This window comes from Shewanella sp. MF05956, from assembly GCF_059758055.1.
On the sequence record NZ_JCAYNV010000005.1, the window covers coordinates 1 to 115343 of the forward strand.

Consider the following 115343-nt stretch of genomic DNA (forward strand, 5'->3'; position numbering starts at 1 on the left):
AATTCTCTTTGAAGTGGTCAATATGCATGGTGTGCTCCCGAAAAAAGGGAGTATAAGATCATAGCGAGATGTTAACGTCAAATAGTGCGTCAAATTGTTCAAAAAACATTCACGATCTCGCCCTGGGTATAGATAGGCCTACGTTTTAATCAACATTGGTCGTAAATGACCTATCTATCCAACTATGTAAACTGTCTTATAATCAACCTTGAAGCTTATTCTTCTTGGCCAAAAGCTCTTTTCTGACAATCTCAGCACCGGCAGTTAAGGCTTTAAGTTTATCTTTGGCTACTTGATGAGATAACGGCGCCATGCCGCAGTTGGTGCAAGGGTAGAGCTTGTCGGCATCAACAAACTGCAGAGCTTTGCGTAAGGTGTCTGCCACTTCCTCTGGCGTTTCTATGGTATTGCTTGCCACATCAATCGCGCCAACCATGACTTTTTTGCCGCGAATGAGCTCAAGCAGTTCTATTGGCACATGAGAGTTGTGGCATTCGAGAGAGATGATATCGATATTCGATTGTTGCAGTTTAGGAAACGCTTGCTCATATTGACGCCACTCGGAACCTAAGGATTTTTTCCAGTCGGTATTGGCTTTTATGCCATAGCCATAACATATATGTACCGCTGTTTCGCATTTAAGGCCTTCTATGGCGCGTTCTAAACATGCGATGCCCCAATCATTGACCTCATCAAAAAACACGTTAAATGCAGGTTCATCAAATTGGATAATATCCACTCCCGCCGCCTCTAACTCTCTGGCTTCTTGATTGAGTATGATGGCAAATTCCCAGGCAAGTTTTTCGCGACTTTTATAATGATCATCAAAAAGTGTATCTATCATGGTCATGGGGCCAGGTAGCGCCCATTTAATCGGTTGCGTGGTTTGTTGGCGTAAAAACTTGGCGTCTTCAACAAAGACTGATTTTTGCCGACTCACAGGCCCTACAACGGTAGGGACGCTGGCATCATAGCGATCACGAATTTTAACGGTTTTACGTTTTTGAAAATCAACGCCGTTGAGGTGTTCAATAAAGGTAGTGACAAAGTGTTGCCGTGTCTGCTCGCCATCGCTAACAATATTGATACCTGCTTGCAGTTGGTCGTGTAATGACAAACGCAGCGCATCTTGTTTGCCAACAACTAACTCGTCACCTTGTAATTTCCAGGGGGACCACAGTGTTTCAGGTTCGGCCAGCCATAAAGGTTTAGGTAAACTGCCAGCAGTTGAAGTCGGTAACAGTGTATTTTTAAGCGATGTTTTCATAGTATTAATGCCATCAATTGGGGTTAACGGTTAACGCAGGTTATTAAGCCTAGCGATTACGCATAATGAGCAGACCATTGCTCAAGCACTGCTTGGTAGGGCTTAATAAAGTGCTCCGCTGCGAATTTGCCTTGCTCACTAGCCAGTTGGCTACGTTCGGCGCGATCGTAAACAATCTGAGTGAGTGAATGATCAAGGTTGTTTAAGTTCGGTTGATAGCATTTTCCTGCCACGGCATTAGCATTATAAATCTCAGGACGGTAGATTTTTTGAAAGGTGCCCATGGTGCTAATGGTGCTTATCAGTTCAAGGTGGCTGTAGTCATTGAGTAAATCACCCACAAAATAAAACGCGAGCGGCGCCACGGTATTGGGCGGCATAAAGTAACGTACCTGTAAGCCCATTTTTTGGAAGTATTGTTCAGTTAACGACGACTCATAGGGCTGGTATTCAACCCCTAATACCGGATGTTGATTCTCAGTGCGCTGATAGGTTTTGTTATCCGACACACTGAGGCAGATAACCGGTGGCTTAGTAAAGTGCTGTTTGTAAACATCTGAATTCACAAAAGACTTAAATAGCTTGCCATGCAGTTCGCCAAAGTCAGTTGGAATACTAAATTGCGCTTGGTCTTTGTTATGTTCTGGCAGTAAGACACTAAAGTCGTAATCGCGTAAATAAGATGAAAAATTATTGCCAACAATACCGTCAATGCGTTTGTTGGTTTTGCTATCCACAATGGTGGTTTTCAAGATTTCAATCGACGGGAAGGCTTGGCCACTGCCTGCTATATCGATATTAACCGAAATGATTTCAAGTTCGACAGTATAGCGATCGCCTCTAGGGTTATCCCAATGCGCTAAGGCATTAAAACTATTGTCTATCATTTTTAACGCGTTACGTAAGTTAGCCTGGCGATAACTTCCACGGGCTAAATTGGCAAAGTTGGTGGTGATCCGCGTTGTGTCTGAGGGATGATAGTTTTCATCAAGACAAATGCTATTAACGGTAAAGGTAAATTGTTTATTCATGATGTTTTGGTTCCCATTTGTCAAATTCCAACCCGAGCCGTTGTTTGACTCGTTAAGGCTCTACTCATCTAGCCTGTAGATTGCAGTGCTTTTTCCATATCAGATGGCTCAAGTACAGCTTAAAGCTTGCTTGCTAAGCGTTGAGTTATTTATACGTGGTTTGGCACATCAACAAAAACGGGTTTATTTCACCTGCAACATGAGCGCAATTCATCATCAGTAAACAGTGTGATTAGCATAGGCCGTCGCCTGAAGTTAACATTGGTTGTTAGCGACTTTTTCGTCGTCCCGGCAATGGTTTTGAGCCGGGATCCAGGTGTTTGTTCTTTATGGCCTGCGGCCACTAACGTCGTGGCGCTTCGCCCACACCAGAGCAAAAGGGTAAAGCGCATTCTTGTTCATAAATCAGCCTTTGCAAACCCTCAGCGTTCCGGCAACATTTTCTGATGAGCGAAAAAGTTGCGACGGAAATTTAATCCAGCTTTGGGCCGTGTTTGTAGTCTGCTTCGGCCACCTCTTTATGGTAAAGAATGAAAATGCTAACGCTTCAGATAGGAGTCTGATGTGAATGGATTCACGAATGTCGTGGTGGCATGGATGCCAAAGAACGACCCTTCCCCTCTAAAGCTAGCTGGCTCTGATAGGCAGGATGCCTGAATGCCTTGAAGCACATGGATGTGCGTGAAAGGCCATGGCCAGCTCACGTATTCTTTTGTAAAAAGTCTTCAACGGCCTCAAGTTCGGAGTTGAATTTAGGCATTTTTAAAGAAATAAAAATTCATTTTCAAAACAAAAAAACGCCATAAGTCATTGTTTATTAATTACTTCTCCCTTATTCAACTAAATTCTACTCGGGCCAAAAGGCCTGTTCCAACCCGCTCGTCGTCCCGGCAATGCTTTTTAGCCGGGATCCAGGTGTTTTGTTCTTTATGTCCTGCGGCCACTCACGTCGTAGCGCTTGTGATACTCCACGAAGTGTTTTGGGTATCACAAGTTAAGGCTCTGGCGTAGTTCGACTTTTGTTTTCAGTGATTATTAGGGACACAGAAATAATATTGAGTAATGCCAAGCTCGAATAAACAAGCTCGAATAAATAGTTAAGAAAATAGGGTTATATCCACTAAGAGATGGATGGGTCGCAGTTCATTATTGTAATAAATAGATAACCAGAAAGTGAGTTAGGTCATTTCTTTAAAGAGAGTAAATGAACCGCCCTCGACAACATGCTCCTGCGTTGATCTACCCGGAGGGAATGCCATGTTGATGCCTGGAACATCATTGGTCATTTAGTCGTGTGCGGAGCCGCATGCAGGGTGGTGTGGGGGCTGGAGGCTAGATACCTCCGGCTACCCTATTAGTCATTTACTTGAATTTTGACTGCTTTCTTAACAGCCTATACAGCAAACTACCATTTAAAATTACGAATGCAGCTAACGCATAAACGACCATAACATACAGAGTGTCATCAGCATCGAAGTTCCAGAGTGCTATTTCACTTGATGATATGATCTTCACCGCAGTCGGAAGATTGATATAAAACAGAACGAAAAATGCAACAAATAAAGGAAGCACTGTTCCAAGTATGGTTTTGTTGATTTTTTCCCTACACCTTTTTTTTGCATTGGCGCCTGGTGTGGCTTCATCCAGACTCAAAGCCTCATTGATTTTTGGCCAAGCGAGATTAAACAAAAACGTTACAAGCGTTAGCAGCAGGCCTGATATTGCAATAATGTCATTCAACTTAAACCAAGCTCCCTGCAAAGAAGAGCATGAGAATCTTCACTAATAACAAATTGGCCAGCACTACCTGCACGCTTTGTAATAGGTTTAAATGTTGGTTCATTTTGAGTTATGAGCATGTTTAGCTCATCTTTGATTACATCAGAGTTAATGACCACCAAATACACTTCATTGGAATACTCAGCGGTTTCAATAATTGACTTCATGGTATTGAGCAAGACATCATCTAGTTTGTGCCTAAATCGAGAGACAGTATTTTTTAGTAGGGTTTTGCTTTGGCTTTGTGTTAGCTGAAACACAGTTGAAATTTGGGATTCGTTTGGGAGGACACGACCAAAATAGCTTTGGATCAGATAGAGTAACCGGTCTTGTTTTGCCTCATCTGCTCTGTTTGGCATTCCTCCTTCCACTAACATCGTCAAATATTCTGTAAGAGCAGCCTTGGCTATCTTATTTATAGCTCCAGGAATCTCTGCATCTTCAATTTTTAATGTTTTCTTGATTAGTGCTTTTTGCTCTTGGTCGAATTCCAGATCATCTATTTGGAATGTGATTTCCATTTCTACTCCTTTGATGTGTAACGCCTTAAACACCGGCTTGGTGAAGTTGGCGACTTTTTGGAACAAAAAAAGTTACAGCTTTACCAGCTCCAAGTGCTTTGACTCGTTAAGTGTTGCCGACGTTGATTGATCGTTGTTGCTTTGCTTGTCGATATATATGTCATTGCCTAATGTAACAGCAAGAACCACTAGAGTTAGTAGAGCTAACCAGAACATTTGCCAGTGCCGCCTTCTGGTACGTTTTGCTTCGATGAGCCGGAAAACGTTCGAATACGCATTATTAAAGGTATTTATATAAGTCTGATTATCCATTGGCTTAAACAAACCGTCGCCATTATCGGTCTTAGGAAAATGTTTGCATAGAACCTGTAAAAACCGCATCAGTTCTTTTTCAGACGCATAAATTAGGTCAGGCGAGAATGCATAACACAAAACATCAGCTTGCTGCTTTACAGTATTTTCGTAGGTGTAGTGCTTCATATTTCTCCTGACACAAACGCCGCCATAAGCGGCTAAGTAATAGCTTGCTAAAATGTGAAGCGGAGCGGAACCGAGCAAGCTGTTACGTGTCCGTTCTTAATGGCCTTGTGTACGCCCAGCATGGGCATGAACTAATGAGGTGAAAGTCCTCTGTAGGAAGGTCACCGTTTAAATAACATACTGTTATTAAACGTTAACTACTAGCGAATGGCAAGGGCTTAATCGCGAGGTTTGGTCTGGAGGAAGCCGCTAGCAAATTTGCGAGCTGATGAACAAGAACATCATATGAGGCGTAGGCTAGAGATGAGTTGGCACAAGACGACGAAATCACGTGATCTAATGGCCACCGTAAATGATGCAGCAGTGCAAAGAAAGTTCATGTTCTTATCTGGGGAGATCTGCTTAACACGCGATTGGTCATTAACCAGTAAGGCTCTGGTTTATAAGTGCCTTGGCTTTTCAATTTCATCGACTGAAAAGAGCGAATCAGATGGAAACCGATAGCGCATGACGAGGTAACTTGGCATGTGATTAAGCAGAAGTCAGCAGACGGCATAGTAGCCCAACGCCCATCGTAATGGTTGGGACATGGTGAAGGCCTGAACATTTAGAAGAAGGAGGAGTCTTGTCAAACTTGTCGATACCCACTACGTCGCCAGACGATTACTATCGGCAGCGTATTGATATGCAACCGGCCTTCAACAGCGATCTATTTCAACAACTGCTCGAACCTGAAAATCTACACCGAGCTTGGCGTCAAGTGAAAGCCAATAAAGGCGCGGCTGGCATCGATGGCATGACCATCGAAGCCTTCCCACTTTGGATGCAACAAGGCGGCTGGCAACAATGTAAATCTCAATTAGAGCGAGGTGAATACCAACCTTCAGCGGTCAGGCGCGTAGAGATCGACAAACCCGATGGCGGTAAACGCAAATTGGGGATCCCTAACATCATTGACCGTGTGATTCAGCAAGCTATTGCTCAAATACTCACGCCACTGTTTGACCCATTCTTCTCGACTAACAGCTTTGGCTTTAGGCCGAACAGAAATGCCAAACAAGCGGTACTGCAAGTAAGGGATATCATCAAACAGAAACGCAAATTTGCCGTCGATGTTGATCTGTCTAAGTTCTTTGACCGAGTTAATCATGATCTCTTGATGACTCAACTAAGGAATAAAGTACAGGATAAGCGCCTATTAGCGCTTATCGGTAAGTACCTACGAGCAGGTGTGATGGTCAATGACCAATTTGAAGCAAGCTTTGAAGGTGTGCCTCAAGGCGGCCCACTCTCGCCATTACTTTCTAACATTATGTTGGATAGTCTGGATAAAGAGCTGGAAAGCCGAGAGCACAAATTCGCCCGCTACGCGGACGATTTTATCATATTGGTAAAGTCTCAACGCGCAGGCGAACGAGTACTCAAGAGCATTACTCAATACCTTGCAGCTAAGTTAAAACTGGTTGTAAATGAACAGAAAAGCCAAGTGGTTAAAGTTGCTCAAAGTAAGTTTCTTGGGTTTACATTTAACCGAGGCAAGATCCAGTGGCATGCTAAAACATTACACATTTTCAAACAAAAGATGAGACGGCTAACGAACCGAAATTGGGGCGTGAGTATGAGTTATCAGCTGTTTAAAGTGCGTCAATACATGCAAGGCTGGATCAATTACTTTGGCATCGCTAACGCCTATCAAGGGTGTGTCGACTTAGACCATTGGATCCGACGTCGTGTTCGTATGTGCTACTGGCGTCAGTGGCGAAAACCACGGACTAAGGTACAAAACTTACTTAAACGTGGCGTCAGGATCCAAGTGGCTGTTGGTTGTGGGATCACAAGCAAAGGCCTTTGGCGTAGCTCTAAAACACCAGGGATACAGCAAGCGCTGAGTAATGAGTATCTGAAGAAAGCAGGATTATATTCACTAAGAGATGGATGGATCGCAGTTCATTATCCTAACCAAAAAGTGAGTTAGGAGTTCTAAATGAACCGCCCTGTGCGGAGCCGCATGCAGGGTGGTGTGGGGGCTGGAGGCTAGATACCTCCGGCTACCCGATGTACGCCCAGCATGGGCATGAACTAATGAGGTTAAAGTCCTCTGTAGGAAGGTCACCGTTACTCTAATCAATTAGAGAATAACACACTGTTATTAAACGTTAACTACTAGCGAATGGCAAGGGCTTAATCGCGATGTTTGGTCTGGAGGAAGCCGCTAGCCTTTTGATGATAAAGAATGCGAGCCGATGAACAAGAACATCATATGAGGCAGACATTGGCCATTCAGTCGTACGTCAAATGAGCCTGAAACTAACTGTGCACAAAGCACCTCTGACTTGAATAGTGCCATCTTAGGGTTAACCGATAAATGTCTCGGCTTTGGCTTACTGCGTCTCTCTACCTCCTAAATCCATTTAGTCGTAGTGCCCCTGATATTTCAAAGGAATGGAAAGCGTCAGGCAGCATTCTTTATTTTTAAAGAAATCGCACTAAGAGAGCCTCTATATGTGTTTGCATGCTGTTGTTGCTAAAAGCACGATGATTTGACAGCTAAATGACAGACGAAGTAGATGAGTTTGTTGATTGACCATCATGGACACTAAAGGTATTTGACTGAAAAGTAGTCAAATACCTTCGTTTAACAATCAAGCTCGTCTATTATGTGTTTTTGGATGCGTTTAATGCATTTATCATGGTTTTAGCCATTTCCAATTTTGTTGGTTTGTCTTCAGTATCTTCAATAACCTTAAATGATAAAAGAACATTTTGTATGTTAACCAAGCTATCATGATACCCTTTCAACTGCTGTGTAGTTTTGCTGTATAACCAAAAGAAAACACCTGATATAAATTCAATTATTATTCCAGATCCCGAAGAAATGTACGCAATTACATTAGAGTTTTTTAAATCAGTAAATCCAATGAGTAGACCAGTAATTATTAGTAAAAAGCCAATACCACCGGCAAATATAGACGCAAAAAAGCTTTTGTTAGTGTGTTCCTTAACCATTGAATAGTAGTCGCTTAGGTTGTTGATATTGATATCAACTAAGCGGTCAAAGTGAGTAACACTTTGATTTTCTTGTAATGGCCTTATGGTATTTCTCTTTGCTTTTAAGCTTTCTAGCTCTATAGCTAGATCGCGTCTACGAACATTCCTCCTAGCGGACAGAAAAGCGAAGAAAAAACCGAAGTAAAAAGTACCTGCAATGCCAAATACTGGTGCATAAGTGAAATTATCATCTACAACTCCAATATTTTTCATGAAGTCATTACCTATAAAGGCGAATATAAGAGATAAGACTATAATTAGTCCTAAGAGAATATCAGCCCCTTTGCTTTCTTTGTGTTCTAATCTTATTTGTAAGCCGGTTATTTTTTCATCTATATTGGCGAGTAAACCATCCTTTTCTTGTCTATCACCAGTTGGTTCAGTGGATGATTTCTTAGTATCTTCGTCTGACATTTACTATATTTCCATATTTAAAGCATAACGTTTTAGTATTTATGCGTTGCGCAGTTTGCAAGGCATAAATCGTTTGTTGGACTTGGCCGATGCCACATCCAAATTAATCGGTATGTTTTATGCTATAGGAATTTGCTTTTTTGCGGTAGTGGTATTTTATACAACCTTTCGGCTAATTGTTTGTTCTGATTACACCTTTTAAGGTAGGTTTTGTCATTCTTCATCTTTTATCATTGCTCTTTCATCGTCCTATTTTCTGATTTGTCCACTTGAGGGTGTGTTTGGCTTCCTCACCCAACTGAATGTTAGCTAAGTTTACTTTTATAACTGACAGCCCGACTTTCTCTGATTAACCTGACAACTTGAGCTTCGCCTCTCGCGCTAACATGGTTAGTAGTGGTACCAGCCCCATAAACATTAATCGTCCATTAGCACATTGTGGACAACACCAGTACCCTAACGGCTCAGTGACCTTGATGCCTTTAAGGGCTTTGGTTGGCATTTGTTGTTGAATTAGGCTTAACTTTTTACGTCGACAACTGTTAGCCAAAAAACCAAAATGCCTTATCCGCATCACGCCTTTGGGCAGCACATGTAATAGGTAGCGCCGGATAAACTCATCGGGTGCCAGTTGCATGATTTTGCGTTGATTATCGCGATAATCAACGTAGCTTATATCGATGGCATTAGCGGTAACCTGCTTTAACCGTGATTCGTGCATCATGCCTTTGCGGGTGTAACGCCCGAGATATTCCACCACCGTTTCTGCTTTATACAAACACGCTTTGCTGTATACGCACCATGTTTTATTGATGAGGTTATTGGCATCGGTAATGATGAGTTCACGCTGGCGCAGAGCAGCCAACATCTTTGCTTTGAACACGGTTGAGACCGCCTTAACAGGAAATAAATAGTCTGATTTAACGCCGCGCCATTGACCTTGCTCAGTGACCACCCCGCCTGGGATTAAACAGTGTAAGTGGATATGCTGGGTTAACGTTTGCCCCCATGTATGCAGTACGGCGGTGCACCCTAACTGACCTTGTAAGTGTTTGCGGTTCATGCCAAATCGGCTTAACGTTTGCCACACAGCTTCAAATAACGCACTGTACACTTGCTTTGCCTGTTCATCGGTATGCGTGAGCCCATTGAGCTCATGGGGCAAGGTAAACACCAAATGAAAATAGCGACAACGCAGCACTTGCTGTTGCTGCTTCTCTATCCACGCTTGGGTTTGCTTACCTTGGCAGCGTGGACAATGTCTGTCTCGGCATGAGCAGAACACGCTTTGCTGATAGTGGCATTGATTACATTACCATTGCTGTTGACCGAGCGCCGCTGTACGACAAGCTAAAATATGCTGGCACACCAAGCGCTGTTGCTGACTCAATTTGTGATGTTGTTGGTAGTGACCGTAATGGGTTTGCAGTATGTCACTCAAGTGATAATGCGCCATATCATCACCCTAAATCTGCCAGTAAATCGCCCCCTTTATGTCCAAGCTCTGGCGACCAGTGCAGGGCGAAGCGCCACGACGTTAGTGGCCGCAGGTCATGAATTCTATTCCTATGACAAATTATCAATTTTACAGATGTCGCAAAGTCTGCTTTTCATTAGTACAAGCTGTCGTTACCATAGGTTTGGTTTCTCTCAGGCTCTTTCAAATATCACAGCGCAGGCCTTCGATATATATGCTGAAAAGTTCCATTGCAGAACGTGAACAAATCGACTCATCGTCGATACGATTAGCTATCAAGTTGTGAACAAACCTTCTACTCAATTAACCAGGTATCCCTATGACTAATCAACTGTCCCCGCAAAATAACGCCACTGTCGAGACAGTGAAAGACCTTGCTAAATGGGCCAATTACTCGTTGATGAACACACTTAAACGCGATCCTGATGCCACATCTCATGGTGCTGATCATTGGCCAAGGCAAGTATTTTCGGGCCACTATGTTCCCGTTAATCCCACACCGATTGAAAACCCTGAATATGTCGCCCACAGCAGTACTTTTTTTAAAGAATTAGGTTTTGCTGACAGCATGGCGCTGTCGGCTGATTTTATGCGTTTGTTCTCCGGTGACCTTTCAGATGTTCCAGAGCCAATGAGCAAGCTTGGTTGGGCATGTGGCTATGCGTTATCGATTTACGGCACCGAGTATATTCAGCAATGTCCATTTCAAACCGGTAATGGTTATGGTGACGGCCGGGCGGTGTCTGTGCTTGAAGCGGTTATCAATGGCAAGCGTTGGGAGATGCAACTTAAAGGGGGCGGACGTACGCCATATTGCCGCGGTGCAGACGGTCGTGCGGTATTGCGCTCAAGTGTACGTGAGTTTTTAGCCCAGGAGCACATGCATGCGCTTGGTGTGCCTACGTCTCGCTCGCTGAGTTTATATGTATCGAAAACCGAAACAGTGCAGCGCCCGTGGTACTCCGAAGGTTCGCGTGAGCAAGACCCCGATCGAATGATCACCGAAGCCGTGGCGATTTCCACTCGGGTTGCGCCGTCATTTATTCGGGTAGGGCAGCTTGAGCTTTTTGGCCGCCGCGCCCGCAAACATGAACACCCGCAAGCGATGGCAGAGCTTGAGCAGTTGGTGTTGCACTTAATTGATCGTGAATACGCCGATGTTATCGACCCGCAGCTATCCTTAAGCGATAAAGTGCTCAAACTCGCAAGTGAGTTCCGTAACCGTTTAACGTCATTGGTGGCTAACTGGGTGCGTGTGGGTTATTGCCAGGGTAACTTTAACAGCGATAATTGCGCAGCAGGTGGCTTTACCCTGGATTACGGCCCATTTGGTTTTTGCGATGTGTTTAACCCACAATATCAACCGTGGACCGGCGGCGGCCAGCACTTTGCCTTTTTAAATCAAGACGCAGCCGCTGGGCGTAACTACTTGATGTTTTGTACCGCATTAAGCCCATTACTGGCAAATGAAGCTGATGGTATAGATGGGCTTCAGCAATTGGTTAATGATTTTTCTACCGAGATGCAAACAAAAATGGAGCAGATGTGGGCGACTAAATTGGGGCTTAACCGCTTTAACGCGGCGTTATTTACTGAGCTTAACACCCTGATGCAGCAAACCTCTGTTGATTACACAATGTTTTTCCGTGAACTTTCATCGTTGCCTGATGATATTGGGCCACTGACAAAAAGCTTTTACCGAGAGTTATCGCAAGGGTCGCAAGAGTCTCAAGGGTTAGAGCAACGCTGGCTGGCCTGGTTAGCACAGTGGCATTCGCTGCTAAGCACTGATGCTAATAGCGATGACATTAGTGATGACATTAGCGTATTGACTCGCAGCCGTGACGATATCGCCAAGCAGATGAAACAAGTTAACCCAAAGTACAGCTTGCGTGAATGGTTACTGGTGCCAGCATACCAACAAGCGAGCGAGGGTGATTATACCTTGCTGCATGAACTGCAGACTGTGATGACCGATCCTTACGCTGAGCAATCTCAAGAGGTAGAGGACAGCTTTTATCGCCTTAAGGCATCTGAATATTTTGCTATCGGTGGTTTGTCGCACTTGAGCTGCTCGTCATAACGCAGAGCTAACTTGTCGGATTTAACAGCTGTGATACTCAATGCACTTTTGGGTTCTTCTCAAGCTAGTTGAGACTCGGTACTGTGATTGCCATTAGCTTAAAATGGCTAAATGTTAAGATTTAGCCATTAACGGCTAAATCCATCGGTAAGGCTTGTACACTTAATCGCTATTAGCCAAAAATGGCTAAATTTGCATTATTAGCTTAAAGTGGCTAAATTGGTATCAGTCTGCAAACAAAGGAGCCTTGTGTGGAGTTTACTTATAAACCGATAGCGGTGATTGTTGGCGATGTTGTTGACTCAACCAAGCTTACATCAGCCCAATTTGAGCAACTACTTGAACGGATTAAAATAATACAGACATGGATCAGCGAAGGGCATAGCGCCAATGCGCACAGTATTGAGCGCGGAGATGAGTTTCAGTCTGTGGTGCATGATATTGAAAATGCCTTGAGATACACCATTATCTACCGCATTGGCATTAAAGCGCTGGGTAAAGCCTTCGATAGTCGCATTAGTTTTGCCATTGCCGCGAATGCCGATTTACGTGAATCGGTGTCTGAGTCGATGGGGCCTGCATTTGTGCTTTCTGGCCGAGGGCTTAATGGCCTTAAAAATGAACGGTTATTGTTTAGCTCCGATAGGATCACGCTCACAGAGTACTTTGACTTGCTGTTTAAATACCTTGATAAACAACTGAGCGAGTTAACCTCGCGCCAATGCGAAGTCATGTTGCCCATGCTTCGCACCAATCAAGAATTGTCGATCAGTGAATTAGCAGAACAGCTTGATGTGGCGACAGCGACTGCGAGTAAGTCACTTAAAGCGTCAGGTTGGCCATTAATTAATGAGCTGAACAGTCGGTTTATCGACAAAGTCGCGGGGATCTAATATGACTGATTTTTTCGGCGTGCTGATTCCATTTCTGTTTATTCACATCATTTGTGATTTTTACCTTCAACCCGATAGCTGGGTTGAGGCTAAAAAAGCACACACTTATCGTTCACCTGAACTTTACTATCACTCACTGCTACATGGCATTGGCTTAATATTACCTGCAATGGTGCTAGGCATTGATTGGCGATCAACGGTTTGCTTAGTTGTGACTGTTGCCGTGACGCATTTTGTTATCGATTTATGGAAGGTGACCACACCCAAGGGCGGTAAGTTAGCCTACTTTGTGATTGATCAGGCTTTGCATATGTTGGTACTGGTTGCGATTGCGTTTCATGTGACAAATGGCGCATCGATTGAGGCCGTGTTAACGCATAAGCACTTTTCAGATGGCGTGTTAGTGGTGTTTGCTTACTTAATTATCCTTAAGCCAACCTCAATTGTGATAGGCGCTGTATTGAGCAAATACCCCATCGATAACTCAGCGATAGATACTGGCACAGCAGAAAAAGCTGAAAATGCCGACACTGTGACAGCTGTTGCTCCTGTTAAAGATGATGATGCTATTCAAGAGCGCGCGACCAGTATTAGCGGCCTGGTTGCTGGTGGTGAGTTAATAGGTTACCTGGAACGATTATTAATACTGACGTTTACGCTGGTGGGCAGTTATGCCGCGGTAGGCTTTGTATTAGCCGCTAAGTCAATATTCAGGTTTGGTGAATTAAATCAATCAGCTAACCGCAGCATGACAGAATATGTATTGATTGGCTCATTATTGTCGGTGGTGATCACCACCCTTATCGGGGCAGTAGTTTCATTAGGCTTAGGTGTAAAACTGAAATAAATCAGCTGATCTGGCGTGGCTTCTATGGCAGAAAACACATAAAAAAAGGCCTCTAAATCAATAGAGGCCTTATAATCTTATACAGATTAAAAGCGATACCTATAATCAGCGTTTATCCCCATTCCCATAGCAGATAGACGCTGAGTATAGTCACCAAGCATTGCGTAGACAGTTGGTCATATCCAATTAAGTTTACATGCCATTCTCAATCAAGCCATTCAAAATCTGACTTTATCAATCTCAATCAAGATGACATTCAATTCCACATCAAATATAACCAAACAATAACTGAGCGTGTACCAAACAAGATTAACATCAGCGTTAAATAATTTACTGAACACTATTTAAAAAGGGGGATATCACTGACGTTATCCTTAAGCTGATTTTGCATAACCTTTGCCAAAGTGGCAATCACAAAAGCGCTATCTGCGACAATGTGTCGCAGGCAGTATCACAATGGCAGTGATATTTTCATAGTACGGACTCTTTTATACACTTTGTCGACAATAACTCGGTAATTATGGTTGTTTTATGTTCTAAACTTGCTATATTGTCGACAACTTGTTTTTCGTTACTGTTTTTAATGCCCGTTTTTATTATCCAAGGTATGAATATGATCCAGCCGGTGACTTCTGCAGATAAGACCTTTGTAGCCCTGAGAGACGATATAGTCGAAGGTCGTATTCAGGCCGGGTCGAAATTGAGCGAAACTGAATTGTCGACAAAGTATGCGGTCAGTCGCGCGGTGATCCGTGAAGCCATTAATCGCTTAGAGGCGTGCCATATTGTTGAGCGTAAAGCCAACGTGGGCGCCCGTGTTGTGGCGTTATCTCCGCAAGGGTTGATTGAACTGTATCAAGTGCGTGAATCGCTTGAAGGTATGGCAGCGCGGTTAGCGGCAAAAAACATGACCGATGATGAAATCGCTGATTTAAGCCGATTATTACAATCTCATTTTGACGAGGTCAAAGGTGGCGAGTCTTATTATCAAGAGGCTGGTGATGTTGATTTTCATTATCGAATTATTTTAGGTAGCAAAAACAAACACCTAATTTCAATGCTGTTTGATGGCATTTATCATTTAGTGCGCATGTATCGCGTACAACTTGGCATGGCGGGGCCGCGTGTGACCACCGCTTATGATGAACACAAACACATTGTTCAGGCCATTTTAAATCGTGACGCGGAATTAGCCGAAATGCTGATGCGTCGCCACATTTTATATTCTAAAAACAGTATTGAACGTAAATTATCGTAATCGCAACACGTGGCGTTTAACGTCACTCACGACATTGTATAAAGGGGAATAGCATGAGCGCAGGTAAAAAATTTCGTCAAGCATTAGCCAATAACAAACCATTGCAAATTGTGGGCACCATTAATGCTTACTCAGCGATGATGGCGAAACAAATTGGTCATCAAGCGATTTACTTGTCGGGTGGCGGTGTCGCAAACGCATCATACGGCTTACCGGATTTAGGCATGACATCGCTTAATGATGTGCTGGTGGATGTGCAACGTATTACCTCAGCCTGTGATTTACCTTTATTGGTCGATATTGATACCGGTTGGGGCGGGGCGTTTAACATTGCTAAAACGGTTCGCGATATGGAAAAAGCCGGAGCAGCCGCAGTGCACATGGAAGATCAAGTGGCGCAAAAGCGTTGTGGTCACCGTCCTAATAAAGAAATAGTGCCAGTAGAAGAAATGGTTGACCGTATTAAAGCGGCGGTTGATGCGCGTACAGACCCAGACTTTTTCATTATGGCGCGTACCGACTCATTTGCTCAAGAAGGGTTAGCAGCGGCTATTGAACGTGCAAAAGCCTATGTAGCAGCAGGTGCAGACGGCATTTTTGCTGAAGCCATTAAAACAGAAGAGCACTATCGCGCCTTTGCTGAGGCATTAGATGTGCCTATTTTGGCTAACATTACTGAATTTGGCCAAACCGAATTATGGAATAAACAGCAGTTAGGCGAGTGGGGCGCGGCAATGGTGCTGTACCCATTAAGCGCATTTAGAGCCATGAACAAAGCGGCCGAAATGGTCTACAGCGCCATATTAACCGATGGTGACCAAAAAGCGGTGGTTGACAGCATGCAAACGCGCATGGAACTTTATGACTACCTGGGCTACCACGACTATGAACAAAAATTAGACAGTTTGTTTGCCGAAGGCAAAAACAAATAAGTACATAAAAAAATTAACAATAAGACTCAAAACCCTACATATGTGTGCTCTTGATGAGGGCACACAGCAAGCATAAGAAGGAAGATATATCATGGTAGACAAGAAATTATCAGGCGCAGGATTACGTGGTCAAAGTGCTGGCGAAACAAAGCTATGTACCGTAGGTAAATCAGGTTCTGGCCTGACGTACTGTGGTTATGATGTGTCAGATTTAGCCGATAACGCCACTTTTGAAGAAGTCGCCTACTTATTATTTAATGGCGAATTACCAACTCAAGCACAATTAAGTGCTTACAAAGCCGAGTTAACGGCGCAACGTGATTTACCCGATGCGCTAAAAGCGGTGCTAAAGCTTATTCCTGCTGACGCTCACCCAATGGATGTGATGCGTACAGGCTGCTCGTTTTTAGGTAACCTTGAACCAGAAGTTGATTTTACTCAGCAACACAAAGCTGCCAATCGTTTGCTTGCCGCATTCCCTGCCATTATGTGTTACTGGTATCGCTACAGCCATGACGGTGTAGAAATTGATTGCACCACAGATGAAGAATCTCTGGGTGGACATTTTCTCAAACTGCTGCGCGGTGAAACACCGTCAGCACAGCATCGTAAAGTGATGGATGTGTCGTTGATTTTGTATGCAGAGCATGAATTTAACGCCTCAACCTTTACCGCTCGTGTGTGTGCATCGACCTTGTCTGATATGTATTCATGTGTGACTGGCGCTATTGGTTCATTACGCGGCCCATTACATGGCGGCGCTAACGAAGCAGCTATGGACATGATCCAAAAATTTAGCTCACCTGCTGATGCAAAAGTACAGATGGCGTTAATGCTTGAACGCAAAGAAAAAATCATGGGCTTTGGTCATGCTATTTACAGTGTGTCTGATCCGCGTAATGTGATTATTAAAAAATGGTCTGAAAAGCTAGCTCACGAAAACGGCGACACCTCGTTATACGACATCTCTGTCGCGTGTGAAGAGTTTATGTGGGACACCAAAAAGCTGTTCTGTAACGCTGACTTTTTCCATGCATCGGCTTATCACTTTATGGGCATTCCAACAAAATTGTTTACCCCAATCTTTGTGTGTTCACGCTTAACCGGTTGGGCGGCACATGTGATGGAACAGCGCTCAAATAACCGCATTATCCGCCCAAGTGCTGATTATGTCGGTAGCGAACCCCGTAAAGTTGTGCCAATTAGTCAACGTTAATCCACTGGCCGAGCCTCAAGGCTCGGCTTTTTCGATTTTGATAGTCGATCATCCAATTTGTATTAACTGTGGATATAGTTATGAATACTCAATACCGTAAATCTTTACCTGGCACCAAGCTCGATTATTTTGATACTCAAGAAGCGGTTAACGCCATTGAGCCTGGCGCTTATGCCAAACTGCCATATTGTTCACGTGTATTTGCCGAGAACTTAGTGCGTCGTTGTTCACCTGATATGTTGGTGGACTCGTTAAAGCAGTTAATTGAACGTAAACGCGATTTAGATTTTCCGTGGTTTCCTGCGCGAGTGGTGTGTCACGATATTTTAGGTCAAACCGCGTTAGTTGACTTAGCTGGCCTTCGTGACGCCATTGCTGAAAAAGGCGGTGACCCGTCAAAAGTTAATCCAGTAGTGCCAACGCAATTAATTGTCGATCACTCACTGGCTGTTGAGCATGCCGGTTTTGAAAAAGACGCGTTTGAGAAAAACCGCGCCATTGAAGATCGCCGCAATGAAGACCGTTTCCATTTTATTAACTGGACTAAAACCGCGTTTAAAAATGTTGATGTTATCCAACCGGGTAACGGCATTATGCATCAAATCAACCTAGAGAAAATGTCACCAGTGGTCCATGCCCTTGATGGCGTGGCATTTCCTGACACCTTAGTCGGCACCGACAGCCACACACCGCATGTCGATGCGTTAGGCGTAATCGCCATCGGTGTTGGTGGATTAGAGGCCGAAAGCGTGATGCTGGGCCGCGCATCGTATATGCGTTTGCCTGACATTATTGGGGTTGAAGTTACCGGTAAACCGCAACCTGGCATTACCGCGACTGACATCGTATTAGCGTTGACAGAATACTTACGTGCCCAAAAAGTCGTGTCGTCATATTTAGAGTTTTATGGCGAAGGCACCACCCATTTAACCCTGGGTGATCGTGCAACCATTACCAACATGACGCCTGAATACGGCGCCACAGCTGCGATGTTTTATATCGATAGGCAAACTATCGATTACTTAACGTTAACCGGTCGTGACGACGAGCAAGTAAAACTGGTTGAGACTTATGCCAAGCAAGCCGGCTTATGGGCCGACACCTTAACCGAAGTTGACTATGAGCGTGTGTTACATTTCGATTTATCAACCGTTGGACGTAACATTGCTGGCCCGTCAAATCCGCATAATCGCGTGCCAACGTCTGAGCTTGCTGCTCGTGGTATCAGTGGCGTGGTTGAAAACGAGCCAGGTAAAATGCCAGACGGTGCGGTGATTATTGCTGCTATCACCAGTTGTACCAATACCAGTAACCCGCGCAATATGATTGCCGCTGGTTTGTTAGCCCGTAATGCCAATGCCCGTGGTTTATTGCGTAAGCCTTGGGTGAAATCATCACTGGCTCCTGGTTCAAAAGCGGTGCAATTGTATTTAGAAGAAGCAGGCTTATTACCCGAACTTGAAAACTTAGGTTTTGGCATCGTTGGTTTTGCCTGTACCACGTGTAATGGCATGAGCGGCGCATTGGATCCTGTGATTCAACAAGAAGTGATTGACCGTGATTTATACGCCACAGCAGTATTGTCGGGTAATCGTAACTTTGATGGTCGTATTCATCCTTACGCAAAACAAGCATTCTTGGCTTCACCACCATTGGTCATAGCGTATGCCATTGCCGGTACCATTCGTTTTGATATCGAAAAAGATGTGCTTGGTATTGATAAAGAGGGCAATGCGGTCACGTTAAAAGACATTTGGCCAACCGATGAAGAAATCGATGCAGTGGTTAAAGCCAGTGTTAAGCCAGAGCAGTTCCGCAAAGTCTATGAGCCTATGTTCGACATAAAAGTTGAATATGGCAGCCATGTTAATCCGCAATACGACTGGCGCCCACAGAGCACTTATATTCGTCGTCCACCTTATTGGGAAGGCGCATTAGCAGGTGAGCGCACCATGAAAGGCATGCGTCCGTTAGCGGTATTAGGCGACAACATTACCACTGACCATTTATCACCATCGAACGCGATTATGCTCGACAGCGCCGCAGGTGCTTATTTGGATAAAATGGGTTTACCAGAAGCAGACTTTAACTCTTATGCGACTCACCGTGGTGATCACTTAACGGCGCAACGTGCCACATTCGCGAACCCGAAACTGTATAACGAAATGGTGCAGGAAGACGGCAATGTGCGCCAGGGCTCGTTAGCTCGTATAGAGCCCGAAGGCCAGGTAACCCGTATGTGGGAAGCCATTGAAACCTATATGGAGCGTAAACAGCCACTGATTATTATTGCCGGTGCTGATTACGGCCAGGGTTCATCTCGTGACTGGGCGGCAAAAGGCGTACGTCTTGCCGGTGTTGAAGTGATTGTTGCCGAAGGCTTTGAGCGTATTCACCGCACCAACTTAGTAGGCATGGGCGTGTTACCGCTTGAATTTATAAAAGGTGAAAACCGTCATACCTATGAGATTAACGGCACTGAAACTTATGATGTTGTCGGTAACCGTCAACCGGGAGCCATGATGTCTGTTGTGATGACGCGTCTTGATGGCGAGCAAGTCACCATTCCAGTTAAATGCCGTTTAGATACCGCTGAAGAGTGCTCAATTTATGAGGCGGGCGGCGTACTACAACGCTTTGCTCAAGACTTTTTAGCCAACGAAGTCGCTAGCTAATTAACGTCGCTTTTTGGTGTATCGGCAGTTTGTTATCAAGCTGCCGTTTTCTTATTTGATTTTAGGATGTTGTCATGGCTCATTTACCACAAATTAAAATCCCTGCCACCTACATGCGTGGTGGCACCAGCAAAGGGGTGTTTTTCAGCTTAACGGATTTACCCGAAGCCGCCCAGGTTGCTGGCCCTGAGCGCGATGCCTTGTTGTTGCGTGTTATCGGCAGTCCAGACCCATATGGTAAACAGACCGATGGCATGGGCGGAGCAACGTCAAGCACCAGTAAAACGGTTATTTTATCTAAAAGTACCCAAGCAAATCACGATGTCGACTATTTATTTGGTCAAGTCTCAATTGATAAACCCTTTGTCGATTGGAGCGGTAACTGCGGTAATTTAACCGCAGCAGTGGGATCGTTCGCCATCAGCAATGGCTTAATTGACTCAAACCGTGTGCCGCACAATGGCACCGCAGTGGTACGGATTTGGCAAGCCAATATCCAAAAAACCATTATTGCCCATGTCCCTATTACAGACGGTGAAGTACAAGAAACAGGCGACTTTGAACTGGATGGCGTGACTTTTCCGGCTGCTGAAGTGCAAGTGGAGTTTTTAGACCCTGCAGACGGCGAGGGCGCGATGTTCCCAACGGGTAATGTGGTTGATGTGTTAGAGGTGCCGGGTGTGGGTAGCTTTAACGTCACCATGATCAATGCGGGCATTCCGACCATTTTTATTAATGCTGCCGATATTAATTATCTGGGTACAGAGCTGCAAGATGACATTAATAATGATGACAAAGCCCTCGCTATGTTTGAAACTATTCGTGCCTATGGTGCGGTTAAAATGGGGTTAATTAAACACATTGATGAAGCCGCCGCGCGTCAACACACGCCCAAAGTTGCCTTTGTCGCACCCGCCGCTGAGTATGTATCATCAAGTGGTAAAGCTGTGACCACTGCCGACATCGACTTAGTGGTACGTGCATTATCGATGGGCAAATTGCATCATGCGATGATGGGTACAGCCGCTGTCGCTATTGGCACCGCAGCAGCTATTCCTGGCACCTTAGTGAATTTAGCAGCAGGCGGTGGTGAGCGCAGTGCTGTGCGCTTTGGCCATCCGTCGGGCACATTACGTGTGGGCGCTGAAGCGCAATTGGTTGATGGCCAATGGCAGGTTAAAAAAGCCATTATGAGCCGCAGTGCTAGGGTATTGATGGAAGGTAAAGTGAGGGTGCCGCAATAACCTCAATTGATCATTTAGCATGAAAAAATAAAACCTTGGAATACCAAGGTTTTTTTTTGCCGATTTAATCGCCGGTAAGATAAAGGTGATATGATAAAATGACATGAGTTTTTAACAATTAAATTATAAGCTTAGTAAGCTATTTTGCGATTAATACAAAATGTGATAGCGATCAGAAAATGCTTGATCATGTAGTAAAATTAGTATGTTATATGCTGAATTTGCGCCAAATAACCGACATATTATTCAGTTGAGTTAGGGCTTCATTACGGTTAGTCATAAGGAATGAGATCGCGATTACTGATTAACATCGTACTAACCTTTTTCGGTTTAGGTTATAAAACGAATAAACCAGAAGCACATAACAGTTCACGTATTATCGTGAAGCACATTGCAAGTATTGCTACTTATTGCAGTGTTATTAAAAGAAGGAATCAAATATGGTTGAACACATCACAGGCATGCTGGCATTAATCGGTGTGTTGTCGCTTTTGTGTCAATGGGTGGGTTGGAAGTTACGTTTACCTGCTATTTTACCGCTACTACTTTGCGGTTTATTGTTAGGTCCAGGCCTAGGCATTTTAAATCCTGACGAGATTTTTGGCGACTTACTCTTCCCGATTATTTCGTTAGGGGTTGCGGTCATCCTATTTGAAGGCGCGCTGACTTTAAACTTTAAAGAAATTAAAGATCATGGCCGTATGGTCACCAACCTGGTGAGTATTGGTGCATTAGTTACCTGGCTCGTGATTGTCCCTGCCGCGCACTTTTTAATGGGCTTTGAGTGGAGTATTGCCGCATTATTTGGTGCCCTAGTCGTGGTTACTGGCCCGACCGTAATTGTGCCAATGCTGCGTACTGTACAGCCTAAATCTAACCTCGCCAGTATTTTGCGCTGGGAAGGTATTGTAATTGACCCCATTGGCGCCCTAATGGCGGTTTTGGTGTTTGAGTACATTGCGGTTTCGAACGATCCCACGACTCATGTATTGCATGCCCTTGGCTTAACCTTGGTCATTGGTTTTGGTTTAGGTGCTATTGCAGGGTATTTAACGGGTTTGGCTATCCGTAAAAACATATTTCCACATTATTTACTCAACACCGCAGTATTAACCATTATGCTAGGGGTGTTTGTTGGTTCTAACTTAGTACAGCATGAGTCAGGTTTATTGACCGTAACCGTGATGGGGATCCTATTGGCTAACATGCGCGGCGTAGACATTGCCGACATTTTAGAATTTAAAGAAACCCTTACTGTACTACTGATCTCGGCACTGTTTATTTTACTGGCGGCGCGATTAGATTCTGGTGCGATGCTTGACCTTGGCTTTGGCGGTATTGCTGTTTTATTAGTGGTGATGTTTGTGGCAAGGCCATTAAGCATTTGGATATCTGGACTTGGTACTAATTTATCATCAAAAGATAAATGGTTTTTAAGCTGGGTTGCACCAAGGGGTATTGTTGCCGCGGCAATTTCATCATTATTTGCGATTAAGCTTGAAGCAGTTGGCTTAGAGGGGGCAACCTCCATTGTACCGTTAGTGTTTTTAATCATTATTGGTACCGTTGTTATTCAGAGTTTAACGGCTGGCCGATGGGCTAAGTTTTTGGGTGTAAAAGAAGGTTCGAACCAAGGTTTACTGATTTTTGGTGCATCTAATTTTTCACGTGAACTGGCGAAAGTTTTAATATCGAAAAATATCAAAGTGGTGTTAGCTGATAATAACTGGGACAGTATTCGCCAGGCGCGAATGGAAAATATTCCGGTGTACTTTGGTAACCCTGCGTCAGAACACGCTGAAACCTACATGGACTTAAGCGGTGTAGGTCGCGTGCTTGTGATGTCGCCATATCGTCAATTAAACCCATTGGTGTCATTCCATTTCCAAGACTTACTGGGTGTTGAGAAAGTGTATGGTTTGAACAATGCTGACACTGGCAGTGCTCGTCATCAATTGTCTGAGACTTACTTAAAACGTTTGTGTTTGTTTGGCGAAAATATCTCATACGCCAAAATTGCCAGTTTAATGGCCAAGGGCGCAGTGTTAAAAGTCACCAACATTACTGAAAACTTTACTTATGAGCACTTTAAAAAGCGCTACGGTGAAACCGCATTACCATTAGTGTATTTAACCAAAGAAGGTAAAGTAAAAGTACTTTCAGGTATAGGTCCATTTGAGTTCCCTGTGGGAATTGAGTTAATCAGTTTGTTACCTCAAGAAGCACAAGACCAAGCGATTATTCAACGTGCATTAGATGATGAAGCTGACCGCCAAGCTAAGGCATTGGCAGAAGCAGAAGCTAAAGCCGCAGCGGAAGCGCGAGCTATCCGTGAAGCAGAAGAAGCTGAACAACGCGCAATCGATAAGGCGCGTCGTAAAGAAGAAGAGCTTGCACAGTTTGAAGAGCAAGAAAAGGCGCGTTTACTTGCTGAAGAACAAGCTGTTATCGCGAAAAAAGAATCGGCAGAAAAAGCCAAATTGGTAGCCGCTGAGAAAAAAGCGGCAGCCGTTGCGGTGAGTCAATTATCTGATGAGTCAGCGACAGTGGATGCGCCAACAGAAGAAGATAAGCCTGAACAACAGGACGACCCTAAAACGGTTTAACCGTTAGCGGGTAACAAAAAGGCTTAGCATAATAGCTAAGCCTTTTTTATTGCCGGGAGTTATCGATAGTTGTCAATGTTGACTACGAATTTGATAACTATTCCGCTAATGTTGCCAGTACCACTTCGTGATGGTCTTTGGTTTTAAACTTATTGAGTACATGGCTAACTTTGCCATCCGTGCCCACGATAAAGCTTAGGCGATGTATTCCATCAAAATGTTTTCCCATAAATTGTTTTGGGCCCCACACTCCAAAGCCATCAGCAACAGCATGGTCTTCATCGCTAAGTAAGGTGAAGTTGAGTGCTTGTTTGTCTGCAAATTTGGCTAGCTTTGCCACTGGATCGGGGCTGATACCGAACACGGTGACGTTTAGACCATCGAGTTGGGCTTTGACATCACGCAATCCTTGAGCTTGAACTGTGCAGCCAGGGGTAGAGGCTTTAGGGTAAAAGTATACCAGCACGGGGCCATGAGTGAGAGCTTGCTTAAGAGACACGGTTTCGCCCGCTTGGTTTTGTAAACTAAAGCTAGGTGCAGTATCCCCTACGGTTAATGTGTTCTTGATTTGTCCTTATCAGATGAATTGCAGATAATACGCAGCCTTGCTGAACAAGGTTCAACTTGTCAACGTGATTACTCTGAGTAATGAAATATTGTTAAGGCGCCGCAATGCCTTGCATACGCTTGATGGTGCATTCAAGTGACATTGATTCTGCCAATTCGTGAATACCTTGTTCAAGCTTTAATAAGTCGACTTTATCGGGAATGTTAATTGCCAATAAAATGGATTGCGTTTTAAGATTGTCATTATCGTCAGCGTGCGAGCGAACCGCGGCTAAATCTAAGCCCCGTTCGGCCAAAAACTGGGTGATACTCTTCATGGTGCCACGCTGATCTTCACCGTTAAACAACACTTCAATGCGCGAGATAAAGTTTTTAGGTGTGTGTTTTGAGGTGCGCTTCATTACAGTCATTAATTCAAGTTCGACACTTAAACTCGGTAATAAGCTTTCAATTTTGGTTATGGCGGTCCACGAGCCCGATATCATCATAATTAAGGTAAATTCATTACCGAATAATGCCATACGACTGTCGACAATATCGCAATCGCATTCACTTGCTAAACGCGCTAAACGACTGACTAAACCAGGGCGATCTGCACCCATTGCCGTAACGACCAGGTAGTTGGTCATGGATTTTCCTCACTGTCGATATCTCTGAGCGAAAACGCATGCCGATGCAGTGCGTTTTTGTGCGGGTGCTAATGCTAACATTTATCTGCAAAACACCTCAAGATACTAACCTATATCGGTCACATTAATGTGATTATTTTTTAGTGGCTAAGGTCGAAAAATGCTAGCTTATACCATTATAGAGAACTGAAATGACTTATTTCAGAGAATGCTTGCCGTAGAGCTTGTCATTAGTGGTTGGCATCAGTAACATAGCGAATCCTGAAACCTTGGGGAAGATAGATGATAAACGGAAGCATCGTAGCCTTAATCACACCAATGAATAGTGATGGCACAATAGATTATGCAAGTCTTGAAAGACTTGTCGAGTTTCATATAGAACAGGGCACAGATGCCATTGTTGCAGTCGGTACGACCGGTGAGTCGGCGACATTGCCAATGAAAGAGCATGCTGCTGTTGTGGCTCAAACCGTTAAGTTTGCCTCAGGTCGTATTCCTGTTATAGGTGGCAACGGCGCCAACGCGACGGCAGAAGCTGTTGAGCTGACTAAATCACTGCAAAATACAGGTGTAGTCGCCATGCTTGGTGTGACGCCTTATTATAATAAGCCAACGCCAAAGGGATTAATTGCCCATTATAAGGCCGTTGCTGCTAGCACCGACATTCCACAAATTTTGTATAACGTTCCTGGCCGAACTTCAGTTGATATGAAGCCAGAAACCGTTGCAGAATTAGTCGGCGTGAGTAACATTATTGGTGTTAAAGAAGCGACTGGCGATGTTAGCCGTGTTGCACGCTTACGTGAGCTGTGCGGTGAAGACTTTATGCTTTACAGCGGCGATGATGCCACCGCACGCGAGTTTTTATTGCTTGGCGGTAATGGTGTCATCTCGGTTGCAAATAATGTGGTTCCACGTGCGTTTAAAGCCATGTGTGATGCCGCTCTTGCTAAAGATGCACAATTAGCGAAAACGATTGATGAGCCATTAAAGGGCTTATACAGTTCTTTATTTTGTGAAGCCAACCCAATTCCAGTGAAATGGGCCGTTCACAAGATGGGATTAATCTCTCATGGACATATTCGTTTGCCTTTAACTGAACTTTCTGAGCAGTTTCATGGTCTGTTAATAGAAACAATGAAACAAGCCCAGATAAAGGTATAATAAATTCATGTTAAAGAAAGTCACTCCGTTACTTCTTGTTGCAGCTGTTTCAGCTTGCAGTACGCCATTAGATCGTCGTCAAGCCAATGGCAATGACGACTTCATTAATGCTGAAACTTCACCGTTATTGACTATTCCTGAAGGGTTAAATACCCCAACTTACAGCAAAGAGTATGAAATCCCAGCTGTTGGAACTAAGTCTGACAAAGCGTTAATCGGTAAAAAACTCGATATTCGTGCGCCGCTTCAAGTGCTGCCAATGGCAGAAGGCTCTCATATTGAAGAAAGCAGTGACAATATTCGTGTTGTGATTGATTCAATTGAAAGTACCACTGATCTTAAACAAGAAATCTTTGATGTCATTAAAGGTTACTTAACCAAGAGCAACATGGTTATTCGTGCTGAAGATTACGCAGCCGGTGTTATCGAAACCGATTGGATTGAACACGAAGAACTGATTGAGTCTAGTTGGTGGGGTAGCGATAAAGTGTATACGCTGCGTCAGCGTTATAGCTATAACATCGACGTTAAGCCTCACGGTCGCTCTGGTAGCGTAGCGATTAGCTTGCTAGAACACGAAGAGTTTTATAACGGCGAAGATCAAAAAATCTTATTGAGTGGTGATGATAAACGTCGTTATACCACCGACATGCTTAACAATGCCATTGGTTATATGGGTGTTGAACGTGACCGAGCCATTCGTGCTGCACGTATTCAACAAAGTTTGGGTATTAAAGTTGACTTAGTGACTGGTGCTGCTTCAGATGCTGCTTACTGGTTAGCGGATGCAAATTACCAATCTGTGTGGGATCGTTTACGTTTAGTGCTGCCAGAAATGGGCTTTGATGTTGTCGATATGGATACCAGCAAAGGCTTGTTCTTCATTAATTTAGAAGAGAGCAGTGGGTTCTGGAGTTCATTATGGGGCGATGAAAAGCTCACATTGAAAAAGGGCAACTATCGTTTATTGCTCAAAGAAACTGACAACCCAGATCAAACTAAAATCTTACTACACGATGTAGAAGATAATGAGCTAGACAATGAAGCGATAACCGAAGTGTATCAAATCTTGTCAGATCTTATGCAAGAAGATCGTAAAATCTCTGAAAATTCACAACGACAAGCACCGGTGCAACGTAAAGAACGTGGTGAAGGTGGTAAGACGCGTGGTCAAAGACCCTAAGTTATTTACTCAGTAGATTAAAAAAGACGCATTTATGCGTCTTTTTTTTTAAGCTAATTGTCACAATATGTGTCGAATGTAAGCTATTTGTAACAAGTTAACTTGTGATGATAGGTGTTAAATTAAGCTTTATGCATTTTTACGCAACATTTATGCGTTAATGTTGCGTAATGTGTATGTTTGTTGCATAAGTTGTCATGGTGAACCACTTTTAACGTATATGCGTAATATGTTGGCGTAAGTAAAACGCCTTGAAGCAAGCGGTTTGCTGAGTACAATCTCTGTTATTAATAATAAATATTCATTTTCCTGGATGGTTACGGACAAACAATGAAAAAAATACTATTACTGATCGCCATAGTGTCAATCGCGCTGTTCGGTTACTTCTCTTTCCTGCCTGAAAAAGCACAAATACAACGTCCTCGAGCGATACCCAATGTGGTCGTCGCCAAAGTGGAAGTGATGCCGATTCGTGACGAAGTGGAAGCACTTGGAACAGGTAAAGCATATGAATCGATTATCGTGACCTCGAAAGTGGCCGAAATTGTTAATCAAATCAACTTTGATGATGGTGAGCTTGTTGAGAAAGGTTCAGTGTTGGTGTTGCTTCGTAACGACGAGCAAAAAGCTAAAGTAGCGGTTGCGGAAGTAAAACTGGCAGAAAATTTACGTGAGTTAGAGCGAATTAGAGCCCTTGTGACCAGTAAAACCATTGCTGAATTGGAACGAGACCGACTACAAAGCCTTATCGACACCACCCGTGCTGAAGTTGAGCAGGCCAATGCTGCCTTACATGATCGCATTATTAAAGCCCCTTTTTCTGGTCGGTTAGGTCTGCGCCAAGTGAGTGTGGGCAGCTTAGTCACCCCTGGTGAGCAAATCAGCACATTGGATGATATCAGTAAAATTAAATTAGATTTCTCAGTACCGGAGCGTTTTATTCAGGAGTTGAAACCTGGCAAGTTAGTCGAAGCCAGAGCTGTTGCTTATCCCGATCGTGTATTTAAAGGCGTCGTGACCTCTATTGATAGCCGAGTTAACCCAAGTACGCGTGCCGTGATCGTGCGCGCCGTAATGCCAAACAGCGATTTAAGCTTGCTACCTGGCATGTTAATGAAAGTGAAGTTAATTAAACAAAGCCGCGAAGCGTTGTTATTACCTGAAGCTGCGATTGTTCCTATTCAAAATAATCATTTTGTCTATGTTGTGAATGCTGACAATAAAGTAGAGCAAGTGAAAGTGACTCTGGGCATTCGTACCCGTGGTTGGGTTGAAATTACTGACGGTCTTGAAGTGGGCAAGCAAGTCATTATTCGCGGTATTTTAAAAGTACGTCCGGGTGATGAAGTGAAAGTGCAACAAGCGGAAAACTTTAAGTTTGCACAAGTCGAAGGTACGGAGAAGTCGGCATGATATTAACTGACTTATCGGTTAAAAGACCGGTTTTTGCATCGGTTATCAGCATCTTGCTGATTGTATTGGGTTTAGTGTCGTTTGGTAAATTACCGTTACGCGAATACCCAAATATTGATCCACCGATTGTTTCGGTAGAAACAAGCTACCGTGGTGCTAGTGCCTCGGTTGTAGAAAGTCGAATTACCCAATTAGTTGAAGACCAAATTAGTGGTGTTGAAGGTATTCGTCATATCAGTTCATCTAGCAGTGATGGGCGCTCAAGCGTCACGATTGAATTTGATATTAACCGCGATATCGAAGCTGCCACTAACGACGTGCGCGACCGGATTTCTGGCTTATTAGAGCAATTGCCTGAAGAAGCAGATTCGCCATCCATTTTTAAAGCCAATGGCAGCGATGAAGTGATCATGTGGCTTAACCTAGTGTCTGATCAAATGGACATTTTGCAGCTTACTGATTATGCCAATCGTTATTTGGTTGACCGTTTCTCGGTGATCGACGGGGTATCAACATTGCGCCTTGGTGGCGGCAAGGTTTATGCATTACGGATTTGGATAGACCGCCAAGCACTCGCGTCTCGCAACTTAACCGTGTCAGATGTGGAAGATGCACTGCGCTCGGAAAACGTTGAGCTACCTGCAGGTTCTATTGAATCCAAAGAACGTCATTTTACCGTGCGTTTGGATAGAGTATTCAAAACAGCTGAAGATTTTTCTAATTTGGTGATTACCCAGGGTGATGATGGCTATTTAGTCAAACTGGGTGATATCGCTAAGGTTGAAATTGGCTCTGAAGAAGAACGAATTATCTTTAGGGGCAACAAAGAGGCCATGATTGGTCTAGGGGTCAGTAAGCAGTCAACTGCCAACACCTTAGAAGTTGCTCGAGCGGCCAATGCGTTAGTCGAAAAATTAAATCCGACATTGCCAGCCGGCATGGAGATTAAGCGCTCATACGACAGCTCTGTGTTTATTGAAGCGTCTATTGACGAGGTATATCAAACCTTGTTTATTGCGATGATATTAGTGATTGTGGTGATTTACCTGTTTTTAGGCTCAGTAAGGGCGATGTTAATTCCTGCTGTGACGGTACCGGTATCGTTGCTAGGAACCTTTATTGTGCTTTATGCGCTCGGTTACACCATCAATTTATTAACGTTACTCGCGATGATCCTCGCCATTGGTATGGTGGTAGATGATGCGATTGTGATGTTAGAAAATATTCACAGACGCATCGAAGAAGGTGACTCGCCGTTAAAAGCGGCTTTCTTAGGGGCTCGTGAGGTCGCATTTGCCGTGGTCGCCACAACCTTAGTACTGGTAGCGGTATTTATGCCTATTACCTTCCTGGAGGGCGATTTAGGTAAGCTATTTAAAGAGTTTGCGGTCACCATGAGTGCAGCAGTGATATTTTCAAGTATTGTTGCGTTAACACTGACCCCAATGATGTGTTCTAAATTGCTTAAACCTGCTGATCAAGATCCGTGGTTGGTTAAGCAAGTCGACAAAATGATGAGCAAATTATCCGATTGGTATTTAATCACACTTAATACCGGCATGAAACGTCCTATGACGGTGTCGCTTGTGGTGTTAATTGCTTTTGTACTGAGCGGCTACTTACTCAATAAAGTGCCACAAGAGTTTGCGCCGCAAGAAGACCGTGGTTCGATGTTCTTAATGGTAAACGGACCACAAGGCGCCAGCTTTGAATATATTGAAAAATATATGGATGAAGTGGAAGGTCGGTTAATGCCTATGGTGGAAAGCGGCGAAATTAAGCGTTTGCTTATTCGTGCTCCGCGCGGCTTTGGTACTGCCTCTGACTTTTCAAATGGCATGGCAATTATAGTACTCGAAGACTGGGCAGAACGTCGCAGTGCTAACGAAATCATTGTCGAGATCCGTGAGCGTTTAGCTGATCTCGCCGGCATTAGAGCTTTCCCTATTATGCGCCAGGCTTTTGGTCGTGGTGTAGGGAAACCCGTGCAGTTTGTGATTGGCGGACCCAGTTATGAAGAGCTGGCTGATTGGCGTGACATCATGCTCGAAAAAGCCAAAGATAATCATAATATTGTCGGTTTAGATCATGATTATCAAGAAACAAAGCCACAATTGCGGGTAGTGATTGACCGCGAACGTGCTGCAGACCTAGGCGTTTCTGTGTCGCATATTGGTAGCACATTAGAGTCAATGCTGGGCTCGCGCTTAGTCACTACTTTTATGCGCGATGGTGAAGAGTACGATGTGATTGTGGAAGGTAATCGCGAGAACCAAAGCACGGCGACAGACATGGAAAACATTTATGTGCGCTCTGATCGTACTCAAGAATTAATTCCGTTATCTAACTTGGTGTCGATTGAAGAGTTTGCCGATGCCAGCTCGCTCAACCGCTACAATCGCATGCGCTCAATTACCTTAGAAGCTAACCTTGCAGCAGATTACAGTTTAGGCGAGGCATTAGATTACATGAATACTCTCGCGGCCACTTATCTGCCTGCTGAAGCGGTAATTAGCTATAAAGGCCCTTCGTTGGATTACCAAGAATCGGGTAGCTCAATGAACTTTGTGTTTTTACTGGCCCTGGGCATCGTATTTTTAGTGTTAGCGGCGCAATTTGAAAGCTTTATTCACCCCATGGTGATTATGCTTACCGTGCCATTAGCGACACTCGGTGCATTGGTTGGTTTATGGGTCACTGGGCAAAGTATCAATATTTATAGCCAAATTGGGATCATCATGTTGGTTGGTTTGGCGGCTAAGAATGGTATTTTGATTGTTGAGTTTTCTAACCAGCTGCGCGACCGTGGTGTTGAATTTCAGCAAGCGATTTTGCAAGCCTCTACGCAACGACTTCGTCCGATTTTAATGACTGGGATCACGACTGCAGCAGGCGCCATTCCATTAGTGATAGCTTCTGGAGCTGGCGCTGAAACGCGCTTCGTGATTGGAGTAGTGGTGTTGTCAGGTATTTTACTGGCGACGTTCTTTACCTTAATCGTCATACCAGTAGCTTACAGCTTATTTGCGCGTAACAGCAGTTCACCTGAAGCGGTGGCTAAGCAGTTAGAAATCGAATTAAAAGAAGACTAACAGCGGCTCACAAGCGCTAAAAAAGCCAGTCATGTCAATGACTGGCTTTTTTGTTTCTAGTTGCTAATTTTTACATTTATCTCATCGTGTTCATGTCCAGTACGCACGTCTTTTACTTTTTATGTATTTTATTTATCACGAATTTAATTTTTCACGTATTTTAAATGTCGCGCCGCCTGTTTAGCCACTCGCTTTGTCGTGATTAAAAGTGTTATGGACGAATAATAAGGCAGGTGGCTGTTGCGGTTGCTAATAACTTGCCGTCTTCGGTGGTTAAGGTGCCTTGTGAAATCCCTAACGACTTAGACAAGTTCATTAAGTTCCCTTTAGCCACTAAGCGAGTATTTTGCGGTACTGGGCGCACCATTTTAATGTTTAAATCAATGGTTGAGTAACTCACGCCAGCGGGCAATGCAGAATGCACAGCGCACGCAGTGACGGTGTCTAATACCGTAGCCGCAAACCCACCGTGTACACCGCCCATGGGATTAAGATGGCGTTCATTAGCAAAGGCTTCAAATGTCACGTTGCCTTCATTGACCTCGATGGGCTTCATCGGAATCACTTCGCTAATTGAAGGGGCAGGAATGTCGCCATTTAATATGGCTTGCATTTGTTGTAATCCAGTGAGATTTTTCATCATTATCCTTTACGATTTATGTCATTCACAATTTTTAACCATAAAAAAAGGTAAAGCATACGCTTTACCTTTTTACACAGAGCTTATTGATTAAGCTGCTTTTTCTTGCTTAGCTTTCGGGGCAAGTTGAGCACGTAATTCTTCAGAGTCAAAATCATCAACGTTAATTGATTTCAGACGACCAATTTCAGCACGTTCAAGTAAAGCGATTTCGCTGTCGCTTAACACACCTAGCGCTTTACCTTCTGCAGCAACTTTATCTAACCACATAAATGGTAGACGTTTACCCGCAGCCTTACAGACTTTGTCATACAGTGGTTCTGCAGCAAGAATATCTTTAAATGTTTGTTCTTGAATACCCACTGCGTTGAACTCAGATGGGGTCCAGAACTGGCCTTTACCTAAACGATCACGGCTCGCACACGGCGTTTGCATGATCTTAGCCACTTTGTGATCCAATACATCACTTGGACGCTTAATAGGACGACCGAATGGGAAGATTACTGCACGCAGTGCAATACCAAGACCCATTGGGAAGTTGTTAAGCAAGTCGTCTAATGAATCTTGTAACTTGTATAACGAATCTTCTACAGCCCATTGCACTAAAGGTAAATCTTCAGTTAAACGACCATCGTCTTCATAACGTTTTAACGTTGCAGAAGTCAGATACAACTGGCTTAACAAATCACCTAAACGTGCAGAAATACGTTCTTTGCGTTTAAGGTTGCCACCTAACGTTGCCATGGCTAAGTCAGACAGTAACGCTAAGTTAGCACTGAAACGGTTCATCTGCTGATAGTAGCGCTTGGTTTTATCTGAATAAGGGCTATTCGAGAAGTAAGATGAGGTTAAGCCCATCCAGAAACTACGAATAAAGTTAGACGTTGCAAAACCAATATGACCAAAGATAGCTGAGTCGAAGTTATCTAAACCACGGCTAGCATCAGTATCAAATGCTGATTCCATTTCGGCCAATACATATGGATGACAGCGGATGGCGCCTTGTCCATAAATAATCATTGAACGAGTTAGAATGTTTGCGCCTTCAACTGTAATGGCAATCGGTGCAGCTTGATAGCCACGGCCTAAATAGTTATTTGGACCTAGACACACACCTTTACCGCCGTGAATGTCCATTGCATCAATGACACACTTTTGCATTCTGTCGGTTAAGTGGAACTTAACGATGGCTGAAACAACTGATGGTTTTTCACCTAAATCGATAGCGGTAGTGGTTAATGTTGCCACTGCATCCATTAGATAAGCATTACCGCCGATACGCGCCATTGGCTCTTCGATGCCTTCTAACTTACCGATAGGTAATTTAAATTGACGACGAATACGTGCATAGGCACCTGTTGCAACTGCAGCAGTTTTAACGCCACCGGCAGAGTTTGATGGCAGGGTAATACCACGGCCAACAGATAAACATTCAACCAACATTCTCCAACCTTGGCCGGCCATTTCTGGTCCACCAATAATGAAGCTTAATGGCACAAACACTTCGTTACCGCGTGTTGGACCATTTTGGAACATACAGTTCAACGGGAAGTGGCGACGGCCAGTTTCAACACCTGGAATGTCCGTAGGAATAAGCGCACAAGTAATGCCTAATTCTTCTTTATCACCGAGTAGATGATCTGGATCGCGCAGTTTAAACGCAAGGCCTAATACTGTTGCGACAGGCGCTAAGGTAATGTAACGCTTGTTCCACGTTAGCTTCATACCAAGGACTTCTTCGCCTTGGAATTCACCTTTACATACCACACCAAAATCTGGGATAGAACCCGCGTCACTGCCTGCTTCTGGGCTGGTCAGTGCAAAACATGGCACTTCTAAGCCTTGAGCTAAACGGGGTAAATAATGATCTTGCTGTTCTTTAGTACCATAGTGCTGCAATAGCTCACCAGGGCCTAACGAGTTAGGTACACCTACTGTTGAAGCGAGTTCACTGCTCACACCAGCCAATTTCTGTAATACGCAAGATTGCGCATAAGCAGAGTATTCTAAGCCGCCGTATTTTTTCTTAATGATCATGGCGAAGAAGCCATTGTCTTTAAGGTACTGCCATACGTCTTGTGGCAAGTCACCCAACACATGTGAAACTTCGTGTTGATTGAGCATTTTACACACTTCTTCAACAGGGCCATCTAAGAAGGCTTGTTCGTCTGCCGTTAAGCGTGCTTTAGGATAGTTATGTAATTTGCTCCAGTTAGGGTTACCGGCAAATAAATCTGCTTCCCACCACGTTGTACCTGCTTCGATGGCTTCTTTTTCTGTAGAAGACATTTCAGGCATGATGCCGCGATAAACTTTTAACAGTGGACGACTGATATAATTCTGTCTAAACGATTTGATATTTAATGGTAGTGCGATAACCAGGAATACTATCCAGGCAATAACACCAGTAATGTCCATTGTGCTGCCAACGACTAACATAACTGCCGCAGCAATTGTGGTCGATAATAACGATACTCGAAGGTATGCCATAGCGCCGAGCACAAAGATCATCGCGATGATCCAAAGTAGGGTGGTCACTGTACTTCTCCTTAAAGCTATTTATGTAGACTAGAAATAGCTTATTTATTATTGATCTCATTCACAGGAAACCTTGTGGTCAGACCTGTGTCACATAAAAGTTAACCTTATGTAGCCTCGAATACAAGTGTTTTTCAAACAATTGTTTAAAAATTTGTGTGTTTGAAACATTCCACTCATTAAGCATAGTCGATACAATACGTTCGACTAATGAAAATGGGTCAAAACCGCTCAATTTTACAACCATAAAGGCAAGATTAATGTGCGAATTACTGGCGATGAGTGCCAATGTACCAACGGATATTGTGTTCAGTTTTACTGGTTTAGCTGAGCGTGGCGGTGTCACGGGTCCGCATGTTGATGGTTGGGGCATTACGTTTTACGAAGGCAAGGGTAATCGTACGTTTAAGGATGCTTGCCCTAGTAGTAAATCTTATATTGCCGATTTAATTAAATCTTATCCGATTAAGAGTGAAATTGTGGTGAGCCACATTCGACAAGCTAATCGAGGTTGCGTGTCTTTGGTCAATACCCACCCATTTACCCGAGAGTTATGGGGCCGTTATTGGACCTATGCCCATAATGGCCAATTAACGGGTTATGAGAAAAAATTTGCCGGTGTATCTCGGTTTCAACCTGTGGGTGATACCGACAGTGAATTGGCATTTTGTTGGATTTTAGAATCGGTAGTGAACCAGTTTGGTGAGCAAGAGCCGCACAATATGCAGCAGGTGTTCGATTATATTGCTCAGCTTGCAGACGAAATTCGTGTGCTTGGTGTATTTAATATGCTGCTCAGTAACGGCATAGATTTAATGGCGTATTGTACCAATAATTTGTGCCATATCACCCGACGCGCTCCGTTTGGTCAAGCCACACTCATTGATACCGATGTGGTGATAGATTTTAGTCAAGAAACCACGCCAAACGACGTGGTGACTGTGATTGCGACTCGGCCGCTAACCAATAATGAAAATTGGGTAGTGTTAACCCCTGGTGAATGGAAGCTATTTCGCAAAGGCGAATTAGTCTTCAGCTAGTTGCTTAATCTCATCCAATTCAGACTCACTGATTTCAGCATCATTTTCTGTTTCTGCTGTAAGAGCATCTAATGCTGGAGCGTGATCAGTTGCAGGGCCATCGATAACGATTGGGGTCATAGGTGGCAGTGGTTTTTCAAAATGGTAGCTGGCTAATTGAATGTCTAATTGCTTACTGCCTTTTGAAAAATGACTCAATCTTACCGGTAAATAAGCTAAATCGGGTGCCATCCAAAAATAGGTTTGGCGCTTTTTCGCTTTCTTTGCCTCGCGAACCACTTCTACTTTAACCGTTTCATAGGTGCCGCTGTTAAGTGTGAGGGTTTCTTTGCCTAACACTCTAAACTCGTAATCATCCACTTCTTTTTCTTTGACCATTTTATAATCTAACGGTCTAGTATTTGCGGCTAAGTCCATTCTAAATTGCAGTTGCACCATAAGAGGGTCAAACACTTTCTCTTGATAAGGTAACTTTAATGCTTCTTGCTTGTAGATGGTGTGAATAAACGCCTGTGCTTTGGCAAATGCCGTTTGCTCAGTGTAATCACTGCCGGTACCGGTACGTTCATGGATGTATCGAAAGGGGACAAGTTTGCCATTTTCTAAGGTAAATTCACTTTTAAGGTGACGCTCATCAGACAGCATTAATAAGCTAACATCGCTGTTAAACTCGTAAACATAATAGCCACTGTCGGAGGCTGGGAGTCGATAGTTGGCTTCACCTAATTCGATACTGCCATAATACACAGTATATTTAGCGGTGTGAGCCGTTAAAGGCGACATAATTGCCGCTTGTTGATCCACACTCAAGGGGATGACAGGATTGAGTTGTTCAACTTTTTCGGCAATCGCTAACGTTTCTGAGGCATTAAGTTGGGTTGTCGACTCTGCATCAGTGACTGCTGGTGTTGACTGGACAGCCGCCTGTGCATACGCCACAGGACTGAGACAGAACATCATAGTGAATAAGCGAGTTAATTGGTTGATCAATGTATCAATACCTCAACAGTGAATAAAGTTAATAACGTGAAATTAAAAAGGCAGTGTCATTACTAGCGTAGCAAGATCGGGTTTCCATTGATATTGAGACAACGAAATCTTACCCGCGTTCACTGTGATGCCTTCTAATTTCAGTATTTCTTGTTGTGTACGAAAAGGCTCAGTGTCTTTTGCAAATGAAATTTTACCTTGGCTGTTGATGACACGATGCCAGGGCAGTAATAGGTGTTCTGGTGCGAGTTTTAATGCTCTTGATACATATCGTGCTCGGCCAGGAAGCCCCGCTAAATCTGCTACTATCCCATAAGGTAACACAGAGCCAGATGGGATAAGATTAACAATAAACCATATTCGCTCCATGGGCGTCAGTTTTGTCATGCGCTTCCAATTGAGTTGTTATTCGATGTGTATTAGCGATAGATAATAGAAAAACGGCGCTGAATGTACAACCGCAATTTATAATAAGTTAACAGGTTACAGGGCAAGGATTGCTGAGTGAATGCTGTCGATTAAAGCGCTGTGATTTAAAGCACAAAGATTTAAAGCTCCTGTGATTTAAAACGCTGAAATGTAGTGTCTTTAAGTTAGGGTGCTTTTAGTTAAAGCACCTTAGTTAATGCGGCTTAAGTTAAAGCACGGTGAGATAAATACATAAGAAATGACTAAACGCGCCACCCAAGACAAACATGTGCCAAATGGCATGATTAAATGGAATACGTTTACCGACATAAAAGATGACCCCAAGACTGTAAAATAGCCCGCCAGCAAGTAATAAACCGATGCCAACATCACTCATTTGAGTTTTTAAATCGCCCATAACAGTCACACATAGCCAGCCCATGATTAAATATAACAACACACTAAAAACTTTAAAGCGGCCAATAAATAAGGTTTTAAAAATGATGCCACCCAGTGCAAGTGTCCAAATGGCAATGAGCACAGTAGTTGCTTGCGCACTTTGAAGACTTATTAGCATCATAGGAGTATAGGTGCCTGCGATTAACGTATAAATGGCGCAATGATCTGCCATTTTAAAACGTTTCCGCCAGACAACACTTTGGCTTGAGTGATATAAGGTTGAAGCTAAAAACAGCACGATGATGCTCATGCCATACACCACCACACCGCTCATCTGAACAAACGTGAGATCTGCCGATGCTTTTAATAGCATCAGCACTAAACCAATAATACCGGCTACTACGCCTAAAGCATGCGATATGGCATTTGCCCGTTCTTCTTTGTGGCAATAATCAGAAATAGAAGTGGGTGTTGCAGATTGATTTGTTGTTAATGTATCAGTTAAAGAATTCATAATATCCTGTTTGTAAACCTGGATGGATTTTCAGCAAAGCTAGTCTAGCAGTCTGGATCTTAAATAGCTATATTTAAGAGTACACGTGTAAGCTTAAATTTCAGGGTTTATTTTTTTATGATTTTATTCAAACAATTAAAATAGTTAGGTTAAATATTATTTATCAAAAAAGCCAACTGACACGATAAATATAGTGCACTGAAAACCGTTAATCACGTTATACTTATTCAATATTTCTTGGCCAATCAGTCACGATGTCTGACAGACACTTTTCCTCGCATCAGCGCCCAAATACAGAGCCCGGTAGTCGCGATATTGACCATCCAGAGATGCCATGCGCTAAAGGTGACACTATGAATACTGCAAAGCCTGAACAAGATTCAGAAAATGAACACATTGATTTTAATCTTGACGTTACGCCCTTTATTACACCTGAAAATGACGTTCAAGATGATACACAACTGCAACAGCACCAACAGCATGTTGCAGATGGTATCCAATTGCAGTTAACAGGGGCCATAGCAAGTAATACCAACAATAATCAGCCATTATTAGTTGATGATGAAATTGAGCAACACGGTAATCGTGTGCAAACAATATTCGCGCGATTAACGGGTAACAACAGTTGGGTTATTGTATTAATGGTGCATGGATTGGTGATTGCGCTAGCACTGATTTTCGGCAGGGCTGACATTAGTGGTTTAGCCGACATTCCACTTGAGCAAAAGGTCGAAAAACCCTTGCCACCTCTAAAAAGCTATTTAATTACTGAAACTGAATACAACAAGTTAGTTGAGCGTGCCCAGCAAGCTGAACACTTAAACACTGACCAGCAAGATATTGATGTACGAGATGAACCCACAAAAGAGCCAACAATAGGTGAGGTCAGTGATAAGCAATCTCAGTAACGATGATGTCAATTATTGTTACCGATAGAGATGATGCTAATCGATTAGCATCATCGCCTTTGGATGATTGTTTTAAAAAGATAACTTTAAAAACATTATTTTAAAAAGATAACTTTAAAAAGAGTGTTTCAAAAAGATTACTTTAAAAAATGCGCTCAATTAAATAACGCTGAACATCAATAACCCTTAAGACAACTTATTATATTTGAAGCGGTTTGCGACAAAAGACCAACATAACGCGCACAATAAACCACAAATAAGCCCGATAAGGTGTGACTCTGTCGCCACTCTGGCGCCGATTAACTCTGTCACGCTTTCTGTTGCGCCAAAGTATTGCTCGTATGCCACTTTAGCAATGACCCCAACCAACAACAAATATCCTGAGTTGTAGCCTTTGCGAATGTCCATCATTGCACCAAAGGCGAATAAGCCATGCAGCATACCACTTAGGCCAACATAGGCTTTTAAGCTTGGGTAAAACAAATATAGCCCTATACCTTCAAGTAAACATAAACACACAAATAACAGCACTAGCTTTTCTGGGTGTCGTTTGTAGTGCACTTCATGTAAGAAGACAATCACCCAAAAACCTGCCAAATTCATTAATAAATGCCACAAGTTGGTATGCAGCAAATTTCCGCTGAACAAACGCCACACTTCACCTTGCGCAATATCGTCATAACGATAGCTGAAATAGTTATCTACAGGGAAAAAGGTTGGGGTCGGGACGTCAGCCGCAAACAGCATGATACAGATGACGCTGATCACCACTAAAAAATGATAATGTCCAACTGAATGTGATTGTTTGGCCAAAATTACCTCTAAACATTATCTGACGGACGAGTGTAAGCATCGGAGCATCGATAATGAATTATAGTCATAGAATGCGAGAAAGGGACATTGGAAATAATCCCTTTAAAGCAGCAATTGTTTTACAAAATGTCGATAAATATGCGTTCAATAAGAGGTGTTATGCCATCTTACTATTTAGCGAAGCCATCACAGAGTCTTGGTTTTGCAAGTAATCATCGAGTCCACGTTGGCGTAATAAGCAAGCAGGGCAGTCGCCACATCCTGTACCAACAATACCGTTATAACAAGTTAAGGTTTGTTGTTGCACTAAGGCTAATTGTTGATATTTATCTGCCAATGCCCAAGTTTCTGCTTTATTGAGCCACATTAACGGCGTAATAATCTTAAGCGGTTTATCCATTCCCAGTGCCAGAGACTGCTGCATCGATTGGATAAATTCATTGCGGCAATCTGGGTAGCCAGAAAAGTCGGTTTCACACACGCCGGTAATAATGGCATTGCAGCCTAACTGGTAAGCATAAATTCCAGCTAAGGTTAAAAACAAAATATTACGGCCTGGCACAAAGGTGTTTGGTAAGCCGTTATTCATTAACTCGTGAGATACAGGAATCGCATCACGGGTTAATGCCGATATGGCTAACTCGTTTAACAAGGTCGTATCCATGACTTTATGGCTGGCTAATTTCAGCTCAACAGCTAACGCCTTAGCCACGTCGATTTCCTGGCGATGACGTTGACCATAATCAAATGTAATGCCGTGTACTTCATCATACTGTGACAATGCTTGAATAAGGCATGTGGTCGAATCCTGGCCGCCGCTAAAAACAACTAAAGCTTTGGTGGTGTTAGGTGTGGTGTTTGACATGAATATACTCTTAACGCTCTGAACAATCGCAGTGGTTTTTTTGCCATAACAATTCAGATAAAATCAAAATCATATTTTACCTAAGGTCGGCATAAGTGCAAAGCAAGCGGCGTAAATACTTGCAGCAGGCAGTAAAATCCTCTATAAATGCCGCCCTGTTGTCTGTCTGGTGGTATTGCTGGGCGTTAAAAGTAAGGTAAATCATGAAATATCCAGTTAACGAAGTATTTGAAACAATACAAGGTGAGGGTTCTTTTACAGGCGTCCCGGCACTGTTCGTTCGCTTACAGGGTTGTCCTGTTGGGTGTGCTTGGTGTGATACTAAGCAAACTTGGGATGTATTATCTGAAAACAAAGTCAGTGCAGACCAAGTGATTCAAGTGGATGGCACTATTGGCCGTTGGGCTGATCATACCGGTACCAGCTTAATTCAAGCTTTTAAAGACAAAGGTTTTACTGCAAAGCACATTGTATTGACCGGTGGCGAACCTTGTTTATACGATTTAACTGAAATGACTGACGATTTTATTGCCGCAGGCTTTCAAGTTCAAATAGAGACCAGTGGAACCTTTGAGGTTAAGTGCCATGATGATGTGTGGGTGACCGTGTCTCCTAAAATCAACATGAAAGGCGGTTATAAAGTGCTTGAGCAAGCATTAGTTCGCGCCAACGAAATTAAACACCCTGTGGCCACAGAAAAACATGTAGATGAATTAGATGCACTGCTTAATGGCATTGATTTAACCGACAAAACCATCTGCTTACAGCCCATTAGCCAAAAAGAACGCGCTACGGCATTAGCCATGAAAGTGTGTATTGCTCGTAATTGGCGCTTATCTATTCAGACCCACAAATATCTAAATATTGATTAAGCTCGTATCATCAATTGATACTGCTTGTAAATTGATAAATCAATGCCGCGGATAATCTGCGGCATTGTTGTATTTAACCTGAGCTGAGGTGACTTACGCTATTAAAGTAACAGCCCGCTGCCATCAAAATGTTGCAGCTTTTGTCGATAATGCTCAAAGCAGCCTATGTTGGCGTCAATCCATTGTGGGTTGTAATAGGTGTCTAAATAACGCTCTCCAGCATCACAAATCAAGGTCACAATAGAGCCTGTTTCCCCTGCCTGACGCATTTGAGTAGCTAATAATAATGCCCCATATAAGTTGGTCCCTGTCGACGCGCCGGTTTTGCGGCCAATCAATTGTTCTAGCCATAAAATAGTGGCAACAGATGCAGCGTCAGGTATTTGCAACATACTGTCGACAACGCCTGCAATAAACGAAGGCTCAACTCTTGGTCTGCCAATACCTTCTATTTTACTGTTTTTATCGCTGACAATACTGGCATCGCCACTGGTAAAGTAATCAAAAAACACCGAGTTTTCAGGATCGACAACACACAATTGTGTCGTTTGTTGTTGGTAACGTATATACCGGCCAATGGTGGCACTGGTGCCGCCAGTGCCGGGACTCATCACAATCCAACTGGGGATTGGATGTGGCTCTTTTTCCATTTGATTGAAAATAGAGTCGGCAATATTGTTATTACCTCGCCAGTCGGTAGCCCGTTCAGCATAAGTAAATTGATCTAGATAATGGCCACTCAGTTCACTGGCGAGCCGCTCTGACTCGGCATACATTTGGCTTCCATTATCAACAAAGTGGCACTGACCACCATAAAACTCAATTTGTTGTATTTTCTTTTTGGCAGTCGTTTTTGGCATCACCGCAATAAAAGGCAGACCTAATAAGCGGGCAAAATAGGCTTCTGATACAGCAGTGCTGCCTGATGATGACTCAATAATCGGCGTGCCTTGTTTAATCCAGCCATTACACAGCGCATATAAAAACAATGAACGGGCTAAACGATGCTTTAAACTGCCGGTTGGGTGAGTGCTCTCATCTTTTAAATAGATGTCTATGCCAGTTAATTGAGGTAAATCTAATTTGATTAAATGCGTATCAGCAGAACGTTGGTAATCTGCTTCAATTTTAGCGATGGCCTGATTGACCCAAGTAGTTGGCATACGGCAAGCTCTTTATTCCAAAAGGGAATAGATAATAACTAAAATAAAAAGTGAAAAGTAGGCTTTTTGCTAAATAGGATATATTCGAAAAGGTGAGGCGTGTAATTGCTCAAGATAAGTAATGGCAGTTAAGTAAGGAATACATTGAAAAGAGGTGTTAAGTAGAAATCGAACAACAGAAACTGAATAAGAACAAACTAAAGGCAGGATGTAAAATGGTGGAGGGAGAAGGATTCGAACCTTCGAAGGCTGAGCCGTCAGATTTACAGTCTGATCCCTTTGGCCACTCGGGAACCCCTCCACTGCGAAAGAAGATAATAAAGAAAAGATGGTGGAGGGAGAAGGATTCGAACCTTCGAAGGCTGAGCCGTCAGATTTACAGTCTGATCCCTTTGGCCACTCGGGAACCCCTCCACACGATTGCTTTATAACTTACTTTCTTTTTACACTTTAATGCTTTTTGCTTTAGTAATCGAAACCACTAAAACGGTACATCACACAACATCGCAAATGGTGGAGGGAGAAGGATTCGAACCTTCGAAGGCTGAGCCGTCAGATTTACAGTCTGATCCCTTTGGCCACTCGGGAACCCCTCCTCAATTGCGGCCGCCATAGTATTCACAAACCCTTTGTATGTAAAGCCTAAAAATGAAAAAAAACTTAAAGTTTTGATTTATTTGGTCGATAAAATTACATCGAGTAGAAGTAGTGATGTTTTTATATGCAAATTGAGTCAACATTAGTCAATGAGTTACAAATAGGCAGCAGATTAAACGTGGCGGTTGAGCATAATCGTCGCGGAGAGTTTGGCTTACTATTGGCTATGTTATCGGCAGATGCTCGCGATATGGCGCAATTTCAGTTAGACATCGATCTCAACGTAGAACAAAAATTACGCAAACAATTCTCGATCCCACCTGCACAACGATTTGTTGATGATGTGTCAAGTGATGTTCATGTTACCGATAATGCGCCACTTTTTCAGCAAGGCGCTCGTCAATTTCAATTACAACAAGCCTTAACGCCGGAAGCACTGGTTATTCGTGGCGCACAATCTGACGCAATGGTCGAAGTGCTCAGTAATTGTGATGAACTCACAAAACGCAAAGCAATCAATGTTTACCAGCAACAAGATATTATTGAAGACATGCATTTTATTGATCAGCTCGCCACCCAGCGAAAAATAAGCCAAACCATGGCCCTTCAGTACGCTTAATAAAGTGGCCATTAAAAATGTGCGTGGCAAACACGTCACTATCATTGATTAATATGCTATTTGTGAGCTTGGCAAATAAATTAAGCAGTTCTTTGCGTTAGGATATTAAACACTAACAAGGTGTTTTAGAGGTAACGACATGATCAAGCAAATTAAACAGCAACAAGCCAGTAATGTGAATGACAGTTGTGCCGATTGTGGCAGTTTCGTTGATATTGGAGCGGTGGTCGAGGCAGAAGACACGTTATTGCAGTTAAGCTTTAGTGGTGAAGATGCATTAACAAAAGCAAATGCACTTGAACAAATCGCTTTGCAACGTTTTCCAGAGACCAAAGCTGAAATTAAGCCGTTGGCCGACCAGTATGAATTAACATTGAACTTTGCTTTTAGTGTAGAAAAAATGATTTTTCAACTCGAAAATTCATTGTAGAAGATGAGTAAAATACAAATAGTTAAATAATGCGTGACGTGTTTAGCCTTTACTATAGATTATTATTAAATCAATAGCTTAGTTGCTTTATGATACGTCACGTTTATCGTAGTTAGTGCCGACGAAATGATTGCTGTTAGCGGGTTAAAAGTGTAATCTTGCGGCATTAACAAAAGGTATAGTAGCAAACGCTTTTTTACTGCTATTTTGTACCTTATAAAGCGGATATCGCTCCCAAGTTGTACTCTGATTAATGACTGGCGCTTCATAGCGTAACAATAAAATCATTTTTAAATGATATACACCAGCAGATTTGAGTAATGTAGCCAAGTTTCGGGATGTAAATGAATCGAAAAGAACAACAGCACTTATTGGAGTTAATTGTAAATTCCAGTGCTAAACAACAAGGTAATTTTTCAGAAACCTCTGAGATGGTTTGCCAACTCTTAAGAGAGGAGTTTGACGCATCCTTTGTATCTGTGTGGTTGCTAACCAATAGCATTGATGACTCTCATACCATTGACGCCACAAACTCGGACGGTTGTTTTATTTGTTCGCACAATTTAGTGGCCAGCAACATTGCTGATACCTTAAATCATAATGCGTCACTGCGCCAAACCTCGATAATTGAACCGCAATTTTTTACCGAGCTTCGTTTACACCGCTATATATTATCGAGTGACTCTCATCAAAAAAACCTCATTCAGCAGTTTGCAAACTATTATCAACACCACAACATTAGCACTAGCATTGATATTGCCATTCGCATTAATGGCCACATTGAAGGTGTATTATCCATTGAGCACTGCCAGTCTCATAAATGGCTAAAAGCTGATATTCAATTTGCCGTGCAATGTGCAGATCAATTAGCGCTCACGTTAGCGACGCGCTACACCTATGACAGTAACGAACAAATTTATTTACTGCGAAATGCGACAGAGCAGTCAGAACATGTGGTCATGCTGGTTAATACCGACAGTAAAATTGTTGAATACGTTAACGGTGCGCATGAAAAAATGACGGGCCTTGCCAGAGAGACGATTGAACACCAAAGTGCATTGCATCTTGATATTTTCCGCACTACTCCTGAACTGTTAGATGTCATTATAAAAAAACTTCATAATAAAGAGGTTGTTAAAGGTAATATAAAGCTCAATCGTACTGATGGGAGCGAGTATTGGCTCAATTATCACATTACGCCTTTTGTGACCGAACTGGGTAAACATTATGCGCTGGTTTCAAGTTATGACAATTCAAGTGAATACCTGCATAAAGCGGAATTAGAACACCTTGCCTGGCATTGCAGTTTGACCGGATTGCATAATCGTAGCTATTTTACACAGCAACTTGATCGCGCAATAGATGGCACTCTTATTCTTATCGATTTAATGGGCTTTAAGCGTTTTAATGATACTCATGGCCATGAACAAGGCGATGCATTATTGATTGAAGTTGCCCGTCGGTTAAAGCATTTTTCATTATCAGCAAATGCCATTGATGTTGCCCGAGTTGGCAGCGATGAATACGCTATTTTATTACCTACCCATTCTGGCAATGCAGGCGATTCGATTGCCGAGCAAGAGCAAATGGTGAAACGATTGTATTTAAGTTTAGTTGCTCCAGCAGTGATTTCACGTGAGAAAGTCAGCCCTAAACCGGCTATTGCGGTTGTTGATATCAAGTCTGTGGCCGGCATGTTTTCACCGTTATCTTGTGCCGATATTACCTTGCAATATGCAAAGAGTAAGTTGGAAATGCACTATCAGTTTTTTAATGCTGATTTGTTAGATGAATTTACCAGTAATGCTGAAATAGAGCGGGATTTACAGCACGCGATTAAAGGTCGTGAGTTTGAGCTCTATTACCAACCATTAATGGATTTACAAACCAATCAATATATTGGTGCAGAAGCGCTAATTCGTTGGCATCACCCTAAAAAAGGCGTGCTGTACCCAGGCGCGTTCATCGATATTGCCGAGCAAAGCGGAATGATAAATCCTATCGGTGAGTGGGTATTAGAAACGGCCTGTAAACAGCTTAACTTATGGCAACATAAAAACGTCGATATTGCGATGCACGTTAACGTAGCTGCAAGACAATTTTTTAGCGGTAATTTGTACGAGCAAGTGTGGCGACTAGTGACGCGCTATCGCATCAAACCCAAAACATTAATTTTAGAAATCACTGAAACTGAGTTAATGGGTGATGTTCGTTATGCAATTAACTTATGCCATGAACTAGCGGAATTAGGTGTAGGCTTGGCGATTGATGATTTTGGTACGGGTTACAGTTCCATGAAGTATTTGAAACAGTTCCCTATATCGAAACTTAAAATTGATCGCTCATTTATTATGGATATTTCATCGAGCCGAGAAAGCCGTGAAATTGTCAGTGCGATTATTGCAATGGCGAAAGCATTGAATATCTCATTGACTGCCGAAGGCGTTGAAACAAAAGAGCAAGAAGAGTTTTTATCCCTAAGTGGCTGTCATCATGCCCAGGGATACTTGTACAGCCCAGCGATAAGGGTGAACGAGTTTGCGGAGTTTATCGATAAACACAGCACTTGGGTGCCTGTATAATATTAATGAGTTAGCTTAGCGCAACACTGTTTAAATTTACGGCCACTGTGGCAAATACAGGGCTCATTTCTTTCAGGGGCGCGCGTAGTCATTTGTTTTCCTTCTGTGTAAAGCCATTGCCCCTCACATAACACAAACGATGAGTTTTCGTAAATGGCATCGATGTGCTTATCTTCTATATACCATGCTTTAAATGTCACTTCTCCAATACGGTCTAGCTGTTTTGTTGCCAGTACTTGTAATCCTAACCAGTGAGTATTGCTTTGGGCTAACTGATCTACCGTTAACCCTTGGCGATAATCTGGGTGATGTGTCGAGATTAAATAATCAAACTGACCGACAACAAAAGCACAATAACGTGAACGCATAAGTTGTTGTGGTGACTGAGCCACTTTTTCAGCCGAATGTAAGGGTAAACAACATTGCTGATAATAGGTTTGGCTGCCGCAAGGGCATAAATCTGTTGCGGTGATATTGATTGCCATTATGGTGTTGTACTCGGCTCTGTAGGAGTAGAGGTGATAAATTGACGGCCATAATACAAATTAGGCACAGGCTTCGCATCATAATAAAGTTTTGCAGTAGCATGGGTATTTGAGTCAACACTGATCAACCATTTCCCGCTACTGTCTTTCGCTGAAACCGTAACAAATTTACCCGCAAATTCACTCACTGGTTCACCCGAGTCAGCACCAGGATGAAAGCGCACTAAATAATAACCTATGTCGGTTGCGCTATTTTTGTCACTGTGGCGTACAAGTACCCTGAAGTCGACTTCTAATGAAGCTTGTTTGCGCTTTATTTTATCAAAAAATCGCGTGTACAAATTGAGGATATTTTGTTTACCCAGAATAATCCCTTTGTCTTGGGTTTCAGAAACGTAGGCTGCATCTTCAGTATAAATTTTCTCTATGCTGTTGAGGTCTAAATGTTCAAATGCATGCACTAATTGGCTAAAGTTAGCATTGAGTGCTTTGTGAGGAATAGGCTCTGCTGCAGCCGCGTTAAGCGTTGAAATACACAAACACATTGTAAGGATAAAATAAGCTAAGACTGATGTGTTAAAACGTAACAATATTTTTTTCAATGCATATTCTCTTTTTGATATTCTTTTTTAAGAGGAAACGAAACCCATCACGCGATACCGTAAGCACAACTATAAATTATTCAATGATTTTGCCAAAGCGCATAATCTTTACAAAGTATGTAGGAGGTTAACCATGTCTTTTAATGATGATGATTTATTTTTACAAGAAATGGCCGACGTTACCCCCTTAAAACCTGAGCGCCAAAGCATTGCGGCGCAAACATGGCTTAATCCATTAAGTGTAACAGATGCTCAACTTGCAAAGCGAGCGGCTGCACAACAACATGAATTGTTACAGTTATTACCGACCGATCCACATTTAATACAGCCACTGCAACCAGATGACATGGTCAGTTATAAAATTGACGGCATTCAAGACGAAGTGTTTAAACAATTAAGGTTGGGAAAATATCCGATTAAAACAGTGTTAGATCTTCATGAATATCGGCTAAACCAAGCGCGCGACAGTATGATTAATTGTTTGTTGAGTGCCTATGAGCGTGGTGAGCGCAATGTGTTGATCATTCATGGTAAGGGGTATAAAACTAGACCCTATCCGGCGTTAATGAAATCAGCGGTGTGTCACTGGTTACAGCAAATAGAACCCGTTACCGCTTATCATTCAGCGACACGTAATCAAGGTGGGGTAGGTGCGGTATTTGTGATGCTAAAAAAATCACAGCAAAAGAAGATTGAAAATAGCGAGTTAAACCGAAAAGGTAGCGGCTTTAGATAAAAAAGTGGCGCTTTTCAGCGCCACTTTGTTGATTTATCTCAGCATCACACTCAAGTATGGGCCGAGTGATTAATCAAGGTTTATCTGAGTATTACCAGCCACATTGACGGTTAGCTTCCGAGTTTTGCTCATCAAGCCACACTTGTAATGGCGCAAAGTAATCTAATACTGCTTTTGCGTCCATTTGCTTCGTGCCGGTGACAACATTAAGGGCTTCAGGCCAGGGTTGGCTTGCACCCATTTCAAGCATCTCATTCAATTTAGCTCCGGCCGCTTCGTTACCATAAATACTGCAACGATGAACGGGACCCGTATCGCCCGCAATATCACACAAAGCTTTGTGGAATTGGAACTGCAATACGTGGGCTAAAAAGTAACGCGTGTACGGTACGTTGCCCGGTACATGATATTTAGCACCTGGATCAAAATCGGCTTCACTGCGTGCAATAGGGGCTTTAACGCCCTGGTATTTTTCACGTAAATCCCACCAGGCCTGGTTGTACTGTTCGGGTTTAATCGTGCCATTAAATACCTGCCAACGCCATTGATCAATCATCAAGCCAAATGGCATAAATGCAATTTTATCTAAGGCTTGTTTTAATAGTAAGCCAATGTCTTTTGAGGCATCTGGCACTGTGTCTAATAAGCCAATTTTTTGTAAATACTTAGGGGTAATCGACAACGCAATCGTATCGCCAATGGCTTCGTGAAAACCATCGTTAGCAGAGTTTTTAAAGATAAACGGCTGGTTTTTATAAGCACGTTGATAAAAATTATGACCTAACTCATGGTGGATTACGGTAAAGTCTTCGGCATTTTTCTGAATGCACATTTTGATGCGAATGTCGTCCAGATTGTCCAAATCCCAGGCCGATGCATGGCACACTACGTCACGATCTTGTGGTTGGACAAACATCGAGCGAGTCCAGAAGCTGTCTGGCAAAGCACCAAACCCTAAAGAGGTAAAGAAGCCTTCAGCTTGCTTAACCATTTTGATTTCGTCATAACCATTCTTGGCCAATAGCTCTGTCACGTTATAACCTGGGTCAGCATCTTCTGGTGCCACACTGTTATAAATGGTGCCCCATTGTTGTGCCCACATATTACCGAGTAAATGTGCTGGAATAGGGCCGGTTTTAGGGGCAACTTCATCACCGTATTGTTCGTTTAACTCACCACGAACATAACAGTGCAACGAATCATATAATGGTTTTATTTGGGTCCATAAGCGGTCTAACTCGGCTGAAAAAGCATCGGGCTCCATGTCGTACTGGCTGCGCCACAATTCAGATAAATCCGCATAGCCAAGATCTTTTGCGCCTTCATTGGCGAGTTCGACTTCACGCTCAAATAACGGGCGCATTGGCTTCGCGATCTCGCGCCAGCCTTGCCACGCTTCAAGAAGCACGGCAGGGTCTTTGGACTCAGCCATAAGATTAGACAGCTCAGGCTGAGTTAAGCAGCGACCATCAGCAAAGCAATATTTACCTTTGCCATACATGCCATTAAGTTCAGACACAATACTGGCCAGCTCAGCGTTTTTGGCCGGATCTAATGGCGCGGGTAGCACTAGGCTACTGCGCAGGCTATTCAGTTTTCTGGCATTCACCGCATCGAGTTCAACATGCGCATACTTGGCTGCTTCAGTGGCATAACGTACCGACGTTGAGGTGACTTTTTCACCCATGGCGGCAGACAATGCTGCGGTATCATCGGTAATAAAGTTGGAGTAAATCCATTCAGCACGATTGGCTTCAACATTTAGGCTTGCTAAGTCGGCTTCGGCTTGATTAATAAATTCAATCGCAGCAGCACTATCAATTTGTTCTACTTTAGCTGCCGGTGCGTTAACAGTTGCTTGAGTGTCATTACAGGCACTAAGGCCTAACGCGAGTGACACAATAAGTGCAATTTGAGACGGTTGTTTTAAAGGGAAGTTCATTTTATTGGCATCCTTGTTTTTCTTATCGACGCCAGTGTACCGAAAAACAGCAAACTTTGCATGAAAGTTAATAATCTGGTGCAGTTGTTAAGTTTTTTGTTGTCCGGTTTTATCTATAAAGCAAATAATTTCAATTGACATCTGTGCGCTCAATGATTAATTTAAACGGGTGTTTAAATTAAATTGGGTCATGGAATGGCAAGCCGTACTGATACAAAAACAAGAATACTTGATGCAGCTGAAAAGTTGTTTGCTGAGAGGGGTTTTTCTGAAACTTCGTTACGACTGATCACCAGTAAAGCCGAAGTCAATTTGGCGTCGGTCAATTACCATTTTGGTTCTAAAAAAGAATTAATCCGTGCAGTATTAGCACGCTACCTTGACGTGTTTATGCCAAGTGCAGCCATTGAGATAAATCGTTTACATCATGCGCCTGAACACGCTTCACTAAACGAGATTTTTTCTGCTTTAATTAAACCGTTACTAGAATTAAATAAAGTGCGTAATGGCGGAACAATTATTTTTCTGCAGTTGCTCGGTCGTGGCTACATAGAAAGCCAAGGTCATTTACGCTGGTTTATCACCACACATTATGGTGAGCACTTAGCTACATTTGTTAAAGCTGTTGCGGCAAGTGCGCCGCACATTCCGCCAGCAGAAATGTTTTGGCGTTTACATTTTACCTTGGGAACCATTGTGTTCACCATGGCATCAGCAGATGCATTAAATGAAATTGCCGCAGCCGATTATGGTGAGCATAACAACACTGAAGCAATTATTCGTAAAGTCATTCCCTACATGGCAGCCGGTGTGGCTGTCCCTGTGTTAACAAACTAAGAAGGTATAAAATGAGTATCGTCATATTGCTACTTATCGCGATCATTGTCCTCTTTGGCGTACGTAATATCCGCATGCAGTTTATTACGCGTCCGGTATTTTCGTTCTTCAAAAAAGTGTTGCCACCTTTGTCGAGCACCGAGAAAGAAGCAATGGAAGCGGGCGACGTGTGGTGGGAAGGTGAATTATTCCGCGGTAAGCCGAACTGGAATATGTTACACAGTTACGGTAAGCCAACATTAACGGCAGAGGAACAAGATTTTATCGATAATCAAGTTCAAACCGCCCTCACCATGATTGACGATTTCGATATCGTTCATAATCGTAAAGATTTGCCACCAGAATTGTGGCAATACTTTAAAGACGAAGGCTTCTTTGCGTTAATCATCCCGAAAAAATACGGCGGGCGCGAGTTTTCTGCTTATGCTAACTCAACGATTGTGGCCAAAATTGCTACACGCAGTGTGAGTGCCGCAGTAACGGTAATGGTACCTAACTCGTTAGGCCCTGGTGAGTTATTGACGCATTATGGTACTCAAGAGCAAAAAGATCATTGGTTACCGTCTCTTGCTGTCGGTAAAGATATTCCTTGTTTTGCGTTAACCGGTCCAGAAGCGGGCAGTGATGCTGGCGCAATCCCTGATGTGGGTATTGTGTGTCGTCGTGAATTTGAAGGCGAAGAAACGTTAGGTTTAAGCCTTACGTGGAACAAGCGTTACATTACCCTTGCACCCGTTGCAACAGTATTAGGTTTAGCGTTCCAAATGCGTGACCCTGATGGTTTATTGGGCGATGTTAAAAACTTAGGTATTACCTGTGCCTTGATCCCAACCGATCATAAAGGCGTAGAAATTGGCCGTCGTCATAATCCATTAATGATGGCATTTATGAACGGCACCACGAGCGGCGAAGATGTCTTTATCCCGTTAGATTGGATTATTGGTGGCCCTCAATATGCTGGTAAAGGCTGGCGTATGCTGGTTGAATGTTTGTCTGCTGGGCGCGGTATTTCATTACCTGCACTTGCAACAGCATCTGGCCACGTGGCCACTAAAACGACCACAGCTTACAGTTATGTTCGTCAACAGTTTGGTATGCCAATTGGTAATTTTGAAGGCGTACAAGAAGCGATGGCACGTATTATTGCCAATACCTATCAACTTGAAGCAGCACGTCGTTTAACGACCCAAGGTATCGACTTAAAAGTAAAACCGTCAGTCGTCACCGCTATTGCAAAGTATCACATGACTGAACTGGGTCGTGATGTGCTTGAAGATGCAATGGACATTCAATCTGGTAAAGGCATTCAATTAGGCCCTAAAAACTATTTAGGCCATGCATTTATGGCTAATCCAATCTCAATTACCGTTGAAGGTGCAAATATTCTAACGCGTTCATTGATGATTTTTGGTCAAGGTGCAACCCGTTGTCATCCGTATGTGTTGGCTGAAATGGAAGCCGCGGGCATGGAAGATGAAACATCGGCACTAGATCGTTTCGATTCATTACTACTTGGCCACATGGGTTATGCCATCGGTAACGCATTACGCTCTTTGGGTAGCGCGTTAACCGGCAGTCGTTTTGCCAGTGCGCCAGTAAGCGGACCCACTCAGCAATATTACCGCGACATGACACGTATTTCGTCATCACTTGCGATTATGACTGACTTATCAATGTTGATCATGGGCGGCGACCTTAAGCGTAAAGAAATGATTTCTGCACGTATGGGCGACGTATTGAGTCAACTATATTTAGCCTCAGCCACGTTGAAGTTATTTGAAGACAATGGCCGTCAACAAGATGATTTGCCTGCTGTGCATTACGCTATGACTGAGCGTTTACACTTAGCGGCTAAAGCACTTGACGATGCGATACGTAATTTCCCAAGTAAAATTGCTGCGGTACTATTACGAGTGTTGATTTTCCCACTGGGTAATCACTTTAACGCACCAAGCGACAAAGTTGCGGTTGAGGTGTGTAAAGGCATGCTTAAGCCAGGACCTGCACGTGACCGTATTACCTTCCTGTGTGGTGAGTTCGACGGTGACACCAGCGGTATTGCTGAAGTGGAAAATGCATTCCTAGCCAAATATGCAGCGAAAGATTTGTACAAGAAGCTTAAAAAAGCACAACGCAGTGGTCACTTAAAGCCTAAGTTACCGATGCTTGAGCTGTTTGATGTGGCGCTTGATAAAGACATCATTACAGAAGCTGAACACAAACAACTTGTAGAAGCCGATGTACTGCGTTTAGCCGCAATCAATGTTAATGATTTCGACAAGTTATAATTGCTTTGAGATATAACATGATTTAACACTAAAGCCCTGACTCAGTCGGGGCTTTTTTATACCTTGAGTTTAGGTAGGATATCAATCACGGCATCTCATCACGATGAGTGAGTCGAGTGCGATATCTTATACCAATTCCACTCATTATCTGGTCATTCAGCGGGAGTTCTGTGTCTTCTAGGCAAGTAATAGGATTGAAGGCATAGTTGCTCTCGGCAACTGCTACTTCGTTACTCTACCTCCTGCATCCATGCAGTAGTAACTCAAAATGCTATTAAGCAGCATAGAAGGCACAGAAACCCGCCTTGCAGGAGACACTCAGACCGTTCATTTCTTTGTTGCATTGTCTTAGAAGGGAATACCATTATTTCAACAATGCGTCTTAAACTAAACAATCTGAGTGACTCTGATTAGCCACATAATTAATGGAAATGGTATTACTTTAGTGGTCACTTATTAATGCGGATGGGTATTCATTCTGGCAATAAAAAAGCCAACCACGAGGTTGGCTTTAACATTATTGACTCAGCAGGTGGTTTAGCTGGCTGCGAGGGTCATATTGAGCGAGTTATGCAACAATCAACACTTTACAAGTGTTAGTGCCACCGATGGTTTCCATCGCATCGCCTTTGGTCATCAGTACCATGTCACCACTTGATAAGTAACCAGCCTTAACCATGCAGTTCAATGCTTCTTTCGCTAATTCGTCAGCAGGGAAAGCCGTTGAGTCAAACTCAATTGGCTGAACACCACGATACATCGCCATGCTGGCTAATGTTTTCTGATGACGTGATAAAGCAAAAATCGGTAAGCCAGAACTGATACGTGACATTAATTTTGCCGTTGCGCCAGATTCTGTTAACGAAATAATCGCTTTCACGCCAGCTAGGTGGTTAGCGGCATACATAGTTGATAATGCGATTGTTTCTTCAACTGATGAGAAGCTTTGATCCATACGGTGCTTAGACACTTTCACGCTTGGGTGTGATTCTGCACCTAAACAAACGTTAGCCATTGCCATTACGGTTTCTTCTGGGAAGTCACCAGCAGCAGTTTCAGCTGATAGCATAACAGCGTCAGTACCATCTAATACCGCGTTAGCCACGTCCATCACTTCTGCACGGGTTGGCATTGGGCTAGTGATCATTGATTCCATCATCTGCGTTGCAGTAATAACGGCTTTGTTTAACTGGCGCGAACGTTGAATTAAACGCTTTTGCACTGCAACTAACGCAGCATCGCCAATTTCAACACCCAAATCACCACGGGCAACCATCACCACGTCAGATGCTCTGATCACATCATCCATCGCTTCATCAGTTTCTACGGCTTCAGCACGTTCAACTTTAGCAACGATTAATGCATAACTGCCTGCTTCTACAGCAAGTTTACGTGCAAGGTCTAAATCAGCACCAGTACGTGGGAACGATACAGCTAAGTAGTCAACATCAATCATCGCAGCCGTTTTAATGTCTGCCATGTCTTTTTCAGTCAACGCAGGAGCAGTTAAGCCGCCGCCTTTTTTGTTGATGCCTTTGTTATTAGACAAAGGACCTGCAACGGTCACAGTGGTAAAGACTTTACGGCCTTCTACACTGTCAACACGTAATTGCACGCGGCCATCATCAAGCATCAAGATATCACCAATCACAACATCATCTGGAAGTTGCTTATAATCAATACCCACTTGTTTATCGTCGCCTTCACCTTTGCCTAAATCAGCATCAAGGATAAATTTATCGCCCAAGTTAAGTTTAATTTTTTGGTTGTCTTTAAACGTAGATATGCGGATTTTTGGGCCCTGTAGATCACCAAGAATAGCAACATGTTTGCCTAATTCTTTAGCGATTCTACGTGTATCTGTAGCACGTTTTAAATGATCTTCTGGTGAACCGTGTGAGAAGTTAAGTCTAACCACGTTAGCACCGGCTGCGATAATTTTACGTAAATTGTCATCGCGGTCAGTTGCGGGTCCAAGTGTAGTAACGATTTTTGTTCTGCGGAACATGAGATACTCCGTTAATGATAAGTAAGATTTTGAGTTAAATAGAATTCGGTTATTTAAAGTACACAAGCTATCTTAGTACTTAAATGATGTAACTATATTAACAGACATTCTTAATTAATGTAGTAAAGTTACAAACAAAAAAACGACTTTTACGGTGTACTTTATGTGACATATAAGTGATTTTTACAATAAAAAAGGCCAATCGGGATCACCCGTTTGGCCTTTAGTGTCTTTTAAGTACTGATGTTAGATTACAAACTCGGGATCAAAACTTAATTTATTGTGTAATTATTTAACAGTTCGGGTAACAAATCGCCGTTAAATGGTGAGATCTTTATTCACGCGAGACTCTTTTAAGACTTCTTTAACCCGTTTTAGGTTTTCACGGAATCTTGGTCCACGGCGCAAGGTAAAGCCAGTAGCCAGTACATCGATTGTCACTAACTGTGCTAAACGAGACGCCATTGGTAAGTACATGTCGGTGTCTTCTGGTACTTCCATGGTGACAGGCAACGTACACTCTAATGATAATGGCGAGTTACGGGCGGTAATACCAATCACCGCGGCGCCATTTTCACGAGCAATGCGCGCTATTTCGATTAATGATTTGGTGCGTCCAGTGTGAGATATCAACACGACTACATCGCCTTCATTACAGTTAATACAGCTCATACGTTGCATTAACACATCATCGAAACAAATTACTGGTACATTAAAACGGAAGAACTTGTTTTGGGCATCGTGGGCAACAGAAGAGGAAGCACCAAGGCCAAAAAACGAAATAGTCTTGGCTTGCGTCAATACATCAACGGCTTTATTGATGGCCGCTGTATCAAGACTTTGACGTGCGGTATCGAGCGATGCCATTGAAGATTCGAAGATTTTTGTTGTATAAGAGTCTGTAGAGTCGTCTTCTTCAACATGTCGACTAACATAAGGTGTGCCGTTAGCAAGACTTTGTGCCAAATGTAACTTAAAATCAGGGAAGCCTTTAGTATCTAGGCGACGGCAAAAGCGGTTAACGGTAGGCTCACTCACATCAGCCATTTTGGCTAACGTTGCGATACTAGAATGTATAGCTGTTTGCGGTGAGGCTAATATGACTTCGGCAACTTTACGTTCCGATTTACTAAATTGGGTAAGGCTTTTTTGAACCTTTTCTAGGGTATTCATAAGCAAGCATCCGCTAAAAAGTAGCTAAGTAGTAGGTTATGTAGTTTTATACCATAACTTACAGGAATTTCGTGATTTAAGTTATTTTTTTACCTTTTACACGATCCTGTTGTTATTTTTCAAGACACAGATCACGGTTAAACGGTTTCTAAGCCTTGTTATAAGTGGAAAATAATACCAGATAATGGGTAAAGATGACTAGGTTAACCACAATGCAATATTTGTAAATTAAAGATGCAATATTCAAATTCTGTTGTTATATTACAACAAAAGTGTGTTTTTATTCATCGACCGAATTCGAACATGGCGCACACACATAATTAGGAGAGCTTTCAGCAATGGGCAAATCAATTGGAGCCAAGGCTTGTGACTTCGTACTTTTCGGTACAAAAGGCGATTTAGCTAGGCGTAAATTATTACCTTCTTTATATCAGCTAGATAAAGCAGAGTTACTCGATAAAGAAACCAAGGTCATTGGTGTTGCAAAAGATGCATTCACCCACGAAGAATTCATCGCCCTTGTAACAAAAGCACTAAATACTTTTGTTAAAGATGAAATCTGTCCAACCACGCTAGAACGCTTCCTCAGTCGTTGTCATTACATCGGCACCAATTTTACCGAGCCTGAAGGTTACAAAGCTTTCCACGATTTACTTGAGCCAAGTAAGCGTGTCATGGTGAACTATTTCGCAACGCCTCCTTCAATTTTTGGTGCTATCTGTCGTTGTTTAAATGAGCAAGATTTAATTAAGTCAGACACCCGCGTTGTATTAGAAAAACCCATCGGAACCGATTTAGAATCATCGCATGTGATTAATGATCAAGTCGCCGAATTTTTTAACGAAAATCAGGTTTACCGTATTGACCATTACTTAGGTAAAGAAACCGTACAAAACTTGATTGCACTGCGTTTTGCTAACTCGTTGTTTGCATCGAAGTGGGACAACCGGACAATCGATCATGTCCAAATTACGGTTGCTGAAGAAGTGGGTATTGAAGGCCGTTGGGGTTACTTTGATGGCGCTGGCCAGATGCGCGACATGATCCAAAACCATTTACTACAAGTGTTAACCCTTGTTGCAATGGACCCACCAGTCAATTTAGACGCTGACAGCATTCGTGATGAAAAAGTAAAAGTGCTTAAGTCATTGCGCCCAATTAACCAAGACAACGTGTACGAGAATACCGTGCGTGGTCAATACAGTGCCGGCTTCTTAAAAGGCTCGCCTGTTCCTGGTTATTTGGAAGAAGAAGACGCCAACACCAATTCAAACACCGAAACCTTTGTGGCATTACGTGTTGATATTGATAACTGGCGTTGGGCTGGGGTGCCGTTCTATTTACGCAGTGGCAAGCGTATGCCGTTCAAGAGCAGCGAAATTGTGGTGTACTTTAAAAATCCACCGCACAACCTGTACCGTGCAAGCTATCGTAACCTGCCACCTAACAAGTTAACCATCCGTTTACAGCCTCATGAAGGTGTTGAAATTCAGATGATGAACAAGGTGCCTGGTCTTGAGCAAAAGCAGCGTTTGCAAACGACCAAGTTGGACTTAAGCTTTACTGATACCTTTAAAAACGAACGTATTGCCGATGCTTATGAGCGTTTATTACTTGAAGCCATGTTAGGTAATCAAGCCTTGTTCGTTCGTCGCGACGAAGTAGAGCAGGCATGGAAGTGGGTTGACGGAATCATTCAGTCTTGGGAACAAAGTGGTGAAAAACCAAAACCGTATCCAGCTGGTACTTGGGGCCCTGTGGCGTCTGTGGCACTTATCACTAAAGACGGCCGTTCTTGGGACGAGTAGGGAGCAGATATGATTAAAGAAACTGTATTTAAATCGTTTGATACACCCGCGGACTTAGAAGCTAAATTAGCCGACAAAATTGCACTGCAATTGCAAGATGCGGTTGATACTCGTGGCAAAGCCAGTTTAGTGGTATCAGGTGGTTCAACGCCGTTAAAATTATTTGAGTTATTAAGCCATAAGTTAGTCGACTGGAGTGATGTGTACATCACGCTAGCCGATGAGCGCTGGGTTAATGCCGATGAAAAAGATTCTAACGAAAGACTGGTTCGTGCACATTTGTTACAAAATCGTGCCGCCAGTGCCAAGTTCCGCGGTCTTAAAAATATGTTTGCCAGCCCAGAAGCGGGTTGTGACATGACCAGCGAATCATTGGCTAACTTTCCTCGTCCATTTGACGTGGTCGTGCTGGGCATGGGTACCGATGGACATACCTGTTCATGGTTTCCGTGTAGCGCTGAATTAGATAACGCCCTGACCACCAAGGCGTTATGTGCAGCGGTCAATCCAACTACAGCACCACATGCGCGAATTACGTTATCTAAAGATGCCATTTTAAATAGCCGTCAGATTTATTTGCATCTTGTTGGAGAGTCAAAATTAACTGTATATCATCAAGCACTTGAAAACGATGATGTTACCCAAATGCCCATTAGAGCCGTATTAGCGCAGCGTAAAACGCCCGTTGATGTGTTCTATAGCGCGTAAGGAGTTTTACCATGCATTCAGTAGTACAAACTGTTACCGATAGAATTATTGCTCGCAGCCAACAGTCGCGTTCAAGCTATTTATCTGCCCTAAACGATGCCAAAGCTCAAGGCGTTCACCGTAGTGCATTAAGCTGTGGCAACTTAGCCCACGGTTTTGCTGCCTGTCAGCCAGTAGAGAAAGACTCTTTACGCCAACTGACCAAAGCCAACATTGGTATTGTGACTGCATTTAACGACATGTTATCTGCCCACCAACCGTATGAAACCTATCCGAACATGCTTAAGCAAGCGTGTATGGATGTCGGCAGTGTTGCGCAAGTCGCTGCAGGCGTACCTGCCATGTGTGACGGTGTGACTCAAGGTCAACCCGGTATGGAGCTGAGTTTACTGAGCCGCGAAGTCATTGCTATGTCGACCGCAGTAGGGTTATCGCACAACATGTTTGACGGTGCCTTACTACTGGGTATTTGCGACAAAATCGTTCCAGGTCTTTTGATTGGTGCATTGAGTTTTGGTCATTTACCGATGTTATTTGTGCCAGCAGGCCCAATGAAGTCAGGTATCCCAAACAAAGAAAAAGCCCGTATTCGTCAGCAATTTGCCCAGGGGCAGGTTGACCGCGCCGCATTGCTTGAAGCGGAATCTAAGTCTTACCACAGTGCGGGTACTTGTACTTTCTACGGCACCGCTAACTCTAACCAATTAATGTTAGAAGTCATGGGCTTACAGTTACCTGGTTCATCGTTTGTAAACCCTGATGACCCATTACGTGATGAGCTAAGCAAAATGGCGGCTAAGCAAGTGTGCCGTTTAACCTCATTGGGCACGCAATACACCCCAATTGGTGAAGTGGTTAGCGAAAAGTCAGTGGTTAACGGCATCGTTGCATTACTGGCAACGGGTGGTTCAACTAACTTAACCATGCACATTGTGGCGATTGCCCGTGCTGCTGGCATTATTGTTAACTGGGATGACTTCTCAGAATTGTCGGCTGCTGTACCGCTTATTGCCCGCGTTTATCCAAATGGTCATGCTGATATTAACCACTTCCATGCTGCTGGCGGTATGGCTTTCTTGGTTAAAGAGTTACTTGATGGCGGCTTAATTCATGAAGACGTTAACACTGTTGCCGGTTACGGTTTACGCCGTTACACCCAAGAGCCTCGTTTAATCGATGGTGAATTAAAGTGGGTTGATGGTGTCACTGAATCGTTAGACAAAGAAGTACTAACGCATCTTGATACGCCTTTCCAAAGCAACGGCGGCTTAACCTTACTAAAAGGTAACTTAGGCCGTGCTGTGATTAAGGTTTCTGCAGTCCCAGCAGGTAATCGAATTATCGAAGCTCCTGCGGTTGTGATTAACGATCAAAATGAAATTGACGAATTATTTAAGTCTGGCTCGTTAGACCGTGATTGCGTTGTTGTTGTGAAAGGCCAGGGCCCTAAAGCTAATGGTATGCCTGAACTGCACAAACTCACGCCATTCTTGGGTACCTTACAAGATAAAGGCTTTAGAGTTGCATTAGTCACCGACGGCCGTATGTCTGGCGCATCAGGTAAAGTCCCTGCAGCCATTCATTTAACACCAGAAGCATTAGACGGCGGTTTAATTGCCAAAGTACAAGATGGCGATGTGATCCGTATCGATGCGACCACCGGCGAATTAACGCTTTTAGTCGATGAGAAAACACTTGCTAACCGCACCGCAGGGATTGTGGACTTACACCATTCAGCGTACGGCATGGGCCGTGAATTGTTTGGTGCGTTACGTCGCAGCTTAAGCAGCCCAGAAACAGGCGCTCGCAGCACTAGCGCGATTGATGAATTATATTAAAAATAAAGGAAGTCGGTAACATGATTGAGCCTAATAACTGGTTACTTCAACCACAAGAAGTGTTTAAACGTAGCCCAGTAGTTCCGGTTATGGTGATAAACAAACTAGAACACGCTGTGCCTTTAGCCAGAGCATTGGTTGCTGGCGGGATCAGTGTATTAGAAGTGACATTACGTACTCCTTGTGCACTTGAAGCGATCGCTAAAATTGCAAAAGAAGTGCCTGAAGCCCTTGTGGGTGCAGGTACTATTTTAAATGAAGCTCAGCTTAACCAAGCGGTTGCAGCAGGTTCGCAGTTTATTATCACTCCTGGTGCCACGGTTGATTTATTAAAAGCGGCTAAAAAGGGCACAGTGCCTTTAATCCCAGGTATTGCCAGTATTTCTGAAATCATGGTGGGAATGGAGTTAGGTTACACTCACTTCAAATTTTTCCCTGCTGAAGCTTCAGGCGGCGTGAATGCACTTAAGTCGTTCTCTGGCCCATTAGCGGATATTCGTTTTTGCCCAACAGGTGGCATCAGCCCAGCGACATACAAAGAATACTTGGCTCTGCCAAACGTTGATTGTATCGGCGGCAGCTGGATTGCCCCAACAGATGCAGTAGACAATGAAGAATGGGATCGTATTACGCAGTTATGTAAAGACGCGCTAGCCGCCCTTTAATTAACCTTGTAATGACATCACGTTAAAAACCAGCTAATTAGCTGGTTTTTTTATGGCTTTTTGTTTTCATATAGCCGCAAGTATATGGCCTGCGGCCACTAACGTCGTGGCACTTCGCCACACCAGAGCAAGGTCATAAGTAGTAAACTTACGCAGGGGGGAATCGTCGTCCCGGTAATGCTTTTGAGCCGGGATCCAGGTGTTTATGTACTCATGGCCTACGGCCACTAACGTCTTGGCGCTTCGCCCACACCAGAGCAAAGGTCATAAGTTGTCAACTTACGCAGGGGGTAATCGTCGTCCCGGTAATGCTTTTGAGCCGGGATCCAGGTGTTAGTTTTTGTAGTTTGGTCGCTTTGTACTCATGGCCTACGGCCACTAACGTCGTGGCGCTTCGCCCACACCAGACCAAGAGGAAACCAACGGCTGTTCCCTCTTGGAACTCCCAGCCGCCACATCAAAATTATCTGAAAAGCGATAATTTCGCGACGTGGTTGAATCCAGCTTTTAACTTCGTCTGAGTGTTCTTCGGCCTTATTCGAAAATGCTAACGCTTCAGATGGGGCGTCCCTTCCCCTCTAAAGCTAGCTCGCCATCCATGGCTAGCTCACGTCATTTTCTTCAACGGCCTCAAGTTCAGAGTTGAATTTGGACGGTTGCAAGCAATATACGTAACTCATTTATGCCCCATTCTTTGCTAGTGCATCTAATCATCCATGTTTTATTTATCTCTATTTAGCATACTTTTTCTTATGTGATGGATTCGTCATTTCAAACATCAGACAATTTCCAGAATGAATCGAAAACGGTTGTCACTGTTAGTCACTAAAGTATCAACCAGAAAGATGCTCAATACAGCTGATGGAAAGTACTTTTCAAACTAACAATCGTTGAGGCGGACAACAATGTAATTGTGAATAACGCTCATGTTAAAGAATTAGTATTATTACCTTTTATCTAGCTATATCATTGTTTTTAAATGTGTTGGCACAGCACTAATGACTTGGGGTACACTATCTACAACATGGGTTGCTAGGGGTTGGAATGAACATACATGAGTTTATAGGGCAGTACAGAAACCACCCTGTTTTGTTTGTAGGAGCTGGTTTAAGTCTACGCTATCTAAATAATTCTTTTACATGGGATGGCTTACTAAAACACATAGCTTTTGAGCTCAAAGGGAACAACGAGTTCTATCTTGATATTAAAGCTGAGTGTCGAGATAACGGTAAGTATGATTATACCAAAATTGCTACGAAAATAGAGCAAGAGTTTAATACTGACCTAGGTAAAGATCGAAACGGAAAATTCAAAAAAATCAATGATATTTTCTATCATGAGATGGAAAGCGAAAACTATTTGAGTCGTTTCAAAGTTTATATTTCGCAGCTAGTAAGTGAGCTTAACTACAAGGAAGAGAAAAAGGAAGAGCTGGCTGAGCTGAAAAAAATCCGCAAAAATATCGGTTCAGTAATCACCACCAACTATGATGCTCTAGTAGAGAATGTTTTTAGCTTTGAGCCTCTAGTGGGAAATGATATCTTGCTTAGCAACCCATATGGTTCCGTATATAAAATTCATGGTTGCTGTACCGATCCATCAAAAATAATTATCACCGAAGGTGATTACGCTCAATTCAACGATAAGTATGAACTAATCAGAGCGCAGCTACTGTCAATTTTCATTCATAACCCTATCATCTTTATGGGATACGGAATCGGCGATGAAAATATTAAGAGCCTGTTAAAGACCATTTTTACCTATATCGAACCTAACTCAGATAATGCAGAAAAAATTCGCAATAACTTTCTATTAGTTGAGTATGAACGTGGTTCTCAATCACATGAAATAAGCGAGCATGACATTGACCTAGAGGGATTTTCAACTATCAGAATTAATAAGTTGAAAACAGATGATTTCAACGAAATCTACAAATCCCTTTCTAACTTGAACCTACCTGTATCAGCAATGGATATTCGAAAAGTTCAGAGTATTGTTAAAGATATCTATTCTGGTGCAAGCCCTGATGGGAGCAGCATTAAGGTAAACATTACAGAAGATATTGATTCACTTGATAATAGCGATAAGATTCTTGTAATTGGTTCAGCAAAATCCATTACATATGAGCATAGGAACGCATCTAGCTTTATGTCTGATTACTTTGATATCGTTGAAGAGTCAAACCATCATTTGATTAGATTAATCGATAAGATAAACATAGCAGTCACGCAATGGTTCCCTATTTACGCGTTCGATCTGATTTACCCCAACCTCGAAAAGTCTGCTGTATTAAAAGAGCAGCAACGAAGGAAAATTGAAGAGAACGTTGCGAGTTTACCTTGTTCCGTTGAAACCACTCATACGTGCTTACAAGAAATCTTTGATGATGATTCTGTCACGCGAGCGAATGAAATCAATGCGATCATGTGGTCAACATGGAATGAAAAGGTTCCTTTGGAAGAAGTTGAAGCATTTCTTAAGCAAATGCCAGACAAAAAAGGGACTGGCTATCGACGCCTACTATGTGCGTTCGATTATAAAAGGAATAGTTAGTGAAAACCGCCGAAAGGCGGTTTTACGATTCAGGCTTGCTAAGATAACTATGCCACTTCATTATCTAAGAAAGTATTAAAGCAATACTAACAATTGCTAAATCCATGTTTTCTTACGCACACTTCATCGTCATATGTGTCGTGGAACATTCCACTTACAGTCCATTCCAATGCATTTGTTTTAAATTTATTTCCGATGTAGTGACACTGTCCACTAAATTTAGTTGGGTCAGAATTTAGTTGGGTCAGTGTAAAACCTAGTTTCTCATAAAGGGTAAACATGACAACTTACTTCATTTATACCAGGAAACAACGTTCTTCAGCATTGTTACTGATTTTAAATGCTGGCGTGGCATTCCTTTTATACGTAGCAGCGCACAAATATCTGCCAACGTTAACGAACGATACTCATGCGGTAGCACAGCTGTTTGAGGTTGTTGATATTGCCATTTGGGTTGTTGAAGCGATATTGCTTGGTTTAGCATTATGGTTCTGGTTTGAAAATAAACAAATTAGGGTGTGTGTCACGCAAACCACTTTGTCCTATTTTGATCCCACCTTTAGTGATGTGAGTTGGCAGGTTAAGGTTTCTGACATTACGCAATTGAAGCAAATCAGCCATACAGGGCAAGAATCTATTTCAAACCTGATAGTGCTCAAAAATGGAGAACATAGGCAACTAATGTACTCAAACTATCGAGGATTTGATCGACGTGCTTTTTTTGATGCACTTGTATTAGCCAACCCGAATATGATTGTGCCAGAGAGTATATACAGCTACAAAATACAAAGGCCATCATGGGCTAAACGCATTCGGAAAAAGTTTGGTTTAGATGAATAATTTTTTTAAAATAAGTTGGGCCAAAATTAGTCAGACCAAATTAAGTTGGGCCAAAATTAAGTTAGGCCAAAAATTAGTTGAGTAAGCGACTGTTTATGAAAAGAAGCATCGGTAAAATCAGTCCAAGTGTCATCAAACTTACATCACAGGAATAAGCATGAAAACCATTGGTATGATTGGCGGTATGAGCTGGGAGTCGACGCAAAGCTATTATCAGGCGATTAACCTTGGGGTTAAGGCGGCCTTAGGTGGATTGCATTCAGCTAAGATTTGTTTGTACAGTGTTGATTTTGCTGAAATCGAAACGTTACAATATCAAGGGTTATGGGATGATACTGCCAAGATATTAGCAGATGCCGCTGTGGCGGTTGAAGCCGGTGGTGCTGATTTTGTGCTTATTTGTACCAATACCATGCACAAAGTGGCTGATGAGATACAGGCGCAAATCTCGATCCCGATTTTGCATATTGCCGATGCGACCGCCAATGCACTTTTGGCCGATGGCATCACTAAAGTCGGTTTGTTAGGCACTCGCTTTACTATGGAGCAAGACTTTTACAAACTCAGGATAAGCGACAATTACCCCATTGAAGTGATTGTGCCCAATTCCGATGACCAAACGCGAATTCATGACGTGATATATCAAGAATTATGCTTAGGTAAAATTAACCCGCAATCAAGGCAAGCTTACCTAACCATTATCGATAAGTTGTTTGCTCAAGGGGCACAAGCGGTGATTTTAGGATGCACTGAAATTGCTTTATTAGTGCAGCAACAACACACTCAAGTACCGTTATACGACACCACTCAAATCCATGCTAACAGTGCTGTGACATTAGCATTAACATAAAAAACGCCTTAAGTGCGGTGGCACTTAAGGCGTTTTGTATTAGCATTTTATAACATTAGTCTTTATAAGCACGGCCATAGAAGCTGTCTAATAGCACTTGTTTAATCTCGCTAATGAGTGGGTAGCGAGGGTTAGCACCAGTACATTGATCATCAAATGCATCTTCTGCAAGTTCATCCAATTTTGCGATAAAGTCTGCTTCGTTGACACCGGCTTCTTGAATAGAGGCGGGGATCCCAATGACCTTCTTAAGCTCTTCGATTTTCTCAATGAGCTTTTCAACTTTTTGCTCATCTGTTTTGCCACCTAACTTTAAGTGTTCACTAATGGCGGCATAACGACATAATGCTTTAGGGCGGTCGTATTGGCTGAACGCCGCTTGCTTGGTTGGCATGTCTGTGGCGTTAAAACGAATAACGTTAGAGATTAACAGTGCATTGGCTAAACCATGTGCTAGGTGGAACTCAGCACCTAATTTGTGTGCCATTGAGTGACAGACACCCAGGAATGCGTTGGCAAATGCAATACCGGCAATGGTGGCGCCATTATGCACTTTCTCACGGGCAACAGGGGCTTTTGCTCCAAGCTCATAGGCGTCTGGTAAGTATTTCACCAGTAAATCGAGAGCTTGTAATGCCTGGCCGTCACTGTATTCGTTTGCCATTACACTGACATACGCTTCTAATGCGTGAGTTACCGCGTCAATACCGCCAAAGGCCGTTAATGACTTAGGCATGTCCATCACAAGGTTAGGGTCAACAATCGCCATATTGGGTGTCAATTCATAATCTGCAATAGGGTACTTTTTACCTGTCACTTCATCGGTGACTACCGCAAATGGTGTGACTTCTGAGCCTGTGCCTGATGTGGTAGGAATGGCCACCATTTTGGCTTTACGGCCCATTTTAGGGAACTTGTAAATACGTTTACGAATATCCATGAAGCGTAAGGCTAAGTCAGCAAAATCAACATCTGGGTGCTCATACATGACCCAAATGATTTTCGCTGCATCCATAGGTGAACCGCCGCCTAATGCAATAATCACATCCGGTTGGAAGCTGTTAGCCACTTTAGCGCCTTGACGGACAATGGCTAATGTTGGGTCGGCTTCGACTTCGTAAAACACTTCGGTTTCTAACCCTTGTGCTTTCAAGATCTTTAAGGTTTCGTTGCAATAGCCATTATTGAACAAGAACTTGTCGGTAATGATTAATGCACGTTTTTTGTCGCTTAACTCTTCAAGAGCAATCGGTAAACTGCCACGGCGGAAATAAATTGATGATGGAAGCTTGTGCCACAACATGTTTTCAGCCCTCTTGGCGACCATTTTTTTGTTGATTAAGTGACTTGGGCCAACGTTTTCAGAAATTGAGTTACCGCCCCATGAACCACAACCTAAAGTTAACGATGGCGCTAATTTAAAGTTGTATAAGTCACCAATGCCGCCTTGTGAAGCAGGGGTGTTAATTAAAATACGCGCGGTTTTCATTCTAAAACCAAAGGCTTTAACGCGTGCTTCCTGGGTGTCTTGATCGGTATATAAACCAGAGGTGTGGCCAATGCCGCCTAAAGTGACTAGGGCTTCAGCTTTATCCATGGCTTCATTAAAGTCTTTGGCTTTATACATACCCAATAATGGAGATAACTTCTCGTGGGCGAACGCTTCGGCATCATTAATGTCTGTCACTTCACCAATCAATACTTTGGTGTGGCCTGGCACGGTAATACCTGCCATAAGGGCGATATTGACTGCGCTTTGACCAACGATGTCGGCGTTTAGGCCGCCATTTTTAAGAATGACGCTTTGCATTGCGGCGGTTTCGGCTTTAGATAACATATAGCCGCCGTAATGAGCAAAACGCTCTTTGACTTGCTTATAAATGCTTTCAACCACAATGACAGCTTGCTCAGAAGCACACACTACGCCGTTGTCGAAAGTTTTAGACATTAAAATTGAACTCACAGCGCGTTTAATGTCTGCGGTTTCATCAATAACGATAGGAGTATTACCCGCGCCAACGCCAATGGCTGGTTTGCCAGAAGAGTAGGCGGCTTTCACCATACCTGGGCCACCGGTGGCTAAAATGAGGTTGATTTTTTCATGGGTCATTAATTGATTAGATAATGCAACGCTGGGTTGATCTATCCAGCCAATAATGTCTTTGGGTGCGCCAGCCGCTACAGCTGCATCGAGTACGATTCTTGCTGCTGTTGTGGTTGAGTTTTTCGCTCTTGGGTGCGGTGAAAAAATAATACCGTTACGGGTTTTTAAACTTATAAGCGCTTTAAAAATGGCAGTAGAGGTTGGGTTTGTTGTGGGCACAATACCGCAAATAATCCCGACTGGTTCAGCAATCGTAATGGTGCCAAAGGTTAAGTCTTCAGACAAAATGCCACAGGTTTTTTCATCTTTGTACTTGTTATAAATGTATTCAGACGCAAAGTGGTTTTTTATCACTTTGTCTTCAAGCACACCCATGCCTGTTTCTGTAGCAGCCATTTTAGCAAGAGAGATGCGCGCATCTGCAGCAGCAAAAGCCGCTGCCCTAAAGATTTTGTCTACTTGCTCTTGGCTAAAGTTAGCAAATTCGGCCTGCGCCTTGGCAACGCGTTCTACCAGTAGGTCAAGCTCTTGAGTATTGGTTACAGTCATAATGGTTTCCTCTAAAAATATTCAACAAATCGTTTTTGCAAAATATTCTTTGTAAATAAAATTACAGTTTATAGGGTGAATATGCTGTGATACTGACCACATAAAAGCGACAAATGTAATTTTATTACAACTCGCGTGTACGTTTTTTGCACTTTTTTGTGTTGTAGATATGCATATCAATTACATGTTATTGAGTGAATGGCGATTGATGATTAAGTGCTAATTGAATCTTCAACCTTCAACCTTCAACCTTCAAATCTCGAATATCTAATATCTAATCTCTAATATCAAAGTTCAGTCATTTACCTTGAGTGCAAATGAGCTTGCGCATTGCATCTTCAAAATGCGTTTAATTGGTGCAATGTACAAGGCGTCAAATAACAATCTTAAGCTTCAATCTTGATTGTTCTGTATTACAGATTGAATGATTTTCGCTCAAGTTGAATCGTTTAATTATCGTACTTCCAACGTGTACTTAATATTATTCTATTGAATTTAAATAACATTTTATTATCACAAAACGTACATAAGCAACCGCTAAAGCTCGATTTGCTTATTTAATTCAAGAAATGTGATTGACATCAATATTGAGAAGAGGGAATATGCTCAATGAAAGGGCATATGCTCACGCTAGGTACAAAAGCTCGACTTAGGGTAGTCATACCCTGATTACAGATAATGACGCAGCGTAATAAGCATCGAATAATGCCTAACATAGACAGTTAAGTGGGATTTTTAGCTTAAAGCCATTGTAAAATAGCACCTTAATTTTCTTTATTCATTAAGGCTGGTTTATGGATACAAAGCCAAAGTTAGTCATTTTTGATTGCGACGGTGTTGTGATCGACAGTGAAGTCATCAGCGCGAATGTGTTAATCGACAAATTAGCCGTGTTGGGTGCCCAGATTGATATGGCGTTTGTGCAACAACATTTTTTAGGCTGCCAATTTGGGACTGTCGCGGCCAAAATTAACAGTTTGTTGAATATAACGTTGCCACATGCTTTTGAATTGCAGTACCGAGAACAGTTGTTATTGGCATTTGAGCGTGATTTAACCGTTACGAATGGCATTAAAGAGGTACTCGCCGCCTTAACTGTGCCATTTTGCATTGCCACAAGCAGCAGTTTACCTCGCACAACAAAAGCGTTGTCGGTGGTGGGATTAAGCGATGTGTTTGCTGGGAATGTTTTTACCGGCAGCGAAGTTGAAAACGGTAAACCAGCACCCGATTTATTTTTACATGCAGCCAGGCGTATGAGCGTAGCACCAGAACAATGCTTAGTGATAGAGGACAGTTTTTTTGGCGTAACAGCCGCTGTCGCAGCCAATATGCCTGTTATTCATTATGTGGGTGGTGGACATATTAGTTATCACAATCATCCGGTAGCTAAAACGTTTCCACAGATTACGGCATTAACAGATTGGCAAGATTTCGCTCAGTTAATGCCCAGCATAATGCGTTAACACTGAATAATGAGGAATATTATGGACAGTAAATCAAATTCAGAATTAGCGCGATTAGAAGATGCAGCTAGAGCGGCGTGGTTGTATTACGTGGCTAAAAATACTCAAGATGAAATAGCACAGAAATTAGAGGTATCAAGGCAATCAGCACAGCGACTCGTTGCACTTGCTGTGAGTGAAGGCTTAATTAAAGTCCGTTTAGACCATCCCATTGCAAAATGCATGGAATTGGCTGAGCAACTTAAAAACAGATTTTCTTTACTTGAGTGCGAGATTGTCCCTAGTGATCCCAGTGATGACAGCTCGGTACATGGCTTAGCGCAAACCAGTGCGGCTGTGGTAGAACGCTATTTAAAGTCGGCACAACCGAAAACGCTGGCATTTGGAACGGGTCGGGCACTTAAGGCGTGTATTGATGAGTTACCGTCAATGCAATGCCCACAACATAAAATTGTGTCGTTGCTCGGTAATATGATGTCAGACGGTTCAGCTTCAGCATTTGATATTGTGGTCAGCATGGCGAACAGAGTCCAAGCTAAACATTACCCAATGCCATTGCCGGTTATTGCAAACTCAGTGACAGAGAAAAACATTTTGCATGAGTTAGCGCCGATAAAAAGTATTTTAGCGTTGGTTGAACAAGCTGATGCAACCTTTGTTGGTATAGGGCAGATGGGCGAGCAATCACCCTTAATGCTCGATGGTTTTATTAACCAAGATAAATTGAATGAATTGGTGAGCGATAGCGCAGCAGGTGAAATCATTAGTTGGGTTTACGATCATCAAGGGCAGTTATTAGCTCATCCCATTAATCAATTAGTGATGAGTGCGCCGTTAACACCCAATGCCAGTAAACCCGTTTATGGTATTGCCGCAGGTAAAAGTAAAGTGAATGCGATATGTGCAGCATTGCAAGGTGGGTTAATTAACTCATTAATTACTAATGAATATACCGCCGAGCAAATACTTGCAAAAGTGAAATAAATTATAGAATGCTAACAGAGTAGGCTGAGTCACTGGAATTATGGATGTGAAAGTGATTTGGCGTAAATAGATTTTACTCTCTGTATGTTAATCAATAGAGTTTAATTAATAGAACTTAAGAAATAGAGCTTGAAAAATAGATTGTAATTTTAAACACTGACTAAAAAATAATGTCAGTCGGTTTATCTCAATATAAACCACAATACAATAAGCATCAGCAATAAAGTGTTATTTGTACTTGAACTTTATATGCAGCAAAACGTATTAATAAAAATAGAACGTCAATGGGGTTATTATTTCAGTTAAACAGAAATAATAAATAGTCAAAAAGGTAAGTTGCTTAATTTTATCATCGATATTGGTGAGGGATTAATTTACCTGAAAATATAGGAATATAACAATAATGACAACAAGTCACCGAGATTCTTCATTTCATCAAATGAATGAAGAGCAGCTTCCCGTCGCTAAGAATAAGTTGCACGGTTGGAAACATTTTGCAGGTTTATATGCTGGGGAGCATGTTGCTGCAACCGAATTTGTGATTGGTGCAACCTTTGTCGCCTTAGGTGCATCGACGATAGATATCCTTTTAGGGTTACTGATTGGTAACCTGTTAGCCATGTGTTCTTGGTGGCTACTGACTGCGCCTATTGCCGTTGAAACCCGTTTAAGTTTGTACAATTATTTAAATAAAATTGCTGGCGATTCAATGACCAAGCTCTATAACTGGGCTAACGTAATTATCTTTGCCGTGATTTCTGCCGCCATGATTACCGTGTCTTCCACCGCAGTGCGCTTTTTGTTTGATATTCCCGCGCAGTTGAATTGGTATCCCAGCAGTTTATGGTTTGTGATGATTGTATTGGCCGTTGGTTCAATCGTTGTAGTAGTAGCCATGTATGGTTTTTCAACCGTTGCTGACTTTTCTAAAATCTGCGCGCCCTGGTTATTTGTTATCTTTATTGCCGGTTCATTCAGTTTATTCCCTGCGTTATCAAACCATGTGATAGGCACGACGACGTTAGGTGGCTGGCAAGACTTTATGACCATTGGCGACAGTTCAATCTGGACGGGCTTAAACGATAAAGGCGAGCCTGGCATTGGTTTACTTGAAGTGATTGGATTTGCCTGGGCTGCCAACTCGATTACGCACTTTGGTTTAATCGACATGGCTATTTTTCGTTTTGCTAAGCGTAAAAGTTATGGTTTGTTTTCTGGTGTGGGTATGTTCTTTGGCCATTATATTGCCTGGATCTCGGCCGGTATTATGGGCGCGGGTACTGCGGTATTGTTAAAAACCACCATCACACAGCTTGATCCTGGTGACGTGGCTTATCATGCTTTAGGCTTTTCTGGTTTTGTGATTATTATCATTGCAGGATGGACGACAGCAAACGCTAACTTGTATCGTGCTGGTCTTGCTGCACAATCTATTTTTGTTAATCAATCGCGTGAACGAACCACTGCGATTGTGGGAATGGTCACGGTAGTGATTGCCTGTTTTCCATTTGTATTTACCCAAATGCTGCCATTACTGACGTATGCCGGTTTATTAGTGGTGCCTGTGGGCGGAATTGTATTTGCTGAGCATGTGCTATTTCCTAAAATCGGCTTAACTCGCTATTGGGCTAAATATCAAAACCTGTCTAAAAGCACACCAGCCATTGCATCTTGGGCATTAGCATTAATCTTTGGCTTTGGTTTAAACAGTTTAGATGTGATTTCATTCTACTATTTGTTTATTCCTACCTGGATATTCACCATCATTATTTACACCGTATTAGCCAAAAAATACGGTGCTGATTTAGATTATAGCGACGCTATTAATGCTGATGAAAAAGAACAGCAACAAATTGCAGAATATCAAGACGCAATGGCACAAGATGATAAAGAAACAATCGAAGATGTAAGTAAGTTTACCAAGCTATTAAATGGTTTTGCCTTTATCTCGTTAGTGGTTATTACCGCACTTGCCGTGAATGTGATGTTTTATAGCCCAACGATGGATATATACGCAGACAATAAATCGTTATTCGAAACCGTGTGTTTTGTTTGTACGGTGATTTATTTTAGTTGTTCATACTTTGCATTAAAACGTCACAAAAACTTAAATTCATAAAACCCAATGAGTGACTCAAAGCAATGGTCATATTAATGGTCATATTAATGGTCATATTAATGGTCATATTAATGATAAAGATTGCTTTGGGTCTGGCGTGTTACTGAGCTAACACAGAACCGATTATTATATTTTACGAGGCATGAGTATGCAGCACACTCAACAATCAAACGTTAAAATTAACCCGCTAAATCAACAATCGTTATCCACTTTATCTGCTGATGTTGATGTGCCGAAATACGATCGCAGTCAGTTAACGGCAGGCATTGTGCATATTGGTGTCGGTGGTTTTCATCGTGCTCACCAAGCAATGTATGTTAATGAATTGCTTAAAACTCCAGGCTCGGAATCGTGGGCTATTTGTGGTGTGGGTTTATTAGAAGCCAACCGTGGCTTGCGTGATGTATTGGTTAAGCAAGATTACTTATACAGTTTAACGGTGCGTCACCCTAATGGTCAGATAGATCATCAAGTGATTGGTTCAATGATTGATTTTCTGTTTGCACCAGAAAACAAGCAACAGGTGATTGATAAGTTAGTTAATCGACAAACCAAAATTGTCTCTCTGACCATTACTGAAGGCGGTTACAACTTTAACCCCGCAACGGGTGAGTTTGACTTTGCGAACCCTGAGATTATCCATGATATGGCTAATCTGCATGACCCTATCACCGCTTTTGGGTATATCACTGCCGCATTAATGCAACGCAAAGCCAATGGCATGAAGCCTTTTACCATTCAGTCTTGCGACAATATTCAACATAACGGTGACATGACCCGTAAAATGTTATTAGCATTTGTGAGTAAAATTGATGCTGAGTTAGGGCAATGGATAGCAGCAAACGTTGCGTTCCCCAATGCAATGGTTGACCGTATTACCCCTGTAACCACAAAAGCAGATATTGATCATGTCGCCAATACATTACACATTAATGATGAATGGCCAATCACCTGTGAAGCGTTTACTCAATGGGTCATTGAAGATAACTTTAGTGATGGTCGCCCTGCATTAGATACTGTTGGCGCGCAATTTGTGAGCGATGTTACCCCATTTGAGAAAATGAAAATCCGTTTACTCAATGCCGGCCATTCTGTATTAGGTTTACTCGGTTCTATCCATGGTTTTGCCACGATTGATGAGGCCGTTACCGACCCATTATTTGCCACCTATTTACGCCGTTTTATGGACGATGAAGTCACGCCATTGATTGATCAGTTAGAGGGTATCGATTTAACCCAATACAAAGATACCTTAATTGAGCGTTTTGCTAACCCGAACATCAAAGACAGCCTGGCGCGTATTTGTTTAGAAAGCTCAGCAAAATTACCGAAATTTATCATTGCATCCATTAATGAAAACATAGCCTTAAATCGCGATACCTCTTTAGCCTGTTTGGTGATTGCTGCCTGGTGCTTATACAGCGATAAACAGGTTAACCAACAAGGTGAAGCGCTGGATATTAACGATCAAATGGCCGCTAAATTACATACGTTCGCCAGTAAAACGAGTCAAGATCCATTAGCTTTTTTACAGTTAACCGATTTATTTGGCGACTTAAACAATCAAGCGGTTTTTTGTAAAGACTACCGTAACGCCATTGCTGACTTGTATAGCGAAAACAGTAATATCAAAGCGATTATGCAAGCAAGATTACAAGCAAAAGGTTAAGCATGATGAACAGTGTATTAGTGAATCATAAAGCCAAAGCGGATATTAATATCAGTTGTTTTGGTGAAGTCTTGTGGGACTGTTTTCCTGACGGTAAACGTGTTGGCGGCGCGCCGTTAAATGTGTGCGTCAGGCTCAATGCTTTAGGCATTAAAGTTTCAATGATCAGCGCCGTAGGTGATGATCAATTAGGCCATGAGTTGTTAGCATTTATTGATGAACGTGGCGTTAACCGCGATTGTATTGCGATTAATCCGCTTAAAAGCACCAGTACCGTTGAGGTGACGTTAGACAAAAATGGCTCTGCGTCATATGAAATCGTGGCTGATACTGCCTGGGACAATGTGGCGTTAACAGACACGATTATTAACCAGGTTAAACAAGCTGATGTATTGGTATTTGGCAGCTTAATTGGCCGCAGTCCTGTGTCATTAGCCACATTAACTGAGTTAGTGAACGCGGCTCATTTTACGGTGTTTGACGTTAATCTGCGTGCGCCGCATTACGATATCGACAGCATAGTTGAATTGATGAATAAAGCTGATTTCATTAAATTAAATGATGATGAACTCTACGAAATTGCCAAAGCAATGGGTTCACCGTTTAATTCATTAGAGCAAAATGTCGATTACATTGCTGCGCAAACACACACTGAGTATTTGTGTGTAACGAAAGGCAGTCATGGCGCGTTATTAAGTGTAAAAGGGCAGAAGTTTTACAACTCTGGTTACCTGGTCAATGTGGTTGATACCGTGGGCGCCGGTGACTCGTTTTTAGGGTCGTTATTGTATCAATTGTGCAGTGACAATAACCCGCAATATGCGATTAACTTTGCTTGTGCCGTTGGCGCAATGGTGGCGCAGTCTGCTGGCGCAACGCCTGTATTAACGCTTGAACAGATTAATGCGTTTATGCAACCGGCGTGAGCGTTAAAGCGATGCGTTGCGTTGCGTAAAAATTGAGTAGTAGATCAATCGTTTTGTATGTAAACAGTTGTTGTATGTAAAAGTGAAGTGTCGTGTGTCTTTTGGGTATTTCCCCTTTATTTAACCCGCTAGCGCTTGGTTTTTATGTTTATAAATAACCAAGCGCTTTTTTCTTTTCTAGGTAATATGATTATTGCTCGCTGCTTAATTCCAAAATCCCCGCAGTTTTAGAACCAAATAGCTGTTGATGCAATCTGCCTGCAAACCCATCGGTCATCCCTGAAATATAATCGGCAATCACGCGCATGGGGTTACTGTTTTCAGCATTTGCGGCTAACCAACGCTCACGGGTGTTAAGCGGCAGTAATCGCTCAGGATCTGACGCAAAGGCTTCAAACAATTCCATAATGATTTGCTGGCCTTTGTATTCGAGCATTTGAATTTCAGGTTTACGAATCACATATTTAAACACCAATTGTTTGAGTACATGCAAGGTACTGGCAAAATCTGGCTGCAGCTGCGCGTTGTATTTTAATAAGTCGGCTTCAAAGCTGTCGTTGGTATCGATGCTAATCGCAGTGACAAAGCCGTTAACTAAAGTTCCTATGGCATCTTTGCGTAAATGATGCTCATGGGAAAATAACTTTTCGCCAATACTGGCGATTTCTGATGTTAACCACTCATCGTTGATATGTTGTAACTGATCAACCACATCATGTTGCCACTGGCGCTGATTGACAATACCCATCACTATCGCATCTTCTAGATCATGCACGGCATAAGCAATGTCATCAGCCAGCTCCATAATCGAGCAGTCTAATGATTTAAAACGCGTTTTAAGGTGAGGGTAGTGGGCATTGACCTGGCTTTGCTCACTGCTGATAAACAGTTGGCGATCGTTGTCGCTTAACGCTGATAACACCCAATCGATAATGGGGTTGTCGTCATCAAATAAGCCTTTAACCGGCGGCCAATCTGATGGTTTCAATTGACGATGATTGGCTATGTCGGGCTTATGTTGATCGATAAACAATTGCGAATGCATGGCTGGGTATTTCATGATCCCAAGTAAAGTGCGCCGCGTAAGGTTCATACCCCATGACGGAGTATAAGGTTCTAGGCGTGACAGAATTCGAAAGGTTTGGCCATTACCTTCAAAACCACCATGATGTCGCATCATGTAGTTGAGCGCCACTTCACCACCATGACCAAAAGGTGGATGACCGATATCGTGAGCCAGGCAAACCGATTCGATTAAGCTCATCGAGTTAAGTAAGTATTTAAACTCGGGGTATTTACGGCGTAATTGTGCGGTAATGCCGGTACCAATTTGCGATACTTCTAATGAGTGGGTTAACCGAGTGCGATAAAAGTCGTTCATGCCAACACCCAGTACTTGGGTTTTTGCCTGTAAACGTCTAAAGGCAGCAGAGTGTAAAATGCGGGCGCGATCGCGCTGAAACGGGCTGCGATGATCATTACGGCGTTGTTTATCTTCACCTAGTAGGCGTTGGTGCCAAATATTGTCTTGCTGCTCTTTGGTATTGGGCATAACTATCCTTACAGCATTTGGTTAATTTCATCTAAATTCAGGGTAAAACTTGGAATAAAACAGTCTCTAAAATAGTGCACCGCAGGATTGGGATTGTCATCAAGTATGTGTTCTAAACGCTTACGTGCGCTGTTAAATTCACTGTTACCGGCTTTTTGTTCTTCTAAACATTTCAAATAGGCGCATAGCGTGTCAGCGGCTTTCACAATCGCTTTGTATTGCGGATCCGCGGCTTCGCTGATAAATAAGCTTCGATAATCCTCTTTAAATTCATCGGGTACCATTTCAAGCATACGCTGTTCGGCAATGGCTTCAATTTTTTTATATTCGGCTTCGATTTCTTTATTAAAGTATTTAACGGGAGTGGGTAAGTCACCCGTTAATATTTCGCTGGCGTCATGATAAATCGCAATGGTCGCGGCCTGATTAGGGTCTAAATCGGTGGCGAATTTTTTATTACTAATAATCACTAATGCGTGTGCAACCATGGCCACTTGTAATGAATGTTCTTGGACGTTTTCGCGGCGAACGTTGTACATTAACGGCCAACGTTGGATAAGTTTCATGCGGGCTAAGTGGGCAAAAAGATGACTCATGATAATCCTTACATTAAATGCATAATCTGTAATTCACATCTCAGCTTACCTGAGCTAGAGGATAAAAAAAAGCGACTGTTCAGTCGCTTAGTGTTTTAGTTGTCGCCAGTCTTCACAGACGTTATTGACGGTAATCTTCTAAAAAGTCGCCAAACTCATTTAACGCTTTGGTTAAGTCGGCTTTGTGCGGCAAAAAGACCACGCGTAAGTGATCGGGTTCGGGCCAATTAAAGGCGGTGCCTTGCACTAAGAGGATTTTTTTGGTTTTCAGTAAATCGAGCACTAGGCGTTCATCATCACGTAAATTAAACTTTTTCATGTCTAATTTAGGAAAGGCATACAGGGCGCCTTTGGGTTTTTTACAACTCACGCCAGGAATTTGATTGAGTAACTCGTATACCGCGTCTCGTTGAATGGTTAAGCGGCCGTTGGGGAGTATCAACTCATTAATAGACTGATAACCACCCAGTGCAGTTTGTATCGCGTGTTGATTGGGCACGTTGGCACACAAACGCATTGAGGCGAGCATTTCTAAGCCTTCAATGTAACTTTTGGCGGCTTTTAAATTGCCTGATAACATCATCCAGCCCACACGGAAGCCAGCAGCACGATAGGCTTTTGATAGGCCATTAAAGGTGATGGTTAAAATATCGTCAGACAAACGTGCTGCAGGAATGTGTTTTGCTTCGTCGTATAAAATCTTGTCGTAGATTTCATCGGCAAATAATATTAGGTCGTGCTGGCGACATAACTCGATGACCTGTAACAGCAACTCTTCGCTATACACTGCGCCGGTTGGGTTATTAGGATTAATTAACACAATGGCGCGCGTGCGGCTGCTGATTTTACTTTTAATGTCATCTAAATCCGGAAACCAATCGGCTTCTTCATCACAACGATAATGCACCGCTTTGCCGCCAGCAAGGTTTGCTGCAGCTGTCCATAAAGGATAGTCAGGAGAGGGGATAAGCACTTCATCATCGGTGTTAAGTAATCCTTGCATGGCCATCACGATGAGCTCTGAAACACCATTACCGATATAGATATCTTCTATATCCACGCCAAAAATACCTTGTGCCTGGTAATGTTGCACAATGGCTTTACGGGCGGAGAATAAGCCTTTGGATTCGCAATAACCTTGCGCACTTGGCAGGTTTAAAATTACGTCTCGCACGATTTCTTCTGGGGCTTCAAATCCAAACGGGGCCGGGTTACCGATATTTAATTTTAAGATACGGTGACCTTCGTCTTCTAAACGGCGGGCTTCTTTATGTACTGGTCCACGAATGTCGTAGCAAACAGAGTCAAGTTTATTGGATTTGATAATGGGTCGCATACTACTCTCAATAACTAAATACGGCTTAAGTTAGCGAACCATAACGAATTTATTGACTTTGTGAAAGGGGCAAGCGAGCAAATTGAATAATAATATCAGTCGTTCATGCTATTTATGAGGGTAATTAAGCCTTTGCTTTAGTGTTTTATGCTGTTTGGTTGGTTGGTTTTAGTGTTTATGGAATGTGTAGAGACAAAAAAGCCAGCACGTATGCTGGCTTTTAGAGCGTTTACTTGAGTTATGGCTATTTCAGCTGAGACTCAAATTAACTGGCGATTAAACGCGCTTTTTGAACTCGCCTGTGCGAGTGTCAATTTCAATCTTGTCGCCCACTTTAACAAAATCAGCAACAGTAATAGTACCGCCGCCAGTGATGGTAGCTGGCTTCATTACTTTACCTGAAGTATCACCACGAGCTGAAGGCTCTGTGTAAATAACTTCACGTACGATGTGAACTGGTAATTCAACAGAAATGGCTTTCTCGTTGTAGAAAGTCACTTGGCACTGATCTTCCATACCATCAACGATGTACGCAGCAGCATCACCTAGATTGTCAGCTTCAACGTCGTATTGGTTGTATTCTTCATCCATGAATACATACATAGGATCAGCGAAGTATGAGTAAGTACAATCAAGACGTTCTAAAATAATATCGTCTAATTTGTCTTCACCTTTAAAGGTTTGTTCAGTGCCAGAGTCTAGCAATACGTTTTTTAATTTTAACTTAACGATTGCAGCGTTACGGCCAGAACGAGTTGTCTCAGTCTTCTGAACAACCCATGGGCTGCCATCTAACATGATCACGTTACCAGGACGGATTTCATGAGCAGTTTTCATTGTACTATTTCCTATATATATGGACTTTTTATATTTACAGAGCAGTATCTTAGCTATTTTTAACGAATTGAACTAGTCGACTCGCAAGATCTGCATCATTTAATGCGTTATTTGGCCAATTAAGCGCATGTTGCTGTAATGGCAAAATAACAGAATTTAATTGTTGCCAGTAGTTCACTACGGCATGTTGATCACCTTGATTGAAGGCCAAATTCACCTCACACCAAGCGGTCGATATTTCTGCCGCAAGATTATCGCAGTAAATCTTCATAAAAGCTTGTAATTTTACTAGATGATAATCATCTTCTTGGGGGTAAATGTGCCAAATAAAGGGTTTTGCGGCCCATTGTGCCCGTAAAAACGAATCTTCACCGCGCACAATATTAAAATCACAGCTCCATAGCAAGCGATCAAAGCCTGTTTGGTCGGTCATGGGTAAAATATGCAGAGTGAGATTACCGAACTTAAATTGCTGACCGGGCATCAAATGATTAACATCGCAGGGGAAAAATGAGGCTAAGCTGGTTAAACTACGACCTTTAGGTATTAGCGCATGTATTGGTTTGGCTGATGTTTGCCATTGGGCCATTAATGCGGTTAACGCCGGGCTTTCATAACTAAACACACTAATGACAGTGTCATCAACATTAATGCCACTCAGACCTAGTTGGTCAAAGAGACCCATTTTATTATTGGGGTTGGCTTGCCATAGGTCACGCTCTTTAAAGAGGTGTTGCTCGCAAATTAGCCCGCCTGTTTTTGGGTTAAAACCGGGGAAATAAAACCACTTTTTAACACCGCTTGGTTGTGTTGAAGGTAAACCATGACAACCGTCTACCCAATTTTCGGCACTTAAATATTCAAGGTTTAACCAGTGTGGCGCTGAGCTTTGCGGTTGTTTATGTAATTGTTCAATGACCGACTTTACCTGTTCAGGTAATTCACAAGCAAAGGCTTCGATAATGACTTCGCCGGCTTGATAGTCTATATCTAATGGGTTATTCCATTGAAATATATTCACACGATTAAACGTTTGTTGGCAAAGTACAGGATTAAGGTTCGGTAAAATATGTGAGAAACTGTGTAAATCATCTACCCATAAGTTTACCGGGATGTGGTATTCAGCCGCCAATTGCTTAGCTAAGCGCCAGGTCACTCCAATATCGCCATAGTTGTCGACAACAGTGCAAAAGATGTCCCAGTGTTTAACGCGTTGAGTGTGATCTGTTGTGGTCATAAATAGAGGTGAAGTACATCATTAATGTAAAATTTGAATAGTAAAAAAGCGGCAAATGCCGCTTTTTTGTTGGGTAAAGCCAGAATTAATCTGCTAATTCTGCTAAGCACATTTCTTCATAAATTAGCTTAACCCAGCCATCAACACGCTCTTCAGTAAGTTCAGGTTGACGGTCTTCATCAATCCCTAAGCCTACAAAGTGCTTGTCGTCTGCCATGCCTTTAGAGGCTTCAAAATTATAGCTTTCAGATGGCCAGTGACCAATGATAATACCACCGCGAGCTTCAACAATGTCACGTATCATGCCCATTGCGTCAAGGAAGTATTCTGCATAGTCTTCCTGGTCACCACAACCAAAAATAGCCACTAACTTATCGGTAAAGTCGATTTGCTCAAGCTCAGGGAAAAAGTCATCCCAATCGCACTGCGCTTCGCCGTAATACCAAGTTGGAATGCCAAACATAAGCAAGTCGTATTCAGCGATTTGCTCTTTGGTGCTCTTAGCGATGTCTTTAACATCGAGCATGCTTTTGCCCAGTTTTTTCTGGATCATTTTGGCTACAGCTTCGGTGTTACCTGTGTCGCTACCGAAAAAAAGACCTACAGTTGCCATTGTCTATCCTTTAAATATCTAGTTCGCGTTGTGCGATGTTCTAAAAACGTCTCAGTTGTCGAGTTGCTGTTGCAGAATAAATTCGATTAACTGGCTACGGCTGATGTTACTGTTCAAAGCTTGTTGGTTCAAGGCATCATACAAATCTTGTGACACTTTTAACTCTATTCGCTTTAAACCGTTAGCGCGATCACGCTGAATTTGGTTACGCTTATTGATCTTTAATTGCTGTTCCCGAGAAAGTGGGTTACTTCTCGGACGCCCTCGGCGTGTTTCACTGGCAAAAAGGTCAATAGTCGTTCTATCTGTTGTTTCTTTTGCCATTGTATTTTAACCGATCCCAGAGCCTTCCCAGGTCATCTGTATAATACCTTTTGCAATAAACCCGGCACAGCCGAGAAATAACACTGCCCAAACAATATATCGACCAAATTTAGGGACATCACCTTGTTTAAGCACATCATGGATTGCCATGCCGATAAAAAAGAATATCGACGCAAAAAACAAGTTAAGCCCAACGGCTTCAATTTGATCCATGTACTGATTTAACATACTTCTACCTTCGCTTTAGTCATGTCTGGCGAAAAGAGGGCGCGAATATATCACATCGTGTCAGAATTGGGTATGTGCAAAACAGTAAATTATTAAAATTTACCCTTGGTTTTGCTCAATAAACTCAGCCACGATACGATTGAATATCTCAGGCTTTTGAGCATGCAGCCAATGACCTGTGCCATTTAAGGTTTTTGCGGTCACTTGAGGAAATTGACGGACAATTTCATCACGGTGTTCTGCAGTAACATAATTCGATTCGCCGCCGCGTATAAACAGTGTTGGCTTGTCAAAATGCACATCAGAGCTAATAGGCAAATCCCAACCAATAATACGCGGGTAACAATGAATTAGACCATCAAGATTCATCTTCCATTCAAAACCTGTGTCAGTACGTTGCAGGTTTTTCAATAGAAATTGAGACGTTGCTTCATCAATACCTGAGCTGATCAAATGGGCCAATGCCGATTTACGGCTGGTATGTTCGTCAAAGACTAAACTGGTTAACGCTGCAAACACGGTTTGATGACGCGGTTCGTATGCCACAGGTGCAATATCGGCTACCACCAGACTTTTTACTCGCGTTGGATGTAATAACGCCATGGCCATGGCTATTTTTCCGCCCATAGAATGGCCTACAACATGTGCGCCAGAGATCTGCAATTGGTCTAATAAATCCACCATCGCATTGGCAAGAGACGGGTAATCCATGTTGTCCCAATGCTCGCTTAATCCATGATTAGGCACATCAACGCGAATAACCTGATGGTTTTGTTGTAATACACTAGCGAGGTTTTTTAAGTTATCAAGGTTGCCAAATAATCCATGAATCAGCAGGACGGCTTCACCTTGACCTTGAGAGATATAATGCATAACGCGATAAACTCGTGACAACAATCAATTTGGCTGAATTTTGCGGCAATGGGTTAAGCAAATCAAGTTTTGCTGACCGTCTGAACCATAATTGCTGTAATTTTACCCGTGAAATAATAAATTTTAGCGAATATGCGCCATTAAATGATTTTGCTACTTTATTAGTAGGTTAAGCTTGGCTTACACTGAAGCTATATTTTGATCGCTGCGTAAAAATTTGATCGGCGATCGCGTGTTTAACGAGATTTAACGTAACGTTGAGCCTAAGACAAATAGAAGAATAAGGATGACTCTGATGAAATACATTGAAATTGATGAAGAACTTTATCGCTTTATTGCCAGCAAGACTGAACGCATCGGCGAGAGCGCTTCGGATATTTTACGTCGTTTATTGCATTTGTCAGTGGAAACCGTAGTGGTCGATTTACCCGAGGCCATCAGCGAACCAAGCCTTGAAACTGAACCTGTAGCGGTGAGCGAATCCCAGAGCCAACGTAGTCAGTTATTTAATCAGGCTAAAGCGGCGGTTGAAAAAGTGATTGCGGCACAAGTAGAACCTGAACTTGAAAACGAGCAAGACGCGATTGTTAGCAGTATTGAATTTAAATCTATCGTTAATGAACATTTATTATCCCAACAAAAAGGGGCAGTGGGTCGTTTCATGTGGTTGCTTGGTAATTTACAAGCTGCAACGGGTAGCGACTTTACTAAAGTGCTCGATATTCAAGGTAAAGGACGTTTGTATTTTGCCCGTTCAAAACAAGCGTTATTAGAGTCGAGCCCGTCTTCAAATCCTAAAGAGATTGGTGCCAGTGGCTTTTGGGTAACCACCAATAATAATACCGCCAAAAAGCAAGCCATCTTTATTGAGGTATTAGAGCATTTAGGTTGCGACAGTGAATACGCCCGCACCATTGCAGAATATATTTAAGTTTGTCATCAACCCGTTAATTTACTCGTAGGAGACCACTTGTGGCTATTCATCAACGCGCAGGACAGCAAGCTTTACAAACGGATTTAGTGAATATCCCTAAATTGATGAGTCACTATTATCGTATTATTCCCAACGTGGAAGACGTACAGCAAAAAGTGACATTTGGTACCTCTGGCCATCGCGGTAGTGCATTTAATGCCAGTTTTAACCAAAATCACATTTGGGCCATTGCCCAAGCGGTTGTTGATTATCGTCAATCAGCGGGCATAACCGGGCCGATGATTGTCGGTTTTGATACCCATGCCTTGTCTTATGCTGCATTTATGTCGGTGGTTGAAGTATTAACAGCAAATCAAGTCAAAATGCTTATTCAAAAAGACGATGGTTTTACACCTACCCCTGTGGTGTCGCAAGCCATTGTTCGTGCAAATTCGACAGCACCTGCCGCGTTAATCGATGGGTTAATTATTACTCCGTCGCACAATCCTCCACAAGATGGTGGCATTAAGTACAATCCTCCTCATGGTGGCCCAGCTGAAGGTGACATCACTAAAATCATCGAAACCAAAGCCAATGAGTATTTAGCTAATCAGCTTTCAGGGGTTAAAAAAGTCAATTACGGTGTTGCGGTAAAATCGGGCTGGATTGATGAGGTAGACTTTATCGCGCCGTATGTTGAGTCACTTGCACAAGTGATAGACATGGATGCGATTAAAAAAGCCAATATTCGTTTAGGTGTCGATCCCCTTGGTGGCTCAGGTATTTATTATTGGGAACACATTGCTGCGCAATATGGGCTTAATATTACTTTGGTTAATGACAGAGTCGACCCGACCTTTGGTTTTATGCCGCTGGATAAAGACGGTAAAATTCGCATGGATTGCTCGTCTCCTTATGCCATGGCAGGCTTGCTAGCCTTCAGCGAAGATTATGATTTGTGCGTCGGTAACGACCCAGATTATGACCGTCACGGTATTGTTTGCCCAGGTTTTGGCTTAATGAATCCGAACCATTACTTAGCCGTGGCGATAGATTATTTAATGACTCATCGTCCACAATGGTCTGAATCATTATCGGTAGGTAAAACATTGGTCTCTAGCGCAATGATAGATCGCGTTTGTGCTGCATTAGGCCGTCAATGTTTAGAAGTGCCAGTCGGCTTTAAATGGTTTGTTGATGGTTTAGCCCAAAGCACGATTGCCTTTGGCGGTGAAGAAAGTGCCGGCGCGGCGTTTTTAAAACGTGACGGCAGCACTTGGTGTACTGATAAAGACGGCTTTATTTTAGCGTTGTTAGCCGCTGAAATATTAGCGGTGACGGGTAAAACACCGGCGCAGCGTTATAAAGAGCTAACCGACCAATTTGGCGAAAGTTTTTATACTCGTATCGATAGCCCAATAAGCCTTAAGAAAAAAGCCAAGTTTGAATTACTTAACGCGCAGAGTTTTACCGATACTGAGCTGGCGGGTGAAACCATTACTGCGATTTTAAGCCATGCGCCGGGTAATAATGCAGCGATAGGCGGGATTAAAGTGACCACCGAAAACGGTTGGTTTGCGGCTCGTCCATCTGGCACTGAAGCGCTATTTAAAATCTACGCTGAAAGCTTTATTAGTCAGCAGCATCTTGAGAGTATTATTTCCCAGGCGCAAACCATGATTGATTCAGCGTTAAAAGGTTAAGGCTGATCTAGTTTGCTCATAATAGGTTAAGTTTGCGGTTGAACTTTTAATCAAAAATAAAAAAGCACTGAATAATCAGTGCTTTTTTTGTGTTTAACAGTGAGGGTTATGCGAGATCAAATCGATCGGCATTCATCACTTTTGTCCACGTGTTAACGAAGTCCTGTACAAACTTCTCTTTTGCATCGTCTTGGGCGTACACTTCAGCGTAAGCGCGTAAAATTGAATTTGAACCAAAGACCAAGTCAACCCGTGTTGCGGTCCACTTCACTTTATTTGTGCTGCGTTCAACAATTTGATACTCGTTTTTGCCGACAGGTTTCCAAGTGTTTGACATGTCGATTAAGTTTACGAAAAAGTCGTTTGAAAGCACGCCAACGTTGTCAGTAAATACTCCGTGTTGAGTGTTGTCGTAGTTAGTGCCCAGCACGCGCATACCGCCTACTAATACTGTCATCTCATGCGCGGTTAAGCCCATAAGCTGAGTGCGGTCTAACATCATTTCTTCTGGTTGCACAACATAGTCTTTCTTTTGCCAGTTACGATATGCATCGTGAAGCGGCTCTAACACTTCAAATGACTCAACATCGGTTTGCTCCTGGGTTGAATCACCACGACCTGCTGTGAATGGCACAGTGATATTAACGCCAGCAGCTTTAGCCGCTTGTTCAACCGCTGCAGTGCCGCCCAGTACAATTAAGTCAGCCATGCTTACTGGTTTGGTTAATCCTGCTTTAATCGTGGTTAATGCGCTGAGTACTTTTTGCAGTCTTGCGGGTTCATTGCCTTGCCAATCTTTTTGAGGCACAAGCTGTATACGGGCACCATTTGCGCCGCCGCGGAAATCTGATCCACGGAAAGTACGTGCGCTGTCCCATGCGGTTGACACTAACTCGGCAACCGACAAACCACTGGCTAAAATTTTCGCTTTTAACTCACTGATTTCTGGCTCCGTTAAACGGTAATCCACTTGCGGCACAGGGTCTTGCCAAATTAACTCTTCAGCAGGTACATCGGGACCAAGGTAACGACTCTTAGGACCTAAATCACGGTGTGTTAATTTAAACCAAGCACGGGCGAAGACGTCTGAGAAGTAGGCAGGGTCTTTATAAAAACGTTCTGAAATCTTACGATATTCAGGATCCATTTTCATTGCCATGTCTGCATCTGTCATCATGGGTTCGACTTTAATTGACGGGTCTTCAACGTCTGCTGGCTTGTGCTCTTCTTTAAGATCGATAGCTTTCCATTGCCAGGCTCCTGCTGGGCTTTTGGTCAATTCCCAATCGTAATTCAGTAATAGCTCAAAGTAGCCGTTATCCCATTGTGTTGGGTTAGTGGTCCATGCACCTTCAATACCACTTGTTACAGTGTCTCGGCCAATACCGCGGCTGGTTTTGTTTAACCAACCTAAGCCTTGATCTTCTAATTCAGCACCTTCAGGATCGGGGCCTAAGTTTTCTGCACGGCCATTTCCGTGTGACTTACCTACAGTGTGTCCACCCGCGGTAAGGGCAACGGTTTCTTCGTCATTCATTGCCATACGGGCAAAGGTAATGCGAATATCGTGTGCGGTTTTAATTGGGTCAGGGTTACCGTCAACGCCTTCAGGGTTAACGTAAATCAAGCCCATCATCACGGCTGCAAGTGGATTTTCAAGGTCTCGTTCACCAGAATAACGGCTATGTTCTGAACCGCTTGGCGCTAACCATTGTTTTTCAGAGCCCCAGTAGATGTCTTTTTCTGGGTGCCAAATATCTGCACGTCCACCAGCAAAACCAAAGGTTTTTAAACCCATTGATTCATAGGCAACCGTACCGGCCAAAATGATTAAATCAGCCCATGAAAGTTTGTTGCCATATTTCTTTTTAATAGGCCATAAAAGACGACGCGCTTTATCTAAATTGCCATTATCTGGCCAGCTATTAAGTGGAGCAAAACGTTGGTTACCTGTGCCAGCGCCGCCACGGCCGTCAGCAATACGGTAGGTGCCGGCAGAATGCCAAGCCATACGGATCATCAATCCACCATAATGTCCCCAGTCAGCGGGCCACCAATCCTGGCTATCGGTCATTAATGCAGTGAGATCTTGTTTAACGGCTGCAAGGTCTAAAGATTTGAAGGCTTCGCGATAATCGAAATTGGGATCCATAGGATCAGATTTGCTGTCATGCTGATGAAGGATGTCGAGGTTAAGTGCTTTTGGCCACCATTCCATCACATCATTTGATACTGAGGTATTACCGCCATGATTGACAGGGCACTTACCGAGCGATTGCTGAGCTTTTTCCATGAGATGTTCCTTTATCACTAAAATAGTTTAAACGTTAAGCATCATTGGATTACTTTTTCAGGCTAACTGAGTGTGATGACAAATTAAAGCAACTTTTATCTATCTGTTTAATCGGTTTTACTAATACACATAAATGCACCCAAAAACTGTTTAATAATAGTACAGTTATATACAAATTAGATTAAAGAATTACTTGTAGCAGAAGTATGATCTAGGTCATTAAACATATGGATGCATGGTAAAGGCTTGTCAATGAATGTCGGCAGGTAAAAAGGATAGAGGAAAAGCGTGTGGTGCCAGTTTTTTCTGACACCACAGAGGCTTGATGTTACTTATAAATATTTAATCCATGCTTGCTTGCTGGCTTGTTTATAGGCACTAAATCGCTTTACGGGATAATATAAAAGCACGATTAAGCTTAGGGCTATCAGCCAAACCCAAGCCATATTATCGACGCCTAACAGCTCACCATGATTAGCGCCAAACACGTATTTACTGATCCCATAAAGTAGTAATAATACATACAAATGAAGAATATAGAAAAACATGGGGACAGAGCCAAAAGTCGACAGTACTTGGCCAAACTGATTGTTTAAGCGCTCAAAGCCCACTAAACCGATAAACATCACCCCTAGGGTTATCAGTAAAAAACTTAACGAAGGAGGATATTTAGTTAAATTAAATATCGACATTAATGACTCACCTAAATGGGAGCCCAATTGCCATGGTAAGGTTTCACCATAAATATTGCCGCCTCGTAAGATAATAAATAAAGTTAAGCAAGCAAGCCCCAACAGAAGCAATTTACGTTGTCGGCTGTTGGCGAGTGATGATTTTGCAAATATAGGGCCGGCAGCATAACCCAGTAAAATGACTCCCATCCACGGCAGTGCGGGATAACTTATTTTGACTTTTAACGCGCCATCGGCAATTAAATAGCCGCGATCATGCAATATAGTCCAGACACTATATCCCCACTCATTTGGCATAAATTGAATTGGGGTTAATAGATTATGACCAAATACTATCGTAAATCCTAACAGCGCCATGATTGGCCGCGGTAAATTAATTAACGCGGCTAAGGTTAGCATGCTTAAACCTATGACCCAGATGACCTGCAACCACAAGGTATGGTAGTTGCCCATCCAAGAAATATTGATCACCAGTATTTCAAGCCCAATTAAAAACAGTCCACGTTTGATTAAAAACTCCCGTGCTGAGCGTGGCTGTAATGGGTTTCGATTAGCATAAAGCCAGGCTGATACGCCTGTTAAAAACACAAACACTGGTGCACAGAAGTGCGCAGCAAAGCGGCTGACAAACAATTCCCATGACGTGGTGCTTAAATCCATCGGGTCGCTTACTTGCATGTGCAGGTAAAATCGTTCACGAACGTGATCTAATAACATAATGAGCATAACGGCGCCGCGCATCATATCAATACTGCTGATCCGTTTAGCTTTTATTGCGCCATCCATAGCATTAGCCTGCTGATTAGAACTCATAAGACACACTCACTTTGACACTGCGCGGTTCGCCTGGTACAGCCCATAATGCTGAGTAACTGTTAGCGATGTAATGTTCGTCAAATAGGTTTTCGATGGCAAGGCCTAGATTGATATTGTTATCAAGGCGGCTATTTACAAAGAGCCCGACTAACTGGTAAGCCGATAATTGAAACTCAGGATCGACAGCATCGCCAAGTCTTGAATCGACATAACGCCAGTTAATTCCGGCATTACCATCAATATTAAAAACGGATAAGTCTTGTTTAATTATCACACTGGCAGTGTGTTTGGGGACATTGACTAATCTGCTGCCAGCACTCACCATCACGCCCCAATCAGGGTTAATCACTTCATTGACTGTGCGGGTATCCAGGTAGGCGTAAGACAGTTTTGCCGTTACACTATCAGTTAAATCGGCATCAAGGTCGACCTCAACGCCTGTACTTTTCGCTTCACCTAAGGTGGCCGAAAAGCCTACGTTGACAGGATCCGCGGTTAAAATATTACTTTTCTTGGCATCAAAAATCGCCACCGTACCCGTTAATGGCATATCTTGACGCCATTGAGTCATAAACTTTATCCCAGCTTCGACAGAGGTACTTTCTTCTGGAGCAAAAGCACTGCCAGCATAATCGGTACCCGATACGGGTAAATAGCCTTCGGAATACACGGAATAAACACTGAGTTCATCTGAGTAAACGTACACTAAACCGATTTTAGGACTGACCCGTTGATCGGATTGTGATGACGCAATTTGGGTGACAGCATCGTCAATTTGTTGATCGTAAGCATCAAAACGTAAGCCTAGCTGCAATTTCCATTTGTCGGTTAAATCCATTTGGTCTTGAATGTAAGTGCCCCATGCATGTTGCTGCTCTTGCTTTTGATACAGAGGACTGACATCAGGTTGAATATTGCTGTACACCGGTTGAAAGATATTGATTGCATAATCACCTTTACTACCACGGTAGCGATAAAGCCCGGTGTATAATTGATAATCGTAGGCATCAACGCCCACTAACAAATTATGATTAATGTTTCCCGTCATTACGCTACCGCTGATCTCAAATCGCACCGCATGATCGACCGAGTTATAGTCACGGTAGCGATGTTGGCGGGTGAGGGTTTCACCGTCGTCATATAATGATTGGCGGCTTTGCGCTAGCTCCGCATCTGAAGAAAAGCCGTTTAATGTCGAATAACGGTAACCGTAGCCAGCAGACAAAGACCATTGTTGATTGAGTTGATTGTCATAGGTGAGCTGATGACTTTGTGCCTCAATCTCAGTAGCACCATCATTGGGATCGCCTAAATAACGCGACCTTGGTACGGTATTGATATTGTTGTCGATAACCACGATACCACGATCAAATAACTGCTCTTGCTTGAGGTATTCCATTTCATACAATAACGAACTGTCGTCATTTATTTGCCAACGAAAAGATGGCGAAACCACCTTTTTATTGCTAAATACTTCATCTCTAAAACTGCCATAATCTTGCCAAGCACCGTTAATTCTAAAGGCGATGTCTTCACTTAAGCCTGTGGTGAAATCGCCTTCGAGTCGATATTGATCTTCACTGGCAGCCGATGCTTTAAGAAAACCGCTGGTTTCATATTGTGGTTTTTTTGTAATGATGTTGATGGTGCCACCCGGTTCAGAACGACCATAAAGTGCTGACCCCGGGCCTTTTAGTATTTCGACGTATTCAACATTCGACAAGTCGCGGTGGCCACTGAATGCACGGCCGCCATTAAAGCCATTGATTAAATATCCAGAGGGAATATTTTCATTTCCTGGAAATCCTCGTAATGAAAAACTGTCCCATAATCCACCACCGTCATTTTGTCTGGCGATACTGGATGAAAAATCCAATAACTCTTGAAACCGAGTCACACCAGTGTCTGAAATCAAACTGCTGTCTAATACGGTTATCGCTTGTGGAAGCTCCTGACTTGCTACATTGCCTCGATATGCCTGGCGATAGTGAATACTGATCCGTTCTATCTCGGCTGTACTTTGTGCCACTGGCTTAGCTTGAGTTAAGGTAGGTGTTAACTCAGACTCAGCGGCCATGATATTGACGCTAACAGAAAATAGGGTGCAAGCCCCAATTGAATAAAGGTTTGGTTTTAATAAGGTTTTCATTGTCTCTCCGACAAACAGCAAACAACATTGAGCCATAACAAATGCAAGGCATTCATGCCACACAATTGGTTAAGCTAATCGATAAAATTAAATAATTTATGAGGCTGTTTGCGGTGGAGCGCGAGTATTAAAAAAACGCGTAAACTGCGAGGTAAATGAAATTAATTGGAATTGTTGACGCACATAAGATTGCACCATAACAGGTACAATGTAAGGAGTTGAGGTGATGACATTTTGAAGTTGATGTAACGACGAGCAATGAACACTGTGATGTTTTGCCGTGTCTTCAATGTGAGTGATGCTGTGGATCGATGAGGCGACAGACAGCAAAATCACCATGGCAATGAGCCACAGTGCTAAAAAATGCTTATTGTCTTTGTGATACGCCAATGCCGACCCCTTGTTTTTAGGTTGGCGATTGTAAATGACTAGCATTTACATTAGCAATGATAAAAATAATTATTTACAGATTAACGCACTCCATTAACCGAGCGAACTTTGATTAACCGAGCTAACTTTGGCTTGTGACTGCGTATAACAGCTTATTCAAAAAGGGTGGGAAAGGGTTAATGGGCCGATGAGCGGATAGGTTGAATCAATTGTTCCCCTATCACGTCTTTTGGCATAGGTTTGCCAAAAAAATAGCCTTGGGCTAAATCGCATCCCAATGATTTGATTAAGTCTGCGGTGTCTTGGTGTTCTATGCCTTCGGCAACCACGGTACATGCTAAATGCTTGGCCAAATAAATCACCGATTTTACAATCGCAAGATCGGCATCTTGATGATGGATATTGCTGATAAATGAGCGGTCAATTTTAATTTGCTGAATGGGCAAATCACGCAACATCTCAAGGGATGAAAAGCCAGTCCCAAAATCATCAATACTGAATTTACCGCCTAACCTGGCAATGTAATTCATCGTCTGCTTAGCTTGCTCTGCATCTATCATCATTGCACTTTCTGTGATTTCGAACATCACCTTTTGCGATGTGTGGTTATTTTTGATTAGCGTGGAGACTTTATTCACGAGTTTAGTGTCGTGTAAATCTTTAGCGGACAAATTAATGTGAATACATAAGGCTAAACCCAGCGATTCAAAATAAACCATGTCCTTGGCCACTTGTAGCATAACCCAGGTGGTAATCTGATTAATTAACGTAGTTTGCTCAGCAATGGGGATAAATAGGCTAGGGCAAAAATAACTGCCATCGGGCCGAGGCCACCTTATCAACGCTTCTACACCATAAAATTGTTGATTATCCATTTTAACAATTGGTTGATACCATAATTCAAACTCTTGTAACTCAATGGCTTGCTTTAATAAAGCACTGATGTTGACCTTTTCAACCGCATTACTATTAAGGCTTTGGTCATAAAGACAAAATGGAGCGGATAAATGTTTACTGGAGTACATGGCAATGTCGGCTTGCTGCAGTAGCTGACCTATTTCTATAGCTTGGCTTGGATAATGGCTTACCCCCACACTGGCCCCGACAAGTAAGTCATACGTTTCAATTGAAAAGCCATTTTCGAGTGCCAAGTGGATAGTGTTTATGGTGGTAACGATTAATGATGGGTCGATTTGAGTGTCAATGACCGCAAATTCATCGCCGCCTAACCTGAACAGTTGCGCAGAACGGGGCAGGTGATCTTGGATACTTTTACCCACCTCAATTAATAATAAGTCGCCGTAATAATGGCCCAATGCATCATTGACTTGTTTAAAGCGATTTAAATCAATTAATAATAAGCTAAATGGTTTACCTTTTGCGACTTGTTCGGTTAACGAGTCCATCAGGTATTTGCGATTCGGCAGGCCCGTTAGACTGTCGTGCAGAGCAATATTTCGCTCACTAATGACTAACTTCTCTACTTTTAGCAAGCTGAGTAAGCTAAGGCGAGTCACCAATACCACAAAGCCACCACCAAAGAGCATGATCACGCAAAAAATGATATCAGGCGTCGCAATCTCATGATGCTCACACAAATAATAAAATACGCCGAGATAACCCATTATAAAAAAGACAATGAGTGAGCGCAGTATTCGCCATCCTAGGCTATTGTCTTTGTGGCAAATGTCAGTTACTGCTCGCAAGCTGTAAACTAATAATCCGATCCCTAATACAAGCATTAACAAAGCTAATATCTGTAACAATCGTAATTTCCTGTGTCAATGAACGGTGATGAGCGACATAACCTAAACCGCAAGAAGGACGTTTTATCCGAATTAGGGTATTGATTCTAGCGTGTCGTCAGTAGTGTGTAGTCATAAGGAGGAGATTAAATCAGTTTACCTTGTATGGTTGCTATTCTTCGTAATTTTATTGCTTCAATAAAGCTGAGTGAAATCATTTATATTGGAACGTTGGCTGCTAAGCAGAGATTGAATACAGTGATATCACTATAGTGTAAGAAAGGATTTTTTGCCTACATGGTGTTGCTTGAATATTAACAATAATGATGCGATTACCCCATTACTGAGATAACCGCATCGTTTATCGTTAACCTGTTAACGGATAGAGCTGACTAGCCTCTGTAACCAAATAACTTTTGTTCCATAATCGCTTTACCCACAGCCTCAGGCACGGCATCAACCCATTCACCTTGACCACGGCAGATTTGCTGTAATATTTCACGAGAAAAAATATTAAACAAATCAGGATTACTGGATTCAATACTGGTGATAAAGCCGTTATCCAGTACATGACGGAATAAGTAACGTAAGTTATTAGGCACGCTGAGGGTATTTAAATCATTGATTTCACCTTTTTCATCTTGTTCAGGGTAAACGAACAACCGGGTGTTATCAGGGAATAATTTACCAAAAGCCTCAAGAATACCGCCTTCCATACCACGGTAATATTCTTCGTCAAAAATTTGTTTGATATTGACAATACCCACCACAATCCCAATTTGTAGCTGTGTATATTGACGGAAATAAGCGCGTAATGAGAAGTAACGGGTGTAATCCGAAATCATCACGTTATAACCTAATAAATTAAGTAATTTAACGCGTTCCATAATGTCTTTTTCAGACATGTTGGCATCTTTACCGTGTAGGTCATTGAGCGATATTTCTGCAATTAATACGGTATTTTTATCAGTGACACCTTCTTGTGTCGAAAAGGCTTTGTAGCCTTGCTGGATCATATCCACATTGAGGTTGGTAACAGGTTTAAATGAACCTCGAATGGTTAACACGTTCTTTTTGTAAAGCATATCGGCAGGTACCGCGACAGTGCCGTCCGCTTTGAACATAATTGCACGGGTTTTCCAGCTACGAATAAGGTGGATGTTTTTAGCCTGGTTATCGACGTCTTCAAAATACGGACCTTGAAAATCAATGCAATCAATTTCAATACGATTGGCTTTCATGTTATCGGTTAACGAGTCGATAATCATTTTTGGGTCTTCAAAGTAGTAGTAACTGGCATAAATGAGGTTGACCCCCAAAATGCCTAACGCTTGTTGCTGAGCTTCAGCAGTATCGTCAAACATGCGCACATGGACAATGATGTTAGATGGCTCTGCACCTGGGTACATTTGAATTCGCACACCACACCAGGCATGACATTCATTTTTGCGATTAAAACTTTTAGCCGATACCGTAGTGGCATAACTAAAATAACGTGATGATTTTGAACGCACCCCACCAACACGATCGACAACAAGATCGAATTCTTGTTCCATCATTGCAAGTACACGGGCTTTACTGACATAACGACCATCTTCTTGGACACCGTAAATCGCGTCAGAGAACTTCATATCGTAGGCAGACATGGTTTTAGCGATCGTTCCTGCTGCAGCACCCGCGACAAAGAAGTTACGTGCTACTTCTTGGCCTGCGCCAATTTCAACAATAGTGCCGTATTTCTTTTCGTCTAAATTGAGACGAAGGGCTTTTTCTTTGGTGCCACGCGAACTGACTTGCTTATCCATATTATCTCCACACGATTTACAACTAACGTTTACTCACTGCCCGCAATGTTATCGCAACAGTCTATATCTGTCAGTGTTAGATTGAAATTATTGAGTTTTATTGTGTCAACGCCTGAGTGTTAACGGCGATTAGTTAACGGGCACATCTAACATTGTTTGTAAAAAAACGGCCGAAAAAGGCGCTTTTTGTTGTTTTTTAATTTGTGGGCTCAAGCCGTTTTCAATGAGCACAAACAAATAGTCATGGCCATTGCTGGCTTTAACTCTGCCGGCCAAATTGGCCACGCCTAACATGCTGCCAGTTTTGGCAAACACATGATTTTTTAGCGGTGATTTATTAAAGTAGCGTTTATAACGCAAGGTGCCACTGACGCCAGACTCTGGCAGGGTATCGAGTAAAAAATGATATTCCGGCATTCGATAAACCGTGGTTAATACACTTAATACTTGCTCTGCACTGAGTAAATTATACCGTGACAACCCAGAGCCGTCGGCTAAATTAGCATCGGCCAAATCAATCCCTAGCGAATACAAAATGGCTTTCATGGCCTGACTACTGCGGGCAAAATCACTTGGCGATTGAAAATAAGCTTCGCCCACTTTTTTTAATAAACTGTCAGCAATTAAATTGTCAGATTTTAATAGCATGGTCGATAACAATTCAGTTAATGGGGCAGAGTGATGACTGGCAATTAATTGCCGCTGACCGCCAGACGGTGTGAGCTGTGCGCGGCTCAACGCCATCGGTGCGTTGTGCTGTATGCCTAAGGCGGTAAGTTGCTTAGCCACGATATGTTGGGCATAAAGCGCCGGTTCAGTAATGGCGATAGCTAGCGGCAGTGATTTCGCGCCAACGTGACACCCGCTAAGGTGGTAACGATTATTATCAAAGCGACTCAGTGTGAGCTGGCAAGCAGGCTGGCTATTGGCCTGTGTGTATACCGAACCAACAGGTGCGACTTTGTATTGTGAGCTGGCAACAACCGGATTAACAAAGTACGCTTCGTTGGTGATGTTAATTGGGCGTTTACCCATCATACTAATACTGGCTGTTTTGTCGTAGCCTGTGGTCGATAAACGGCCATAAACGCAATTCTTATCAATAATAAACGGTGAAATAGGTGCAGCATAACAAATGCCTAAATCGTCCCACACCCAGCCTGGTGCTTGTAATTGGCTGTCTTGATCGCTGACTAACACCACCTGGCCATCAATTTTTCTAATGCCCAAATTTTTGAGTGAAGTCAGTAATTGCTGTAAATCTTGATACGTTAATGTTGGATCGCCACTAAACTCGATGTAAATATCACCCTGATAAACGCCATTCTTAATCTGCTGTTTATTGAGGGGGGAACTGGCATAAGTACTCAATTGCGTTTGATAGTAAAACCCACGACCTAACTGTTTAGTTGCTGCTAGTGCCGTGAGTAATTTTTGGATACTTGCGGGCTGCATTAATGATTGGTTGTTGTAAGTAAATACTGCTTGTTGGGTCGTCATGTCCCACACGCTAATACCAAGTTGAGAGTAGGCAGGTTTAAGTAACTGCAACATGCTCTCTAGGTATTGTGCTGCCGGTTTTGGCGCTGACTCATCAGAGGCCAATGGGACTTCAGTGACGAAGCTTTGCGGTACCGTTATTTCTGCAATGGCAACTGGCGCCATCACAACATGAGCCGCCATAACAGTTAAACTGGCAACAAAAGTCCATAAACGCGTAACACGAGGCTGCTGTGGTTTATTGTGGGGTAACGCCGTTAAAAACGGTAAATGCATATAGGCCTACAACTTAGTTAACGTGCGATTTAGTCAAGGTACAATTTTGTTAACGTGCAACTTAGTCAATGTGCAATTATGATCAATGCTTTACACAGTTTAGGTATTTTAGCGTAACAAATTATTCGCTGATACGACTATTGCACCCACAGCTTAAATATATTGCCGCGATATGCGCAAACCTATTCCATTTATGCTTACCTTTGGGTGTCGTTAGCTAAAATGTTGTATTTTGAATCGCAAAGGGCATGTTGCAAGTGGATACCGCTGTGCAGTTAGTCAGCAGATTGGTAATTATTTAACGCTGTTGTGTTTATTTTAGCCAAAGAAAGCCATTAAAACCGCCCTAAAGGAAGAAACATCTTGCTCATCACCTTGTTAGTCGGTAATTTCTATCAGCTAAATTATGCGTCAAAGACATGTTTTACTTGTGCTGCTTCTCTATTAAGCCCAATGAACCTGAAAATAAACTGCGCTTTAGCTTATGATAGACGTTGTGTCAGGTTTGATAAAACGGATACCAATATCACATAGAAAAAGCACCAGTGCTTTAGTTGATTAAAACACACGATATCGAAATATCACCGCCCACATAATCATAACGATAGGCTGTGAAGTTTGTTATTTTGCTCATCACATTATGATGAGCACTCATTTTAAGGAGGATGCCTTGCTGGATAAGTTAGGTGGTATTGCGCTAAAAGCTGATGCTGTATCTTGGTTACTTAACCCCCAAGATTTTAAACAAGCATTATTAGCTAGAATTGCGTCAGCAACATCTTCAATTTACATTGCAGCTTTATATGTTGAAGACGATGAAGCCGGGCGTGAAGTGTTGCATGCGTTGTTAGCCGCTAAAGCGCGCCAACCAGATTTAGACATCAAAGTATTAGTGGATTACCATCGTGCTCGTCGTGGTTTAATTGGCCATAAAGGCGACAGTGGTAATTACATTATGTACCGCAATTTGATGGCCGAAGCATCTCATCCTTTTGACATTATTGGTGTGCCTGTAAAATCGCGCGAGTTCATGGGGGTGTTACACCTTAAGGGCTTTATTATTGACGACGCGGTGATATACAGTGGCGCGAGTATCAATAATATTTATTTGCAGCAAAAAGACAAATACCGTTTTGATCGTTATCACCTAATTGAGTGCGCAGAGTTAGCGCGCAGCATGCGAGATATGATCAAGCAAGATATCGTCAACGACTCTGCTGTGTGCGTATTGACCCAGCCATTAGAAAGCGAATGCAACCCAGAAAAGCAAGACATTAAGAGCTTTAAGCATCGACTGTCTCAAGCGCATTATCAATACAAAACCACCACAGTGGGAAATCGTGTTACCCCATTGTTAGGTTTAGGGCGCAAAAACAATTTACTTAACGACACTGTGATTAAGTTGGTTGAAAGCGCGAAACAACAATTGTTTATTTGCACGCCTTATTTTAACCCGCCAGCAATTTTAAGCCGAGCGTTAGCTAAGCATCTGCGCGAGGGTAAAAAGATTGATATTGTTGTGGGCGACAAAACAGCGAATGACTTTTATATTCCCCCAGAGCAAGACTTTTCTACCATTGGCGCTCTGCCTTACATGTATGAGCAATCGTTACGTAAATTTGCGAAACGTCAGCAATGGGCCATCGAAAATGGACAGCTAAACATACATTTGTGGAAAGATGGCATTAACAGTTTTCACTTAAAGGGCATCAGTGCAGATAACCGCAAACACCTGATTACGGGCTCTAATCTTAATCCTAGAGCATGGGCATTAGATTTAGAAAATGGCCTGTTATTGCATGATGAGTCGGGCAGTTGGAAAGAATCGTTTATTGCTGAACAGCAACATATCTTGTTGCACACTGAGCGACTGTTCCACTACAGCCAGATTGATACCTTACACAAATACCCTAAGCCGGTAAAAAAGGTTATGAATCGTATCCGTCGTTTAAAAGCTGACTTTTTATTGCGTCGTATTCTATAATCTCCGCTACAGCACAGTTGCTTATCCAACTTCCTTCACCACTCTAACGAGTGGTGAAATTTTTTCACATCAGAGCGTTATATGAATCCTGTTGTTAATTCAAAAGCAAAAGCACCACTCCATGCGGTTCATCGCTTGCACGCTTATCGAAAATCATTGTCGACTAAGCCCTTTGGTGCGCGGGGGAAAAAGCTTATTCGCTGTGAATTATGTTTGTTGGGTGAATTGTTTTGTACCTGCGAGCATCGTCAATATTTGGCAACGCAAGTGAGTTTTATGCTGCTGATGTACAATGATGAGGTGTTAAAACCGACCAATAGTGGCCGTCTTATTGCAGACCTGATCCCTGACACTCATGCCTTTTTATGGACACGAACTGATATCGACCAACAGATGTTGGCGTTGTTAGCCGATGAGCGCTATCAACCGTACTTAGTGTTTCCGCAACAATATATTGAAAACCAGCAGCCTATCGTGAATCAAATTTTGCCAGACAATCTACTTCAAGCTAACGGTAAGATGAAAACCCCATTATTGGTTATGCTCGATGGCAGTTGGCGTGAAGCGATTAAAATGTTCCGTAAAAGCCCTTATTTGCATCAAATGCCGGTATTGTCATTCGCCCCAGAAACGCTAGCGACTTATGCATTACGCAAAGGTAGCCATGATTTTCAATTAGGCACCGCGGAAGTGGCATCATTGGCATTAACGGCGGCGCAAGAACCACAAAATGGTGCGGCGCTGTCTGCTTGGTTTGATTTATTTGTCGAATCATCATTGCTCGGTCGTAATCGCCGTGCAAAAGAAACCTTAACGCCCATTGCTCATTACATTAGTGCATTTACGGATGCACTTGCCGCGAGCCAAACACAAACGCTTTGTGATGAATAAATACCATGTGGTATTTGCATATTATTGATTTATACGGGATGCTAAATAACGGTTAACGTGGCTTATGAGTGTTGCTGCTTTACTTTTGTCAGGGATTAATCGCATCATATAAAGCCGCCGATTTGTTTAGCTTACTCAAACAGTTTGTTTACGTAATACCGTTTAGCGACCAGTGTAAAAGTTGGATAGGGTAAATTGTCTCATCATTTGTTTAAGGATTATGTCACGATATTATGGAAGACTTGCTTAAAAGTACTCAGCAATACAGCCCGCAAAAGTTACTCATACTCTTTCGGCTTGAGCCTGGTTGTTTAGGGCCCGATGGCGTTGATCATATCGACACCTTTTGTCAGCTTGCTGAGCGCACGTTAACTCACCTCAATGCCGATGTTTGTCAGTGGTTTATTTCACCTCGTTTTGATAAATCATTAGTTGAGATCCAATATAGTCTTGCCGGCAAAGTCTTACCTCGCGACAAAGCGCTTAAATTTGTACAATCGTTTGAGCAAAACCTCGATACCCTGGAAGAGCGTTTTGAAGATAAGCTCACGCAGTTGATTAATCAATATATTGCCCGTAAACAGGCGCCATAAAGGCAAACCGCTATCAAGTGGCTAATGCAACCAGAATGCAATCAGAACGCAACCAGAATGCAATAAAAGTGCAGTCACACAATGTAATACCAGCACCATGCTCTAATACCTGTATCATAAAATAAGACCCGAAATGATACCAAGTGTGAATGAGCAGAGATGCCGGTTATTAAAAACACGGCAGTAGCAACGATGTCGTCTCAATTTACGCTAACCATTTTATTTGTTAACCCTATGCAGTTTTGGGTTTCATCACCTCTCATAGGGATTCTTTATGTCAACCAGTGACACTATTCATCTTGGCGATACAGCAACGTTAAACGATGCAAATCTGCACCAATTACTGCAACAACAATTTGGTTTCGATCAATTTAGACCCGGTCAACAAGCTGCGATAGAAACGATTTTATCAGGTCATTCAGCGCTAGCGATTTTTCCTACAGGTTCCGGCAAGTCTTTGTGTTATCAATTTTGTGCACAACAGTTGCCTAGTCTAACCTTAGTTATTTCACCTTTACTGGCATTAATGAAAGATCAGCTGGCATTTTTAGCCAGCAAAGGCATTGCCGCCGCCAGTATTGATTCAAGCTTAACTTATGAGCAAACCCAACAAGTCATGCGGGATGTACGCGACAATCGCACCCGGATTTTAATGGTGTCGGTTGAACGTTTTAAGAACGAACGCTTTAGGCAATTTCTGCACTCTGTGGCAATTTCTTTATTAGTGGTTGATGAAGCGCATTGTATTTCAGAATGGGGGCATAACTTTCGTCCAGATTATTTAAAAATTCCGCAGTTTTGTGAGGCGTTCTCGATTCCACAAACCTTGTTATTAACCGCCACCGCCACAGAGCAAGTGAAGCACGATATGGCTTCGCGTTTTGGGCTTGAGCCGCACCATATTATTCAAACGGGTTTTTACCGACCGAATCTTGATTTATCCGTTGTTGCTGTAAGCCAGCAAGATAAAAATAATCATCTTGCGCACTATGTTAAGCATTTTACTGCTGATGGCAGCCCTGGCGCTGGCATTGTGTATGTTACCTTGCAGCAAACGGCAGAAGAGGTCGCGCAGTATTTAATGAGTGAAGGCGTGAATGCTCGCGCATATCATGCGGGTATGGAGCAAGATGCTCGCCAAGATATTCAGCAACAATTTATGGATAATCGCATACAAGTGATTGTGGCCACCATTGCATTTGGCATGGGCATCGACAAATCAGACATTCGCTTTGTGATGCATTATGACTTACCTAAATCGATTGAGAATTACAGCCAAGAGATCGGCAGAGCAGGGCGAGACGATAATGTGTCGCATTGCATTACCTTGGCTAATCTTGATGGCTTAAATACGGTCGAAAATTTCGTCTATGGCGACACGCCAGAACCTGAAAGTATTGCTAATTTGTTGGATATTATTGCCTGCGAGACCGATCAAGGTCGTTGGGAAGTGCAAGAGTTATCCTTGTCTACCGCTTGTAATATCCGTACGTTGCCGCTTAAAACGTTATTTGTGCAATTAGAGCTGATGGATGTGATTAAGCCAAGTTTTGCTTATTTTGCCGACTTTAAATATCGCTTTGTTGAAGACAAGCAAGCAATACTCAATCGCTTTAATGCTGAACGCCAAGTGTTTTTAAATCAAGTCTTTGAGCACACTCAGTTTAAAAAAATCTGGGGACAATTGAATTTTGACAGCTTGTATCAGCAATATGGTAGTGAACGTCAACGCGTGGTGGCCGCGCTAGAATATTTAGCCGAACAGAATTTAATTATTCTTGAAACCAAAAAAATCACTCAGGTGTACAGTGTTAAGCAACATGCCTTGAGTAGCGAATCGCAAAGAGTGCAATTGACGCAACAATTAGCGCAATACTTTAGCGGCAATGAGCATAAAGAAATTGTCCGTATTGGTAAGCTGGTGGATTTTTTTGAGCTCGACACTTGCTTAAGTGCCGCATTAGCTCAATATTTTGATGATCAAGCAGCCCCCAAAACATGTGGCCATTGCAGTGTTTGTCGAGGCGAAATTGCGGTATTATCTAAACAGACGTTGGTTTCATTACCAGATACGGCCAACGTTGCTGCACTGCTAGCGCCTCTGCACCAAGTGGCCCAAGCAAAATCGTTACCCACGGTGACCATCGCAACACAGGCTAAGTTTTTAGCAGGTATGGTGATGCCAAGGTTTAGCCGTATGAAGGTTAAACAATTAGCCGGCTTTGGTCGTTTTAGTGCTTATCGATATCAAGATATTCTGGATGCAGTTAAGAAGGTGAATTCATGAAACCCGTTCCTGAAGCATTATTAAAGAAACACGCCAATTTAGTGCAAACTGAAGGCGTGACTGTTATTTCTCATACTCAACGTGAAACTAATGATTGGGTATTGCAAACCTTGATGATTGAAAATTGTGATGTTCCGTTCAAATACAAGCGTCCTAAACGGTTTAAGAGCTTGCAAGGGCAAAAGGTCAATTTAATTTATTATCCGTCAAAAGAAGTGGTTGCCGGCTTTGAAATTGAAATTATGCAAGTTGTGCGAGTGAGACGGTATTAGCGCGAGTTAATCTCAGTAAAGTCATAAGTGCTAATTGTCAGCACCATTGAAGATAGAGTGATAGCTGCTTGAGCATCAATGGTGTCTCTAAAATGTTGGCAAGGTTTTACATTTCCTATCCCCAATCAACCTGAAGAGGCTCTGAAACATGCTTCTTAGGTTGATAGGCTATATACCCGTTCTGTTAATCCATTTTCTATATCTGCTTTCTATAGCCCGTTTTGTAGATTAATTCTGTAGCTCCATTTTATAGCCAGTTTTGTAGTTCAATTCTGTAATTCAATTCTGTAAATATTAAATCCTATATCGATGAGCCTTATCAATGCAGTGCATTAGAGTCATGCCGCTTATTATCAATAGCTTATTTCGCAAATTATTAATCGCTAAATGTAAATTCACTGGCTGCGCGCCAAATGCGATAACGTAATTGCGCATCTTTAGGAAGATAAAATACTTTGGCTAAACGGCTGTCATACTCTTGAGTTATGGTGTTGTTAAGGCTGATGAATTGGGCCTTTTTAGCTTCTGTACACATCATTTTTGTACTTGGTCCTTGGATAATACTGTCAACTTGGTAGTAAGGATATCCCCAGCCTTCGAGCGCTAATGTGTGGATGTCACCCATTAGGTGCATTTTATTACAATCAACTAGCTTATTCTGGCCAATTTGAATTTCGATCAAATATTGAGATTCATCGTTAAGCTTTGGCAGGGTTAATATATGCTGCACCATGTTTTCTTTAGGTGCAGGGTACATCTTAGTGTCAGCTTGAGTTTTATAATTATCATTGTCCATTACACTGGTTTGAATCACGAGCTGTTGTTGCACTTGTTCCACTTTTGGCATGGCGTAGCCAGTAAAAGAGGTGCTGGCAATCAAGGCGCTGAGTCCAAATGTCAATTGTTTTATGTGTATTGTTGTTTTCATGATTAATCAATTCCCTGTTATGGCAAAGGTTACATATGAGCTGTAATGATGTCTTGTTTAAACGGGTTTATTAATGTGTTCTGACAATGACATGAGTGCCATTATTAAGCGACTCACTGTTTATAAACGTGGCGCTGTTGCAAAAGGGTTATTTTTACACTCATTTTAACATTAAAAGTTTGCTTAATATTAGCAACAACAATTGAGTTTACTTCATAAGTATGACATAACATACTGATAACCTTTGACACATTGCTTTTATCATAAGGTATCGTTCTCGATGCACAATAATCAAAACCTAGAACAAACCTCGCACATATTGCGTTTAGCGTTACCTAAAATGTCCGAGTTGGCAATTCCAGTGACACCGGAAAACTATGCCATTTGGTATGATTATTTTTCCGAGTCCAACCTTAATTTAAAACGTGCTATCGATGGGCTCATTGCCAATGATGTTAAGTTTACTCCAGAAGTTAATTTAGGATTATACAATCGCTTCATTGAGGAGCGTTCGCCTGAAATTATCGAAAACGTCCAAATAGAAACCCAAATATTGATCAATAGTTTGGTGCATAAAATTCAACAGTTGGGTGAAGGTACGGAGTCTTTTTCGACTAATCTCAGTGAGTTTGGCGTTAAATTGCAAACAAAGCCTGACGCAGACGAACTGAACCTCATTGTGTTGAGTATTGCGGCTGAAGTCGAACAAGTGATTGCCAGTAATCGTCATATGTCGACCAGTTTGGTGTCGTTGTCAGATGAAATTGCTAACCTCAAAAGTGAGATGGATAATTTGAGTAAGGTGGCGATGACAGATGAACTGACGTCGCTGAATAACCGCCGAGCTTATGAGCTGTTTGCTTCGGAGCAAATGACTAAATTTACCGATACGCAAACCGTGTGTAGTTTGTTGATGATAGACATCGATCATTTTAAATTGTTTAACGACACGTTTGGTCATCTAATTGGTGACAAAGTGCTAGCCTATGTGGCTTTAGCGATGAAACACACTGTAAAAGGTGATGACTTGGTGGCGCGCTATGGCGGTGAAGAGTTTGTAGTGATGTTACCCAATGCCAAATTACATGATGCGGTCAACGTTGCCGAGAAAATTCGCGAGCGTATTTCGTTAAAACAATTGTCGATTGGCAAAGAAAAGAAACAAAACTTAGGCCATATTACGGTGTCGATAGGGGTGGCTACACTGCAAACCGGCGATGATGTCGATACCTTATTAGCCCGTGCAGACGAGCAACTTTATAAAGCGAAAGCCTCTGGTCGTAATTGCGTTAAATTCGCGTAACGTGCGCTAAAAGGTGAGTAAACGAAAGAGGCCATCAGTAACACTGATGGCCTCTTGCTATTTATTATTGCTTTTAATTTTTGTCATTTTATCGATACGACGGTTTATCACAGCGCTTGTTTGTCTTGGTTTTCTAAATCCATGTGCATTTTGATCAAGTGCTCTTCCATATCAAACGACACGGTAAACCCCAATGATTTAGCCAAGCTGGCCATATTGCGGTTTTCGAACATAGTGAAACCGGTTAAATACAAGGTGTTGTTGTTTTTATAGTAAGAGATAAGCTTCTCTAACAATAACTTGCCTAAGCCAATGCCTTGATAATCACTGCGCACTGCCATAGCAAACTCAGCTTCGGTATTATCGGGGTCGATAGAGGCTCTTACTGCGCCTAAGGTTAACTCTTCACCCTCTGCTGTCATGGTAGTGGCAATAAAGGCCATTTCACGTGCATAATCGATTTGAGTCAATACAGCCATTTCTTCATGGGTCATGCGTGAACGTACCCCAAAGTAACGTTTGTACCTGTCCTCATCGCTAAGTGAGTTATCAAATTCTAAATGCTTAGGCTCATCTTCGGGCAATATTGGCCTAAGCATCACGGTTAAGCCGTTTTTAAGCGTTGAGGTTTGCTCTAATTCTTTTGGATAAGGCATGATGGCTAGACGGCCAATGTTGTCTTGTGGGCTGTCATGCAAGCGCATATTCACGTCTAACAAGGTAATTTTTTCGCCAGCCGCTAACACTGGGTTGATGTCGATTTCGGCAATCTCAGGACAATCAATAATTAAGTGCGATATTTGAGTGAGCATCACACACAATGCGTTCATATCAAGGCCTAATGGCAAATGTCTGTCGCGCAACTTATTGGTTTTAAGCGCTTGGATCACCATATAACGTGCTAGGGCCATATTTAACGGCGGTAGGGCAACGGCAGCATCGCGTGTTGGGTCCCATTCAGATCCGCCTTCACCTAAACAAATGGCGGGGCCAAATACCGGATCGTTTATGACCGACACCCGAATTTCTTGTGCGCCTGCTGTTAATGCCATTTTTTGAATGATTAAGCCATCTATCTTGGCATTAGGGTTAATTTGATGAACCCTGTCGATGATGGAGTGCGCGGCGTGACTGACATCTTCATCGGACGTTAAATTCAATACCACACCGTGTACATCAGATTTATACAGCAAATCAGGCGATTGGACTTTTAATGCCACTGGATAGCCGGCTTTATTGGCTACATTCACAGCTTCATCTACATCGCTAACAAACCAGGTATCAATGGTGTTTAAACCATAGGCTTTTAAAATATCGACGGCTTGATGTGTCTCAACCACGGTTTGCCCGCGATCGAGTGCTTGTTGTAATAGAGTTTTGGCAGCATTACGGTCGGCCGGAATGTTGTCTGGAATTGACAATGGCACTTCTTGCAACAGTTTTTGGTTACGACGATATTCAACCATGTGCATAAAGGCGCGCACTGCACCCTCTGGCGTACGGTAAGTTGGGATGCCTGCTTTAGTAAAACGTTTACGCCCAAGATAGGCGGAGTCTTCACCACTCCAATTAGTTAAAATGTTCATTCTATGGCGATGAGGGTGTTGGCTAATGGTATCGATTAGGCTGCTGGCAATCTCTACGCTTTCAGACAATATTGACGGTGAATGCAACACTAAAATGGTATCTGCATCGTTACTTTTCATTAAAATATCTAATGTTTTAGCATAACGCTGGTGGTCAGCATCGCCAATCATGTCGATAGGGTTTTGTCTTGACCAGGTGTCGGGCAAAATTTTATTGAGCTCGTTGATGGTGTCTTCTGATAATTGCGCTAACTTGCCGCCTTTAATGATCAGCTCATCTGCAGCAAGTACAGCAGGGCCGCCGCCATTACTCATAATGACTAAACGCTCACCTTTTAATGAGGTTGAGTGGGCAAGGCTTTCAACAGCCGCAAACAGTTCAATTAAGTCGTTTACTCTTAACATACCCGCACGGCGAAATGCGGCTTCATAGACGGCATCATTACCGCCAATGCCGCCAGTGTGCAGCATGGCTGCTTTTACGCCTTCATGGCTGCGGCCAGACTTAATCACAAAAATGGGTTTGTTGCGAGAGGCTGCGCGAGCGGCGGATAAGAAATGACGTTTTTCATTAATTGAATCGATATAGAGCATAATCGCGCTGGTTTTACTGTCGCGACCTAAATAATCGAGTAACTCATCAAAGTCGATGTCAGTGGCGTCGCCGAGCGAAATAAATGAGGAAAAACCAATGCCTTTATTGTTAGCCCAATCTAAAACCGTGGTGCAAATTGCCGCCGATTGTGACACAAAGGCAATTTTACCCGGTAAGGCGCCAACATGTGCCAAACTGGCATTTAAGCCAATCGATGGCAATATCATGCCTAAACTGTTTGGACCCAGTAAACGCATCCCGTAGCGCTTGGCATATTGTTTGGTGAGCGCTAATAAATTATTGCCGTGTTCATCGGTTTGTGAAGCCATACCAGAAGCCATAATGATGGCGACTTTACAGCCAAATTGGGCTAAGCGTTCAACAATGCTAGGCACTTTTTGGGCATTGGTGCAGATAATCGCTAAGTCTGGCTTTATCGGCAACGCTTCAATATTGGGGTAGGCTAAAACCCCCATTACCGCGGTATATTTAGGCGTAACCGGCATTATCGGTCCTGAGAACCCACTGGATAATAGGTTTTTCATGACGCCTTTTCCGGCACGCTTATTCCCGTTGGACGCACCAATCACGGCAACTGAAGTGGGCTTAAATAACGAGTGAATACTGCGCTGGCTCATGTTGGCGACCTTTGGTTACAACCGATGATAATCAGATTAGCATATTCTCAATAAAATGATGCAGTTGCTAGAAATTATCGGGATTAATTTAATCGTTGTCATTTATCGCTAAGGTCAGTGTTTATCTGTAGAGATAAAAAAAGGGACCTTTTCGTAAGGTCCCTTAATGAATCTACAAACGATAAGGCTTAATTTTGTTGAGATTCTTCTAGTGGTGCGTGAGTTGAACTCGGTGAATAAATTCCGATAATACGCGCCATTAACGCTTTAGAGTCTTCAATGGCAATGTATAAACATGGAATTAAACACAGGGTGACTACGGTGGCAAATAACACCCCAAATGCTAATGAGACCGCCATTGGAATAACCATTTGCGCCTGCATGCTGGTTTCAGCCATGATGGGCACCAAACCAATAAAGGTCGTTAATGAGGTCAACATAATGGCTCTAAAGCGTTTACAGCCAGCATTAAGCACTGCTAAACGCATCGGCACACCCGCTTTGCGCGAGTTGTTGACATAATCGACCATCACTAATGAGTCGTTTACCACAACCCCCGCAGCCGCAATAATCCCGAACATTGAAAGGGCACTTAAATCAATTCCCAAAATAATATGGCCCATTACAGAACCAATTACACCAAACGGGATCACTGACATAATCATTACCGGTTGAATATACGAGCGCAGCGGAATGGCCAATAAGCTGTAAATCACTAACATCGATAAGATGAAGTCGCGCACTTGCGTGTCGGCACTATCGAGCTGTTCTTGAATATTTCCTGACACTTCACTGCGCACTTGCGGATACTTTACCAACAGTTCGGGGATAAAGTTGTCACGAATATCTTTTGCCAGTTTAAAAGGTTCAGCTTGCTCAGCGTCTACAGAGGCCCATACGTTAATGGTTCGACTACCATTTTCACGTCGGATACTGTTTACGCCTTGAACCACCTTAATGTCAGCCACTTCAGATAATGGCAATTCAGTACCGTCAGCGGTTTTGATTAACACGTCTTGGACCAACGCAATTGAGTTACGTTGCTCTTCTGGGTAGCGAAGCATTACTTTGATTTCTTCGCCGTTACGGATAATACGCTGCGCTTCTAAGCCGTAAAAACTGTTACCTACTTGCGATGCAATATTGGCCAATGTCAGCCCAAGCACGCTCGCGAGAGGTTTCAATTGGAATTGGACTTCTTTGGCGCTAGATTGACGGCTGTCGTTAATATCGCTTACGCCTTTTAGGCCGTTAAGCTTTTGTTTTAATGCTAATGAAGCTGCCACAAGTTGGGCTTCGTTATTGCCTTCTAATCTAAAGCTAATGTCACCGTCTTCACGGCCACCACCCATTAAGCTGTCTTGAATGGTAAAAGACTTCACTCCAGGAATAAGCGGCATAGCCTGGCGCCACAACTCAGCTAACGCGAAGGTGTCCATTGGACGCAGTTCAGGATCAACCAGTTTGGTCATCACTTCTGCGCTGGTTTGGCTACGAAGATCAACCTGCATATCAGAAATCATTCGTTGGCCGTATTCGTCTTCGACTTTTTTATCCACTTTATACAGCGTTTCTTCAATGGCCAATGCTGCCGCTAAGGTGGCTTTTTCTGATGCATCAACGTTCATTTCGATTGTAATGCGCGGGAAGTCGTGCGGAATTTTTGGCTGACCAATAAAACGTACTAAACCACCGCCATAAAGCCCGGCACAGACCATAATTAAACTGATAAAGACCATAATTACCGCGTAGCGATATTTAATGGCTATTTCTAACGATGGCCGATAAATGTTCTCAATGTACTTGGTTAAATTACGATCTACTTTGCCTTGAATAAAATTCACGCCGTTACGTAGCCAGTCGAGAGGGTTCTTTGACCCAGCCTTGACTACCTTAGGTTTTTTCATGTGAGCCAAATGCGCAGGTAAAATCAATTTTGATTCTACAAGCGAGAATAACAAACATAAAATCACCACAAAGCCAATCGCTTGGCCGAAGGCCGATGACGGACCATCGCCCATGGTAATAGGTAAAAATGCGGCAATGGTGGTTAATACACCAAAGGTGGCTGGCATAGCCACTTTTTGCACCCCGCGGATAACACTTTCAACACTTTGCCCGTGCTCTTCAGATTCGCTATGAGCACTTTCTCCCATGACAATTGCGTCGTCGACCACAATACCGAGCACTAAGATAAAGGCGAACAAACTGATGACGTTAATCGTGACATCAATAAATGCCATTGGCATAAACAGTAGGGTTCCTAAGAAACATACCGGTAATCCCATCATGACCCAAAAGGCTAAACGGACTCGTAAAAATAACGCTAACATAAGGAATACCAGCACGGCGCCACTTTTCATACTGTCGAGCATGAGATCTAAACGACCATCGAGGTAATATGTCATGTCAACCCAAGGTTCAAGTGTGACACCTTGTGGTAATGATTTTTGCTTTTTATCTACATAAGTACGGATAACGTCGGCAACGTCAGTAATACTTTGGTTTTTAGCTGCGCCGATAAAGAAGGTAACGGAGTTTTTACCGTTAAATTTAGAGTATTGTATTCCTTCTTGAAAACCGTCATTGACGACGGCTATATCACCTAAAGACAGCTTGGTACCATCATCTAGCGTTAACAATGGCAACTCTTCAAATTCGTAACCGACATAAGCTTGGTTTTGAACTCGCAAGTTAATATAGCCGTTTTCTGCTTTAATCTGCCCCGCAGACATATTGCGCGAATAGCCTTGAACCGCTTGAGCCACATCATTAAAGCTGAGCCCAAACTCGCGCAACTTATCTTTACTGACTTCAATACTGATTTCATAACCTAAACCACCGTAATATTCAGAGATATTCACGTTGGGCAGTTGCATGATTTCGTTATGAACTTTATCGCCTAAATCTTTCAATTGGCGCTCAGACATGTCGCCATACAAGCTTAAGTACATGACTTCTTGACGAAATTTAATTCGTTCAACTTTTGGCGGTTCCATGTCAGCTGGAAAGGTTGAAATTGAATCGATTTCTGATTTAATTTCGTCTAACACCACTAATGGGTCGTAAGACTCTTCAACCTGAAAATAGCCTTGAGCTATATTGCGGTTTGAGTAGGTAATTACCCGTTTTAACCCTTGAACGCTTTCAAGTGCCTGTTCAATCTTAATGGTAATGCCTTCTTCTACTTCTTGCGGGGCAGTACCAGGGTAAACGGCGCTAAATTCAATCCAGTTGATTTCAACTTCGGGAAAAAATTGCTTTCTAATTGTGCTGGCAGTTAATAATCCGCCCAGCAATATGATGATCATTAGCAAGTTCGCCGCCACACTGTTGCGGGCAAACCAGGCTATGAGTCCTTTATGAGTATCAGCCATGATTGTTATTCACCTTCTTCCATCGCAAGTTCAGTGTCATCTTTTTCTGCTACGGGTTCTTTTTGCAGAACGCGATCTTCTGGCAGAGCAACTTTCATGCCATCGATAGGATAATCAAGTGCTGAGGTAATCAGTTGCATTCCAGATTCTAAACCGTCGGTGATCACCACATTCGCGCCATCTTGGCGGATGACCGTCACGGGTTTATATTTTAACTTTCTATCAGCGTCCATAATCGCGACCGCACCATTAACAACGAGGTGGCGAGGCACTACTGCGACATTACCCACTTGTATGCCTTCAATTTGGGCAGTGACATAGGTGCCATAACGTAATTCATTTTTACCCGTGGTTAAGCCGTATGGGTCATTTATTTCTGCTATTAGGTAGGTCATGCGACTCTTGTTATCGACAACACCTTCGCTGCGGACAATTTTACCCGACCAGACTTGTTTACTGCCGGCAAACTGACCCGACAGATTAACATTGGCATTAACGCCTTTAGCGGCTAAATACTGCATTTCTTTGTCGGCGATAGGTAAACGAATTTCAGCTTTGTCGGTATTTAAAACTTTGCCGACAGGGGTGCCTTTACTGACAAATGAACCTAGGCCAATTTCACGTCCGTCGATTAAGGCATCGTATGGTGCACGAATAATGGTTCGTTCTAAATCGCGTTTAGCGCGGTTTAAACTGGCTTCTGCACTTTTTAATTTGGCCAGTTCTTGGGCTAATTGCGGTTTGCGTAAACTTAAGTCTGTTGGCTCTCTGTTAGTGATATCCGCCCATTCACGGATCGCCACTTCGGCATTGGCACGCTCTTGCACTAACGAAGCTTGCGATGAGGCAATGCTAGCTTGAGCATCGAGTAAACTCGATTGATAATCACTAGGGTCAACTTTTGCTAATATCTCGCCTTTTTTAACAAAGCCGCCTTTAACAAAGTTAGGGTCTAAAAAAATAATTTCGCCGCTGACTTGGGCGACAATTTCAGTCATGTATTTTGCATTGACTACGCCATAAGAGCTGACATCAAAGGTCATGGGCTGGTAGTTAATGACTTCAACAGAGACTAACGGGGTAGTATCTACCTCTGGTTTTTCTTCTGGTGGCTTTTTTAAAGCAGAAAGCCCAACCAGGCCAGCAATGCCTATTCCTAATACGATAATGGGTAAAATAATCTGTTTTTTAGTCGCCACAATGCTTCCCTTTAATTGATTTGTTTTTGCAGTGTTATCCCCAATAGGCTGCAAGTAATCTATTTTCTACCTTATATGTTAATCGAATTGTTTCTTGTTTGTTGTATCAATGTGTAAACTTGTGTTTCAGTCAAAGGCTGAGTTTGATTAAAGTGTCAGTATTAATAGGAACTGCCAATGCAAATAGCCAACACCGCTAGATTACACCTGTCATTAATGACACTTGATGACAACGCATTACTTTTTGAACTAGACCAAGACGAGCGCGTCATGCATTTTTTAAATGGCGGCATTAAATCCACTCAACATCAGATTGATACGGTGATGATCCCAAGATTGGCGCAATATTTAAATCCTCAAAAAGGCTGGGGCTTATGGAAAGTTCAAGCACTGGATTGCGTCGAAAATGATAAACATCAATTGAGTGGTCAATACCTAGGTTGGATTTTAGTCAGGCCAATGCATTTTTTTACTCAATCGCAGCCGCATAACATTGAGCTAGGCTGGCGCTTTAAATATGTCAGTTGGGGCAAAGGTTACGCAACAGAAGCGGCAAACGCGGTTATGCAAGCGGTAAGTACGGTTGATGAGGTCACACATGTGAGCGCGATAGCGGTTGAAGATAATCTAGCGTCTATCGCCATCATGAAAAAATTAGGTATGCAATTTCAGTACAAACAACTTCATCGCGATCCATTAGGTGATACTGAAGCGGTGTTTTATCAGAAAAGAGTGTAGACCATATGTATGTATACCAGTATCGTTTAACAAATACACACTTGGTTTCGGCCATTGTTTTTTGCTCTATACAATGCCTTATCGGCATTCTTTATTAAGCATAAATGGTCTTTACAATTCGTGTTTAGCTCGCTAACTCCGATACTAATAGTGACACTAATTGATAAATCAACTTCCCCTGATTTCCCCGGGGTTATTAAATGCGTATTTTCGATAATGTTCCTTAAGCGCTCAGCGAGTTTGTGTGATGTTGTAGCTTGAGTAGAAGGAAGAACGACAACAAACTCTTCACCACCATAGCGGGTAACAACATCAGTATCACGTAGTGAACTCTTTATATTTTGAGCAATATTTTTCAACACAAGATCACCTATATGATGGCCATAACTATCATTAATAATCTTGAAATGGTCAATGTCGATAAGGAAAACACACAGAGGCTGAAAATAATTTTGGGCCTTAATGGTTTCACTTTTGAGGTAATGATCTAAATAGCGACGGTTAAAAATACCAGTGAGTGGGTCGGTAATGTTTTCTTGCTTTAATGTGTGTAACTGCATGATATCAACTGTTGTTTTAAGTGATAAGTTGCAGACGATATAGACAAAAACGGCCCCAAAGAAAAATATCGTCGGAACGGTTAGATCAATTAGAATAGCAAAGTTAAGAAAACTAACTTTCGCATATAAACAGTAACTGATGATAAAGAATAAGATGAGCAGCATTA

The 115343-nt window shown here is 42.6% G+C and carries 86 protein-coding genes, 3 tRNA genes and 2 pseudogenes (1 of these 91 running past the window's edge); 44 read left to right on the forward strand and 47 right to left on the reverse strand.

From position 1 onward, the window contains the following. Window positions 1–202 precede the first annotated feature (202 nt). From AC19MX_RS06905 to AC19MX_RS06925, 5 genes are all read right to left on the reverse strand, one after another. Window positions 203–1267, reverse strand: a complete 1065-nt coding sequence (locus tag AC19MX_RS06905; RefSeq protein ID WP_498297267.1) for a methionine synthase — start codon at window positions 1265–1267, stop codon at window positions 203–205. 56 nt (window positions 1268–1323) lie between these two features. Then, window positions 1324–2298, reverse strand: coding sequence for a DUF1852 domain-containing protein (locus tag AC19MX_RS06910; RefSeq protein ID WP_498297269.1), 975 nt, complete (start codon window positions 2296–2298; stop codon window positions 1324–1326). Between the two features lie 1362 nt (window positions 2299–3660). Continuing rightward, complete coding sequence (locus AC19MX_RS06915; RefSeq protein WP_498297271.1) at window positions 3661–4038, reverse strand: hypothetical protein; 378 nt, start codon at window positions 4036–4038, stop codon at window positions 3661–3663. Beyond that, complete coding sequence (locus tag AC19MX_RS06920; protein WP_498297272.1) at window positions 4035–4598, reverse strand: hypothetical protein; 564 nt, start codon at window positions 4596–4598, stop codon at window positions 4035–4037. The genes AC19MX_RS06915 and AC19MX_RS06920 overlap by 4 nt, the downstream gene beginning before the upstream one ends. Before the next feature lie 72 nt (window positions 4599–4670). Beyond that, window positions 4671–5078 (reverse strand): hypothetical protein, encoded by a 408-nt coding sequence (locus tag AC19MX_RS06925; RefSeq protein ID WP_498297274.1) that lies wholly within the window; start codon window positions 5076–5078, stop codon window positions 4671–4673. A gap of 625 nt (window positions 5079–5703) precedes the next feature. Here AC19MX_RS06925 and ltrA point away from each other — a divergent pair. Next, a complete protein-coding gene (ltrA, locus tag AC19MX_RS06930; RefSeq protein ID WP_498297276.1) occupies window positions 5704–7053 on the forward strand; it encodes a group II intron reverse transcriptase/maturase in 1350 nt (449 codons plus the stop codon). Between the two features lie 680 nt (window positions 7054–7733). Here ltrA and AC19MX_RS06935 read toward each other — a convergent pair. Continuing rightward, window positions 7734–8540, reverse strand: coding sequence for a TRADD-N-associated membrane domain-containing protein (locus AC19MX_RS06935; protein WP_498297278.1), 807 nt, complete (start codon window positions 8538–8540; stop codon window positions 7734–7736). A 349-nt stretch (window positions 8541–8889) separates the two neighbouring features. Then, window positions 8890–9996 (reverse strand): annotated as a pseudogene (locus AC19MX_RS06940) (IS91 family transposase). Window positions 9997–10336: 340 nt separating this feature from the next. Between AC19MX_RS06940 and AC19MX_RS06945 the strand changes: the two are divergent. From AC19MX_RS06945 to AC19MX_RS06985, 9 genes are all read left to right on the forward strand, one after another. After that, on the forward strand, window positions 10337–12100 hold the full coding sequence (locus AC19MX_RS06945) for a protein adenylyltransferase SelO (protein ID WP_498297280.1): 1764 nt from the start codon (window positions 10337–10339) through the stop codon (window positions 12098–12100). 251 nt (window positions 12101–12351) lie between these two features. Continuing rightward, window positions 12352–12993, forward strand: a complete 642-nt coding sequence (locus AC19MX_RS06950) for a hypothetical protein (protein ID WP_498297282.1) — start codon at window positions 12352–12354, stop codon at window positions 12991–12993. A gap of 1 nt (window position 12994) precedes the next feature. Further along, window positions 12995–13840, forward strand: coding sequence for a DUF3307 domain-containing protein (locus AC19MX_RS06955; RefSeq protein WP_498297283.1), 846 nt, complete (start codon window positions 12995–12997; stop codon window positions 13838–13840). A 613-nt stretch (window positions 13841–14453) separates the two neighbouring features. Then, window positions 14454–15098: a GntR family transcriptional regulator gene (locus tag AC19MX_RS06960; protein ID WP_432403161.1), complete on the forward strand. Its 645-nt coding sequence runs from the start codon at window positions 14454–14456 to the stop codon at window positions 15096–15098. A gap of 53 nt (window positions 15099–15151) precedes the next feature. Continuing rightward, complete coding sequence (gene prpB, locus AC19MX_RS06965) at window positions 15152–16030, forward strand: methylisocitrate lyase (protein WP_498297285.1); 879 nt, start codon at window positions 15152–15154, stop codon at window positions 16028–16030. 91 nt (window positions 16031–16121) lie between these two features. Beyond that, the gene (prpC, locus tag AC19MX_RS06970) at window positions 16122–17246 is read left to right on the forward strand and encodes a bifunctional 2-methylcitrate synthase/citrate synthase (protein ID WP_432403165.1); all 1125 of its coding nucleotides are present in this window, start codon (window positions 16122–16124) and stop codon (window positions 17244–17246) included. Between the two features lie 80 nt (window positions 17247–17326). Then, window positions 17327–19921: a Fe/S-dependent 2-methylisocitrate dehydratase AcnD gene (gene acnD / locus AC19MX_RS06975; protein WP_432403167.1), complete on the forward strand. Its 2595-nt coding sequence runs from the start codon at window positions 17327–17329 to the stop codon at window positions 19919–19921. Between the two features lie 74 nt (window positions 19922–19995). Beyond that, window positions 19996–21165: a 2-methylaconitate cis-trans isomerase PrpF gene (gene prpF, locus AC19MX_RS06980; protein WP_498297287.1), complete on the forward strand. Its 1170-nt coding sequence runs from the start codon at window positions 19996–19998 to the stop codon at window positions 21163–21165. A gap of 440 nt (window positions 21166–21605) precedes the next feature. Beyond that, window positions 21606–23771: a cation:proton antiporter gene (locus AC19MX_RS06985; RefSeq protein ID WP_498297289.1), complete on the forward strand. Its 2166-nt coding sequence runs from the start codon at window positions 21606–21608 to the stop codon at window positions 23769–23771. Window positions 23772–23868: 97 nt separating this feature from the next. Here the strand turns inward: AC19MX_RS06985 and bcp are convergent, their stop codons facing one another. Both bcp and AC19MX_RS06995 read right to left on the reverse strand, forming a co-directional pair. Then, a complete protein-coding gene (gene bcp / locus AC19MX_RS06990; RefSeq protein WP_498297512.1) occupies window positions 23869–24339 on the reverse strand; it encodes a thioredoxin-dependent thiol peroxidase in 471 nt (156 codons plus the stop codon). Window positions 24340–24430: 91 nt separating this feature from the next. Further along, window positions 24431–24967, reverse strand: coding sequence for a glycine cleavage system transcriptional repressor (locus tag AC19MX_RS06995; RefSeq protein WP_432403175.1), 537 nt, complete (start codon window positions 24965–24967; stop codon window positions 24431–24433). A 282-nt stretch (window positions 24968–25249) separates the two neighbouring features. On the opposite strand from AC19MX_RS06995, the gene dapA reads away from it, so the two are divergent. From dapA to AC19MX_RS07015, 4 genes and pseudogenes are all read left to right on the forward strand, one after another. Further along, on the forward strand, window positions 25250–26131 hold the full coding sequence (gene dapA, locus AC19MX_RS07000) for a 4-hydroxy-tetrahydrodipicolinate synthase (protein WP_498297291.1): 882 nt from the start codon (window positions 25250–25252) through the stop codon (window positions 26129–26131). A gap of 7 nt (window positions 26132–26138) precedes the next feature. Then, a pseudogene (gene bamC / locus AC19MX_RS07005) lies at window positions 26139–27233 on the forward strand (NlpB/DapX family lipoprotein); the annotation flags it as partial. Window positions 27234–27644: 411 nt separating this feature from the next. Beyond that, entirely contained in the window at window positions 27645–28727 is a 1083-nt protein-coding gene (locus tag AC19MX_RS07010) for an efflux RND transporter periplasmic adaptor subunit (protein WP_432403180.1), read from the forward strand. Continuing rightward, window positions 28724–31819, forward strand: a complete 3096-nt coding sequence (locus AC19MX_RS07015; RefSeq protein ID WP_432403182.1) for an efflux RND transporter permease subunit — start codon at window positions 28724–28726, stop codon at window positions 31817–31819. Before AC19MX_RS07010 ends, AC19MX_RS07015 begins: the two co-directional genes overlap by 4 nt. 211 nt (window positions 31820–32030) lie before the next feature. Here the strand turns inward: AC19MX_RS07015 and AC19MX_RS07020 are convergent, their stop codons facing one another. Then, window positions 32031–32465, reverse strand: a complete 435-nt coding sequence (locus AC19MX_RS07020; RefSeq protein ID WP_498297513.1) for a PaaI family thioesterase — start codon at window positions 32463–32465, stop codon at window positions 32031–32033. 84 nt (window positions 32466–32549) lie between these two features. Continuing rightward, window positions 32550–34997, reverse strand: coding sequence for an acyl-CoA dehydrogenase FadE (fadE, locus tag AC19MX_RS07025; protein WP_498297293.1), 2448 nt, complete (start codon window positions 34995–34997; stop codon window positions 32550–32552). A 260-nt stretch (window positions 34998–35257) separates the two neighbouring features. Between fadE and AC19MX_RS07030 the strand changes: the two genes are divergently transcribed. Then, the gene (locus tag AC19MX_RS07030) at window positions 35258–36037 is read left to right on the forward strand and encodes a class II glutamine amidotransferase (protein ID WP_498297295.1); all 780 of its coding nucleotides are present in this window, start codon (window positions 35258–35260) and stop codon (window positions 36035–36037) included. Here the strand turns inward: AC19MX_RS07030 and AC19MX_RS07035 are convergent. From AC19MX_RS07035 to trhA, 3 genes are all read right to left on the reverse strand, one after another. Next, window positions 36023–37027 carry a DUF3108 domain-containing protein gene (locus AC19MX_RS07035; protein ID WP_498297297.1) on the reverse strand — a complete coding sequence of 335 codons (1005 nt, stop codon included), beginning with the start codon at window positions 37025–37027 and terminating at the stop codon, window positions 36023–36025. The two genes, AC19MX_RS07030 and AC19MX_RS07035, sit on opposite strands and share 15 nt — an antisense overlap. Before the next feature lie 42 nt (window positions 37028–37069). Continuing rightward, entirely contained in the window at window positions 37070–37414 is a 345-nt protein-coding gene (locus AC19MX_RS07040; protein WP_498297299.1) for an MGMT family protein, read from the reverse strand. A gap of 250 nt (window positions 37415–37664) precedes the next feature. Further along, entirely contained in the window at window positions 37665–38348 is a 684-nt protein-coding gene (gene trhA / locus AC19MX_RS07045) for a PAQR family membrane homeostasis protein TrhA (RefSeq protein WP_432403192.1), read from the reverse strand. Between the two features lie 353 nt (window positions 38349–38701). Here trhA and AC19MX_RS07050 point away from each other — a divergent pair, with 353 nt between their 5' ends. After that, window positions 38702–39256, forward strand: coding sequence for a hypothetical protein (locus AC19MX_RS07050; protein WP_498297301.1), 555 nt, complete (start codon window positions 38702–38704; stop codon window positions 39254–39256). 186 nt (window positions 39257–39442) lie between these two features. On the opposite strand, the gene rrtA is transcribed toward AC19MX_RS07050, so the two are convergent. After that, entirely contained in the window at window positions 39443–40003 is a 561-nt protein-coding gene (gene rrtA, locus AC19MX_RS07055) for a rhombosortase (protein ID WP_498297515.1), read from the reverse strand. A gap of 223 nt (window positions 40004–40226) precedes the next feature. Beyond that, complete coding sequence (queC, locus tag AC19MX_RS07060) at window positions 40227–40934, reverse strand: 7-cyano-7-deazaguanine synthase QueC (RefSeq protein WP_432403196.1); 708 nt, start codon at window positions 40932–40934, stop codon at window positions 40227–40229. 203 nt (window positions 40935–41137) lie between these two features. Between queC and queE the strand changes: the two genes are divergently transcribed. Further along, on the forward strand, window positions 41138–41806 hold the full coding sequence (queE, locus tag AC19MX_RS07065; protein WP_432403198.1) for a 7-carboxy-7-deazaguanine synthase QueE: 669 nt from the start codon (window positions 41138–41140) through the stop codon (window positions 41804–41806). 101 nt (window positions 41807–41907) lie between these two features. On the opposite strand, the gene AC19MX_RS07070 is transcribed toward queE, so the two are convergent. From AC19MX_RS07070 to AC19MX_RS07085, 4 genes are all read right to left on the reverse strand, one after another. Then, complete coding sequence (locus AC19MX_RS07070; RefSeq protein WP_432403200.1) at window positions 41908–42969, reverse strand: PLP-dependent cysteine synthase family protein; 1062 nt, start codon at window positions 42967–42969, stop codon at window positions 41908–41910. Window positions 42970–43185: 216 nt separating this feature from the next. Continuing rightward, window positions 43186–43270, reverse strand: a tRNA-Tyr gene (locus AC19MX_RS07075). Between the two features lie 28 nt (window positions 43271–43298). Next, window positions 43299–43383: transfer RNA gene (locus tag AC19MX_RS07080), tRNA-Tyr, on the reverse strand. A 97-nt stretch (window positions 43384–43480) separates the two neighbouring features. Next, window positions 43481–43565 (reverse strand) — tRNA-Tyr (locus AC19MX_RS07085). A 125-nt stretch (window positions 43566–43690) separates the two neighbouring features. Between AC19MX_RS07085 and AC19MX_RS07090 the strand changes: the two genes are divergently transcribed. The 3 genes from AC19MX_RS07090 to AC19MX_RS07100 all read left to right on the forward strand — a co-directional run bounded on the left by AC19MX_RS07090 (window position 43691) and on the right by AC19MX_RS07100 (window position 47197). Beyond that, a complete protein-coding gene (locus AC19MX_RS07090) occupies window positions 43691–44185 on the forward strand; it encodes a VC2046/SO_2500 family protein (RefSeq protein WP_498297303.1) in 495 nt (164 codons plus the stop codon). 139 nt (window positions 44186–44324) lie between these two features. Beyond that, window positions 44325–44615, forward strand: coding sequence for a DUF406 family protein (locus AC19MX_RS07095; protein ID WP_498297305.1), 291 nt, complete (start codon window positions 44325–44327; stop codon window positions 44613–44615). A 344-nt stretch (window positions 44616–44959) separates the two neighbouring features. Further along, window positions 44960–47197, forward strand: a complete 2238-nt coding sequence (locus tag AC19MX_RS07100; protein WP_498297307.1) for a sensor domain-containing phosphodiesterase — start codon at window positions 44960–44962, stop codon at window positions 47195–47197. Between the two features lie 2 nt (window positions 47198–47199). On the opposite strand, the gene AC19MX_RS07105 is transcribed toward AC19MX_RS07100, so the two are convergent. Both AC19MX_RS07105 and AC19MX_RS07110 read right to left on the reverse strand, forming a co-directional pair. Further along, window positions 47200–47682: a YchJ family protein gene (locus AC19MX_RS07105; protein ID WP_498297308.1), complete on the reverse strand. Its 483-nt coding sequence runs from the start codon at window positions 47680–47682 to the stop codon at window positions 47200–47202. Further along, window positions 47682–48284, reverse strand: coding sequence for a YybH family protein (locus tag AC19MX_RS07110; protein WP_432403212.1), 603 nt, complete (start codon window positions 48282–48284; stop codon window positions 47682–47684). Before AC19MX_RS07110 ends, AC19MX_RS07105 begins: the two co-directional genes overlap by 1 nt. Before the next feature lie 133 nt (window positions 48285–48417). Here AC19MX_RS07110 and smrA point away from each other — a divergent pair, with 133 nt between their 5' ends. Continuing rightward, complete coding sequence (gene smrA, locus AC19MX_RS07115; RefSeq protein ID WP_498297310.1) at window positions 48418–49020, forward strand: DNA endonuclease SmrA; 603 nt, start codon at window positions 48418–48420, stop codon at window positions 49018–49020. 91 nt (window positions 49021–49111) lie between these two features. Here smrA and AC19MX_RS07120 read toward each other — a convergent pair whose 3' ends face one another. Beyond that, on the reverse strand, window positions 49112–50962 hold the full coding sequence (locus AC19MX_RS07120) for a M2 family metallopeptidase (protein WP_498297312.1): 1851 nt from the start codon (window positions 50960–50962) through the stop codon (window positions 49112–49114). Window positions 50963–51157: 195 nt separating this feature from the next. On the opposite strand from AC19MX_RS07120, the gene psrA reads away from it, so the two are divergent. Both psrA and AC19MX_RS07130 read left to right on the forward strand, forming a co-directional pair. Then, entirely contained in the window at window positions 51158–51799 is a 642-nt protein-coding gene (psrA, locus tag AC19MX_RS07125) for a TetR family transcriptional repressor PsrA (RefSeq protein WP_160052423.1), read from the forward strand. Window positions 51800–51810: 11 nt separating this feature from the next. Next, window positions 51811–54087, forward strand: coding sequence for an acyl-CoA dehydrogenase (locus AC19MX_RS07130; protein WP_432403219.1), 2277 nt, complete (start codon window positions 51811–51813; stop codon window positions 54085–54087). Between the two features lie 568 nt (window positions 54088–54655). Here the strand turns inward: AC19MX_RS07130 and pyk are convergent. Together pyk and AC19MX_RS07140 are read right to left on the reverse strand one after the other, a co-directional pair. Next, a complete protein-coding gene (gene pyk, locus AC19MX_RS07135; RefSeq protein ID WP_432403221.1) occupies window positions 54656–56095 on the reverse strand; it encodes a pyruvate kinase in 1440 nt (479 codons plus the stop codon). Between the two features lie 318 nt (window positions 56096–56413). Beyond that, the gene (locus AC19MX_RS07140) at window positions 56414–57268 is read right to left on the reverse strand and encodes a MurR/RpiR family transcriptional regulator (RefSeq protein ID WP_498297314.1); all 855 of its coding nucleotides are present in this window, start codon (window positions 57266–57268) and stop codon (window positions 56414–56416) included. Between the two features lie 338 nt (window positions 57269–57606). Here AC19MX_RS07140 and zwf point away from each other — a divergent pair, with 338 nt between their 5' ends. The 7 genes from zwf to AC19MX_RS07175 all read left to right on the forward strand — a co-directional run bounded on the left by zwf (window position 57607) and on the right by AC19MX_RS07175 (window position 66530). Continuing rightward, complete coding sequence (gene zwf / locus AC19MX_RS07145) at window positions 57607–59076, forward strand: glucose-6-phosphate dehydrogenase (RefSeq protein ID WP_432403225.1); 1470 nt, start codon at window positions 57607–57609, stop codon at window positions 59074–59076. 9 nt (window positions 59077–59085) lie between these two features. Then, entirely contained in the window at window positions 59086–59784 is a 699-nt protein-coding gene (pgl, locus tag AC19MX_RS07150) for a 6-phosphogluconolactonase (protein ID WP_498297316.1), read from the forward strand. A gap of 11 nt (window positions 59785–59795) precedes the next feature. Then, complete coding sequence (edd, locus tag AC19MX_RS07155; protein WP_432403229.1) at window positions 59796–61622, forward strand: phosphogluconate dehydratase; 1827 nt, start codon at window positions 59796–59798, stop codon at window positions 61620–61622. Between the two features lie 20 nt (window positions 61623–61642). After that, on the forward strand, window positions 61643–62287 hold the full coding sequence (locus AC19MX_RS07160; protein WP_498297317.1) for a bifunctional 4-hydroxy-2-oxoglutarate aldolase/2-dehydro-3-deoxy-phosphogluconate aldolase: 645 nt from the start codon (window positions 61643–61645) through the stop codon (window positions 62285–62287). A gap of 1044 nt (window positions 62288–63331) precedes the next feature. Then, window positions 63332–64840 (forward strand): SIR2 family protein, encoded by a 1509-nt coding sequence (locus AC19MX_RS07165; protein ID WP_498297319.1) that lies wholly within the window; start codon window positions 63332–63334, stop codon window positions 64838–64840. A 279-nt stretch (window positions 64841–65119) separates the two neighbouring features. Next, a complete protein-coding gene (locus tag AC19MX_RS07170; RefSeq protein WP_498297321.1) occupies window positions 65120–65680 on the forward strand; it encodes a hypothetical protein in 561 nt (186 codons plus the stop codon). A gap of 157 nt (window positions 65681–65837) precedes the next feature. Next, window positions 65838–66530, forward strand: coding sequence for an aspartate/glutamate racemase family protein (locus AC19MX_RS07175; protein WP_498297323.1), 693 nt, complete (start codon window positions 65838–65840; stop codon window positions 66528–66530). A 55-nt stretch (window positions 66531–66585) separates the two neighbouring features. On the opposite strand, the gene adhE is transcribed toward AC19MX_RS07175, so the two are convergent. After that, on the reverse strand, window positions 66586–69183 hold the full coding sequence (gene adhE / locus AC19MX_RS07180; RefSeq protein WP_498297324.1) for a bifunctional acetaldehyde-CoA/alcohol dehydrogenase: 2598 nt from the start codon (window positions 69181–69183) through the stop codon (window positions 66586–66588). Window positions 69184–69977: 794 nt separating this feature from the next. Between adhE and AC19MX_RS07185 the strand changes: the two genes are divergently transcribed. The 5 genes from AC19MX_RS07185 to AC19MX_RS07205 all read left to right on the forward strand — a co-directional run bounded on the left by AC19MX_RS07185 (window position 69978) and on the right by AC19MX_RS07205 (window position 76347). Continuing rightward, the gene (locus AC19MX_RS07185; protein ID WP_498297326.1) at window positions 69978–70649 is read left to right on the forward strand and encodes an HAD family hydrolase; all 672 of its coding nucleotides are present in this window, start codon (window positions 69978–69980) and stop codon (window positions 70647–70649) included. 21 nt (window positions 70650–70670) lie between these two features. Beyond that, window positions 70671–71633, forward strand: a complete 963-nt coding sequence (locus AC19MX_RS07190; RefSeq protein WP_498297328.1) for a sugar-binding transcriptional regulator — start codon at window positions 70671–70673, stop codon at window positions 71631–71633. 403 nt (window positions 71634–72036) lie between these two features. After that, window positions 72037–73752 (forward strand): purine-cytosine permease family protein, encoded by a 1716-nt coding sequence (locus tag AC19MX_RS07195; protein ID WP_498297330.1) that lies wholly within the window; start codon window positions 72037–72039, stop codon window positions 73750–73752. Between the two features lie 142 nt (window positions 73753–73894). Further along, on the forward strand, window positions 73895–75421 hold the full coding sequence (locus AC19MX_RS07200; protein WP_498297332.1) for a mannitol dehydrogenase family protein: 1527 nt from the start codon (window positions 73895–73897) through the stop codon (window positions 75419–75421). Window positions 75422–75426: 5 nt separating this feature from the next. Next, a complete protein-coding gene (locus AC19MX_RS07205; RefSeq protein ID WP_498297517.1) occupies window positions 75427–76347 on the forward strand; it encodes a carbohydrate kinase family protein in 921 nt (306 codons plus the stop codon). A gap of 190 nt (window positions 76348–76537) precedes the next feature. Here AC19MX_RS07205 and AC19MX_RS07210 read toward each other — a convergent pair whose 3' ends face one another. The 9 genes from AC19MX_RS07210 to AC19MX_RS07250 all read right to left on the reverse strand — a co-directional run bounded on the left by AC19MX_RS07210 (window position 76538) and on the right by AC19MX_RS07250 (window position 83943). Continuing rightward, a complete protein-coding gene (locus AC19MX_RS07210; RefSeq protein ID WP_498297334.1) occupies window positions 76538–77899 on the reverse strand; it encodes an anti-phage deoxyguanosine triphosphatase in 1362 nt (453 codons plus the stop codon). An 8-nt stretch (window positions 77900–77907) separates the two neighbouring features. Next, the gene (gene yfbR, locus AC19MX_RS07215) at window positions 77908–78495 is read right to left on the reverse strand and encodes a 5'-deoxynucleotidase (RefSeq protein WP_498297336.1); all 588 of its coding nucleotides are present in this window, start codon (window positions 78493–78495) and stop codon (window positions 77908–77910) included. A gap of 121 nt (window positions 78496–78616) precedes the next feature. After that, a complete protein-coding gene (locus tag AC19MX_RS07220) occupies window positions 78617–79831 on the reverse strand; it encodes a pyridoxal phosphate-dependent aminotransferase (protein ID WP_498297338.1) in 1215 nt (404 codons plus the stop codon). A 276-nt stretch (window positions 79832–80107) separates the two neighbouring features. Then, window positions 80108–80668 (reverse strand): elongation factor P, encoded by a 561-nt coding sequence (efp, locus tag AC19MX_RS07225; protein ID WP_432402105.1) that lies wholly within the window; start codon window positions 80666–80668, stop codon window positions 80108–80110. A 49-nt stretch (window positions 80669–80717) separates the two neighbouring features. Continuing rightward, window positions 80718–81905: an elongation factor P maturation arginine rhamnosyltransferase EarP gene (gene earP / locus AC19MX_RS07230; RefSeq protein WP_498297340.1), complete on the reverse strand. Its 1188-nt coding sequence runs from the start codon at window positions 81903–81905 to the stop codon at window positions 80718–80720. An 85-nt stretch (window positions 81906–81990) separates the two neighbouring features. Further along, window positions 81991–82518: a flavodoxin FldA gene (gene fldA, locus AC19MX_RS07235; RefSeq protein WP_498297341.1), complete on the reverse strand. Its 528-nt coding sequence runs from the start codon at window positions 82516–82518 to the stop codon at window positions 81991–81993. A 51-nt stretch (window positions 82519–82569) separates the two neighbouring features. Next, window positions 82570–82842, reverse strand: a complete 273-nt coding sequence (gene ybfE, locus AC19MX_RS07240; protein WP_432402099.1) for a LexA regulated protein — start codon at window positions 82840–82842, stop codon at window positions 82570–82572. 6 nt (window positions 82843–82848) lie between these two features. Further along, window positions 82849–83070: a DUF2788 domain-containing protein gene (locus AC19MX_RS07245; RefSeq protein ID WP_124014960.1), complete on the reverse strand. Its 222-nt coding sequence runs from the start codon at window positions 83068–83070 to the stop codon at window positions 82849–82851. A 99-nt stretch (window positions 83071–83169) separates the two neighbouring features. Then, the gene (locus tag AC19MX_RS07250) at window positions 83170–83943 is read right to left on the reverse strand and encodes an alpha/beta fold hydrolase (RefSeq protein ID WP_498297343.1); all 774 of its coding nucleotides are present in this window, start codon (window positions 83941–83943) and stop codon (window positions 83170–83172) included. 295 nt (window positions 83944–84238) lie between these two features. Between AC19MX_RS07250 and seqA the strand changes: the two genes are divergently transcribed. Beyond that, window positions 84239–84874 carry a replication initiation negative regulator SeqA gene (seqA, locus tag AC19MX_RS07255; RefSeq protein WP_498297345.1) on the forward strand — a complete coding sequence of 212 codons (636 nt, stop codon included), beginning with the start codon at window positions 84239–84241 and terminating at the stop codon, window positions 84872–84874. Window positions 84875–84915: 41 nt separating this feature from the next. Next, window positions 84916–86559 (forward strand): phosphoglucomutase (alpha-D-glucose-1,6-bisphosphate-dependent), encoded by a 1644-nt coding sequence (pgm, locus tag AC19MX_RS07260; protein ID WP_498297347.1) that lies wholly within the window; start codon window positions 84916–84918, stop codon window positions 86557–86559. Between the two features lie 106 nt (window positions 86560–86665). On the opposite strand, the gene katG is transcribed toward pgm, so the two are convergent. From katG to dacB, 7 genes are all read right to left on the reverse strand, one after another. Beyond that, window positions 86666–88852, reverse strand: coding sequence for a catalase/peroxidase HPI (gene katG, locus AC19MX_RS07265; protein WP_498297349.1), 2187 nt, complete (start codon window positions 88850–88852; stop codon window positions 86666–86668). A gap of 332 nt (window positions 88853–89184) precedes the next feature. Continuing rightward, the gene (locus AC19MX_RS07270; RefSeq protein WP_432402089.1) at window positions 89185–90357 is read right to left on the reverse strand and encodes an acetyltransferase domain-containing protein; all 1173 of its coding nucleotides are present in this window, start codon (window positions 90355–90357) and stop codon (window positions 89185–89187) included. Further along, window positions 90347–92509: a TonB-dependent siderophore receptor gene (locus tag AC19MX_RS07275; protein ID WP_498297351.1), complete on the reverse strand. Its 2163-nt coding sequence runs from the start codon at window positions 92507–92509 to the stop codon at window positions 90347–90349. The genes AC19MX_RS07270 and AC19MX_RS07275 overlap by 11 nt, the downstream gene beginning before the upstream one ends. Before the next feature lie 96 nt (window positions 92510–92605). Further along, window positions 92606–92899, reverse strand: a complete 294-nt coding sequence (locus tag AC19MX_RS07280) for a DUF2946 domain-containing protein (RefSeq protein ID WP_498297352.1) — start codon at window positions 92897–92899, stop codon at window positions 92606–92608. A gap of 176 nt (window positions 92900–93075) precedes the next feature. After that, window positions 93076–94665, reverse strand: coding sequence for a putative bifunctional diguanylate cyclase/phosphodiesterase (locus AC19MX_RS07285; RefSeq protein WP_498297354.1), 1590 nt, complete (start codon window positions 94663–94665; stop codon window positions 93076–93078). Window positions 94666–95036: 371 nt separating this feature from the next. Then, window positions 95037–96449: a TonB-dependent receptor gene (locus AC19MX_RS07290; RefSeq protein ID WP_498297356.1), complete on the reverse strand. Its 1413-nt coding sequence runs from the start codon at window positions 96447–96449 to the stop codon at window positions 95037–95039. A gap of 129 nt (window positions 96450–96578) precedes the next feature. Next, window positions 96579–98225 (reverse strand): D-alanyl-D-alanine carboxypeptidase/D-alanyl-D-alanine endopeptidase, encoded by a 1647-nt coding sequence (gene dacB / locus AC19MX_RS07295; protein ID WP_498297358.1) that lies wholly within the window; start codon window positions 98223–98225, stop codon window positions 96579–96581. Window positions 98226–98868: 643 nt separating this feature from the next. On the opposite strand from dacB, the gene pssA reads away from it, so the two are divergent. The 5 genes from pssA to AC19MX_RS07320 all read left to right on the forward strand — a co-directional run bounded on the left by pssA (window position 98869) and on the right by AC19MX_RS07320 (window position 104252). Beyond that, window positions 98869–100209 (forward strand): CDP-diacylglycerol--serine O-phosphatidyltransferase, encoded by a 1341-nt coding sequence (pssA, locus tag AC19MX_RS07300; protein WP_498297519.1) that lies wholly within the window; start codon window positions 98869–98871, stop codon window positions 100207–100209. An 81-nt stretch (window positions 100210–100290) separates the two neighbouring features. Beyond that, window positions 100291–101100 (forward strand): tRNA-uridine aminocarboxypropyltransferase, encoded by an 810-nt coding sequence (locus AC19MX_RS07305; RefSeq protein WP_432402077.1) that lies wholly within the window; start codon window positions 100291–100293, stop codon window positions 101098–101100. 233 nt (window positions 101101–101333) lie between these two features. Continuing rightward, a complete protein-coding gene (locus tag AC19MX_RS07310; protein ID WP_498297360.1) occupies window positions 101334–101693 on the forward strand; it encodes a hypothetical protein in 360 nt (119 codons plus the stop codon). A gap of 274 nt (window positions 101694–101967) precedes the next feature. Further along, on the forward strand, window positions 101968–103980 hold the full coding sequence (locus tag AC19MX_RS07315) for a RecQ family ATP-dependent DNA helicase (RefSeq protein WP_498297362.1): 2013 nt from the start codon (window positions 101968–101970) through the stop codon (window positions 103978–103980). Further along, window positions 103977–104252: a hypothetical protein gene (locus AC19MX_RS07320; RefSeq protein WP_188953170.1), complete on the forward strand. Its 276-nt coding sequence runs from the start codon at window positions 103977–103979 to the stop codon at window positions 104250–104252. Before AC19MX_RS07315 ends, AC19MX_RS07320 begins: the two co-directional genes overlap by 4 nt. Window positions 104253–104628: 376 nt before the next feature. On the opposite strand, the gene eco is transcribed toward AC19MX_RS07320, so the two are convergent. Further along, on the reverse strand, window positions 104629–105180 hold the full coding sequence (gene eco / locus AC19MX_RS07325; RefSeq protein ID WP_498297364.1) for a serine protease inhibitor ecotin: 552 nt from the start codon (window positions 105178–105180) through the stop codon (window positions 104629–104631). Between the two features lie 280 nt (window positions 105181–105460). On the opposite strand from eco, the gene AC19MX_RS07330 reads away from it, so the two are divergent. Next, complete coding sequence (locus AC19MX_RS07330) at window positions 105461–106483, forward strand: GGDEF domain-containing protein (protein WP_498297366.1); 1023 nt, start codon at window positions 105461–105463, stop codon at window positions 106481–106483. Window positions 106484–106590: 107 nt separating this feature from the next. Here AC19MX_RS07330 and AC19MX_RS07335 read toward each other — a convergent pair whose 3' ends face one another. The 3 genes from AC19MX_RS07335 to AC19MX_RS07345 form a co-directional block, all read right to left on the reverse strand. Beyond that, on the reverse strand, window positions 106591–109302 hold the full coding sequence (locus tag AC19MX_RS07335) for a bifunctional acetate--CoA ligase family protein/GNAT family N-acetyltransferase (RefSeq protein WP_498297368.1): 2712 nt from the start codon (window positions 109300–109302) through the stop codon (window positions 106591–106593). A gap of 188 nt (window positions 109303–109490) precedes the next feature. Next, entirely contained in the window at window positions 109491–112679 is a 3189-nt protein-coding gene (locus AC19MX_RS07340; protein ID WP_498297370.1) for an efflux RND transporter permease subunit, read from the reverse strand. A 5-nt stretch (window positions 112680–112684) separates the two neighbouring features. Further along, window positions 112685–113878 carry an efflux RND transporter periplasmic adaptor subunit gene (locus AC19MX_RS07345; protein WP_432402061.1) on the reverse strand — a complete coding sequence of 398 codons (1194 nt, stop codon included), beginning with the start codon at window positions 113876–113878 and terminating at the stop codon, window positions 112685–112687. Window positions 113879–114055: 177 nt separating this feature from the next. On the opposite strand from AC19MX_RS07345, the gene AC19MX_RS07350 reads away from it, so the two are divergent. After that, window positions 114056–114616: a GNAT family N-acetyltransferase gene (locus AC19MX_RS07350; RefSeq protein ID WP_498297372.1), complete on the forward strand. Its 561-nt coding sequence runs from the start codon at window positions 114056–114058 to the stop codon at window positions 114614–114616. 26 nt (window positions 114617–114642) lie between these two features. On the opposite strand, the gene AC19MX_RS07355 is transcribed toward AC19MX_RS07350, so the two are convergent. Next, window positions 114643–115343 carry the 3' portion of a GGDEF domain-containing protein gene (locus AC19MX_RS07355; protein WP_498297374.1) on the reverse strand. The gene runs 136 nt beyond the window's last position, so only the last 701 of its 837 coding nucleotides appear in the window; its start codon lies off the right edge, out of view; it ends in the stop codon at window positions 114643–114645.

Coding starts and splice junctions, on each gene's coding strand:
- AC19MX_RS07200 (WP_498297332.1), top strand. CDS start 73,895: ATGAGTATGCAGCACACTCAACAATCAAACGTTAAAATTAACCCGCTA.
- AC19MX_RS07270 (WP_432402089.1), bottom strand. CDS start 90,357: ATGAGTTCTAATCAGCAGGCTAATGCTATGGATGGCGCAATAAAAGCT.
- dacB (WP_498297358.1), bottom strand. CDS start 98,225: ATGCATTTACCGTTTTTAACGGCGTTACCCCACAATAAACCACAGCAG.
- prpC (WP_432403165.1), top strand. CDS start 16,122: ATGGTAGACAAGAAATTATCAGGCGCAGGATTACGTGGTCAAAGTGCT.
- AC19MX_RS07130 (WP_432403219.1), top strand. CDS start 51,811: ATGAGTATCGTCATATTGCTACTTATCGCGATCATTGTCCTCTTTGGC.
- yfbR (WP_498297336.1), bottom strand. CDS start 78,495: ATGAGTCATCTTTTTGCCCACTTAGCCCGCATGAAACTTATCCAACGT.
- pyk (WP_432403221.1), bottom strand. CDS start 56,095: ATGTTCCGCAGAACAAAAATCGTTACTACACTTGGACCCGCAACTGAC.
- trhA (WP_432403192.1), bottom strand. CDS start 38,348: ATGAATTCTTTAACTGATACATTAACAACAAATCAATCTGCAACACCC.
- AC19MX_RS06910 (WP_498297269.1), bottom strand. CDS start 2,298: ATGAATAAACAATTTACCTTTACCGTTAATAGCATTTGTCTTGATGAA.
- AC19MX_RS07190 (WP_498297328.1), top strand. CDS start 70,671: ATGGACAGTAAATCAAATTCAGAATTAGCGCGATTAGAAGATGCAGCT.
- AC19MX_RS07195 (WP_498297330.1), top strand. CDS start 72,037: ATGACAACAAGTCACCGAGATTCTTCATTTCATCAAATGAATGAAGAG.
- AC19MX_RS07310 (WP_498297360.1), top strand. CDS start 101,334: ATGGAAGACTTGCTTAAAAGTACTCAGCAATACAGCCCGCAAAAGTTA.
- adhE (WP_498297324.1), bottom strand. CDS start 69,183: ATGACTGTAACCAATACTCAAGAGCTTGACCTACTGGTAGAACGCGTT.
- rrtA (WP_498297515.1), bottom strand. CDS start 40,003: ATGCTGTTTGCGGCTGACGTCCCGACCCCAACCTTTTTCCCTGTAGAT.
- ybfE (WP_432402099.1), bottom strand. CDS start 82,842: ATGGCAAAAGAAACAACAGATAGAACGACTATTGACCTTTTTGCCAGT.
- AC19MX_RS07140 (WP_498297314.1), bottom strand. CDS start 57,268: ATGAATACCCTAGAAAAGGTTCAAAAAAGCCTTACCCAATTTAGTAAA.
- smrA (WP_498297310.1), top strand. CDS start 48,418: ATGTCTTTTAATGATGATGATTTATTTTTACAAGAAATGGCCGACGTT.
- AC19MX_RS07100 (WP_498297307.1), top strand. CDS start 44,960: ATGAATCGAAAAGAACAACAGCACTTATTGGAGTTAATTGTAAATTCC.
- AC19MX_RS07335 (WP_498297368.1), bottom strand. CDS start 109,302: ATGAGCCAGCGCAGTATTCACTCGTTATTTAAGCCCACTTCAGTTGCC.
- seqA (WP_498297345.1), top strand. CDS start 84,239: ATGAAATACATTGAAATTGATGAAGAACTTTATCGCTTTATTGCCAGC.
- AC19MX_RS07095 (WP_498297305.1), top strand. CDS start 44,325: ATGATCAAGCAAATTAAACAGCAACAAGCCAGTAATGTGAATGACAGT.
- psrA (WP_160052423.1), top strand. CDS start 51,158: ATGGCAAGCCGTACTGATACAAAAACAAGAATACTTGATGCAGCTGAA.
- AC19MX_RS07090 (WP_498297303.1), top strand. CDS start 43,691: ATGCAAATTGAGTCAACATTAGTCAATGAGTTACAAATAGGCAGCAGA.
- AC19MX_RS07305 (WP_432402077.1), top strand. CDS start 100,291: ATGAATCCTGTTGTTAATTCAAAAGCAAAAGCACCACTCCATGCGGTT.
- zwf (WP_432403225.1), top strand. CDS start 57,607: ATGGGCAAATCAATTGGAGCCAAGGCTTGTGACTTCGTACTTTTCGGT.
- pgl (WP_498297316.1), top strand. CDS start 59,086: ATGATTAAAGAAACTGTATTTAAATCGTTTGATACACCCGCGGACTTA.
- AC19MX_RS07210 (WP_498297334.1), bottom strand. CDS start 77,899: ATGCCCAATACCAAAGAGCAGCAAGACAATATTTGGCACCAACGCCTA.
- AC19MX_RS06905 (WP_498297267.1), bottom strand. CDS start 1,267: ATGAAAACATCGCTTAAAAATACACTGTTACCGACTTCAACTGCTGGC.
- AC19MX_RS06955 (WP_498297283.1), top strand. CDS start 12,995: ATGACTGATTTTTTCGGCGTGCTGATTCCATTTCTGTTTATTCACATC.
- AC19MX_RS07165 (WP_498297319.1), top strand. CDS start 63,332: ATGAACATACATGAGTTTATAGGGCAGTACAGAAACCACCCTGTTTTG.
- AC19MX_RS07340 (WP_498297370.1), bottom strand. CDS start 112,679: ATGGCTGATACTCATAAAGGACTCATAGCCTGGTTTGCCCGCAACAGT.
- AC19MX_RS07320 (WP_188953170.1), top strand. CDS start 103,977: ATGAAACCCGTTCCTGAAGCATTATTAAAGAAACACGCCAATTTAGTG.
- AC19MX_RS07030 (WP_498297295.1), top strand. CDS start 35,258: ATGTGCGAATTACTGGCGATGAGTGCCAATGTACCAACGGATATTGTG.
- AC19MX_RS06995 (WP_432403175.1), bottom strand. CDS start 24,967: ATGACCAACTACCTGGTCGTTACGGCAATGGGTGCAGATCGCCCTGGT.
- AC19MX_RS07170 (WP_498297321.1), top strand. CDS start 65,120: ATGACAACTTACTTCATTTATACCAGGAAACAACGTTCTTCAGCATTG.
- AC19MX_RS07185 (WP_498297326.1), top strand. CDS start 69,978: ATGGATACAAAGCCAAAGTTAGTCATTTTTGATTGCGACGGTGTTGTG.
- katG (WP_498297349.1), bottom strand. CDS start 88,852: ATGGAAAAAGCTCAGCAATCGCTCGGTAAGTGCCCTGTCAATCATGGC.
- AC19MX_RS07275 (WP_498297351.1), bottom strand. CDS start 92,509: ATGAAAACCTTATTAAAACCAAACCTTTATTCAATTGGGGCTTGCACC.
- AC19MX_RS07315 (WP_498297362.1), top strand. CDS start 101,968: ATGTCAACCAGTGACACTATTCATCTTGGCGATACAGCAACGTTAAAC.
- AC19MX_RS07040 (WP_498297299.1), bottom strand. CDS start 37,414: ATGACAAAACTGACGCCCATGGAGCGAATATGGTTTATTGTTAATCTT.
- queC (WP_432403196.1), bottom strand. CDS start 40,934: ATGTCAAACACCACACCTAACACCACCAAAGCTTTAGTTGTTTTTAGC.
- AC19MX_RS06925 (WP_498297274.1), bottom strand. CDS start 5,078: ATGAAGCACTACACCTACGAAAATACTGTAAAGCAGCAAGCTGATGTT.
- dapA (WP_498297291.1), top strand. CDS start 25,250: ATGATAAACGGAAGCATCGTAGCCTTAATCACACCAATGAATAGTGAT.
- AC19MX_RS06945 (WP_498297280.1), top strand. CDS start 10,337: ATGACTAATCAACTGTCCCCGCAAAATAACGCCACTGTCGAGACAGTG.
- AC19MX_RS07245 (WP_124014960.1), bottom strand. CDS start 83,070: ATGTTAAATCAGTACATGGATCAAATTGAAGCCGTTGGGCTTAACTTG.
- AC19MX_RS07010 (WP_432403180.1), top strand. CDS start 27,645: ATGAAAAAAATACTATTACTGATCGCCATAGTGTCAATCGCGCTGTTC.
- AC19MX_RS06960 (WP_432403161.1), top strand. CDS start 14,454: ATGATCCAGCCGGTGACTTCTGCAGATAAGACCTTTGTAGCCCTGAGA.
- queE (WP_432403198.1), top strand. CDS start 41,138: ATGAAATATCCAGTTAACGAAGTATTTGAAACAATACAAGGTGAGGGT.
- AC19MX_RS07330 (WP_498297366.1), top strand. CDS start 105,461: ATGCACAATAATCAAAACCTAGAACAAACCTCGCACATATTGCGTTTA.
- AC19MX_RS07220 (WP_498297338.1), bottom strand. CDS start 79,831: ATGCGACCCATTATCAAATCCAATAAACTTGACTCTGTTTGCTACGAC.
- AC19MX_RS07070 (WP_432403200.1), bottom strand. CDS start 42,969: ATGCCAACTACTTGGGTCAATCAGGCCATCGCTAAAATTGAAGCAGAT.
- eco (WP_498297364.1), bottom strand. CDS start 105,180: ATGAAAACAACAATACACATAAAACAATTGACATTTGGACTCAGCGCC.
- AC19MX_RS07350 (WP_498297372.1), top strand. CDS start 114,056: ATGCAAATAGCCAACACCGCTAGATTACACCTGTCATTAATGACACTT.
- AC19MX_RS06985 (WP_498297289.1), top strand. CDS start 21,606: ATGGTTGAACACATCACAGGCATGCTGGCATTAATCGGTGTGTTGTCG.
- AC19MX_RS07105 (WP_498297308.1), bottom strand. CDS start 47,682: ATGGCAATCAATATCACCGCAACAGATTTATGCCCTTGCGGCAGCCAA.
- AC19MX_RS07120 (WP_498297312.1), bottom strand. CDS start 50,962: ATGAACTTCCCTTTAAAACAACCGTCTCAAATTGCACTTATTGTGTCA.
- AC19MX_RS06920 (WP_498297272.1), bottom strand. CDS start 4,598: ATGGAAATCACATTCCAAATAGATGATCTGGAATTCGACCAAGAGCAA.
- efp (WP_432402105.1), bottom strand. CDS start 80,668: ATGAAAACTGCTCATGAAATCCGTCCTGGTAACGTGATCATGTTAGAT.
- AC19MX_RS07250 (WP_498297343.1), bottom strand. CDS start 83,943: ATGCATTATATCTCTCAAGGTCAAGGTGAAGCCGTCCTGCTGATTCAT.
- edd (WP_432403229.1), top strand. CDS start 59,796: ATGCATTCAGTAGTACAAACTGTTACCGATAGAATTATTGCTCGCAGC.
- fldA (WP_498297341.1), bottom strand. CDS start 82,518: ATGGCAACTGTAGGTCTTTTTTTCGGTAGCGACACAGGTAACACCGAA.
- AC19MX_RS07160 (WP_498297317.1), top strand. CDS start 61,643: ATGATTGAGCCTAATAACTGGTTACTTCAACCACAAGAAGTGTTTAAA.
- AC19MX_RS06935 (WP_498297278.1), bottom strand. CDS start 8,540: ATGTCAGACGAAGATACTAAGAAATCATCCACTGAACCAACTGGTGAT.
- AC19MX_RS07015 (WP_432403182.1), top strand. CDS start 28,724: ATGATATTAACTGACTTATCGGTTAAAAGACCGGTTTTTGCATCGGTT.
- prpB (WP_498297285.1), top strand. CDS start 15,152: ATGAGCGCAGGTAAAAAATTTCGTCAAGCATTAGCCAATAACAAACCA.
- AC19MX_RS07175 (WP_498297323.1), top strand. CDS start 65,838: ATGAAAACCATTGGTATGATTGGCGGTATGAGCTGGGAGTCGACGCAA.
- pssA (WP_498297519.1), top strand. CDS start 98,869: ATGAGCACTCATTTTAAGGAGGATGCCTTGCTGGATAAGTTAGGTGGT.
- AC19MX_RS07050 (WP_498297301.1), top strand. CDS start 38,702: ATGAATACTGCAAAGCCTGAACAAGATTCAGAAAATGAACACATTGAT.
- prpF (WP_498297287.1), top strand. CDS start 19,996: ATGGCTCATTTACCACAAATTAAAATCCCTGCCACCTACATGCGTGGT.
- AC19MX_RS07205 (WP_498297517.1), top strand. CDS start 75,427: ATGAACAGTGTATTAGTGAATCATAAAGCCAAAGCGGATATTAATATC.
- acnD (WP_432403167.1), top strand. CDS start 17,327: ATGAATACTCAATACCGTAAATCTTTACCTGGCACCAAGCTCGATTAT.
- AC19MX_RS07290 (WP_498297356.1), bottom strand. CDS start 96,449: ATGGATAAGCAAGTCAGTTCGCGTGGCACCAAAGAAAAAGCCCTTCGT.
- earP (WP_498297340.1), bottom strand. CDS start 81,905: ATGACCACAACAGATCACACTCAACGCGTTAAACACTGGGACATCTTT.